This window comes from Streptomyces sp. YIM 121038 (genome assembly GCF_006088715.1).
Classification (GTDB): Bacteria; Actinomycetota; Actinomycetes; order Streptomycetales; family Streptomycetaceae; genus Streptomyces.
On sequence record NZ_CP030772.1, the window covers coordinates 230,687 to 346,029 of the forward strand.

Sequence of the window (115,343 nt, forward strand, 5' to 3'; positions counted from 1 at the left end):
AAGTGGCAACCGGGCCTGGTCCGGAGGAGGGTGTCGTCTTCACCATCACCAGCCAATACACCCTGCCAGCGGTGCCCGGCTATGCTTACGGCCGTCCAAACACCATCCCCTCCAATCCCAGCGGCAACGGCGCTTACAACGTCACTTCCCTGGACCTAGATGCTGACCTGCCCGTGGCCCCAACAGATTCCCCGGACCAGGGGAAGTCCTTGGCCCTCCTTACCGATCCCGGCCAAGGCAAGCTCCTGACAGTGCACGTGTCCCTGACCATGCAATCAGCATCCGGTGAAGCGGAGCAGCCACCGTGCACACTCTGGGAGGTGCTGACCTCGCAGGGATGGCAGCCGGTGCAGTGGCTATACAACGGAACCTCCCTGCGCACCCCCGGCCCCGTTCCCTGCACTTTCACACTGCCGCGCACCCGAACGCTGGCGAGCGTGCAGGCCAGCCTCACGGGAAGCAAAGTCGGCGGGCAGGCAACCTTCTCGGCACCGGGCTGCGTCGCCTTGCGTATCAGCGCCGAAGGCCCCCCCGGCTCCCGGTGGTCCATCGCCTACCTAGCCCCGGCCTACGCCGTTGCCCCAGCTGTACCTGCCCTGCAGCTCACCCGCGTCAGCAAGGACGTGGGACGGTCGGACGGCACACCAGGCCAGACCTTCCCCCTGCCTCACTTCCTGGCAGCCGACAAACTAGATGAGGCACGCGTCGTCGTCACACCGTCGGCCAACGGGGTACCTCAGACCTGGACCCGGACCGAGACCTTCGCCACCGCGACCGACGAAACCGCGCACTTCATGCTCGACCCGGCAACCAGCCGACTCCGCTTCGGCCCTCAAGTCACCACACATCAGGGGGCCATGCAGTACGGCAGGATCCCAGCCAACGATGCCACGGTCACCATCCACGACGCTGCCATCACCCAAGGAGCCCGCGGTAACGTGGCAGCCCATACCCTGACACATCTGGTAGGAACAACCTGGAGGCAGCTGGACCCGGTGAATCCTACCCGCCCCCTGGTCGAGGTCACCAATACCACCTCCGCGCGCAGCGGCAGCGACCCCGAGACCGTCGAGCTCCTGCTGGAGAACACCAATGCCGGGTTCCACCGGCCACAGCGATGTGTCACGGCCGACGAGTACGAACACACCCTGAACAGCAACCTTCCCGGCCTGGCCCGGGCCATCTGCAAGCCCGCGCCGCCGGCTGAGCGCTCCCGCTACGACTTGCAGGCCGTTCTCATCCCCGAACTGCCCGCCGGTGCATCACCGTCCGCCCTCACCCTGGAAGCCAGCCCTGCTCTGATCACCACCGCCCGCGACCTGCTCAGCACACGACGACTGCTGGGCGCCCGCGTCCTGATATCCAGCCCGGCCAGTGTGCCGCTGCACATCGCCATCGACCTGACCACAGACCTGCCCGCCCAGGAACATCAGCGGCTGCGGGACCTCATCCGCGAAACACTCATCGCCGCCCTTCACCCAGTTACCGGTGGGCCACAGCACACGGGATGGGCCCTGGACAAAATCCCGACAGCAGGCGAACTCTCCGCCGTTCTTGCCCACGTACCCGGGATCCGTGCCAGCGCACCCCGCATCACCATCCGGCCGCCTGAGGGCCTCGGCCCGCAGATGCCCGTCGTGGATGTCCTGGACCTCACCATCAACCAGAACAGGTACTGGGATTCGGCTGTCCTGGCCCCACAGGTCACGGACCCAGCACAAGCCACTGACCGCAGCATCTCCCTGACGATCCAGGCGGGACTGAATACCTGGAGCCTGACGGCCCCCACGCCCACCGGAGGCCGATGGCTCACTCCCATCCCCTCCACCCTCACGGCTGATACCCAGCCCCTGGTCTGCCAGGCCAGCGTCCGGGACGGCGCGTTCACCGGCTCCCTCACCATCTCTCTGCCCGGTACCGGGCAGTGGGTCGAGTTGGACTGGAGCAACCCTCCCACCGGAGCCAACACATTCACACTGACCAGCAGCAGCGACAAACTCACCGCCACGCTCTCGGACGGCTTACAGCAGATCTCGTCATCCGTTACAGGGCAGTCCAGGGCAAAAAATCTCGGTGCCGCAGGCAACAGCGCCCACCCTCAGCTCACACTCACACTCACCCCAGGCGAGGCTCTCAACAGAAGCCTGATACTGGATGCCGCCGACGGCAGCAACGACACATGGACAGCAGCCAAGGAAACCAACAGCCTGAGAAACTGTTCGGCAGAGATCAAAGATCTGAAAGCTTCGATAAGTTGCCAAAACAACAACGCGTCCATGTATGGCGCCGTCACCTACACCTGCACCGTCACCAAGCACTTCGTCACGCTGAACTGGGAAGCCGCCCCTCTGGGAAACATCACCTACAAGGCCTCCGCAAACAGCAATGCGCAGGCATTTCTGGCCGGCGAACTAATCACCCCCCAGGGCATCACCCGCACTGCAGGCCAAGAGGACGGCGGCAGGAACGCCACGGCGAAGATCACGCTCAAGGATCCCCTGCACCAGCATGTAACCGTCCACCTGGATAACAGGCTGCCATCCAACCTGACCCGCGCATCGCTCAGTGCCCCGACCAATGCACTGTGGAAACCCGAACCTCCCCTGATCGTCACCGCCGACACCGCATCCTTCACCACCGTCGCCACGAACCAGGCACAGCCATTCACTGGCTCCGCAACCTACGCCTACACACTGAATTCCGACACGACGGGACAGCTCACCCTCACCTGGACTCGCAATAAGGACAACATCACGATCACCCTTACCGTCCCGACCCAGGCCACGGTCAAAGCCGGTTCCAGCTGGTCCTGAAGGGATCCTGCCCACGGTGCACGACACGCTCCACAAACCTCATCGCGACAGCAAATAGACGTCCACCGAATTCACGGAGCTCCCTGCAACAGCTCGGGCTGCGGAGATCCTTGCAGGCGCACGGAAATCTGTTTCGATATCGCGACAGCAAAACACTTCTTTAACTCCCTCAAGAATGAGAGAGTTTCCCAGAGGATTACCTGGCCTGCAAAATAGCCCGACAAGGCATCACATGAAATACATCAGATTCTGGCTACAATGACCATCGCCTTCACTCGGGCATGGAAATACCGACCCGTCGAACGAAGTCCTTACCAACCAGCACAGGCTACGCTCCCCCGCGTGAAATAAGCCATCAGGCGGCAGCCAGAAAAACACAAAGCCCATGTCGGACCACCCCGAACCATTCAAATCGCTGGCCCACACCCGCGACTGGTTCGACGCGTTCACCGCTGCAGCCATGAACGCCGACATTCGAGCATCGGCTGGCGCATGCCGACCACCGTGCACTTCCGTACCGCCGAGGAGATCCACGGCCAACGGCTGTCACCCTCGCCAAGGCTTACGTCCGCCCCTTCGAATGCTTCGGCCGACGACCCGACCCCGCGGACACCCCAGCAGGCCCCCACACTTCAAGGACAGCATTATGCCCACAGGTTCCGAAACGCCCCTCACCTTCTCCTCCACACTGGACACCTCCAACCCCGGCGACATCCGGATCATCCTCGAAGGCGGCAAGGTCAACGCCCCGACAAACCTCAGACTAGACGAAGAAAGGCAGTCCATGTCCTGGACGGCCCCGGAGGGCGTCGACGATCAGACCAGCTACGAACTGGACTACACCTCTGGCGCGCGCAGGCAGACACAGTTGGTCCATCCCAAGACGACTCAAGCCTCCATCCCTAACCTCCCAACCGGCAGCTACTGTGTCACGCTCCGCGCCACCAAAAACGGCAACTACTCTGCCACTCCCGCCCCCGTTACCATCACCCGCGGCCTCCAAAGCTCTGTACGGCTCACGCCGATCTCTACCGACGGCGGCCCGGATGCCTTCGGCGAATTGGCCGTGTACGGAAATGACCTCTTCTGCACCAGCCGCATTGACAACTACGTGTACAGGGGGCGTGTGAATGGCAATAGCACGATCCAACTCTCGCGGGTCTCCACTGAGAACGGCCCGCAGGTCTTCTCCGGCTTGGCCCTGCGCGGAAACACCCTCTACTGCACCAACTCCAAGGTCGACAGCAGCCTGTACGTGGGGACTGTGAGTAACAACGAGACGATCCGATTTACGCCGATACCCACCGCCGGCGACCCGAAGTACTTCGCTGGCGTGGCCGTGACCATGCGCGACGCTACCCTCTACTTCATCAACGGCGCTACCGAGGAAAACGCCGTGTACACAGGGGGTGTGGACGGCACCAACACGATCCGACTCGTGAAGACCCCCATCTCCAAACCTGCGGGGTGGTTCAACGCTTTGACGGCGATGGGCGAGGATCTCTACGCCGTCAGACGCACCGCCGATAGGAAGGTGTACATGGGTAAGATCGGAACCGGCACGATCAACTTCACGGAAATCACTACCACCGACGGCCCCGAAGGCTTCAGGGCCTTGGCAGTGTACGGCGATACCTTCTACTGCGTCAGCTCCGCTGATAGCGACAACAAGGTGTACACGGGATCCAGGTATCGATGGGTTCCCGCCACATAGCGTAAGCAGTATGAGCTGCCCCGAGTTTCGTAGATGCCAGGTCGCCGTGCACCTGTCCCTGGCCGCCGCCGACGGGCATGCCCTGCTCGACCGCGAGCTCTACCTTCCCCCCGGCCTGGGCCGCCGGCGACGAGCACCGCGAACTGACCGGCGTCCCCGACGAGACGGCCTTCACCACCAAGCCCGAACTGGCCGCCAGGATGCTGACCCGGCTGCGACGGCTGGGCTGCCGGGCCCGCTGGGTGGCCGCGGACGAGGTCTACGGGGGCCAGGCGCTGCGGCGCCGTCTGCGCGAGCTCGGCTACGACTACGCCGTCGGCGTACGCACCACTCACACCGTCACCACCGACGACGGGAACCGTGTCGCGGTCACCACCCTGGTGCCGAAGGCGGCCTGGCAGCGCGTGCGCACCGGGTCGGGCACCAAGGGCGACCGGCACTACGACTGGGCCTGCATCAGCGTAAAGAACGACGACGCCCCCACCAGCGGCAAGCCGGACCACGGCGAGTCGGTGATCCTCGTCCGCCGTCACCGCTACCCGGCGAACTCTCCTATTGCCACTGCCACTCCAGCCGTCCCGTCACCCTGGCCACCCTGGTGCATGTCGTCTCCAGCAGGTGGCGGACCGAGGAGGCCTTCGAGACCGCCAAGGCCGTCGCCAGCCTCGACCAGGGCCAGGTGACCTGCTGGAACTCCTGGATGCACTGGAGCCTGATCAGCATCGTCGCGTACACCCTCACGGCCCTGGTGACAGCCGTCACCCGCACTGCAGGACACAGCCGCGACACCGCGATGATCCCAGTCACCGTCCCGGAACTGCTGCGCTGGCTGCGGCTCACGGCCCTGCCTGCCCCCGTCCGCAGCCTGGAGCACCTGCTGCACTGGACCGCCTGACGATGCCGCCACCAATACCAAGCCCGCGAATCCCACCAGCGATGGAACAACGTCACCGCGGAACTCGTGACATGACCCGAGCATCATCTACAGCTGCCCGCTGCCGAGGTTGAATTTCACCAGAAAGTGCATTCCTATGCCCGACACCAGCACCGTTCTTCCCGCTGCGGGGCCGATGGACAGACAGCGCCCCCCCGACCTGGTTACCCCGGTCACACCCGGCACCGCCGGTCCTCCCTTTCCCCTCGTCTTCACTCAGATGCTCACCCCGCTGGCAGAGCGCTTCAACCGGTTGGCCGAGCACGGCCTGCAGGCCGTGGCACGGCGGCTGGGGCTGGATCCGCCGCTGGGTTCGCCGGCCCGTGTGACGATGGCAGTAGAGCTGGCTCCCTCGCTGGATCAGCAGGTCATCGTCCCGGCCGGTACCTCGTTCTCCACAGCGCCCAGCGGAGGCGAACCCCGCCAGAGCTTCACCACGCTCAGGGACGCTACCCTCTACTCCGGAACTCTGGTGACAGCCGGTGTCCTCCCTGCCACCTCACATGCCACCGGTGCCGCAGTCCCCCTGGCCCCTCTGGCGCAGGGTGCCGTCGCAGGCCCGGATGAGTGCATCCTGCTGGTGCTCTCCCGCCCCCTGCCCGAGATGACCTGCGTGCTGTCCCTGCCTTTCCATCCGTCAGTCCCGTTGGACGGTCTGCGCTGGGAGGCCTGGGAGCGCGAGGGCTGGGTGCCCTGCGGGGCCAGTGTCCCTGTGTCCCTGCCCTCCCAGGCCCCCCGCTTTCATGTCCTGGTCCCCGGCTCGCACACCGCCAGCGTCTTTCCTGCCACGGGAACGCAGCCTGAGCGGCAGGGCGTGGGGCTCTTGCGATGCCGTCCCGCGCCGGGCGGTTCGCTCACGCTGGTCGCCGACACGGTGGATCTTCAGGTGTGCGGCGACGTGACTGCGGTCCAGGGCGAGGTCATCCCCGACGAGTACCTGGGCCATTCCGACGGGTCTGCCGGGCAGAGTTTTGAGCTGAGACATCAGATCTCCACCACACACATGCGTCCCCGTCTCGAGGCGGTCCGTGGCACCCGCACTCAGGTATGGACGATGGTGGACTCCTTTGCCAACTCCACGGCCCGCGACCGTCACTTCACGGTGGACCCCGTGGCCAACCGCATACGGTTCAGCCCTGACCCGCTGCGTGGCGCGCTCCCCTCAGCCGACAGCCTCTTGCGGATCCCCTCGTATCACAGCGGCGGGGGAGCCGCTGGCAATGTCGCCGCAGGTGCGATCGTCATCCTGGACCATCCCCGGGCCGAGATCTCTGCCGTGACCAATCCCCAGGACGCAACCGGTGGCACCGATCCCCAGCCCAGTGCTTCGTACAACACGCTGTCGGGCATCACCGCCTCCGCGGCCACGGCACTCGAAATCGAAGGGCTGGTCACAGCGGGAGGCTTTGGTATCGCCGCCGCCCACTGCCAGCCCCCGCGCCCCGGCGACACCATGCCGCTCCTGCGGCTGTCTCTGCTGCCCTTCGCGCAACCCGACGGCCAGGGCCGGCTTACTCCCGCCGAGCTCCTGCCCACAGCCGATATCCAGGCTACTGTGCGCACCGGCCTCGGCCCGCGCCTGCCCGCCGGAACGGGCCTGGAGTTCGTTGACTTCCCCATGTCCGAGGTCTGTGCCACCGTAACCGTCCGTGCTCGCCCGTGGAGCTCCCCGCAGGACTGCCAGAACCTGGCCCGTGCCGCTGCCGCAGCTCTGCACCGCTATTTCTGCCCTCTGCCCGGCGCAGGTCCGCACAGCCGGGGATGGCCCATAGGGCGCTGTCCCGACACGGGCGACATCCACCAGGCCCTGGCCGACCTTACTGATCTGGAGGCCGTGGAATCAGCCGCCTTCCAGCCTCCGGGCGAGACTCATCTGGAGACTGCGGTGTCTGTCACCGTCGACGCCCACGGCCTGGTGTACTCGGGCCGCCACACCGTCATCTGCCTTGACTCCGACGGTCAGCTAGCTGCCACCTTCACCGGCTGACCCGGCCCGTAACGCATCTGCGTCATCAGAGAGATCCGCCCGCCGGACCCGCTGGACAGGGCCACGGCACGGTGGGAAACCCGCTGGGCCTGGCTCGTTCTGCCCGGACCGCTTCCGTAGCGGTGATCAGCATGAGGTGACCGGCGACCGCGTGCCTGGAGCCCCTTCCCCGCACGTGGTGCCCCGCGCGGGGCGGTGTGTACACGCCCCGGAGCTCCCAGTGCGTCCTCCTCTATTACGGCCACACCACGTCCTGCGCCCCTCCCCCGACGCTGCGAATGAGACTGCCATGACCGACCAACCTGATCTTCCCTCTCCGTCGACCCGGCCCGCGTTGCCCTCCGTGCTCGCGCGGGATCCCATGATGCGGCAATTCGCTGAGGCCGTCGGCCGCCTCCTGGAGCCCTTCCACAGCGCGCTGGCAGACCTCCCGCGTGTGCTGGATCCCTGGCGCACCGATACCCCGTGGCTGAGCTGGCTGGCCCAGGTCTGTGACGCCCCACGGCTGTCTCCGTGGGGCGAGGGCCCGCAGCGGGCCGCCATCGCGAGTGCTATGGCTCTGGCCACCGAGCGCGGCACCCCCGCCGCGCTGCGGCACCATGCCGCGCTGCTGGGGTGGGAGCTGTCGGTGTCCGATCCGGGCTGGGTCAAGACGGCCAGGGAACTGGCTGAGGAGTTGACTCATGGCGTCCCCGCACATGCTGGTGTGACCGTGGCGCTGGCCTGGCCGCCGTCGGAAGCTCTCGATCACTACACCGCCCGCGGTCAGTTGCGGGCGGTGGCTGAGGCCAACTGCCCTGCGGCTATCCCGTTCACCACGCTGCTGGCCGACGGTGACGCGCCGACCGCCGCGTTGACTCTCCCCGCCCGGTTCCAGAGCGTCTCCGGCGGAGCCCGCACGGTGTTCTTCTACCGTCCCGGCGTGGAGCCTGGCGGGCTGGCACAGAGCAACACGGCAGTCGACCCCACCGTGGGATACGACCTCACTGCCCGGCGGCCCGTCCCCGGCCCCTCGCGCCTGGAGCACCGCTGGAAAGGACTGGGGCCGACTGCCTTCAGCTCCTTTCTCCAGGGCTCGATCGATGCCGCCGCCTACAGTGCCGACAGAAATTGCTTCCTGCTGGTGAGTGGAGCCCAGGTTGCCCACTGGGACGGCACCGGTCACGCGTTCACCTGCGTCTACTCTCTCGGTACGGTCCTCCCGCAGTGGGGTACCGCAGTTGTGGACGACATCCTGTCGGTTCCGACGGGGGAACACAAAGGGCTGTATGTATTCAGCAAGAACACATACAGGCACTATCCCTCCGCCTTCGAAGCCCCTAGCACAGCAGCCAAGGATGTCAATCAGCTCTATGCCGAACTGCCGTCCGAGTTCCACCAGGGCTTCGACGCCGTCGTCGAGGACCCGGAACGAGAGGGAGTTCACTATCTGCTGGCAGGACCCCGGTGCGCCGAGATCCACCAATTCCGCTATGTGCAAACCCATTTCATTCATGAGCTGTGGCCAGGGCTCCCTATCCGAACTTCTACCCCGCAGAGGGGCGGCGGCGCCATTATCGTCAGCGATCTCGTAACGATCAACCAACCGCTCCCCGTGTCCTACTACTCACGCACCTATTCCCAAGGGGGAGAGATCTCCCTCTACGCAGCTCCGGCAGTCGAATACGACAACCGCAGAACCCTGGCCGCACCGCTGCACCAAGTCGAGGCCAGCAATTCCAGCGGCTCCGTCACGATAGCGAAAGAGAAAATCAGCACTCCTGGTGTGTACACCCTCTACTACGGGGACCCTGCCTTCGGCGCCTGGTTCGCCAATCCCGCAGAGTTCACCGCCCTCCTCCCCGCAAACAGCCGCGATACCGGAAAAGTCGCCCCTGACGGGACACCGGTGTCCGGCCAGGCCATCGGCTTCACATGGAGAGTAAAGAAGGAATGGCAGCAGGGCGCGGCCGTCGTCCTGTACCAGGGAAACGGACCGCAGGAGCAGACCCCCGGCGCACAAGCAAGCGCCCTCGCCCCCCTTCCGCTTCTCGCGCCAGGGACGCAGGAAACCGGGTCGGTGACCGCTGCCGTGCCCGGCCTGCCGCCCGGTGACTGGACCGCATGCCTCGTGGCACGCGGGCACGCCGCCTGGCTCGCCACGCCCAATCACTTCACCGTCACTCTCCAGAACAGCGACTACGGCACCCTCTCGCTCACGAATGCGACTGCGGGATCGCTCCCCGCACACTCCGCTCCCCTCTTTCGCCTCACCCAGCCCTCGAACCCTCACCACCAGCGGCCCGACGGACGTCTGCACATCTATCCCGGGCAGGACATCCCCTCCCCCGACACCCTGCCCACCGGCATCAGAGCCGTCTGGACAGAACCAGTGTCCAGCACGACGGCGAACTATCCGGCATCAGCACAGCCCCCCGGTGGATACACCGCCTACTGGACAGCGGGAAGCAGCACGGCATGGCTGGCCCCTCCTGTTCGCTTCACCGTAGCCATGGACCCCGCTCGTCCCGGCTCCCTATCCCTCAACCCGATCCAGGGCAGCGCCACAAAGGTGACGTACGCGACACCGTATGACCCGGCTGGCAAGAACATCGTCGCCGTATTCGAACATACCCCTGGCACCTCCAACAATAAGCCCCTCATCAACACCAATAGAGAAACCTGGGGAGCCAAAGCATTCAAGGACGCCCCGAATAAAACCGGAACGCTGAACCTGTCTGGAGATGAGTTCAAAACACCGGGAGACTACTGCGTCTACTTCACAGGGAGCAGCGGCGGGAACCTCGCAGATCCGCAATACTTCCATGCCATGCTTTCCCCGCTCCCCGAGGGAATCCAGATTACCAAACCAAACGACATCACTGATGCTGCCAATGCCCAGATCTCATTCACTACAAACTTTCCGCACCTCAAGAACTACTACTGCATACGACAAGGTGACCTCAGCCCCGAAGGGAAAGAGATAGAAAAAGAATACCTCGGCAACAACTCGCCTGTCACCCTCAGTCATACATACGCGCCAGGCAAATACACCGTATATTTCTTCGCACGGAACTCGCCGGTGGCACAACTCGCCGCCCCCAAGACTTTCTTGGTCAACGCGGCGGTAACTGAGAAAGACTACATCAGGCTCCCCGCGTCACCCCCCACATACGGCGATGACATACAGATCGAGTACGCCAGCAGATTCGGCGGAAATCCAGAGGGCTACAGCAGCAGCGACAACCTTATGACAATCTGGCAGAACGGGGTCATGAAAAGCTCCGCAAAAGCCCCTGCAGCCCACTCAACCGTAACGCTTCAGGGCAACCTGCCCCCCGGTGAATATCAAGTCAAACTGATGGGCAAGGGCGGGAGCCAACTTGCCGCCGCCTCAACTCCCCTCAAGATTGTGGCCCGGACCATCACCTTCTATATCGCAGACCAGTCGTACGATGCCTGGAGCGCTACGCAGTCGCTGACCAACTGCACCGGAACCGTCCATGACATTCCGCTAAAAGCATCTGGCTCAGAATATACCCGCGTCCAGTACAGCCAGGGATCACAGGCGATCCCCATGTCTGGCAGCATGGCCTTCACTCCTCCGGACCCCGGGCAGGGGACCCTCACCATCCGTTGGGAAATGGCCAACGACGGCTCCGTCACATACTCCCTGGATCGGAATGCAGCGAGCCCCCTCAGCGCTGTTTTCCTTACCACCTCGAACGGATCGGGGATTTCCAACCCGGCCTCGGCCCTGAAATACCCGGCCGGCCAGTCAGGTGGCGGCCCTCAGGCAACGTTGTACCTCCACCTGAGGAACGAAAAGCACCGGTCCATCTCCCTTACCTACCAGAACGGACTCGCCAGCTCGCTCGCCGTCACGGTTCCGGGCACAGCCGTCAACGCCACGCTCGACGGGAAACCCTCCACCTCTGTTGCGGCGAACAGCACATCACAGAAGTACCTCTGGACTGTCACTGCCTCTTCCCAGGAATCCTCCGCTACAGCAAACTGCACGTTCACCCATCCGGAAACACAAAAGTTGACGAGTCTTACCCTTACCTGGGCCAGTCCCGCCTACCCTGGGAAGCCGTCCTACACCATCACCTCACCCTCCGGAGAAATACTGCAGCTCACTGGGCTTTCCTCGCTACCTGCGGCGGGAAAGTACATCATCACCAACGTCGCGTTCCCCAACCGTGCCATCGATCAGGCGGATAGCAACGCAAATCCAGGCAGCAGGACCATCAGTTACCGCCGCGGCACGGGAGAAAATCAGCGGTGGACCATTGAGGCGAAATCCGGCAGTCTCTACTCCATTAAGAGCGGCCTCGCCGGCACCGCCTATCTCAGCCTAGACGGTGCTGATCCATCGAAGATCACCGTTCAGTCCACCCTCACACTGTGGTCAATCGAACCCTGCGGCGACGATGTATACCGCCTCCTGCATCCTAAAGGCGGCGTCCTTACCCTTCCCGCAGACAATGACGGCCAACTCACACTGGCCACCTGGGAAAACCAAAACCAGCAGAAGTGGAAGTTCAACACTCCATAATAAGGGTCGCAGTACAGGGGACTGCGGCCGGATGAACCAGGCAAGCCACCCCACGCTTTCCAGGAACTTGTTTGCAGGTGGTGTTTCCCATGCCACGACCCACACTGTTCTCGCACTCCCCACCCGGGCCCCCGCCGAGCCTGCTGCTGAGAACTGAGTGGAGCCTACAGCGGCTGCAGCAGACTCCGGCACACTGGGCTCCGGCCAACCCTGAGGGCTCGCGGCTGGAGAGCACGGTGCGACAGATCCACCTTCAATCTGGGGGGGTATCGCGGAAACACCCCTGATTCCCCAGCACTCGCCGCTATCCTCCTCTGGAAGGCTGAAAGGGCCACGATGATCGACACCATCGACGCACAACTGCGAGAGATCCTGAACGACGCCACTGGATCACGTACTGTCCAAGTGACATTTGATCCACCAACTAATGCGAACGTTTCCGATCCGGTCATGCCAATCGTGAACGCATACCTCTACGACGTACGAGAAGATTCTTCACGCCGGGCCGCAGGCCGCATTCCTGTGAACGGCACCCCACCGGAGAAGTGGCCCACCGGCAAGCCCTACACAACAGCCACGCATGCACCATCTCGCTATCTGCGCCTGTCCTACATGATCACCACCTGGGCGCGCGATATTCCGACAGCACATCGGCTCCTGTCTGCTGCATACTGCCGACTGGCACTGACACGCACGCTCCCCTTGACGACGGCGGGCTTACCGTACCCGAACGCTGAATTGGAAGTGGGCCGTCCACCCATCGAAGACGGCCTCCTCTCTGAACTCTGGAGCACTTTCGGAAGCCCGCTGTCTCCCCTGCTGAACGTCACCATCACCACGCCGATGTCCACCTTCGAGCATGATCAGATCACCGCTGCCCGCGTCACCCCCGACGGCGTGAACACCTCTACTACCCCTACGGCCAATGCTCAAGCCACTGCAAACACCAAGCGCCGTAGTGACAACAGCCAGGTGAGCTCATGACATCCACTGAACCAGGGACTACAGCCGCTCCCCCACTGGCGACCGACCTCGACACGGCGAGTGCCGGAAGATGGTATCTGCAGCGACATCTGACGGTACTGGAGCACCGCATCCGCCGCGCGGTCACTTCATCGGCCGCCGAGGCCCAGGATGCCGTGGCCAGCCTCTGGGGGCAGATGCAGTTGTCCCAGCAGGAAGCCGTGCGTCTGCTGCACGAGCCTTGTCCCGCCTCCCTGGCCCCAGACCCGCTTGAGCAACGAATGCTGCAGGACATCGAAGAGGCCGCCGATGCAGCCGAGGACACCGGACACCGGCTGCCTCTGCGTGACCTGACCCATGCCTTTACGCTGTCCGAGCACGAAACCGAGATTCTGCTGGTCGCGCTCGCACCACATCTGGACCGCCGGTTCGCCCGGCTCTACGGCTACCTCAACCATGATCCGGCCCTGGGCCACCCCACTGCCCACACCGCCCTGTACCTGGCCGGCCAGCCGACCATCAGCACACCGGCATGGTCATTACTCACCACCGGCCCCGCAGCACGCTACGGCCTGTGGCAACTCACCGACAACGAACATCCCTTCCTTAACCGCCCTCTTAAGGCAGCAGACCGCGTTGTGGCCCACCTCCTGGCACCAGACACCCCCGATCCGGCACTAGCGCCCTTCACCTCCTCTGCCTCCCTCTACCCCCTCGGAACCCCGGCGCTGCGTGAACATGCCAACCGCCTCCAGGCGGCGCTGACCAGAGCGCAGGCGGTCTACCTGCGAGGACAGAACACAAACCAGGCGGGCACCATCACCGCCGACCAAGCACTCAGAACACTCACCACAGAGACACCACTAGCCGTCGACCTGCACCTGCTGGCCCAAGCAGACGATCCCACCGCAGCACTCACCGCCGTAGTGCGCGAGGCCAGGCTTCACGACCTCGGACTGCGCATCGGCCCCATCGACGCCCTCGGACACAACGCGGCAACACTGCTACCGCTCCTAGTACAGCTATGCGCCCCCCACACCCCACTCGTACTGACCGGGACCATACCCTGGCACCAGTGGGGCACCCACCCCGTCCAGGAGATGACTCCCCCCCCATGGGCACCGGAAGAGCGTGCCGCGGCATGGCTGCACGCTCTCACCAACACCACCCCACCCCTGCTAGAACCCGCAGCAGCTGCCCAGGCCATGACCCCCTACAACCTGGGCCCCGACGACATCACCCAGGCCCTGGACAGCGCCCGCAGGCATGCCGAAACCCACCGCATCCCCCTGGATACCCGCCTGCTGCAGCAAGCAGCACGACGCCAGTACACCGGCCACCTCACCCCACTCGCCCGCCACATCCAGCCCGACGTCACCTGGAACGACCTGGTCGTCCCCGACACCGTCCTCACCCAACTGCACGACCTGTCCCGCCGCGCCCGCTTCCGCGAACACGTCCTGGACACCTGGCGCCTGCGCCCCGGTAACGGACGCGGACACGGCGTCTGTGCCCTGTTCACCGGAGAATCGGGCACCGGCAAGACCCTGGCAGCCGAAGTCGTGGCCGCAGACATCGGCCTGGACCTCTACGTCATCAACCTCGCGACCGTCGTCGACAAATACATCGGCGAAACAGAAAAGAACCTCGAACGCCTCTTCACCGCAGCACAACACGCCAACGCCATCTTGTTCTTTGACGAAGCCGACGCTCTCTTCGGTAAACGCTCCGAAACCAAAGACGCCCACGACCGCTACGCCAACATCGAAACCTCCTACCTGCTCCAACGCCTCGAACAGCACAACGGCATCACCATCCTGGCCACAAACCTCTTCACCAACATCGATCAGGCCTTCATCCGCCGATTCGACCTCATCGCCCACTTCCCCAAACCCGACGAACGCCTACGACACAGCCTCTGGAACCACTGCCTGGGTCCCCACACGCCCCGTGCCGACGACCTCGACCTCGACCACCTCGCCCGCACCTTCGACGACCTCACCGGCGGCGACATCCGATGCTGCACCACGACCGCCGCCTACCACGCAGCCGAAACCAACCAACCCATCACCACCCACACCCTCCTCCAAGCCGTACACCGCGAATACACCAAACTCGGACGTCTGCCCGATACTTCTGGGGTTGTTGAGGGTTCAGCGGCGGGCGTCGGAGAGCCGTCCGCCAAAGGTGATCTCGAAGGCGTACAGGGCCGCGTTCCAGCGTTGTGACCAGCGTCTGCGTCCCTGCCCGGTCTAGTCGAGGCTCATGATGGGGGCTGTAAATCGTTCGGCTCTTCCAAGAATTTCGTAGCCGCTGATCGACGCGGTGCTTCCGTTCCTTCCGGGCTCGGTCAGATCGTGCCCCTTGTTGGACACCGTTGGTGAATTCAGCGGCGGCCTTCACGTGCTGTTGTCGTGGCGGGATGATGGCCGGAGCGGCGTGGGGGCGCGAGCGTGAGGTGATCAACGTGTCGCTGCGTCCACGTCTGCCGGGCGAGGTTCCGGCCCGGACCGCCGAGGTGGCCCGGCTAGCGTTCCCGAAGGGCTGTCTGTGCATGCGGATCCGGGAGGCGCTCGGGCCGCTGTTCGCCGACAAGGACTTCGTGGATCTGTTCCCGCAGCGAGGTCGACCCGCCTGGCCGCCCCACCAGTTGGCGATCGTTTCGGTGCTCCAGTTCGCGGAGGGCCTGTCGGACCGCCAGGCGGCGGCTGCCCTGCGTGGACGCATCGACTGGAAGTTTCTTCTGGGGCTGGAACTGACCGATCCCGGATTCGACCATTCCGTGCTGAGCGAGTTCCGGGACCGTCTGGTGAATGACCGGGTACCACAGCGGGTGCTGGACCTGGTCCTGGACCGGCTGCGGGAGGCCGGTCTGCTGCCGCGCCCCGGCGGCCAGCGCACCGATTCCACGCATGTCCTGGCTGCGGTGCGACGGCTGAACCGCCTGGAGAACACCGCGGAACACCTGCGCGCCGCCCTGAACGCGCTGGCCGCCGCGGCTCCCGACTGGCTGCTGGGGACTGCGCCGGCCGACTGGTTCGACCGCTACCAGCGGCGCATCGAGGACTATCGCCTGCCTCGCGGCGAGGGCCCGCGCACGCAGTACATGGAGCAGACCGGCCAGGACGGCATCCGGCTGCTGACCGCGATCCACGATCCCGGCGCCCCGTCGTGGCTGCGGCAGATCCCGGCCGTTGAGGCCCTGCGTCGCTACTGGGTCCAGGAGTTCTTCATCACGCAGGACCGGGTGCGGATGCGCGCCCCGAAGGACATGCCGCCCTCCCATGACCGCATCGAGTCCCCCTACGACGGCGAGGCCCGCTACTGCGTCAAGAACGCCACCGAATGGACCGGCTACAAGGTCCATCTGACCGAGACCTGCGACGCGCACTCCCCGCACCTGATCACGCATGTCGTTACGACCGAGGCCACCGTCACCGATGTCGAGGTGACCGAGTCGGTTCACGCCACTCTCGATGGGGCCGGACTGCTGGCCGGGGAGCACTTCGTCGGCCACCAGCGTCTCCAGCCACGGCGTGGAACTGACCGGCCCGATCCGCCACGACATCACCTGGCAGGGCAGGGCCAACGAGGGCTTCTCCATCGACGGCTTCCTCATCGACTGGGACACCCGCACGGCCGTCTGCCCGCAAGGGCACCGCAGCGTCCGCTGGAAACCCCACCAGCAGCGGCCCGGCTACTGGCAGTCCGACGTGTTCTTCGCCCGCCACGACTGCGCCGCCTGCCCGGTACGGTCGAAATGCACCCGCTCGAAGACCGAGCCACGCAAACTCTCCCTGGCCCCGCGCGAGGAACACGAAGCGATCCGCGCCAGGCGACAGCTCCAGGAAACCGACCAGTGGCGGAGCCACTAAGCCACCCGAGCCGGCGTCGAAGGCACCCTCGCCCAGGGGTTACGCCGCTGCGGCCTGCGCAGAAGCCGCTTCACCGGCCTGCACAAGACCCGCCTCCAGCACGTACTCACCGCCACCGCCCTCAACCTCATCCGCACGGACGCCTGGCTGACCCAGACCCCACTCGCCAAGACCCGAACCTCACGCTTCACGCGCCTTCGCCCCGCATGAGACACCGCCGAATTCGCCAACGGTGTCCTTGTTGTGGTGTAACGGATCAACTGGCGCTGCTGTTCGGGTCGCGTCTTCGGTGCGGTGTAAAAGGCTCGACGAGGGGTTCCGTGGGGTTGATGTGATGCGGCCTTGGTGAGGGACACGCGGGCCGGGGGTGCGAGGTGGATCACTTCTGTCTCGGTGGGGTGGAGCAGGTCGCGGCGTATGCGTTCGAGTTGGCGCGGGCCGGTGGGGGTGGTGGTGAAGCCGTGCCATCCGGTCGCGGTGCGGGACGGGACGGCGAAGGCCAGGCTGACGCAGGAGGTCTCGCCGGGGAAGCGGCCGATGGCCTTGACCCGGCGCCGGGTCTTGCCGGAGGTCCGCTGGATGAAGCTGGAGTGGCGGATCCGCTTGTGGTGCTCGGCAGGGAAGCGCAGGGAGGCGGTGAGTGGACTCCGGTCTGCCAGAAGGGGCTTGAGGGCTGCGGGGTAGCTCTTCTCCCACTTCGCGGCGAAGGCGTCGGTGCGGCGCTGAACGGTCTCGACGAGCCGCTGACCAGGCGGGATACTGAGCTCGCTGGTATCGAAGTTCTCCCAGAACTCCTTCTTGACCTGCTCGAGGTCGTGGCGGCTGGCCTTCGAGGTGACGTTGCGGCATTGGTGTATCAGACACCGCTGGCGCGGGCTGCGGCCCAGGACGGGCTCGCAGGCGGAGATGAGGGCGCTGCCGCCGTCGGATATCACCAGCAGCGGCGGGGTGAGGCCGCGGTCGAGGAGTCCCTGGAGGAAGCCGGCCCAGGCGTCGTGGGATTGGGAGCCGGCGGCTTCCAGGCCGATGAGGACGGGCCTGCCGCCGGTGTCGATGCCCCAGGCGGCGAGCACCGGCTCCGCGGGAGCGTTCGGGTGCATGCGGAAGGGCGAGGCGTCGATGAACAAGCAGTCCAGCGTGACGCCGGACAGATCGCGTTCGCGCCAGGCGTCGTACTCGGTGCGGACCGCCTGGCAGATGCTGGAGAGCGTGGACTTCGACAGCGCCGCATCCGGGCCCGATGCCTCGGCGGGGGTGTTCCGAACGTCGCGGGTGGACAGGCCGCGCACGAACGAGGCGATGACGAGGGACTCGAGCGCGTTCGTGCGGGTCACCGTCGTCCCGAACAGACGCGAGGCGAACTTCTCGCTCGTGCCGCGCAGCTCGGGCTTCTTGACCTTGACCGGCCCGGATGTGGTCTTGATGACCGCCTCCCGGGGGTGCGTTGGCGGTGCCCGGCCCGCACCACCGGCGCCACGGGGCTGTCCTCGGCCGCATCCCGGCCGTCGTCGTCCTGGGCCGCAGCGGTGTCGGCGCGCTGGTACCGGGCGCGGCCGGGGAACTCACCCGCCTCAGCCGCCAGGGCCGTCTGGATGATCAGCTTCGCGCCGGGCCGGGCCACCTGCTCCAGGCAGTCGGCCAGCGGCCGGCCCTCAGCGAAGACGGCATCGATCCCGGCACGGAACGCCCCGGTAGGCGATACTCGCTCGTGCACGAGCATAGGTCCTTCCCTACGAACTTGGCGGTCCAGTACGAAACCTACGCTCGTCGCCTTTTACACCACTTTCTGGACGCGACCGCAGTTCGGGGTGTTAGGTAGCGCGGGGGTGCTTTCGGGGAGTTCCGAGCCGCCCCGAGGTTCTCGGACAGTGAGCGTTTTCCAACCTTACGCGGATCTTGGCGTGGGTGGTGTTGTGGCGCCGCTTCCATTGCTTGAGTCGGCGGCCGCGAAACGGGACTCGGATGGTTCCGCCGGCGCCTTGGTATGCCTTGTCTGCCCAGCATTTGAGGTCCGTTTCGGCGAGGGTTTCGATGATGCCGTGGTGTCGTGGTGTCGTGCGGCGGTCAGGTCGTGGGTCGAGCCGGGCAGGGCCGGTGAGGCCCGGAGCAGCCGTCCGAACGGATCGGTGAGCACCTGGACGTTCGTGCCGTGGCGTTTGTGTTTCCCGGAGTAGTACGGGGTGTCGGCGGCGGTGCGGTCGATGGGCAGCAGGGTGCCGTCGAGGATGACGAACGCCTTCTTCCGGATCGTCTTCATCGCGTCGGCCAGGGACGGGGCGAGGGCGGCCAGGACGTCGACGGCCTCGCGTATGTAGCGGAAGGCGGTCGTGATCCCGATGCCGAAACCGGTCGCGAGAGGGGCGTAGGTGCCACCGCACCGCAGGTGGGCCAGGGCCAGCAGGGCCTGTCGTGCTGCGGGAAGCCGCCGCCACCGCGTGCCGGTCTCCTGCCGCCTGGCGGTCAGGTGCCCGGTCAGGAACCGCAGGGTGCGGGTGGACAGATCGATCGACGACGGGCAGACAAGCAGCCGAAGCTCCTGGCGGACACGGGTGATCTTGGTCGAGAACCCGTCTGCCAGGAGCTTCGTCGTTGCGCAGGACTGTCCAACTCGCCGCCAGCACCGCCAGCTTGGAAAACGCTCAGCGAACCTCTTTCATCCTGTTCCGGGAGGGTGAAATGGCAGGTCAGCGGGGTGTGGTGACGAGGCAGAGCCCCTGGTCGTTGGCGTGGTGATCTCACTCATCACACCGGCAACCGAGGGGCTCTGTTGGTTCCGTATCCTTCCACGCTCGACGTGCCGTACGAGCTGGTTGGGCATGTCGCCTGGCTCATCTACGCCCGAAGACGTGAACTGCGCTCCCCCTGGCGCGAGTTGAGCTGCTTCCAACAGGCCCTTCTCGCCCTGGCCCACTTACGCAAGAATGCGACCTACCGGCAGGTCGGCGCCGGATTCGGAGTGTCCGAGGCAACCGCCTGGCGCTACGTCGACGAGACTCTCGACGTCCTGGCCGCCTGGCCGCCTGGGCGCCGGGCCTGCACGAGGCCCTGACCGGGCTGGGCGAGGGCGACTTCGTCATCGTTGACGGCACCCTGATCCCCACCGACCGCATCGCCGCGGACAAGCCGTACTACTCGATGAAGCACAAGCAGCACGGCATGAACGTGCAGGTCATCGCCCGCCCGGACGGCACACCCCTGTGGTTCTCCAGGGCCACCCCCGGCCGCACGCATGACCTGACCACGGCCCGCGCCCACGGCATCGTCCAGGCCTGCCTCACCCGGCAGATCCTCATCCTCGCCGACCGCGCCTACCAAGGAGCCGGCGCCACCGTCCGCACCCCCTCCAAGGGAATCCGTGAACAACCCGAGCACTACCAGCAATTCAACCGCGAGCACGCCCGGCTGCGGGCTCCTGGGGAACGCGCCTTCACCCAGCTGAAGACCTGGCGACTGCTCCGACAGGCCAGATACTCCACCCGCCGCATCAACACCATCGTCCAAGCCGTCCACACACTCCTGACCTGCACGTACTCAGGATGAAAGAGGCTCATTGAGCTTCTTTGAGTTGGCCACCGATCAGGTGACGGCCTATAGCGCAGCGAGCGAGGCCCCCGGGATGTTGATCGAGATGTCTGACGTCTCAACCATGCTGCTCGGGGGCCTCGTTGGTCATCCATCCTGCCGCACTCGACCTGCCTCATGCACTCGTGGAGTGGGTCACCATGCTGATCGTCACGCGTGAGGGCGACCGGCGCTGCAAGCTCCGCCCGTCTCAGCGCGCGATGGTGGCACCGGTGTACCTGCGCGAACACACCACCCTGGCGAAGATCGCTGCCGGGTTCGGGATCAGCCAGCCCACCGCCCACGCCTACACCAGCACGGTCATCCACCTGCTCGCCGAGCGTGCACCGGGACTGCTGAAGGTCCTGCGCGAGACCGGTCCCGACTTCGTCCTGCTGGACGGCACCCCCGCCGAGTGCGACCGGATCGGCGACGGACGAGCCGACTACTCCCACAAGCACCGCCGGCACGCGGTGAACGTGCAGGTGGTCACCGATCCGGATGGCCGGCTGCTGTGGCTTTCACCCACGCCGCCGGGCCGCACCCACGACCTGACCGCCGCCCGCACTCACTGGATCATCCGCATCTGCGAGCGCCAGGGCGTCCCCATCCTGATCCTGGCCGATCTCGCCTACCAGGGCGGCGGCCCCTGGCTGACCACGGGCATCAAACGCAGACCCCTGCAGGAACTCACCCCCACCGAGAAAACCGTCAACCGGGCCCTGGCCACAGCACGGGCACCGGTCGAACGCGGCATCACCCGCCTGAAGTCCTGGCGGATCTTCCGCAGATCCCGATGCAGCCCCAACCGCATGACGTCCATCGCCAAAGCCGTCCTCACCCTGGAGCGGCAACACTGAAGAAGCTCACTGAAGATGGTGGTCGTGGAGTCCCGGGCGATAGCCGAGGTCGCACGGGAAATCCAGGTGAACGAGGGAACTCTGGGCACCTGGGTCAGCCGGTACCGGCAGGAGCATGCCGGCGAGGAACCGCCCCTTGAACATCAGCGAACGTGCCCGCCTGCGTGAGCTGGAACGCGAGAACCGTGAACTGCGGATGAAGACCGAGTTCCTGGGGAAAGCAGCGGCCTTCTTCGCCCAGAAATATCAGTGACGGAGAAGTACGAGTTTATCGACGGCGAGTCCGGTACCTGTCCCGTGCGGCGGATGTGCGCCTGGGCAGGTGTATCCACGTCGGGTTTCTGCCACTGGCGTTCCCGGCCGCTGCTGGCCACCGCGGGACGCCGTGCAGAACTCAAGGAAATCATTTGCCAGGTCTTCTCCGACGCGCGCGAGACCTACGGCTGCCGGCGTGTCCACGCCGCCCTGAAGAGGATGACCGTGCAGGCCGGACCGGAGCTGGTCCGCGCCCTGATGCGCGAGCTGGGCCTGGTCCCGTGCCGGCCACGGCCCTGGCGGCTGACCACGGTCACCGACGGCACGGCACCGTTTCACACCCGACCTGATGGCCCGTGACTCCACCGCGGACGCACCCGGCCGCAAACTGGTCAGCGATATCACGTATATCCATACCCGGGCCGGGTTCCTCTATCTCACGACGGTTATTGACTGCCATACCAAGGCCATGACCGGCTGGGCGATGGCCGACCACATGAAGACCTCGCTCATATCGGATGCGGTCGACATGGCGGCACGGAACACCAACCTCACCGACGGCTGCATATTCCACTCGGATCGCGGCAGTCAATACACTTCTCGGGAACTCCGGGGGAAACTCAGTTCGTTGGGACTCAGGGCATCAGCCGACCGTACCGGGGTCTGTTGGGACAACGCCATGGCCGAATCGTTCTTCGGCGCCCTGAAGAACGAGCTCGTGCACCGATACTTCGTTCCCGACACGTGCACATGCTCACCGGGCGACCATCCGATACATCGAGATATTCTACCATCACAGACGCCTCCACTCCGCACTCGGCTACCGAACCCCCGCAGAAGTCCACGCCGAGTACGAAGAGTGCAGGCTACAGCATGGGAATCCCGCAAAACTCCTGTCCGAGAAACGCAGGACGCCCCAAACCCTCCAGAGACAGGATGAAAGAGGATCACTCAAACGTCGTGGTCAATCCAGCCACAAAAAGATCATCTCGCCCGTGACCAGTAGTTATGGAAAACCCTTATAGCCGCTCACGGAGGCCGTCATGTGCCGCCATTCCCCTCAATGCCCACCCGCCACCGCCCGCGACCGAGAGGCTGCCCGCATCATCGCCAATCACACAGAACAGGGATGGTACCTGCTATGCAACGGAATTTTACTGTTTGATGACACCGGAGAACTCCTCCCCAATGGCCACACCATTTCTCCCCGCCGACCTGTCCCCACCCTTCACGAGCAGCACATCTCCACCCTTCAGCCCAATGCCACTTAGATAAGCGATCTGGAAATTGACTGTCCACGAGGGCTATTCGGAGGTCATTTTACAGAAGTGGAGTGCGATGGAGATGGAGATGGCCTGAGCGAAGGCTACGATGGGCTGACGGTAGTCGGAGTGCAGAATCCTCCATGTTTTGAAGTTCGCGATGACCCGTTTGATGGCGTACCGAAGCTGATTGACCTGGGAAGGAATTCCCTTTCCCAGTCAAGCAGTTCGCGGTGCGGGGCTTCTTGATAGGAGTGAGCATGCCTCTGCCGACATATCCCTTGTCTCCGATCCAGGCGCCGGGGTCGAGTGTCACCAGGACTCCGGATTCAGTGAACTCTTCTCATCTTCTGGTCTGAGGAGTGATGTGGGCGTGCGGGTGAGCGGCTCGTGATGTGGCAGGGCTCCCGGTCGTTCCGTTGGTGATCTCACCCATCAACGTCCCGACGCAGGAGCCCTGTTGGTCCCGTATCGTGCCATGCTCGATGTTCCGCACGAGGTCCTCGAGTACGTCTCGTGGCTCATCTGCGCCCGAAGGTGTGAACTCAACTCGCCGTGGCGGAAGCTGCGGTGCTTCCAGCGGGCTCTGCTCACACTCGTGTACCTGCGCGAAGACCGCCCTGGGCCTGGACCACTTCGAAGGCCGCAGCTGGAACGGCTGGCACCGCCACGCCACCCTCGTGACCGCCGCCCACCTCTTCCTGACCGTACGGCGCACCGACCCAAACAGCCCCTGCCGGGGCATGACTCTCTATGAGGAGCCTCGCGCTTCTCGGACAGGGATCTGGCTGTCTATTTCACGGGCAATGCCACTTAGTTACACAGCAGGCTGGTTGAGAATAACGGGTCTGACACGAGAATAGAGTCAACCGTGCAGGTCAGCCTGCTGTGATGGGTTCGAAGCGGATGGTCAGACCGAGGCTGTTGGCCTCCTTGGTCATACGGCGCATGGCGCGTTCGGGATCGCGACGGGTGAAGTGGTCGGCTCCGAGATCTCGGTAGGGCTCGTGGTCGTGCAGGACGTGCCAAATGGCGATCACGAGTTTGTGCATCACCGCGACGAGGGCGCGTTTGCCGCCTCGTCTGGCCGACAGGCGGCGGAAGAAGACTCCGAGGTAGGAGTCCTTTTCCCTGGTCGCGGCCATGGCGGCGACGCCGAGCAGGCGCTTGAGGTTGGTGTTGCCGGGGCGGGTGCGGCCGGACTTGCTGATTCCGGCGGACTCATTCTGGCCGGGGCAGACCCCGATCCAGGAGGCCAAGTGGTGGGCGGAAGCAAACTGCGCCATGTCGCCGCCGGTCTCGGCGATGATGATTTCTGAGCCGAGGCGGCCGATGCCCGGGATGGTCTGCAGGATCTCCATGTCTCGCTCGTGGCCGGCCAGCAGTTGGGCGATGCGGGCGTCGAAGTCGGCGATGACGTTCTTCCAGCGGTCGATCTCGTCGAGGTAGTGGCGGACCATGAAGGCGTGGTGGTCGGTGAACTCGCCGTCCAGGGCATCGATGAGGGCGGGGATCTTGCTGCGGGCCTTGCCGCGGGTGAGGTCGGCCAGACGGCCCGGATCGCGTTCGCCCGAGATGAGGGATTCCAGGATCGCCCGGCCGCTGGCGCCGGTGATGTCGCTGAGGACGGCGGAGAGCTTCATGCCGGTGTCCTCGAGTTCCTTCTCCAGCCGCTGGGCCTCCCAGCCTGCTGCCCGGACCAACTCGGTGCGGCGGCGGGTGAGATCACGCAGTTCCCGGATGTCACGGCTGGCACGAAGGAGGCCATCACCATGCCAGAGGCGCCGGCGCGGGCAAGGAAGGCCGCGTCGCCCGGATCGCTCTTGCGGCCACGGATGCCCTTGAGGTGGGCGGGGTTGACCAGCATCAGATTCAGATGCGGCTGCAGCAGGTAGTACACACCGCGCCAGCAGTCCGAGGTTGCCTCCATGACCACCACCTCGGCCCGGCGCTCGAGCAGCCAGGCCAGCAGGCGCCGCACCTCGGCGGTAGTGGTGCCGAACCGCTCGGTCTCCAGCGACCAGCTGCCGGCCCGCTTCGTCGAGGGAACGCGGACACAGGCCGGCAGGAACCGCTTGCCCAAGTCCACTCCCGCGGACCGCAGATGGATGACCTCGTCCTTCACGTCCTGGAGCCGGGGCATCATGGTCTCCTCCCGCGTGGTGCGTCCGTACTCGGCGGGTGCCCCGGAAGAGCCAAGGGAGATGGCGGAGTCCGACACACGTGCTCTGGCAGCGGGGATCCGATGCCCTGACAACAATCCGTGGTCCCCTGGTCGGCACCCATCGCCATCCTGTAAAACGAGCTCGCTCGCATCGCAGGCCCATCGGCTGACCGGGACACCCGGCCCGATTTTCCCGCACCCGAGGTGATCAGCGCAGCGATCTCGCCCACCTGTAAAGGCTTCGGCTCTGTCCTGTAGCTGGTGGTGACGGCGGGTAGCCGTCCTTGATCGTGATCTCGTGATGGATGTCAACTCCTTGGTGGGAGCGGTGTTTTCGGGGCTGTCGCTGTTGGTCGTCGAGGATGTGGCGGACGGCGGCGACTCGGTCGTGGTCATGGCCCGCACTCGGGATGCCGCGGTCCCGTGCCCGGCGTGCGGGACGCCGACGGCGAAGGTGCACGGGTACCACGGGCGGACGGTGAGGGACCTGCCTGTCGATGGGCGGCCAGTAGTGCTGCACCTGCAGGTCCGGCGGCTGGTCTGTCCCGTCGTTGGCTGTCGACGGCAGACCTTCCGCGAGCAGGTCCCCGGACTGGTGGAACGTCATCAGCGCCGCACGGTTCGGCTGGCCGCCCAGATATCCCAGGTGGCACGGGAGTTATGCGGCCGTGCGGCTGCGCGTCTGGCCGGCCTGCTGGCCATGCCGGTCTCCCGCAGCACCGCGCTGCGCTATCTGAAGTGCCTGCCGCTGCCCGAGCGACCTGTGCCGAGGGTGATCCGGCGTGGATGATTTCACCCTGCGGCGGCGCCACCGCTACGCGACGATCATCACGGATGCCGAAACCGGCCGGCGCATCGCTGTCCTGCCCGGCCGCGAGATGGCCACCCTTGAGTCCTGGCTGCGGACACACCCAGGTGTCGAGGTCGTCTGCCGGGACGGACCGGCCAGCCACGCCGAGGCCATCCGTCGCGCCCTGCCCGCCCCGGTGCAGGTGAGCGACCGCTGGCACCTGCGGCGAAATCTCTGCGGCAAGGTCCTGCTCGAAGTCCGCGCGCACACCGGCTGCCGGGCCACCATCAACCCGCCGCGCCCCGGCGGGGTGCGCGAGCAGACCACCCGCGAACGCTGGAACAAGATCCATGATCTCCTCGGGCAGGGCACCGGCCTGCCCGACTGCGCCCGCCGCCTGAACCCGGCCCTGAACACCGTCAAACGCTACGCCCGCATGCCCGAACCCCAAGCCCTGCGCATCACGCCCCATTACCGCCCCGGCCTCGTCGACCCCCACCGCGATCACCAGCGCGAGCGTCGCAAGGCCAACCCGGCGGAGCCGGTCACCCACCCCCTGCAAGAGACCAGGGAGTCGGGCTGCACAGGCAGCACCAACCTGCTGGTCCGCTACCTCAACCAGGGCCGCGCCGAGGATGATCGCCCGGTGACCACCGCACACCAGGCCACGCGGCTCCTGCTCACCCATCCCGAGAAGCTTCGCCGGAAGGACGCCACCCTGCTGCAGAAGACCACCGCGGCCTGCCCGGAAATGACCGCGCTCGCCGAACTCGTACGCGGCTTCGCCACCTTGCTGAGACCCGCCGAGGGCAACGACATCCAACTCACCCAGTGGATCGCGTCCGCCCGCGCTGCCGGACTGCCCCACCTACGCAGTTCCACCAACAGCCCGGAGATCGACCGGCCCGCCGCGAACGCCGGCCTCACCCTTCCGTTTCACAACGGCCGCACCGAAAACGTCAACACCCGCACCAAGCGGATCATGAGACAGATACACAGCCGCGCCGGATCCGATCTCCTCCGCCACCGCATCCTCCTCCCCTGACCACTCGGTGTCACCACCGACTACGGGACAGAGCCAAGAAACGGTGTAACTCCGATCATGGAGGATTGCACCTGTGCCCAGCGAGAACATAGCCAAGTCGTCCGAAAATCCGCGCCGTCCAGGAGACACGGGCCACAGCCAGCGCAGACTTGGCATGACGGTTGGTCAGAACGACAAAAGTCGAACAGGCTTGCCGTCGGTATCAATGCCGCAGGCCCCCCAGCACCGGCCCGGCCGGAGCGTTCGGGCGCACACGGGAAATGCGAGGCGTGCGGGAACAGATCGTCCAAAGGTCACGCCACGATAGTCAGCCAGCAGGGTCCCTTTCCCCTCGAAAGGCAGGTCGAGGCATGCCTCACTCCAAAATGCCAGATCACCGCTCTGTGAAGAGCACACCAGGACGCCAGGGCACCGGCACGCGCCGCCAGGGCCGAGCGCACTCTAATCAGGGCGGGCAGGAGCGCCGGCGCGACTATGCGCTGAAGGAGCTGGCGTGGCGGCTCCACAGAGCCCGCATGGGCGAAGACCCTGAGTTCAACAAATGGGCCGCACAGCGGCGTGCGGCTCAGGGATGGGGAGAGTGGGCCAGCGCTCAGGCACGTCGGCTCTCGATGGCCGGCAGCGGGGCGTGGATGGACCCGCTCGTGGCCGAGTATTTCGGCCTGGACCCACGACACCCGCTCCCTCAGTGGGGGACGGAGCCCGCGTCGGGGCAGAGACCTCCTGCCGAGGGCCCCGGCGAGCACGTCGGCCGCCTGGGCAAGGCCTACTACGCAGCCGGTATGGGGCTGAGCCTGACCCAGCCGTTCTGGCAGCAGGATATCCGGACCGCCAGATCGACGGACGACCAGGCCCAACGGAAAGCGGAAGAAGAACAAGAGAAATGGGAACAATTCCGCAAGGAGCAGCGGGAACCATTCCTCAAAGAATGGCGGCAGCGGAATAGGCAACAGGCCCACTCCCCGGCCCCGGAGAAGGCTCCCCTCTCTCCCGGTCAGGATTCCGATGACCCCGGCCCTGCCGGGATCACGTACGAGCAGTTCCTGAAAGCCGAAAACCCGGCCGAAACAGTCCCTGCGAACCAGCCACAGGCCGGACAGCGGCTGCCCCAGACATGGGACACACAACTGGCAAACCGGCTCCTTGGACCTGAGCCGTCCAGCGGCAGCTGGGGCCTGCCCGGCACCACAGCAGCCCCCCGCTCTGAACACGCCTCGAAAAACCCCCTCGAATCCTTAACCATCGACGACATCAAAAACATGGACTGGGCCACCTTCAAGAGCACCTTCCCATCAACAGAGATCGACAATCCGCGAGTCGAATGGACACGGAAAAAAGACGCCACGACAGGAAGGACGATCAGGAAAGGGCCAGTCAGGCACGAAGTCTTCTTCATTTACCCGGAAATAACAATTTCACGACTGGCCAACGGTAACGATTTAGACAATATTTCCACTTTTCCTCCGACGGACAAATGGGCCCCTCCAACGGACGAATGGACGAAAACCAGAGATGACCTCATTAAGGCATCCATTTTAGAGGATGGCGAGCTTCTGGATTTCGCGAAGCAATTCCTCCTGAACATAAAGAAAGCGCTTGACCTCGGGGGGCCAGTATCCAATATTTACGGCTACTTCCCGGCGCATCGAGTAATCGACGCCCAAGACGTAAACCCCCAGGCAAGCCCGAATGTAATAACGGATATTGATGGCAAATACATCGGCTCTGTAGTCATCACGCCAGGGAAAAGGGCATCCGCCTATCCTTCTACGTTCGATAACTTCTATCCTCTAATCGACATGGACAACAACGAAGAATTGGGCAGCTTCGCAAGAGAGCTGGGCCATCCAAGTTCCGTTGCACACGACGCGGACACGGCCACAACAGCATACGGCAGTGCAGCCGTGATCCAGATACCCCCTAATGAAATCTTAGTGGGTGTTACTGAAGGTCGAGCATATGTGATAATCCCGCCGGTCATGCAAGTGCATGAGATCGTTCATGGAATCGACGATAGCGGCGGGACAACCGAGAACGAAAAAAGCGCAAGAAAAATCAGCTATAAATATACGCCACACGAGGGCCCGAACAAGGGCAAGGAGATCACTATCGAGTCCACCGTGGACTTCGATGAGCATAGAACACTTGGAAATCCACAAGTTTGGCCGGTTTACGCAAAGAAGTACGGAGTCGCAACACCCCAAGAGCTATTTCAGGTAAAATTCGTCACCCCCTTGGAAGCTCTCAAAAAGGAACTAACAGAAACGATAGAAATCGCAAGCAAGAATATGGCTAGCGCCCCCGATAAATGGGAAAAAGCCATTTTGGCCAAAAAGAAGGAGGGCCTGGAACGGTCGCTGGAGAATGTCGAGTACAATCTCGGCAATCTAGACGCCGCAGAGAAGGCATTCCTGACCAAGGAATGGAATGTCGTGGGGCAGCTATTAGGCGATGAGAAAGCTAACCGAATTGTATATCAGCGGGCCGACACTGACAAAACCGCTCGAAGCTCTTTTGTGCAAGTGAAAGACAAGAAGGTTGCGGAGGTCCTATTCGAATATCCGCGCGAAATTTCACAGGAAATAGTGAGCAAAATACAAGCCGATCGCAAGTATGCTTTCCCTAAAGGGAAAGAGAGACTCCAGCGGCAGGATGCGAATGCCGCAGAGAGTGTCTTGACCGTAGAGAGCGTCAGCGTGCTCTGCCACAGGGTGACGCGCTCGGTTAATAGTTTCTGCTCCCTCGTTTTTGATATAACTGGTCGGGGTCATCGGGCAGATGGCTCTGGTCGCAGTGGAGATCCGGCGGTGGAGAGGCCGCGCACTGAGCAGCGGCAGCTCTCTTCGGATGTGGAGCAGTCGAAGAATGGCGCAGATGTTCGGAACAAGGCAGGCCAGGATCTTGGAGGCAGGCAGGCCGGTGCTTCCCGTGCCGCCGGGCTGGAGACGAAATACGGATACATAAATCTGGCAGTTGGTGCCGGGGAGCTGGCTTCTTCGAATGCAAGCTACCGGGACTGGTTCATGTTCGGGACCAGTATGATTCCCCTCTATGGCGGGGGAAAGACTCTGGCTCAGGGTATCAAAGAGAAGGACCCGGCCCTCATCACTGCCGGTGCTGCTGACATTCTGCTGGATGTAGGCTCATTTGCAGGCGCTTCAGTCCTTAGTCTGGCCCTTAGCCTTGCTGTTGCCACGTATGAATATAGCAAGAGGATGAACCTTGCAGCGGACTGGATCAACAAGGCGCTCGTCAAATACGGCGAGAAGATGAATGCGGCGTACGAGAAAGAGTACGCCGATATTGTTACCAGGCTCTACGGGGCCACTTCGGAAGAGATTGCCGAGCAGCGAAGGCTGATCGACTCTCAGTACCGCTCTATCGTGCAGCAGAAGCTCGGGAACTTCTACAAGGATGTGCAGCCCGGTTCCTCTCCAGAGGAAATTTCCCTGAGGCTCCGGACGGGCCTCGATGAGTCCGGCAAGCCACGTGACTGGGAGCGGACTCTCTCTCAGTCATCCGGAAAAATAGCACAGGCTTTCAAGAAACTGCTCATAGATCTCGAAGAGCTCCGCCAGGTCGTGGACAGCCACATGCGACTCTGGGATCCAGATGTGAAACATAATCGTGATAAATCCATGAGAGCTCAGGAGTTCATGGACTGGAAACGATCATTCGAGCTCTACAGGTTTATAGAGCCGGTCTTTGAAAAGATAGAAGACGACGCAGCAAAGAACGTCACACCTGAGGTAAAGGGACGTGTTGACTCACCCCATGGGTCGCCCTTTGGGCAGAACGCGATGAGATACAAACTCAGAGGGCTGGCGTCCCCGCACCCGCTAGTTGCGCATCTGCCCGGAATCTGGGACACGTGGAAGAGCGTGACCGGGTCCCTGGTGAAAAAGCTTCCGCTCTTGACACCAGACTCTGCTGCCAAAACAATGGGAGCCACCCACAGAAATCACCTGGAATCCGGGAAGGATAAGAAAATTTCACTGCACGGCCGGGGGCAGTTTACTCACCGAGTGGCATTCCGGAAGTTGTTTTCCGGTGGATGGATGATCACTAGCAGCCGTAAGGATAGGTTCGAGGGCGAGATCATCGCGACAGTAGTACCCACGGAAAATCTGGAGTATGAGGTTCGCATGCACCCCGATGCGCCCAGTGAAATCCGGTTTATAGCTGTCTCTTACGAACCCCAGACCTCGACATCTCAGGGAGCGCGTTGGGAATCAGGACGTATCAACAAGAGAGGCGACTCGATCAAGATTCCAGGTTTCCGGAATGCCCGGATACAAATCTGGTGAAAGCTGTCCCGCAGAGGCTCGGTGAGGTCGTGACGTAAGGCCTGTTTGTGCAGGCAGCGGGCATAAAAACCCGTGCTCATGCGGGCTGGCAACCTGATTGTGGAGGATGTGCCGGGCAGAGATGATGATGGGGTGGCCGACCACGAGAGTTGCGCGTTTCCAGGGCGATTACGCAGTGAGCGTTTTCCAACCTTACGCTGATGCCTGGTGAAGGATGAGGACGGCCTTCACCACGTCGGTGATCCGGTTGGTGCTGCAGCGAAGTTCCCGCAGGAGGCGCCAGCCCTTGAGGGTGGCCATGGCCTACTCGCCGAGGCAGCGGATCTTAGCGTGGGTGATGTTGTGGCGCCGCTTCCACTGAAGTTTTGTGTGTCCAGGTGAAGTTGGAGCGCTTCGTCGCGGATGTGTTCGCGTCGGTACCGCGAAAGGATCAGCACGCGAAGGGCGACTGCTATCTGCGGGGGCTGTTGCTGGACGGGCGACGCAAGTCGATCCAGGCCATGGCCGCTCGGCTGCCGGACGGGCGACGAGCAGAACCTGCAGCAGTTCGTGAACCAGTCCACCTGGGACCCGACCCCGGCACGCAGGCGCATTGCCGAGCGCATGACCGCCCGGATTAGCCCCGAGGCATGGGTGGTCGACGACGTGTCCTTCCCCAAGGACGGCCGGATGTCGGTCGGGGTGGCGCCGCAATACTGCGGCGCCCTGGGCAAGCGGGCCAACTGCCAGGTCGCGGTGAGCGTGCACGCCGTCACCGCCGCGGCCTCATGCCCATTGCAGTGGCGCATGTTCCTGCCCGAGGAGCGTGCCGCTGATACCGAGCGCCGCAGAGCGTGCAAAGTACCGGCGGACATCGGACACCGTGAGAAGTGGCTGCTTGCCCTGGACATCCCCAACGAGTTCACCCTCTGGGGCATGCCGCCCCGCGTCGTGCTCGCCGACGCGGCCTTCCGGAGCGAACTCACCGAGCGCGCGCTGGGGTATGTGCTATCCGTCCGCTCCGACGTCACCGCCCACCCCTTCCACGCGGTGCCCGAGGCACCGGCCCGCAAAGGCCGCAACGGCTGCTGGCCCCAGCCCCGCTATCGCCGGGCACCCCTGAGCGTGGCCGCTCACGCCGCCGGCCTGGAGCGCGATGCCTTCGCCGAGGTCACCTGGCGCCAGGGCTCCCGCGGCCCGATGCGCTCGTGCTTCGCGGCCCTGCGCGTGCGCCCGGCCATCAACTCCGTCGTCCGCCCGCTCAGATCCCGGGCCTCGGCCGAACAGGGTGTTGCCCGGCACTGAGAATGCCGATGAAGGCGGCGTTCACGGTGCCGACGGGCTCTGATGACGATGCCCCGCCGTTGGGTGTTCCGGCGGGGCGGTCGTCGGCTAGGTGTCGTTGTCGTCGGCAAGGTGCCGGTGGTTCAGCGGTCCTTGAGGGAGCGGGCGCGTTGGCGCCTGAGCCGGTGGGTCTCGTCGAGGAGCCGGTGGCTTTCCTCGATCAGCTCACGTGCTGTCCGCCGCAGCTCACGTGCTGTCCGCCGCAGTTCGCGGGCGTACTCACAGCTGCTGTGCAGCCGCCTGGTCAGAGGATCCCGCCCTGTGTGGGTCGCCATGAGGACCAGTTTCCCGGAACCGGTGTGGTGATGCCGGACCCGGACGTGAAGGGGGCCTCAGTCGACCACCTCGCTGACGGCCGCGCAGGCGGAGGTGTCGTCGACGAGGTTCTTGCCGGTGGCGAAGGCCGCGACCAGGGACTGCAGGGCGAGGTTGTTGACCGCCCGCGGGTAGCCGCGCGAGGTCGTGTGGATCAGACAGAGCGCGTCCTCTGTGAAGAGCTGGTCGGGCCGGCCCACGAGCTTGAGGTGGTGGGCGATGTAGCTGGTGGTCTCCTCGGAGGACATGCCCGGCATGGTGTAACGCAGGGCGGTGCGCTGTTCGAGGGCGGCCAGGACGGCGAGCTTCATGGTGCGCCGCAGAGTGGGCTGTCCGACCAGCAGGCAGGAGAGCGGGGAGTCCTGGTCCATGCCCTGGTTGGTCATCATCCGGATTGAGGGGCCCCGAAGTTTCCGGACAGGGACTCAATAGGGTTTCCCTGAACAGGGAACGAGGGAGCACGATGTGGCGTCACTCAGCAAGTACACACCTGAGTTCCGTGAAGAAGCCGTCCGGGTCGCGCTGAGCTCGAGTAAGACGATCTCCGAAGCAGGCCGCGAGCCCGGGATGAACCCCGAAACCCTCCGGGGCTGGGTGAAGAAACACAAGGCACGCCAGGAGCCGGCGCCAGACGCGGAACTGACGCTCAGCGAACGAGCACGCCTCAAAGAGCTGGAACGCCGGATCCGCGAAGCCGAGATGGAAAACACCTTCCTGAAAAAAGCCGCAGCGTACTTCGCGGGGGATCCCCGGCAGCGAGCACGTACGAGTTCATCAACGAGACGCGGCTCGACACGACGGAGTACGCGTACAGCGTCGGGTACAGGTGCAAGCGACTCGGCGTCTCCAAATCCGGCTACTACGACTGGCGAGGCCGTCCCGAATCCGCGACAGCCGAACGGCGTGAGGAACTGAAACTGCTCATCACGAAGGCGTTCGAGGACTCCGACAGCACCTACAGCCACCGGCGCATCCACGCACAACCGCACCGCCGGGACGTCACCGCCGGCCTGGAGCCGGTCCGCCGCCTCACGCGCGAACGCGGGCCTGGAGCCCTCCCAGCCGAAGCCGAAACGCTCCGGCCTCACCCAGGGCACCCCCGGCCCCGCGCCCGACCTCGCCGGCCGGAACTTCACCGCCGACACTCCCGGCCAAAAGCCGGTCGGGGACATCACCTACGCGTCCACCAGTGAGAGGTGACTGTACTCGGCGACCGCCATCGACCGCCGCACGAAGGAAGCCATCGGCTACGCCATGGACGACCACTACCACACCCCCCTCACATCCCGGGCCATCCGCAACACAGCCCGGAACAGGAAACTCACAGACGGCACAATATTCCACTCGGACCGCGGATCGAACTACAGGCCAGCCGAGCACGGTGAGACATTGAAACACCTCGGCCTTCCACGTTCCGCCGGACGGACCGGGACCTGTTTCAATAACACTATGACGGAATCATTCTTCGCGGCGCTGAAGAACGAGCGTGTATCCAGAGTGACTTACCTGACACGCGAAGCCACCCGGCAGGACATCACTCGGTACATCGAATCCTGGCACAAACACAAACACCTCCACTCGGCAGTGGGTAACCGCCCACCTCGCGAAGCCCACACCGAATACCAGACATTGCACATCACGGCGTGAAGTCATCACCAGACACCTGCCCGGAAAGCGCGAGACCCCTCAAGCTCCGGGAACAGATCGTCCAAAGGTCACGCCACGATAGTCAGCCAGCAGGGTCCCTTTCCCCTCGAAAGGCAGGTCGAGGCATGCCTCACTCCAAAATGCCAGATCACCGCTCTGTGAAGAGCACACCAGGACGCCAGGGCACCGGCACGCGCCGCCAGGGCCGAGCGCACTCTAATCAGGGCGGGCAGGAGCGCCGGCGCGACTATGCGCTGAAGGAGCTGGCGTGGCGGCTCCACAGAGCCCGCATGGGCGAAGACCCTGAGTTCAACAAATGGGCCGCACAGCGGCGTGCGGCTCAGGGATGGGGAGAGTGGGCCAGCGCTCAGGCACGTCGGCTCTCGATGGCCGGCAGCGGGGCGTGGATGGACCCGCTCGTGGCCGAGTATTTCGGCCTGGACCCACGACACCCGCTCCCTCAGTGGGGGACGGAGCCCGCGTCGGGGCAGAGACCTCCTGCCGAGGGCCCCGGCGAGCACGTCGGCCGCCTGGGCAAGGCCTACTACGCAGCCGGTATGGGGCTGAGCCTGACCCAGCCGTTCTGGCAGCAGGATATCCGGACCGCCAGATCGACGGACGACCAGGCCCAACGGAAAGCGGAAGAAGAACAAGAGAAATGGGAACAATTCCGCAAGGAGCAGCGGGAACCATTCCTCAAAGAATGGCGGCAGCGGAATAGGCAACAGGCCCACTCCCCGGCCCCGGAGAAGGCTCCCCTCTCTCCCGGTCAGGATTCCGATGACCCCGGCCCTGCCGGGATCACGTACGAGCAGTTCCTGAAAGCCGAAAACCCGGCCGAAACAGTCCCTGCGAACCAGCCACAGGCCGGACAGCGGCTGCCCCAGACATGGGACACACAACTGGCAAACCGGCTCCTTGGACCTGAGCCGTCCAGCGGCAGCTGGGGCCTGCCCGGCACCACAGCAGCCCCCCGCTCTGAACACGCCTCGAAAAACCCCCTCGAATCCTTAACCATCGACGACATCAAAAACATGGACTGGGCCACCTTCAAGAGCACCTTCCCATCAACAGAGATCGACAATCCAAATATTTCGTGGACACGAAAAGGAAAGAAAGCCCCACCAGCCCCTCCAGTTAGACATAAAGTCTATTTCATTTACCCGGAAGTCACGATCTCGCAATTGGCTAACATCAACTCTCTCAATAGCATATCCATAGGGGGGGACGATAGGGATGTCTTCATCAAGGAATCCATCTTGACCGATGGTGAGCTTCTGAATTTCGCGAAGCCAGTGCTCTTGATGATAAAAAAGGCCCTTCTCGACGGAGGGCCAGAGGCCGACATTTACCGCTGGTTCCCGAACCATCGAGTAGTCGATTATAGGGATGCCAACCCCATGGCATCGTTCAGTAATACCGTACTGGATACTGAGGGGAAATCCATTGGCACTATGATGTTTACACTAGGGAAAAGGTCATCTGACTATACTGCCAATACTGATACCAAGACCGCTGAAGCGTGCAATAGATTCTTCAACGCAGTCGACGCGTATGCGGCAGGCTCAACGAAGCGTTCCATCAGAGAAACCCTAGGAAACGCAAACCAGCTCTCCATAGGAGGACGACTAGCTGCGACAGCGTATGGCGTGACCTCTACAACTCAGATACCAGTTAATGAAATCTCCGTGGGCGTTGTTGCAGGGCGATCCTATGTGATGCTCGATCGAACTTCAACAGCACATGAGGTCGTTCATGGAATCGACGCATCTGGGGGGACGAGCGAGCTTGCCGACACAAGAACGATTGAATATAAGCTCGGCGACCAGATCATTAAATCCACTGGAAATTTCGACGAACAGAGGACGCTTGGAAATCCGCAAGTCTGGAAGGCTTACGCGGAGAAATACGGAGTCTATTCGAGAGAAGAGATAGAAGAGCTATTCAAAACCACGGAAGGGCAACTCAAGATCAAGAAGAAGCTATTTGAAATCAAGGTCATTAAACCCTGGAAGGAGCTCAGAGATAAACTAGCAAAGCAACTGGAAGGAACTCCTGAAGGGCTTACAGAGATACGGGAAGGCTACCAGCGGGCACTGGAGACCGTCGAGTACAACCTCAGCAATCCAGACGCCGCAAGAAGAGCATTCATGGCCAAAGAATGGGATGTCGTTACCCATTTGCTGGGCGAAGATGTTAATCGATTTGTATATTTCGCGGACGATGCTGACGTAACTGCTCGACTATCCGACGTGAAGATAGAGGACAAAGCAGTCGCAGAGGCCCTGATCTTATCCCCAAAGGAGATTGCGCAGAAAGTAAATAGCGCTATAAGCCCTGCTGGCGTTAGCGCACCTCTGACCGAGGGGACCCCTTCCGAAATCAGGCAAAGAGAGCGAAAAATAAAGAGGGAAATAGAAGCAGAGAAAAAGAAGGCGGCAGACATCTTGAATTCCTGCCGCAAGGCGAAGCGCTCGGTTAATAGTTTCTGCTCCCTCGTTTTTGATATAACTGGTCGGGGTCATCGGGCAGATGGCTCTGGTCGCAGTGGAGATCCGGCGGTGGAGAGGCCGCGCACTGAGCAGCGGCAGCTCTCTTCGGATGTGGAGCAGTCGAAGAATGGCGCAGATGTTCGGAACAAGGCAGGCCAGGATCTTGGAGGCAGGCAGGCCGGTGCTTCCCGTGCCGCCGGGCTGGAGACGAAATACGGATACATAAATCTGGCAGTTGGTGCCGGGGAGCTGGCTTCTTCGAATGCAAGCTACCGGGACTGGTTCATGTTCGGGACCAGTATGATTCCCCTCTATGGCGGGGGAAAGACTCTGGCTCAGGGTATCAAAGAGAAGGACCCGGCCCTCATCACTGCCGGTGCTGCTGACATTCTGCTGGATGTAGGCTCATTTGCAGGCGCTTCAGTCCTTAGTCTGGCCCTTAGCCTTGCTGTTGCCACGTATGAATATAGCAAGAGGATGAACCTTGCAGCGGACTGGATCAACAAGGCGCTCGTCAAATACGGCGAGAAGATGAATGCGGCGTACGAGAAAGAGTACGCCGATATTGTTACCAGGCTCTACGGGGCCACTTCGGAAGAGATTGCCGAGCAGCGAAGGCTGATCGACTCTCAGTACCGCTCTATCGTGCAGCAGAAGCTCGGGAACTTCTACAAGGATGTGCAGCCCGGTTCCTCTCCAGAGGAAATTTCCCTGAGGCTACGGACGGGCCTCGATGAGTCCGGCAAGCCACGTGACTGGGAGCGGACTCTCTCTCAGTCATCCGGAAAAATAGCACAGGCTTTCAAGAAACTGCTCATAGATCTCGAAGAGCTCCGCCAGGTCGTGGACAGCCACATGCGACTCTGGGATCCAGATGTGAAACATAATCGTGATAAATCCATGAGAGCTCAGGAGTTCATGGACTGGAAACGATCATTCGAGCTCTACAGGTTTATAGAGCCGGTCTTTGAAAAGATAGAAGACGACGCAGCAAAGAACGTCACACCTGAGGTAAAGGGACGTGTTGACTCACCCCATGGGTCGCCCTTTGGGCAGAACGCGATGAGATACAAACTCAGAGGGCTGGCGTCCCCGCACCCGCTAGTTGCGCATCTGCCCGGAATCTGGGACACGTGGAAGAGCGTGACCGGGTCCCTGGTGAAAAAGCTTCCGCTCTTGACACCAGACTCTGCTGCCAAAACAATGGGAGCCACCCACAGAAATCACCTGGAATCCGGGAAGGATAAGAAAATTTCACTGCACGGCCGGGGGCAGTTTACTCACCGAGTGGCATTCCGGAAGTTGTTTTCCGGTGGATGGATGATCACTAGCAGCCGTAAGGATAGGTTCGAGGGCGAGATCATCGCGACAGTAGTACCCACGGAAAATCTGGAGTATGAGGTTCGCATGCACCCCGATGCGCCCAGTGAAATCCGGTTTATAGCTGTCTCTTACGAACCCCAGACCTCGACATCTCAGGGAGCGCGTTGGGAATCAGGACGTATCAACAAGAGAGGCGACTCGATCAAGATTCCAGGTTTCCGGAATGCCCGGATACAAATCTGGTGAAAGCTGTCCCGCAGAGGCTCGGTGAGGTCGTGACGTAAGGCCTGTTTGTGCAGGCAGCGGGCATAAAAACCCGTGCTCATGCGGGCTAAGGCTTGTCCCGTAAATGATCTACGGTATGCCGGTTGGCCTGCGGCGTTTACCCGTCACCCGGCCAGGGTGGGGTTGTGCAGGCGGGCGATGCCGAGGATGGCGTGGTGGACGCCGTCGCCTTTCAGGCGGCAGTCGCGGAGGATCTTCCAGGTTTTCATCCGGGCGAAGGCGTGCTCGACCCGGGCGCGGACTTTGCGGTGGGAGGTGTTGTGGTCTTCTTTGCAGGCCGGGAGTTCGGACTGGCCCGGCTCACGGCGGTGCGGGATGACCAGACCGGTTCCCCGGTAGCCTCCGTCCGCGATCACCGTGGTCCGGCCGACGGCGGCCTTCGTACCGGACAGCTCCCACGCCTTGCAGTCGTTGCGGTTGCCGGGCAGTGGGCGCCCGACGGCTACGACCAGGCGGGTGTCGGCGTCGATGACGACCTGGTGGCTGGTGGAGTACCGGTAGTTCTTCGACTGCTCGGCGACCGTGTGGTCACGAGTGGGGACCAGGGTGCCGGCCACGATCAGGACGGTGCCCTTGCGGAACCGCTTGCGCTGCTGGAGGGCGAGCGCCGGCCCGACCTGGTCGATGATGCGGTCGGCGGCCGACTTCGACACCCCGAACAACGGGGCAAGCTGCCGCAGGGTCAGATTGGTGCGCCAGTACGCGGCGACCAGCAGAACCCGGTCCTCCAGCGGCAGGCTCCACGGCCTGCCCTTGCGGACCGGGCCCGCACCCTCTCGCCGCAACGCGGCGATCAACCTGCCGAACTGACGTGGACTCAGCCCAGTGAACCGGGCTATCCAGGACGGCTCCGACCCCGTGATCACACCAGCCACAGCAAGATCATCCCACCCGTGACCAGCAGCTACGGGACACCCCTCAGGGGTCTGTAAAGCTTGCGGGTCTTCCAAGATCTTCGTAGCCGGTGATCGAGTGAACTGGTCTGTGGTGCTGGGGTGTTGACGGTGACGCGCTGATGGTGTGTGCCATCGAGTTGGAGGACCTGCTGCCGCAGCTGGCCGCGGTGCAGGTTGACACGGTTGAGGCCGGCAAGGATCTCGTCCGGATCACGGCGCGGACGCCTGCCGGTGTCCCGGTGGCCTGCCCGGGATGCGGGCAGGCGTCGGACTGGGAGCATAGCCGGTATGTGCGGCATGTCGTGGACGAGGCGGTCGGGGGCCGCCCGGTGATGATCGACCTGGCGGTGCGGCGGCTCTACTGCGAGAACCCGGAGTGCGTGAAGCTGACGTTCGCCGAGCAGGTCGAGGGGCTGACGGTGCGCTACCAGCGCCGGACGCCGGCCCTGCAGGCCGTGGTGGAGGCGGTGGCCCGCGCTCTGGCGGGCACGGCCGACGCCCGGTTGCTTCTGCGCCTGCACCAGGTGCTCAGCTGGGCCACGCTGCTGGCCTGCCTGTTGCGCATCCCGCTGCCCGAGCGGCCCGTGCCGAAGGCACTGGGAATCGACGAGTTCGCCCTGCGCAGGGGAAAGCGGACCGACGCCGACCCCGCCATCACGCAATGCATGGACCGCTGGCACCTGTGGCACGGCCTGGCCGAGGCAGCTCGGAAGGCGGACACGGGGTTCATGCTGCGAGTGTGATTTTACGTTCTGTCTGTAGCTGCTGTTCGAACTCGGCAGGTGAGAGGTAGTTGAGGGCGCTGTGGCGCCTTCGGGCGTTGTAGTAGGTGGGCCACTGGAAGATCTCCAGCCTCGCCTGACGCATCGTTGAGAACAGCCTCTCGTGCATCGTCTCCCTCTTGAGCCCCTGCCAGAACGACCCGGCGAGGGCGTTGTCGTAACTCGAGCCGGCCCGGCCCCTGCTCCTGCGGATCCCGACACCGTCGCAGACCTGCGCGAACGCGTCCGACGTGTACTGCGAACCCCTGTCCGCGTTGAAGATCACCCCGGCCACGCCGCCACCCCGCGTGGCCACGGCCATCGTCAGGGCATCGATGACCAGTTCGGCACGCATGTGGGTGGCCATCGAATGACCGAGCGCCCGGTGTGAGCAGATGTCCAGGACGCAGGCGAGATACAGCCACGAGCCTCCGACCTGCACGTATGTGATGTCGCCGCACCACTTCTCGTTCAGCTGCCCGGCGGAGAAGCCGCGTTGGACAAGGCCGGGGGTAGGCGGTGCGAGCCGGTCCGGGACCGTGGTGCGCCTGCGGCGGCACAGGTGGCGGCCCTCGATCCGATGCAGACGCATCAACCGCTCGACACGCTTGTGGTTGACGGTGTGCCCGAAGCCCCGCAGCTCGGCATGGACGCGTCTGACTCCGTACGTTCCTTTGCGCGTGGTGTGGACCTCACGGATCTCCGTGACCAGGGCGTCGTCGGCGGCCGCTCCGTGCGGGTCTTCGCGCCGGCAACCCACCGGTAGCAGCCGGAGCGAGAGACCCGAAGAACCCGGCATATCCACTGAACACCGAAGGTCTCGGCGTGGACGGAGACGAAGTCCCAGCGGCGGTTCTTCACTTCATCTCCTTCGCGAATAGGCTGCCGCCCGACGCAGGATCTCCCGCTCGAGCCCCCACTCCTTCTCGGCCTTGCGCAGCCGGCCGTTCTCCGCCCGCAGCCGGGCCAGTTCCTCATCTCGGCTCTCCCCGGTCTGACCGTCACAGCCGTGACCATGGCCCGCCTGCTCGACGGCCTGGCGCACCCAGCTCCGCAGGGTCTCGCCGATCACCCCGACATCCGCCGCGACCGCCGCATATGTGCGTTGCCCGCCCGCCGCGCGGTACAGCGCCACCGCGTCGTTCCTGAACTCCTCCGGATACGGAGACTTCCGCCCCACCAGGACACCTTCTTTTGGATCTCCAAAATCCATCGACAGTGTGCCCACACCACCGAGGTCGCCTCATACCGCCTGTGGGAAGCGGCCGCCCCAACTGGGACTGATTTGCTATGTCACATGGCCCGACGGCCCTCACCTGCCGGCCTTCCGGCCGCTGACGGACGGATCACATGAGTCGTTCCCACTCAACCCGAAAGTCCGTCGCCGTCGCGCGGTCCAGCGTCACCGAGGGTCGGACATCGAGGAGCCATCGGGGATCCCGGTGCGGGTTGTCGAATACGAGACGAACCGGGAAGGCAAAGACGAAATCTTCTTCCTGATCACCACCATCATGGACCCGGACCAGGCAGGCGCCGCCGAACTCGCCGCCGCCTACGCCAAACGCTGGGATTTCGCGTCGAGCCTGGACGGAATCAAGACCCAACGCGGATGCGGCGGCGTATTAAGCTCAAAGACACCCGACATGGTCGAGCAAGATATTTAGGCACTGCTCCTGAGTGAACCTCTTTCATCCTGGGTACGTGCAGGTCAGGAGTGTGTGGACGGCTTGGACGATGGTGTTGATGCGGCGGGTGGAGTATCTGGCCTGTCGGAGCAGTCGCCAGGTCTTCAGCTGGGTGAAGGCGCGTTCCCCAGGAGCCCGCAGCCGGGCGTGCTCGCGGTTGAATTGCTGGTAGTGCTCGGGTTGTTCACGGATTCCCTTGGAGGGGGTGCGGACGGTGGCGCCGGCTCCTTGGTAGGCGCGGTCGGCGAGGATGAGGATCTGCCGGGTGAGGCAGGCCTGGACGATGCCGTGGGCGCGGGCCGTGGTCAGGTCATGCGTGCGGCCGGGGGTGGCCCTGGAGAACCACAGGGGTGTGCCGTCCGGGCGGGCGATGACCTGCACGTTCATGCCGTGCTGCTTGTGCTTCATCGAGTAGTACGGCTTGTCCGCGGCGATGCGGTCGGTGGGGATCAGGGTGCCGTCAACGATGACGAAGTCGCCCTCGCCCAGCCCGGTCAGGGCCTCGTGCAGGCCCGGCGCCCAGGCGGCCAGGCGGCCAGGACGTCGAGAGTCTCGTCGACGTAGCGCCAGGCGGTTGCCTCGGACACTCCGAATCCGGCGCCGACCTGCCGGTAGGTCGCATTCTTGCGTAAGTGGGCCAGGGCGAGAAGGGCCTGTTGGAAGCAGCTCAACTCGCGCCAGGGGGAGCGCAGTTCACGTCTTCGGGCGTAGATGAGCCAGGCGACATGCCCAACCAGCTCGTACGGCACGTCGAGCGTGGAAGGATACGGAACCAACAGAGCCCCTCGGTTGCCGGTGTGATGAGTGAGATCACCACGCCAACGACCAGGGGCTCTGCCTCGTCACCACACCCCGCTGACCTGCCATTTCACCCTCCCGGAACAGGATGAAAGAGGTTCACTCACTACGTGGTCCGATCAGCAGATGTGAGGGGCCCCGAAGTTTCCGGACAGGGACCCAATAGGGTTTCCCTGAACAGGGAACGAGGAAGCACGATGTGGCGTCACTCAGCAAGTACACACCCGAGTTCCGTGAAGAAGCCGTCCGGGTCGCGCTGAGCTCGAGTAAGACGATCTCCGAAGCAGGCCGCGAGCCCGGGATGAACCCCGAAACCCTCCGGGGCTGGGTGAAGAAACACAAGGCACGCCAGGAGCCGGCGCCAGACGCGGAACTGACGCTCAGCGAACGAGCACGCCTCAAAGAGCTGGAACGCCGGATCCGCGAAGCCGAGATGGAAAACACCTTCCTGAAAAAAGCCGCAGCGTACTTCGCGGGGGATCCCCGGCAGCGAGCACGTACGAGTTCATCAACGAGACGCGGCTCGACACGACGGAGTACGCGTACAGCGTCGGGTACAGGTGCAAGCGACTCGGCGTCTCCAAATCCGGCTACTACGACTGGCGAGGCCGTCCCGAATCCGCGACAGCCGAACGGCGTGAGGAACTGAAACTGCTCATCACGAAGGCGTTCGAGGACTCCGACAGCACCTACAGCCACCGGCGCATCCACGCACAACCGCACCGCCGGGACGTCACCGCCGGCCTGGAGCCGGCCCGCCGCCTCACGCGCGAACCGGGCCTGGAGCCCTCCCAGCCGAAGCCGAAACGCTCCGGCCTCACCCAGGGCACCCCCGGCCCCGCGCCCGACCTCGCCGGCCGGAACTTCACCGCCGACACTCCCGGCCAAAAGCCGGTCGGGGACATCACCTACGCGTCCACCAGTGAGAGGTGACTGTACCTGGCGACCGCCATCGACCGCCGCACGAAGGAAGCCATCGGCTACGCCATGGACGACCACTACCACACCCCCCTCACATCCCGGGCCATCCGCAACACAGCCCGGAACAGGAAACTCACAGACGGCACAATATTCCACTCGGACCGCGGATCGAACTACAGGCCAGCCGAGCACGGTGAGACATTGAAACACCTCGGCCTTCCACGTTCCGCCGGACGGACCGGGACCTGTTTCAGTAACACTATGACGGAATCATTCTTCGCGGCGCTGAAGAACGAGCGTGTATCCAGGATGACTTACCTGACACGCGAAGCCACCCGGCAGGACATCACTCGGTACATCGAATCCTGGCACAAACACAAACACCTCCACTCAGCAGTGGGTAACCGCCCACCTCGCGAAGCCCACACCGAATACCAGACGCTGCACATCACGGCGTGAAGTCATCACCAGACACCTGCCCGGAAAGCGCGAGACCCCTCAATGTGTGAAGCCGCCGACCAGGCCGATACTGACCCAGACCGCCTGTCGTTCATTCGATCACTGCGCATCATCCGCCACCAAATCACCGGCTAGGCGAGAGTTTCCTCTGCCCGTCTCGCCAAGACCATTGAAGCCGCCCGCACGGAAATCACTGAAAGGCCCAACCCCCGCTGGAGACACAGGAGCAGCCCACGAGCTGTCAAACGAATCCATATCCATACCTACAGAAGGAAGCGACCTACCTACAACACACTCTGCCACCCTGACCCACCTGCCGTCAAAATTCTCGCCGTTTTCTAACTAAGTGACATTGCTCCTCAGACTGCCGAACTTTCCCACCCCCCACCTGCGCCGAAATATCCCGCCAGCTGCCGAAATGAGCGCCAATCATGAAGGAAAGAGAGAATCTCAAAAGATCTTGGCGTGGAATAGTCGCCTTCGTCCTATCCCTTGGAATATCTGTTTCCCTATGCGTCTCGCTAATTATCGTATCACTTTCAACTCATCCCATATCTCAACAATTTGCCGGCGTACTGTCGGCGCTCTGCGGCGCCACGGTGGGAGCACTAGCGACGTACCTCGGGTCTGCCGGACAGCAATCGAAACCTACTCGCCCCACTAGACCCCAGGAAGGAACTCCCCACGGGGAGCCACAAGCCCATACCGGCGAAAGCTCAAACTCCTCTCATTGAGCTTCTTTGAGTTGGCCACCGATCAGGTGACGGCCTATAGCGCAGCGAGCGAGGCCCCCGGGATGTTGATCGAGATGTCTGACGTCTCAACCATGCTGCTCGGGGGCCTCGTTGGTCATCCATCCTGCCGCACTCGACCTGCCCCGTGCACTCGTGGAGTGGGTCACCATGCTGATCGTCACGCGTGAGGGCGACCGGCGCTGCAAGCTCCGCCCGTCTCAGCGCGCGATGGTGGCACCGGTGTACCTGCGCGAACACACCACCCTGGCGAAGATCGCTGCCGGGTTCGGGATCAGCCAGCCCACCGCCCACGCCTACACCAGCACGGTCATCCACCTGCTCGCCGAGCGTGCACCGGGACTGCTGAAGGTCCTGCGCGAGACCGGTCCCGACTTCGTCCTGCTGGACGGCACCCCCGCCGAGTGCGACCGGATCGGCGACGGACGAGCCGACTACTCCCACAAGCACCGCCGGCACGCGGTGAACGTGCAGGTGGTCACCGATCCGGATGGCCGGCTGCTGTGGCTTTCACCCACGCCGCCGGGCCGGTCTCACGACCTGACCGCCGCCCGCACTCACTGGATCATCCGCATCTGCGAGCGCCAGGGCGTCCCCATCCTGATCCTGGCCGATCTCGCCTACCAGGGCGGCGGCCCCTGGCTGACCACGGGCATCAAACGCAGACCCCTGCAGGAACTCACCCCCACCGAGAAAACCGTCAACCGGGCCCTGGCCACAGCACGGGCACCGGTCGAACGCGGCATCACCCGCCTGAAGTCCTGGCAGACCTTCCGCAGATCCCGATACAGCCCCAACCGCATGACGTCCATCGCCAAAGCCGTCCTCACCCTCGAGCGGCAACACTGAAGAAGCTCAATGAGCATGACCATGGGGTGGCTGTGGCGGGGCTGTCGCTGCTGGGCCTGGCGGCGGGGCCTGCGGCGGGCACGGCCGCTGCGGAGGGCTCCGGCCAGTGCACGGCGGAGTTCACCGCGGCCCTGGACGTAGAGGGCCTGGTAGATCGTCTCGTGGACCACGTGCATCTCCGGCCGGTCGGGAAACTGCTGGCGCAGAGCGTGGCAGATCTGTTCCGGGCTCCACTTCTCGTCCAGCCTCTCCTGGATGGCCCGCAGCAGCACAGGATTCACGGAGATTTTCCGGGGCTTGGGGCGGGGCCGACGGGCATCAGCGCGGGCCTGGGCCGCATGGGGACGGTAGTACCAGCGGCCGTAGTCGTGCAGCACGGTGCGGTTGCGGCGGATCTCTCTACTGATGGTGGAAGGGCTGCGGCCCAGTTCTGCGGCTATCTGCCGGATCGTGGCCTTCTCCCGCAGCCGGTCGGCGATGTGGATGCGCTCGTCCTCGCGCAGATACCGCGACGGGCCGCGGACCACCGGCGCCTTCCGTGCCGGAGGCAGCGGTCTGCGGCCCTGGCCGCGTGAGCGGTCCCCGTTACGCCACTTCTTGCCCGTCCGGATGTCGACACCGACGATCCGGCAGGCGGCTTTGCTGCTGTAGCCCTGCTCCATGAGCTGGAAGTATGCGGCCCGTTCCCGGGGCAGCTTCTTCCTGCCCTGCGGCTTCGTCCGGTCCTTGCGGATCTCGAACTCCATCGAGCACCCCAGTTCACTGGGGTATTGCGACAACCGCTAGAACTCAAGCCCCTTGACCGCATCTCCGGGCCGGGGCCAGTGGCGGCCGGGCCCCGGTGCGGGCCGGGCCGGTAGACGGCCGGGGGCGTGTCCTCCCGGCTTCCGGTGATCTGGGTGAGCCTCGACTGCGCGGCCTTGGTGAGCGCCCGCGACAGGGCGACGTGCGGGTCCAGGTGGGCGCCCGAGCCGGACACCAGGAACGCGGACAGGTCCTCGCGCCACAGGTAGCAAGCCATCACCGCCACGCCGAACCGGCCGGGCAGATGCCACAGCTCCAGCCAGGCGCCCGCCGCCCGCACCCGGCCGATCAGGTCCGCGCAGTGAGCGTCCTCCACGCTGTCGGGGTCCAACCGGTGCGCCTCGCCTGGCCGCTCGGGGTCGGCGAGGTCGCTGATCACGTCGCGCTCGATGAGGCGCTGGACGTTGCCGCTCTCTCGTGAGGCCTCCAACGGCCAGGAGAGGCAAAGGTATCCGCACAGCACACCCCGGCGACCACTACCACAGGGACCGCACGCAGCTCTCTCTTGAGGCGTCAACCATGCCTGGTGAGGCAAAGGCGTCACGCTCCCCATTCGAACAGTGCGGCAGACGCAACCAGTTCCGCCGGAACCGCTACAAGAGAATTAGGAGGGGGCAGCTCTTTGGGCCTACCTGGGCAGTAGGTCTTCAACGTAGGAAGGCAATCCGGAAGCACTGATGGTAGATGGGTCGAAGCGGTTGGTGCCGGTGCGATCCCATTCCTCCATGCGGCCCGCCCAGCTCTCAAAGCCGCTGACACAGTCCAAGACCAAGTTCTGGACCCGGTTAGGAGTGGAGAACTTGGTCAGCAACCCGCTCAGCTCATGTCTTGCCGCGATGAAGTCCTTCACGCGGTTGTCGATGCGCTCACAGACCTCCTGAACTGCCTGGGCAGTGGTGAGTGTCCCGGCGTGCTGCAGGACGGTGACGAAATTGATCGGTTCGTCGGCAGCCAGTTCCATATGGAGGGAGTGGACGTCGTTCGTCCAGCACATGATGTCGGCAATCGCCTCACGGATCACCTGGTAGGGTGAACTGTTGTGCACGGCGGACGACACTGGCGCGCCTCGGCATAGTTCAAGCATGTCGAAGATCGGATAACAGAAGGATGCCTCACGGCGCATCATGGAGAAACTGCCAATATCGGGGATGCTGGCATTCCTCCGAAAGGCGTTCTCCTCTTCGTGCCCGTTGAGGACGAGTGCCAGGTCATGGCGGAATCTGGTGTGCCAGTCAGGGCGGGCACGTGGCTCGAGATGTTCCAGGATGTCGGACAGCGCCCTGACCAACGGGCTGTCCTCGGCGTCGACGTCAGAGCCGGAGATCACCGCGCGCAGCCTTGTGTTCAGGTCGTCGTATGCGGAAGCGCGGCGCGTGCGGGCGGCGTTGTTCTGCTGGTCGTCGAGGAAGAACGCCAGAGTCGCGAACTCCACGACGAGTGCCGCATCCTCAATTCCGGCCCGGTCACAGCCCGCGGTCATCAGGCCGGTGATCTGATGGCGCCGGAATCGTGCCAACGCGCTTGCGCCCGCCAGCAGTCCGTGATGCGTGGCCCATCGTTCCGCGCTCCGCTGGATCACGGATTCGCTCTGGTGCCTCCGGATCTGAAACGGAAGTGTGATCACTTCCTGCCTGTGCTGCTCGAACATTCTCCATCCTCCGTAGCCTTGAGGTTTCACCGCAGGTTTCGGCCATATGCGACCACCATCGCTGGTCCAGGGATCGGGTCTGTGTGATCGGCGAAGACTTAGTGAAGCTCTTCGCAGGCAGCGGATCCAAGAGGCCGTGCTGGATGAAGGGCTCCTGGACATGGCGGAGTGTCAAGGAGAAGAGGTTGTCGGCGTGAGGCGTGATGGTGCGGACTCTCACTTCACCTCCGATGCCGACCAGACCGGCGGTGGCCAGAGCAGGGATGAGCTTACGGCCGTAGAACGGATCGGCGTCGGCTGCGGACATCATTTGTGCGCATGCGCTGATGAATGTGGCGGTCCGCTCGGCGATGTGCGGTGTGGCAGCGAGTGCAGCGGACGCTGCGACGGTCTCTGGATGCATGTCGTGGTCCTCGACGACGAGCCAGCCGTCGGGGGCTAGCCAAGAGGCGAGCCGGTCGACCACGTGCTGCCGATTGGGGAGATGTTCGATGACGGCGCGGGCGTGGATCAGGTCGAAGCCGAGATCGCCCGGGGTGTCGCGGGTGACGTCGAGTTCACAGACCTCGAATCCTGGCCGGGTATCGGTCGGTAGGAAACGGAGGTCGATGTCGGTGGCCGGGACGTACCCTTCGAGGCCGGCCTCGTCACTGATCCATCGTGCGATGCTGCCCGCTCCAGCGCCGATCTCCAGGCACCTGGGCGGGGGACACCCAGGCCAGTGAGCACGCTGATGCTGGTCGGGTCGTACTGTTTCTCCAGCGCCTTGAGCCGGAGTTCCTCATGCTCCCAATCTTCGCTCATGACGTAGGTGGCGGCCTGGGGCTCTTGGATGGTCATAGGTCGCCTCACCGCAGTCGCGCGATCATGATCAGGTTGGAGGGTTGGACCGTTGTCCACGGGATTTCGCGGACGTGTGTTCCCGGCTGGTGGGTCAGGGTCCAGCGGCGGGTGATACTGGCGATTGAGACCATGATCTCGGCCATGGCGAAGGCGTCGCCGATGCACCTGTGCTTCCCCACACCGAACGGCATGTAGCCGGAGCGGGGCAGGTTCCCGGTCCGGCCGTCGAGCCAGCGGTCGGGATCGAATTCCATGGGGTGGTCGAAGACCTCTGAGGACCGATGCATGGTCGTCAGACTAAAGGCCACCTCGCCTCCCGCAGGGATGCGATAGGCGCCGAGGTCCACCGGACCCGCAGCTCGCCGGGAGAGGAACCAGTTGGGCTGATGCAGTCGCAAGACCTCGTTAGCGGCCGCGATCGTGTAGGGCAATTTCCCGAAGTCCTGATAGGAGATCGGCCTGTCGCCTAGCTCGGTCTGCAGTTCGTTGACCAGTCGCCGTTCGGCCTGCGGGTGCCGGGCCAGTTCGTGGAAAAACCAGGCGAGTGTGGTGGAGACAGTCTCGGCGCCTGCCACCAGCATGGTGACGATCTCATCTCGCAATTGTTCTTCACTGAATCCATAGCCTTCGTCGCGGGCGCTGATCAGCATGTCCAGTAGACAGTCATCTTTAGGGATCCCTGTTCGCTGTTCGGCGATCAGCGTGTTGACGATATTGTGGAACACGGCGACGGATTGTTTGTAACGCCGATTCACTGGAAGAGGTAGCTTCTCCATCCATGGATAGGGATAGAGCGCCTGCGCAGTAATGCCTGCGACGATTCCAGGAAAGGCGCGTTCGACCTGCTCGGCAGCACGGTTTGCGAGGTCCGCCCGAAATAGCGTTCGCGTCAGGATCTCCACGGCTGTCTCGTGGGTCTCCGCGCTCATAGCGAACGGCTGCCCTACTTTCCAAGCGCTCGACCTGTCCTCCACGACGGAGCGCATAGTCTCGACATAGCACTCCATCTTCTGGCGGTGGAAGGCTGGCTGGATCAACCGCCGGTTCCGCCAATGCTGCTCGCCTTCGGAGACGATGATGCCTTGGCCGAAGATTTTGGCAGCCTTCTCGAAGACCAGTCCCCGCGTGAAAGCTCCGTCCTCTCCGGTGAAAAGGGACCGGACGAGCCGGTGGGAGGTGAGGAAGTAGATCGGTTGGCGGCCGATATAGATGGTGACGACGTCCACTGACTGTGGCAACGATGCCAAGAACGCGAGCGGGTCCTTGAGCATCCTCGGTAGATGTCCGGCCAGGGGGGAAATGCCCGGGAAGTACAGGAGGCTCTTTCACCGGGCGCTTCCGGCGCTGCCCGTGTTGAACTGTGCCTGCCATTAGTCGCCCTGCCCTTCGTGATCAGCGTGCTTTGGACTTACGGATGCCAGCGCCGATACCGTCAGCTGGCGTGGCAGTGCGAAGCGCTGGTGCTCCTCAGTGACGGTGGCGGTCTCCACGTCGCTGTAGCCGTGTGCGGCCAGCCAGTGAATAACGCCGTCGACCAGGATCTCGGGGACGGAGGCGCCGGAGGTGACGCCGATCGTGGTGACGTCCTGGAGCCACGCCTTGTTGATCTGTTCGGCGTAGTCGACCAGGTAGGACGCTGTGGCGCCGGCGCCGAGGGCGACCTCGACCAGGCGCTGGGAGTTGGAGGAGTTGCGGGAGCCGACGACGATGACGAGGTCGGCCTCGGCTGCGATCTGCTTGGCGGCCTGCTGGCGGTTCTGTGTGGCGTAGCAGATGTCGTCGCTGGGCGGCGAGAGCAGGTGGGGGAACTTGGTCTTGAGGGCGTCGGCCGTCGCCATTGTCTCGTCGACTGAGAGGGTGGTCTGGGAGAGCCAGACGACCTTTGACTCGTCGCGCACCTCGACGTTGGTGACGGCCCCTGGGCCGTCGACGAGCTGGATGTGGTCCGGGGCCTCGCCCAAGGTGCCGATGACCTCCTCGTGGCCTTCGTGGCCGATCAGGAGGATGTCGTAGTCCTCCTTGGCGTACCGCACGGCTTCCTTGTGGACCTTGGTGACCAGCGGGCAGGTCGCGTCGATGGTGGTGAGCCCGCGCTCGGCGACCTCCGCATGGACGGCCGGGGCCACGCCGTGCGCGGAGAAGACGACGATGGAGCCCTCGGGCACCTCGGCTGTCTCCTCAACGAAGACCGCGCCCTTCTTCTCCAGGGTCTGGACGACGTACGTGTTGTGGACGATCTCGTGGCGCACGTACACCGGCGGCCCGTACAGCTCCAGGGCCCTGTTCACGGCGGTAATCGCCCGGTCCACCCCGGCGCAGACTCCGCGTGGGGAGGCGAGCAGCACGCGCTTGCGGCCGGTCATGAGGTGCGCTCCACGGCCAGGGCCGCGATGCGGCGCAGGGCGGTGATGGAGACGGGTGGGCAGGGGGTGTTCTGCAGGGCGGCCAGGGCCTGCTGGTATCTGGTGGCGATCATGGCCTCCACGGTGCTGCGTGCGCCGGTGGCCTCCAGCACCTGCCGGATGCGGGCGGCACCTGCCTCATCCAGTGCTCGCTGGCCCACCAGCCGGTCAAGCAGCGCCCGTTGGGTTGGGGTGGCGCGCTGGGCGGCCAGGGCGAGCAGGACGGTGTGCTTGCCTTCGCGCAGGTCGTCCAGGACGGGTTTCCCGGTTTGCTTGGGGGTTCCGTAGATGCCCAGCACGTCGTCGCGGAGTTGGAAGGCTTCGCCCAGTGGCAGGGCGTACCGGCTCAGGGCATCCAGTAGCCCCTGGTCGGCGCCAGCGAGGACGGCGCCGGTGTGCAGGGGGCGCTCAACGGTGTACTTGGCGGTCTTGTACCGGATCACGCGGAGTGTCGTGTCCAGGTCGGTGGCAGGCTTGTGGGGGGCGAGCAGGTCCAGGTGCTGGCCGTAGGTGACCTCCTGGCGCATGGTCTGCAGCACCTGGTTGAGGGCAGCGCGGCGGGCGGGCGGGGAGACGGTGGTGTCGAGGAGTTCCTGGGACCAGGCCAGGGCCATGTCGCCAGCCAGGATCGCGCCGCAGATCCCCCACCATGCCGCGTCCTCGCTGTCCGGGGCCGGGTGGCGGTGCGCCAGAGCGCGGTGCACAGCGGGCCGTCGGCGGCGGGTGGCGGAGTTGTCCATGTTGTCGTCGTGGATGAGGCAGAAGGCGTGGAACAGCTCCAGCCCGGCCGCCACCCGCGCCACGGGCGCGCTGTCGCCGTGCCCGCCCGCCGCCTGCCAGCCCACCACGCACAGCAGCGGACTCAGCCGCTTCCCGCCCGCGTGAAGGAAGCCATGCAGGGCACGGGGGACGTCGTCTGGCAGGCAGCCTTCGACGGCGGTGCGGATCTTCTGGCCGAGGAAGTGGCGCAGCACGGCCTCGACCCGGTCTTGGACGGCGGACAGGTCGGCGGGCGGGGCCGCCAGGGATGGAGCCGTCATGACACCTGACCTCCGTGCGGGAGCTGGCTCTGCTCGGCCAGGCGGAGCGCTTCTTCCACGAGCGTCTCGACGATCTTGTTCTCGGGGACGGTGCGGACGACCTGGCCCTGGTGGAAGATCTGGCCTTTGCCGTTGCCGCAGGAGACCCCGAGGTCGGCTTCGCGGGCCTCGCCGGGCCCGTTGACGACGCAGCCCATCACGGCGATGCGCAGCGGGTGGGGGAAGCCGTCGAAGGCGGCCTCCACCTGCGCGGCCAGCTTGTGGATGTCGACCTGCAGTCTGCCGCAGCCCGGGCAGGAGACAATCTCCAGCTTCCTCGGGCGCAGGCCGAGTGAGGACAGGATGTGGCAGCCGGCTTTGACCTGCTCCGCGGGCGGCGCGGACAGCGAGACCCGGATGGTGTCCCCGATGCCTTCCGCGAGGAGGATGCTAAAAGCGACGGCGGATTTGATCGACCCCTGGAACGCGGGACCGGCCTCGGTCACCCCGAGATGGAGGGGGTAGTCGCACTGCTCGGCGAGCAGCCGGTTCGCGGCGACCATCGTCAGCGGATCGTGGTGCTTGACCGCGATCTTTAGATCATGGAAGCCGTGCTCCTCGAACAGCGAGCACTCCCACAGGGCCGACTCCACCAGGGCTTGGGGGGTGGCCGCGCCGTACTTGGCCAGGAGGCGCGGATCGAGCGAGCCGGCATTGACGCCGATCCGGATGGGCGCTTTGGCCGCCGAGGCGGCCTGGGCGATCTGGCCGATCTTGTCGTCGAACTTCTTGATGTTGCCCGGGTTCACGCGGACCGCCGCGCAACCTGCATCGAGGGCGGCGAAGACGTAGCGGGGCTGGAAGTGGATGTCGGCGATCACCGGAATCGGCGACTTGGCGACGATGGTCGCCAGGGCGTCGGCGGCCTCCTGGTTGGGGCAGGCCACGCGCACGATGTCGCAGCCCGCCGAGGTGCAAGCGGCGATCTGCTGCAGCGTGGCGTCCACGTCTTCGGTACGCGTGGTGGTCATGGTCTGCACACTGACCGGGGCGCCGCCGCCCACGGGCACCGACCCGACACGCAACCGACGGGAAGGGCGGCGACGCCCCGGAACCTGGTGGGAGGGCAGCGTCGGCAGGCTTAGTTCCGTGGTGGTCATCGTGTCCTCCGGGAAGCGGAAGGGGCGGGCTGGCGGGCAGCCTGCGGGGTGGGGGCCGGGCGCTGCACCGGCGCTTGGTCCGCCGGGGGGATCGGGACCTGAGTGGAGCGGGCCACCAGCACGGCGTTGGTGATCGCTTCCGCGCTCAGTCCGGCTTGTTCCAGTAGGCCCTCGCGGCTGCCGTGCTCGATGAACGCCTGCGGCAGGCCCAGGCGCACCAGCGGCACCCGTGCCGCACGGTCGTTGAGGGACTGGAGCAGGGCCGTGCCCATACCGCCGTGGCGCAGGTTGTCCTCGATGGTGACGACCAGACGGTGGCGGGCGGCGAGATCGGTCAGGGCCGGTTGGATGGGCAGTAGCCAGCGGGGGTCGATCACGGTGGCGCCGATGCCGAACTCTTCCAGCTCCCGCGCTGCTTCACAGGCCCGCTGGCCCATCGGCCCGGCCGCGACCAGCAGTACGTCCCGGCTGCCCGCCAGGCTGCAGTGCAGCACGTCCCCGGCCTCCAGCCGCTCCACCGCCGGCAGTCCGGCCGGCGCGGGGCCCTTGGGGAAACGCAGCAGACTCGGCCCCTCGCCATACGCCACGGCCTCGGAAAGGAGTTCCTCGAGCCGGGTGGCGTCTCTGGGGGCGGCGATCCGCAGGCCGGGGACAGTGGAGAAGACGGACAGGTCCCACATGCCGTGATGGGAGGGCCCGTCCGGGCCCGTGATCCCGGCCCTATCCAGAACGAAGGTGACCGGCAGCCGGTGCATGGCCACATCCATGAGGACCTGGTCGAAGGCCCGGTTCAGGAACGTGGCGTAGATCGCCACGATGGGGTGGTAGCCGCCCATCGCCAGCCCGGCTGCACTGGTGACGGCCTGCTGCTCGGCGATGCCGACATCGAACACCCGCTGCGGGAACCGCTCCGCCATCGCGTGCAGACCGGTGGGACGCAGCATCGACGCCGTCACCGCCACCACTTCCTCGCGCTGTTCCGCCAGGTGCAGCAGGCTCCGCGAGAACACGCTGGTCCACGACGGGCGCGCCGTCGTGGGAGTGCCTGCCACGCCGGGCGCAGGAGGAGAGGTGGGGCGGCCGGTTGCCGGATCGACCACGCCAACGGCGTGCAGGCAGTCCGCCGTGTCCTGCTCGGCGGGCTCGTAGCCCTTGCCCTTGACGGTGAAGGCGTGTACCACGGTGGGCCGGTTCATGGCCCGCGCCCGCGCCAGGGCCTGTTCCAGCTCGCCGGTGTGATGCCCGTCGACGGGGCCGAAGTAGGTGAAGCCCAGGTCAGTGAAGAAGTTGTGGCACGTCTCCAGACCGCCCCCGAACCGCAGGTCGTTCAGATGCGCGGCAAGCGCACCGCTGGTGGGGGCGTAGGAGCGGCCGTTGTCGTTCACCACGACGATGACCGGCCGGTCCTTGGCCGCACCCAGATTGTTGAACGCCTCGAAGGCGAGGCCGCCGCTCAGCGCACCGTCCCCGATCACCGCCACCACCGCCCGGTCCACTTCTCCGGCCAGCTGGCGGGCCTTGGCCAGCCCGTCCGCATACGCCAGGGCCGTGGAGGCGTGCGAGTTCTCCACCAGATCGTGCCCGGACTCCGAACGGGACGGGTAGCCTGACAGGCCGCCCGGCTGCCGCAGCCGCTCGAACCCGGTCCGGCGGCCCGTCAGGAGCTTGTGCGCATACGCCTGATGGCCGGTATCGAAGATCAGCGTGTCGTGCGGGGAGTCGAATACCCGGTGCAGGGCAAGGGTCAGCTCGACCACGCCGAGGTTCGGGCCCAGATGCCCACCCGTGGCGCACACCTTCTCGACCAGGAACTGCCGGATCTCCCCCGCCAGTTGCAGCAGCTCATCCGCGGACAGCCCGCGCACATCAACGGGACCCACCACCGCAGGCAGCAGCGGGCCAGGCGCCAGAGACGGGGACTGGGACTGGGACTGGGGTACCTGTGCCATAACGGGGCCTCACACCAGAAGGGAGAACACACCCGCCCAGCGAGCCCGTTAGGGCCGCGGAGAGCGGAAATCGCCTCACCATGGCCCCGGTCAGACCAGCTCACACAAGGCGCAGCCCACCCGCGCATTGACGCGGACACGACCTACGAAGTGCGCCCGGGAGATCGCTACAGCACACCGCAGCACCATCACCGCATCCGTGCGCATCCGCCCGCACACGCCTCCACACGCCCACGCAGAAACGACACTGCACACTTGCGTGCACCACCCACACCGTGCCAACCACGTGCCGGGTCCGGCCACCGCGCCCCCGCGGGCGTCACCGGGGCCGGCAACGGCGGTTCCGGGTTCGCCTCAGTCAGCTGGACACCGGCCGTATAGCCCTGGCCCTGGCCTCAAACCAGGGAACACTCTCCACCCGGTCACCCACCGGGTGACACCGGTGCAGCCTTACCGGTGGCAGAACAGACGAGGCACCCAGGCACTCAAGGGAGGCGTGGCATGGGAGGCTCGCGGTGCAGATGCGCCGTTCTGGCGCATCTCCCCCAAGAGCGTTCGCTGGCGGCAGCGGCAGCCCACGCTCTGAGTGGGAGTGTCTGCCGGGGGGGGAGCGGTAGCTTGAAGGTCCCGGGCCCTGGTGGTCGGTGTCCCTGACAGCACGGAACAAAAGGGCCCGGCCCCGTTTCGGGACATGTGGCCGCGTTCGGCTTCGGTGGCCTGGTAGCGGTAGGACTCCGTACCGGTCGGCAGGAGCGTCGCGCGGGAAGGTGATGCGGTCGGCGACAGCCGCGCGGAGCCTTGGGCCGGCGGGGGCTTTGACCAGCAGCTTTATACGGCTCCGGAGGATCCTCCAGTCTCCTTGGTCCACGTCTTCAGTACGGTTTTCGGCGCGAGTGCCCGCCCGTATCCGTCGAGCACATCCTGCGCTGGTCCCACTGGCGCCGAAGAAGGCAGCACCAGGCCCGCCGCAGCCACTACAAACGACGCGGCCACACACCACCAGAAACTGCCCACCCGTCATAGAAAAGACCGTTGCAGTATTACTGATCTCTTCGGGGTGTTGTCGGGTGGTGACGTTCCTTGATCCCTGCGGTAAGCCGGGACTATGCGGTATGCGCAGGGTGGAGGGCTGACTCCGGAGCGGCAGCGGTTCCGTGAAGGGATCCGGTTTGAGGCCGGTCAGCGGTTCGAGCGGGGTGAGAAGACCGCGGCGATCGCGAGGGAATTGCGGGTGAGTGAGCGGTCGGTGGAACGCTGGCGGCATGCGTGGCGGCACGGCGGCATGGGAGGTCTTGCCTCATCGGGGGCGGCGAAGCTGCCCAAGGTGTCCGATGGCCAGTTCGCCGCTCTGGAGGCTGAGCTGGCGCGGGGGCCGGCCGCACACGGCTGGGAGGACCAGCGGTGGAAGAAGGAGGTGTGGCCGCAGGTGGAACTATAGCGGCGACGCTCGGGGCCTACCTCGTGTTTGAGGACGAGGCCGGATTTGCAATGACGCCGTCCATCGCCCGCACCTGGGCCCGACGTGGCCACACGCCCGTGGTGCAGGTCCGGGGCCGGTCCTGGCGCCGCTACTCGATCGCCGCAATGTGCTGCTACAAGCCCGGCGAGACCTCAAGGCTGATCTTTCGGCCGAGGCGAAACCCGTCCCCCAATCGCTCCGGACGCAGGAGCTTCGACTGGTGCGACTACCGCGACCTGGCCGTGCGCGCGCACATCCAGCTCGGCGCCCCCATCGTGCTCGTCTGGGACAACTTGAGCACGCACAGAGCCGCCGCGCTACGCAAGTACGCCGATGCCCATGACTGGCTCACTATTGTCCACCTTCCCTCCTACGCGCCGGAGTTGAACCCGGTCGAGGGAGTGTGGTCGCTCCTGCGCAGAGGACCGCTGGCCAGCGTCGCCTTCACCGACGACGACCACCTCGAACGTACCCTCCGCCGCGGACTACGGCACATCCAGCACCACCCCGAACTCATCGACGGATGCCTCGCCAGCACCGGACTCACCATCACCGACTACCACCCGACAACACCCCGAAGAGATCAGTAGTACTCCAGCAGCGGTTCGCTATCTGGCCTGGTCGAAGGCGTCGTCGGGAGTGTAGTGGTTTGGTCGTGGGTCGGGGGTGGTCTGGCCGGACCGCCCCTCCCACGTGTGGGTCAGGATTTGGCTGGCCGACTCCGGTGCCGACAGCCTTCCAAGGTGATCGACGAGCATGCGGACGTGACCTGGGAGCGGGAACTCGACACTCTCTTCTTGCGCATTGGCCACCGCTTCGGCCGCGCGGACCTGCGGCGTCGGATGCGGGACTATGTGCGGGGGCTTCTCGCTCCCGTCAGCCGTAAAAACGGCTGGCAGCTGGCCGAGTTCGCCGGGCACCACACCCCTGATGGCTTCCAGCGGCTGCTGAACGCGGCGAACTGGGATGCCGACGACGTCCGCGACGACCTTCAGGCATACGTCGCCGAGCACCTCGGCGTAGACGGCGGGGTGCTCGTCATCGATGACACCGGCTTCGTCAAGAAGGGCACCACCTCCGCCGGGGTGCAGCGTCAGTACTCCGGCACCGCCGGCCGCACCGAGAACTGCCAGATCGGCGTCTTCGCCGCCTACGCCACCACCCGCGGCCGCGCCCTGGTGGACCAGGAGCTCTACCTGCCCAAGTCCTGGACGGAGGACCGGGAACGCTGCCGGGCGGCGAAGGTCCCCGACGAACGAGGCTTCGCCACGAAGGGCGAGCTGGCCAAGCGCCTGGTGCTGCGTGCTCTGGCCTCGGATCTCCCTCTTGCGTGGGTGGCTGCGGACTCCGCCTACGGGCAGGAGGGACGCTTTCGTCGCCTGATCGAGCAGTCCGGCCTCGGCTACGTGCTCGCAGTGCCCAAGTCCCAGCAGGTCTTCGGCCCGCGCATCGACTACCTGTTTGCCCAGGCCCCCGGCGAGGCGTGGGAGACGATCTCGTGCGGTGACGGCGCCAAAGGACCAAGGCGCTACCACTGGGCGGCACTGGAGCTGCCCACGGTGGCCGAGTTCGACTGCCAGGGCGAGGCCCCCGTACGCCGACGCTGGGCACTGGCCCGCCGCAGCATCAGCAAGTCCCAGGAGATCGCCTACTTCCTCGCCTACGCACCGCGGGAGACCACAGTGGCCGACCTGGTGAGGATCGCCGGGATGCGCTGGCAGATCGAGGAGTGCTTCCAGGCGGCAAAGAACGAGTGCGGCCTGGACCAGTACGAGGTCCGCCGCTACGTCGGCTGGTTCCGGCACATCACCCTGGCCATGCTCGCTCACGCCTACCTCGCGGTCATGGCAGCCGACGCGGCGGGAAAGGGGGGTGCAGAAACGCTTCCGGCACCCTGGCTCCGCTCACCGTGGCAGAAGTCCGCCGGCTCCTGGCACTTCGCCTCGGCCCGAACCGCCAAACCGGGCGGCCGCTTCGCACGCACGCTCTGAACTGGTCTCGCTGGCGCCGCAGACACCAGGCCGTCTCCCGCCGCTGCCACTACCAGCGACGACTCCACACGTTGGAAGGGCGGTCCGGCCAGACCACCCCCGACCCACGACCAAACCACTACACTCCCGACGACGCCTTCGACCAGGCCAGATAGCGAACCGCTGCTGGAGTACTAAGTGCTTCGAGGCCCGCGTCGAACACACCGGCAGGAAGCCACTGGTCGGACGGTTCGGCGGGATCCCGCTGCGACGGGACAAGAAGACGGTCATCAACGACCGTCGGCTGGCCCCGGTCAACACCAAACGCAAGGAGCTGGTCACCCGGCTCCTCGCCGGACGGTGCGAGTCCTGCGGGCGGATCGACGCGGTGGAGGTCCACCACGTCGCCAAGCTCGCCGAGCTCGGACGATCGGGAACCCGGCCGCCGTGGGCAGATCTCATGGCTGCACGACACCGCAAAACCCTTGTGATCTGCGGAAGTTGTCATTCGGACATCCACGGCAAGAAGCCCGTCCCAGCACTCACGGAGTAGTCACCGGAAAGCGACGTGCGGTGAAAGTCGCATGCGTCGTTTGGGCTGGGGGCCGTGGGAAAAGGACCTGCTCAGCAGGCACCTCGCCGACGGCCCACCAGTACTCTGCGGCACTCCACCGAAAAGCAGACCAATGCCCGCCAACTCCATGCCCTGGACAGCCTGCTGAAGTCTGGTGCTCCGAAGTACGAAGACCCGGCCATCTCCTCCCGCGTCTACGCGATCGACCGCACGGGCTTCCGCGCGCTGCTGGATGAGGCCGCCGTCGGCGACACCCTCCGCATAGCGGACGCCGCGCGGCTGTTCCGCTCGACCAAGGACGTCATCCAGATCCGCGAAGTCCTCCAGCGGCGCGGCCTGCACCTGCACATCGCCACCGGCGCCTGGTCCGGCTTCGACCTGGCCGCCGACGACCCGCAGACCAAGCTCTTCGTCACCATGCTCGCCGGGGTCCTGGAGTTCCAGCGCGACATGATCTCGGAGAACACCAAGGAGGGCGTCGCCGCCGCCGAGGCCGCGGGCAAGACCCTGGGGCGCCCTTCCGCGCTGACCGACGCCCAGGCCGCCGAGGTGGCGCAGGCGTCCCGCAAGGGCGCCGCCATCAAGGCCCTCGCCCGCGCCTACGGCGTCTCCCCCAAGACCATCCGCCGGGTACTCAACGCCGCCGACGCCCGCGACACCGCAGCAGGCCCCAGCCTCCCGGCTGGCGACACTGAGGTCGGGGACCTGAGGCAGGCGCCCGATCCCGATCCCGAGCCCGAGCAGCCGCACATGGACGACGTACCTGGCCTGCTCTCCGAGCACCTCAAGGACACCCCGGACACCGCCGTTGGTGCAGCGCTACGCGGTGGGCGGACCATTCGCCGCGGACAGGGCTACTCGGTGCGCGTCACCGCCCCGCTCGCCCTCCACCAGGCCGTACTTGAGCAGTGCGCCGCTCTTGCCGGGGGCGGCGCTGTCCCGGCCGGGCGCAAGGCGTACCGCGCATACGCGGACCGGATCACCGCGGTCAGGGTGACCGCCGCCGCCCTGGCGTCGGTCCGGTGACCGAGTACCGCGCCATCCTCCAGTTCGAGACCGGTGGCTTGGCTGACTGAGGCGCTGGGAGGCTGGATGCCGTGTTGCAGGCCGCTAGCCTGTCGGTATGTCGGAGCGTGTGATGCCCAGTCGCCCGGACGGTCTGATCCCCCTGGATGCCGCGGACGCTCTGTGGGTCGATTTGACGGCCGACAGTGCCGTGCCGACGGCTTCTGGGGCATGCGCCTGCGCTCCTGCCCGTGCCCGGGCGGGGTACGTCTTGCTCGGCGGCCATGTGGTGGCGACGGTGCGGACGAGCGGCGGTCAGTGGAGTGTTCCGGAGGCTGAGGTGCGCCGGGCGGCTGCGGAGCTGAACGTGGTGGGGATGGACCGCCACGACCTTGTCCGCATCGGTCCGTTCCGTGGGGCGCCGAGGCAGGAGTGCCACGAGGGAACGCCGCTGCGTTGGCGCCAGTGCATCATGCGGGAACTGCAGGAGCCGGGCGGCCCCCAGCGGGCAGCACGACGCGAAGTCGGTCGGCCGCACCATCTGGCGGGGATCGACTGGCGACAGATACTCGTGGAGCAGACCCGCGACGGGACGCAGCGGACGTGGTGGCTGCCGCGCGCTGTGGTCAGGCTGCTGGATGCGGCCGGGCACGCCGAAGCGCAGTGGGTACAAGCCACGCGGAGCCGCCAGGCCAGCGCAGCCGTCGCCGAGCCGCCCTCCCACCCCCGGCAGGCCAAAGACGCCGACGGTCGGCAGACGCCGAGCCCCCAGGGCCCCGCCGCCTCACTGCGTCTCTACAACAGAGAACTGGAAGGCCAGCTGTACTCGGTGCTCAGCAGGAACCCCGGCACCGCCCGCAGGGTGGCTGGGTGGGCGTGCGCAGTCTGCCGCGCCGCACCGGCCACCGTGCTCGACCACTGCCACGAACACGGCTACGTCCGCGCCCCCGTCTGCCAGTCCTGCAATACCCAGGAACGCCCCGACCACCTCTACAGCAACGACATCCGCGTGGCGAACCGCTACGACCGCCTCTTCCGTAGCGACACCGACACCTGGCTCCGCCACTGGCACCGCTGCCCCGGCTGCCGCGCACGCACCACCTTGCCCCTGCCCCACCTCGCCGCGTGGATCGCCTGCATAGCCTGCCGCTCGCTGCGCCCGACCCACCGCGCCCCCGGCGGGCGCAAGCCCTGCGGGGTCCTGCGCGTGTCCTGGACGGGCAGTCAGCAGGCGCCCCGTTCCTGCCTGCTTACGGTCGCCGTCGACCTCTGCCCCTCGGGCGAGCACCGTGTCCTGGCGCTAGTCCCCTACCGCGAAGCGGCCGAGCAGTTTCGCCTCTGGCTGGCCGAGACGGCCCCTGCCGTGGCCGCCGCGGCCGGCCCCGACCGCCTGGACGGCCTCCCTGCCCAGCCCCGGCCAGTCATCGCGGACACCAGCGGCGAGGGCCTGGCACTGTTCTGAGCGGACACCGGGAGACCTGACACCCCAACGTCACCTGTCAGCTGCTGACCACCGACACGGTCGCCCCGCACGCCCCAGCTGTATGCGCAGCAGAGTTGGTGTCTGCCGTGCTGCCCGCGGCTGTCGCCAAGAGGAACTGTCCGGCGAGCAGATTCATCTGCTGCCTGATGCAGCAGATCCCAGCGGTGTCCTCTACCAGGCCGTTGGAGGAGATACGCCCGAAAGCCGCCCCGCGGGGCGGCTTTCGGGCGTATCTCCTCCAACGGCCTACAAGGGACATGACCCGAACGAGTACGTCCAACCGGGTGAATTCCGCGCCAAGATAAGCAGGTCAGGACGCTGAATTACGCGGAGAGCACCTGGGTATTTCCGCCCCAGAGTGGCAGATGGTAGCTGAATGTGTACATGATGTTACGCGCCAGATTCCGGCGACCTCTGAGGTGAAAGTTGAACAGCTCCGTGAGTAATCAGCCCGTCATCCACGCCCCGTCCGGCACGCCGTCCTCCCATCGCCGACGCCGAGCTTTCGCCTCTCTGGCGGCAGTCGGTCTGGCGGTTGCCTCGTTCGGCACTCTCGGCGCGGCCCCCGCCAGTTCCGCCGCGCAGGTGTGCGGCGGAACGCTCGCTGACTGGCAGACTGTGGGTATCCCCTCCAGCTACAACGGCGTACTGTCCTACGGCGACAGCAAGTACCCCGTCTCAGTGACTCTCCTCGCCGACCACGCCAACACCCTTGTGTTCGGCAACCTCAGCAATTTCACTTCCTTGAATAGGAAGGTCTCCGTGAGGGACTTTGGCGGCCCCGCGCTCTTCTGGGAGAATGAACAGCGCACCGTGCAGTACCTCATGCGCTCACCCGAATGCGCCAACGGAGGCACGCGCGTCACGTCCGCACGCCTCGGCGTAGGTCCACTGGGACATCAGGCTGCCGGAAAAGTCCAACGCAGTTTGTGATACAGACGGCCTATGGCCGTTCACCACCTCACCTGCGGGCCTGTCTTCGACCCCGTCGAGCAAGCCCGCAGGTGCACGGAAGGCTATTCAGAAAGAGTTGATCAGGGAGTATCACGAAAGTGGTGGTCGCCACTCAGTTGGCGTAGAGGTTTCTCGTTGATCTGATTGGCTTACGCTCGTTCGGCCGAGAGGCGGCCGTCGAAGGCGATGTCGAACGCGTTCATGGCCTCCTTCCAACGGCCTACCACTGAGCCTGCTTGTTGATCCCGTCCTTAGTCACGAAGAGTCACATTCGAAGAGCGAGAGGACGAGGAAGACCCGCGCCGTAGATCGGTGCGGGTCTTTTTGTACTGAAGGGAGAGGGGGGACGGTGGTGTCTCTGAGTGGACAACGGACAGGAGCGAAGGACCCCCCATAAACCAGGAATCGATCGATGAGGGAGGTGCCCGCCTTTACGCCGACAGCATCGCCACGCCTACGCCGCAGGCATTCACCGTGGCCTCCCCGCCCAGGGCCCCGGCAAAGTCGTTGTCATGCGTGTGACTTTGACGGGTGAATGGCGCGGAATACTGAGCAGTATCTGGCGTCCTTCTCGGGCGTCGCGAGCAGTGCATGCGAACGCCGTCGCCCCAGGTCTCTCCCAGGGGCAACGGCGTTTCGGCTGGTGATCCTGTGTCACATGATGCCGATGACGAGGTTTTCGCGGGCGGCTTCGACGATTTCCTTGGTGACGGTGGTCATCTGGTTGATTTCAAGGACCCGCTCGATCTGGTCGACGAGGCGGGTGGTGAGGCGGAAGTTGCCGTTGGTGGCGCGGGTGATGGCCGCGATGGCTTCGGTGGTGACGAAGTCGTCCGTGGCGCCGAGGCGGAGGTGGGGCCAGTGGCGGGCGAGGACGAAGGCCTGTTCGTCCACGGACAGGGGTTTGTAGTGGTGGACGAATCCGACGCGGGAGTAGAGCTGGGGGTAGCGGGCGAGGCGCTTTTCGATGCCGGGCATGCCGATCAGGATCAGGCCGATGCCGGTGCGGTCGTGGTGGTCTTGAGTCGGTCGGCCTCGTCGACGATGAGGAGTTCGGCGTGGCCGGCGGTGGTGCGTGTGCCGTAGGAGGCGACGGTGGGCAGAGGGTCGTTTTGGACGCGGCCGGTCTGCAGCATGAGTTCGACGGTCCAGCCGAGCCGGTCGCACAGGTAGGAGATCTCTTTGTCGAGGTGGGTGGGGGTGCTGTGGACCTTGGGGGTGTACAGCACCGCGCGGGCGGCCAGGGCATCACCGATGGACTCGTCGCCGCTCGAGGATCCGGCAGCGCGGCCGCCTGCCAGGTGCGGGGCGAGCTGGTCCCATTTGGTGTAGGCGCGGGCGGGCTCGGTCTTGCCGACGCCCGGGGCGCCGAAGCACAGGCCGACGTACCGTTTGCGGCGCACCGCGTCGGCGAACTCCAGGAACCGCCGGTGCTCCTTCGTCGCCATGATCGGAGCGGGGATGAGTGTTCGTGGCGGACTGCCCGTGCTCGGCGTGCCGGACACTTCCTGGCCGTCCCCGGGCGGCGGGGGACGGTCTGCGGCGTGCTGCAGCGTCGGGGCGGGGGCGGCTGGCTCGGTCGGATCCGGGTGCTCGCTTGCGTCACCGGCCCCGGCGGGGATCTCGTCTGGGGTGTCCACGCGGGGTGTCTGTCCCGGCCGTTGGGGCTTCACTCATTGATGTAGCGCTTGAGCCGCACCGTGTGGTCCTGGGCCAATGCGGTGGCGGCGGAGTCCGAAGTGTGCTCGGTGCCAGGGCCAGGTCGTGCGGCGGTGGGCGGGGAGTCGGGGGTGTTGAAGGTGCGCGGCAGAGGCATGGCCGGGTAGGCCGCGGGCAGCGGTTCGCTGTGCGCGGCCAGGAGCCGGTCCACGAGGGCGCCGCGGCTGCTCAGGGTGCCGCGTAGTTGCTTGCGGCGGGTGTTGCGGGCTGCGGTGATCTCTTTGAGGCTGACGGTTTCGGTGGCCAGGTCGGAGCAGATCGCCCGGCACAGGAACTTCTCGCCGTCCAGGGTGCGCAGGTAGACGCGGATCTCGGTGATATCGCGCGGGTCGTAGCGGATGGTGGTGGCTTCGCCGACGTAGTCGGCCAGGACCGGGTCGATGAAGCGCAGCGACTCGAAGTGGATGCCGTCGGTGTGGATCTTGCGGGGTTTGGCGACGGTGCACAGCAGCAGGTCGAGCTGTTCCAGGCTCGTGGGCATGCGGGGGATGAACGCGGCGGCCTCCCAGCGGGCCTGGGGTGGATGCTTGGTCTCGGAGTGCGGACGCCGGTTGTAGACCTCGCGAATAAACCGGCCGATCCTGGCGTCGAGTTCGGGCAGCGTCAGCTTGGCCTGCCCGGCCCGGTCGCGGGTGCCGCGCGGCGCGTGGCCGGGTAGGTGGGGCAGGCACATGTGGGTGACGGTGCCGATCAGCCGCTCGATCTTCCCGTGCCCGTGAGGATGGCCCTTCCTGGCGAAAACGGGCCGTACTTTCAGGTCGGCCATGACCTGTTCGAGGTGAGTAGAGGTGAAGTCGGTGCCGTGGTCGAGGTGGAACACGGCCGGGATGCCGCAGACGTGCCAGTCCGCCTCGCTCTTGCGCCAGATCGCGTGCCTAAAGGACAGATCAACCGCCACGGCAAAGTCATCACCACCGTCCCCGAATCCCGCATCGTCGAGGCCCTCCTCGACGAAGCTCTCAAGCTCACCGAAAGCACCAGCAACCAGGCCGAGGCAGGTGAGCGACCATGACCACCACTCCCGCCCTCTCCCCGCCGCCGCTCGACCTCGCCGATGTGCGCCGCCACATCGAAGAGGTGCTCGAGGAGTTCCTCATGAGCAAGGCGGCAGCCGCGCACGCGCAGGGCCTGCCGGACGAAGCCTCCCACGTGATAGCGCAGTTCCTGGCCGCAGGGGGTAAGCGGCTGCGCCCCCTCCTGTGCGTGCTGGGCTGGCAGGCAGCCATCGCACAGCCACCCACCCAGGCGGTGATACGGGTGGCGGCCGCCCTGGAGATGTTCCACGCCTTCTGCCTCATCCACGACGACATCATCGACAACAGCACCACCCGCCGCGGCGCCCCGACTGTGCACCGCACCCTCACCGCACGGCACACGGTTGATGAGGCTCCCTGAATTCGGTCGGAGGTGCTCGCCTGGACCCCGCTTGATCCAGTTCTCAAACGAGTGGGGAGGGTGGGGAGTAAGAGCACGTGTGAGGGGCCGCACCCCGCGCGGGATGCCGTTGGCGAATTCGGGGCTCTGCGTGACGTCGGCCTTCAAGACCTGGTTGTGGTCTTGAAGGCCGACGTTGTCGTATGGGGTGGGTGTCGATGTCGATGCGTCCGATCGGAGATGGGGAGATCCCCGCGGAGACGGTGCGGGTGGCCCAGGCGGCGTTCCCGAAGGGCAGTCTGGCGATCCGGTTGCGGGATGAGCTGGGGGTGCTGTTCCGGGACGAGCAGTTCGCGGATCTGTTCCCGTCCCGGGGCAAGCCGGCCTGGTCCCCGGGCCGGCTCGCGCTGGTGTCGGTACTCCAGTTCGCCGAGGGGCTGCCCGATCGGCAGGCGGCCCTGGCGGTGCGGGCCCGGATCGACTGGAAATACGCCCTGGGCCTGGAGCTTACCGACCCGGGCTTCGACTACTCCGTACTCAGCGAGTTCCGCACCCGGCTGGTCGAGGCGGAAGCGGGGCAGCAGGTCTTCGACCACGTCCTGGAGTCCGCCCGGAAGGCGGGAATGCTGAAGGCGCCAGGCAGGGCCCGCACCGACTCCACCCACGTACTGGCCGCGATCCGGTCGCTGAACCGGCTGGAGTTCGTCATCGAGACCCTGCGCGCTGCGCTCAACGCACTCGCCGCTGCGGCCCCCAACTGGCTGTCCGCCCACGCTGATCCGGCCTGGTTCGACCGGTATGCCACCCGGCCGGAGGACTACTGGCTGCCCTCCGGCAAGGCCAAGCGGACCGAGTTGGCCGAGCAGACCGGCCGGGACGGCATGCGCCTGCTGGCCGACGTGCACGCCGCCGGGGCGCCCGTGTGGCTGCGCGAGCTGCCCGCCGTCCAGATCCTGCGCCGGGCCTGGGTTCAGCAGTACGTGTTCGATACGGAGGGCGAGGTGCGATGGCGGGACCCAAAAGAGTGCCCGCCGGGTGCTCTTCGCCTGGTCAGCCCCTATGACACCGACGCTCGCGCGAGTGTGAAGCGGGATATCAAGTGGGACGGTTTCAAGGTCCATTTGACCGAGACCTGCGATGCGGACACGTCTCACCTGATCACGAACGTGCTGACGCAGGACGCTACCGTCCAGGACAGCACGGCCACCAACCTGGTCCACGACGCCCTCGCCGCCAGGGACCTTCTGCCCGGCGAGCATCTACTGGACGCTGGCTACATCGACGGACCCCGCATCGTCACCGCCGATCGTCAGTACGGCATCACCCTGACCGGCCCCATCCGCGGCAACACCACTGCCCAGGCCAGCGGCCCCTACAGCCAGAGCGCCTTCGCCATCGACTGGCAGAGCCAGACCGTGACCTGCCCGAACGGCAAGAACGCCACCCAATGGCGGGACAAGATCTCCGATCGTGGCGCCCCCATCATCATCGTCCGGTTCTCACCCGCTGACTGCCGCACTTGCCCCGCGCGCCCCGAGTGCGTGAGCTCACCCCGAGCCGCGAGAAGGGAAATCACCCTGCGGCCCCGGGCCGAACACGAGGCGATCCAACAGGCCCGTGCAGCCCAGGGCACTCCCGAGTGGCGGGAACGCTACGCGGCCCGCAACGGCATCGAGGGCACCCTCTCCCACGCTGTTCACACCGCCGGTCTGCGCCGGTGCCGCTACCGCGGACTCGCCAGAACCCGCCTCCAGCACCAGCTCACCGCAACCGCGATCAACCTTGCCCGCCTCGACGCCCACCTCACCGGAACACCCCTGGCCCGGACCCGCACCAGCCACTTCGCACGACTTCGCCCCGCCGACCAAACGATCGACGGGGCGAAGTAGCAGGACCCCGAATTCGCCAACGGCATCCCGGTAGGTCGGCGGCCCCTGGAGATCTGTACCGGTCAGATGGTGTCCGCGTTCGGCAATCTGGTGGGCACTCAACCCCGTGCCAGGCAGCGCGGGTGGGCTAGAGCAGGGCTCGGTAGACGATGTTCAGGTCGTTGCCGGAGGTGGCCATGGCGGGGTTGGATAGGCTCTTTCCGGCTGCGGTCACCCGCACGAAGGTGTTCCAGCCGTTGTCCGTGGTGTGGCAGAGGTGGATGTGGTCGTCTCCGCCGCGCACCGCGCAGTGCAGGGCGGTACCGCGGACGGAGAGGGCGGGCGCGTTGGGCGTCGATCCCGACAGCAGGGTGGGGGCGGGCCATCGGTTGTCGGCGTTGAACCGGTCGTCGCGTGCCGTGACGCAGATCTTGTCGTCGGTGTTGCGGTAGGCCAGGTGGAGTTTGCCGTTGAAGACGGCCAGGGCCGGGGCGCTGGTGGACTGGTGGGCGGGCCATTCGGCTGCCGTCTGCCAGCTGCCGCCGGTGCCCATGCTGCCGACCATGAGGCTGCGGTAGTTCTTGCCGTGGAATGTGGCGAGCCACAGCCGGTTGTTGTGGACGGCCAGGGCTGGGCCGGTCTGGCACCAGCCGATGAAGGAGGTCAAGGCGGTCCAGCTGTCGCCCCGGACGGAGGACAGGACCCATGCCCTGTTGTTGGTTGTGTCGCCGGCGGAGCGTTTGACGGCCAGATAGAGCTGGCCGTTGAAGGAGGCCAGAGCCGGGGGGTACAGGGTGCTGACGCCGGGAACCTGGCCGAAGCCGCTCCACCGTCCGTCGGTCTCTCGCCGACTGACGAAGACCTGGTTGCCCATGCCGCGGACCGCGCAGTACAGGTTGCCGTTGTGCATGGCCAGCGCGGGGGCGTCGGGTGTCTTTGCACCAGGCCATGGAATCGACGGGGCGCCCCAGCCGGCACTGTGGGTGAGGAGAGTGACATTGTTGCTGCTGGGCTGGTAGTACCTGCCGCGGATATCGAGGGAGAATTCCCCCTCTTTCGCGGTCGGGCCGATGAACCACCAAGTGGTGTCGGGGTTTGGCCATATCGGGTCGGCCAGGGCGTTCATGGCTGCGCGGTCGAAGGCGATGGTGCGGTGGCTGAGCAGGTCGTCTGCGAGCCAGCCGATGATCTCCCCGATCAGGTGGCCGATCGTGCCGAGCATCGCGATGAAGTCGGCCACCAGCTCCCACGCTGTGCCCCCCGGCAGGACACCCATGATCTCGGCAGTGTCCTGGAGCCCGGTAGCGATCTCCCGGATCGTCCTCGCCAGCGCGGGGTCGACCTTCTCGTCCGCCTCCCAGCACTCGATGTGGACGAGGAGGACCTTGCTGACCTGCCCACGGAACAGGACGGTGTTCGCGTCCATGTTGTGGGTCTCGCCATGGTCCACATCACCGTAGGTGCGGGTGATGCTTTCCTGCTTGACACCCTCGTCGGCACCGGCGGCCAGGGCCCAGTAGATCTCGTTCGATCCGCTGAGCTCATGGGATTCGGTACGGCAGTAGAACCGGGGCAGTGTCATGTCGACCTGCAGCGGCGGCTTGTCCTGCGCGACCGACTGGTGCCCGGCGGCGGTCACCAGCGTTGCGCCGTACCCGTAGGCGGCCATCCCCTGCTGGAACTCCTCGGAGTCCGGCGCGGCAGGGGCGCTGTCCTCTCCAACAGGAGGGAGGGAGTCGAGGTCGACCATGTTCACGTTCGCCTGCGCCGCGATCTCCTCGCGTACCGCGGGCAGATCCCGGATGAGGTCCTCGATGGAGTACCCCTCGGAGACCGGGCGTGCCGCGAGAGTGTCCGGGAGCAGCCGGGAACGGGTGGCGGCCTCCTCCTGGTACACCCGGCCGAAGTCGCACACCTCTTCCTCCGACAACAGCTGCGCCACCGGCCGTATCAGCCGGGCTTCGAGGTCGGTGGGTTCCAGGCCGGACTGGAGGCGGGCGGCGCCGTGCAGCATCACCCCGTACAGCAGGCGCGCGCCCCTCGAAACTTCCGTACGCCCCTCAAAGGCAGCGGCAGGCGCACCGCTCTGCAGCCGCTCACGCAGCCGCTTCAGACGCTCGTCCCGGGAAACCGACAGCTCAGGCGACATAGACGATCCCATCGAGTGGAAAGGGGACTCGGGGTCAGCGCGGACTGACCTTCCCACGGACATCACCGTCTGAGACAGGCTGTTTACGGTCAGTGCCACCTCTCGCTTTGGCGTGAACACCCGAGCCGCCATACAGGCCCGCAAGCGCACACAGGCTGTCCACAGTGCGCCAGCCTCACGACGACACGCCGGACAAGATCCCGCGAAGAGACCGAACACCGTCACCCGAAAAGCGGGGAGATCCACAGAGCAGGTATCACCAAATCACCGAGCACCTGCGGCCAAAATCGAAGAGCGCCATCACGGTCGGCCACCCTGGACCGCCCGCCGATCACCGGGGCACCTCCTGTGCCCTCCTCGTCGGGTACCTGGCCCTGGCCTGGAGTGATGAACTCCTGCACACCGCGGGCCTGACCGGTCCCCAACTTGCCGCCGTCCTCACGGTGATGGACACCATGCGCACCGAGGTGATCTACGGCCAGTACCTGGACGTCACCGCCACCGGCAGCCCCACCACGGATACGGAACGCGCCCTAGCGATCATCCGCTACAAGACCGCCAAGTACACGATCGCACGCCCCCTGCACATCGGCGCCACCCTCGCCGGCGCCCCGCCGCAACTGCTGAAAGAGCTGTCCGCGTACGCGATGCCACTCGGCGAAGCATTCCAGCTGCGCGACGACCTCCTCGGCGTCTTCGGCGACCCGAAGATCACCGGCAAGTCCCGCCTGGAAGACCTCCGCGAGGGCAAACACACCCTGCTCGTCGCGCTGGCCCTGCAAAAGGCCGCACCCCGGCACGCGGCCATCCTGCGCCGGCAGGTCGGCAACCCGCAGCTGACCGACGCCGAGGCCGCTCAGATCCGCGACATCCTCGCCATCACTGGAGCTCGCACACAGGTCGAGCACATGATCAGTGAACGGCGCGAACAGGTCCTGCGACTGCTCACCTCACCGCACACCATCCGCCCCAGAGCGCAAGATGCCCTGCGGACACTGGCCGAGACCGTAACCAGGCGGACCTCATGAACCACGACACTGTCTCGACTGCGGCGGTCTCTGTGAGGGATCACATCCGCCGCATGGAAGGAATGCGCCATGACATCGCTGCAGATTCCATCGTTCTCCGACCCCCAGGTTCCCTCGGTCAGCCCCTACGAAGAGCGCGTTGAAGCGTACGCACAGAGCTACGCGGCGCGGGTGGGTATGGCCTCGACCGCTGCCGGTAGGCGGAGGATAGAGGCGGGATACGGCCGCTTCGTCGCATGGACCTACCCCACCGCGACCTTCGAAGACTTGTGCATCTGTTCCGAATGGCTCTTCGTCACCTTCGCTCTGGACGACCTGCATACCCACCCCACCTATGACTCACCGGATGCCTGGGAGCCGCACCACCGCCACCTCATGGCTGTAATCGAAACTGGCCGCCACGAACGAGGCATGCAACTCACCTCGTTCACGCGAGCCATCGCGGATCTGTCGGTCCGAACGCGTCACAAGGTTTCGGCGACGTTCTACGCGAGATTCGCTCACCACTTGGACATGTTCTTCCAAGGGTTCTCCAGAGAGTCCGAGAACCGCCGACGCGGGACCATGCCCGCACTCAAGGAATTCCTGCAGGCCAGGCGCCTATCGGTCGGCATGGAATTCGGGTTCGACCTCGTGGAATTCAGAGGGTGCCCGCGTAGATGGAGTCAGCCCAGACGATAACGAGTTCGGGGTACATGAGGCGAATTCGCAGGAGGACTTCGCGGGCGGCCACGCTGTCGTGGACCGAGGCGGGTGTGACCATGACGAACAGCAGCAGGCCGCGCGTGTCGACCACGATGTGTCTTTTCCTGCCCGGCAGCTTTTTGCCCGGATCATAGCCAGACGTAGCTTTCGGGACATTCGCTGCGACTCTCACGGACTGGGAGTCGATCACGCAGGCGACCGCGTGCGGTTGCTTGCCCATCGCCTTGCGGACCCGGCGCCGCAGCTGGTCGCGGATACGGTTGAACACCCCGGCCGCGCTCCAGCGGTCGAAGAACCCCCAGACGGTGGTGAAAGGGGGGAAGTCTGCGGGCAAGGCACGCCACTTGCAGCCCGTATCGACGACATAGCGCAAGGCATCCACGATCTCCCGCCGTGGATGGGCCTCGGGCCTGCCACCCTGCGGCGTCTTGCAGGCCGGCACCGGCAGCATGGTCTGGAGCAGGAACCATTCCGCATCGGTCGTGTCCGAGGGATACCGGCGCCGACGCATCGCCGATCACCTCCCTTCCTTCACCTGCCGTTCCGTGGCGTGATGTTGTCCAAGATGGTCTCCACCGCTTTCAGCTGGGCGACCAGGTGGCGTACCCAACGGTCCTCCGGATAGAGGGCGGCGTGCGAGATGACCGTGCCGGTGATCAGGCGGCGGATCAAGGTGAGGATCTGGCGGACCACGTGCACCTCGTACTCCTGAAGCTCCTGCGGGTCGGAGGTGTACTGGTAGGCGTCGGCTCGCGAATACCTCAACGGCGGCCGTCCCTTCTTGGCGATCACATCGCGCAGCATGGCCAGGCCGGAGCGGATCTGGCTCTGGGTGCGTTCGGTGGAGCGCATCAGCTGTGGCATCTCCACGCCCGCGGGCCTCGCCTCCATCAGCGTCTTGTGGATGGCCTCGGCGTGGCCCTCGGCCGCCTCGCCCCGGTGCCGGGAGCGGCGGGCCATGGCTACTCGCCCCGCAGCAGCCGAGCCAGTTCCTCGTCCACGTCGACCTGGCCGGTTTCCACGGCGTGGTCGATCCAGTCGCAGGTGTGTTGACTGAACTAAGAACACCAGCTCAACCGGCAGTTCCTGGGCCCACAACTTCACTCGTCCGCATGGCGATCTGCCCGAAGGTGGGCATGCCGAGATCCACGGCTGTCGATTTCCGTCTTGCCTCGGCCAGAAGTTGATTGATCTTCTCCTCGGCGCCGGCGAGGCTGACGCGGAGTCCCTCGACTTCGCCGAGCCACCCCTCCCGTTCAGCTTCGTCGATCCGAGCGATGAGGTTGTCGCGGATCTCGACGAGGCGGGGACGCTGGGTCGGCTCGGGCCGGAGCATGGGGCAGCGGACGCAGGCGTGTTCGTGGATGCAGTCGGTGCCGAATGCCCGGCCGCAGGTGCTCACGGAGAGTTTTCGGCGCTCGAAGTGCCCCAGGAAGGAGTCCCATTCATCAGGGGTCGGGGTGCGGTATTCCTCGCTCGGACGCAGGGTCCGGCGGCGGGCGATGAACGCGTGGTGGGCCTCGATGGCCTCGGTCGGATAGACCGCCTTGTAGCCCATCGTGGTGGAAATGTTCTTGTGCCCAACGATGATCTGCGCGATGTGCGGAGGCAGGCCGCTCATGATCGCATCGGTGACGAAGATCCTGCGGAAGTCGTGAGGTTGATAGCGCAGGGGCTGCCCGGTGTTGTCCGTCAGCCCGGCGGCGTCCAGGGTCTCGTCCAGCGCCTTGCGGATGGTGCTCATCGACGTCACGCGGTTCTGTTCACCGGTGCGCCACTGGAACAGCAGCGGCATCGGCGGGTTCCAGACCCGTTCACCGTGGTCATAGGAGGCGACGAGCGGGATCTTGCCGGATTCGTCACGAGCCCGGCAGACGATCGTGCTCAAGACGTCGGCCAGCTCGGGGCTGACCAGCAACAATCGCTCCTCGTCGGTCTTCGACGGGGCGATCTGCAGCAGGGGGACGATCTCGCCTGAGGTCGGCAGCTGGTATTGGACGATGCTGTGATGGCTGACTTCCAGCATCTCCTCGATGCGGACGCCGGTGAGGTGGAGGAACTCCACTGAAGCCCAGGCCCAGAACGCCCGGAGCTCTGAGTCGCCCAGGCGGCGCCTCTTGCCGTCCGTGTCGAAGGCGATCGTCATCTGACCCGGGTCGCTCCAGCGGTTTCCCCGGGCCTTGGTGAACGTCTCGCCCAGGACCGTGAACGTGGTTCCCGGGTCAGCTGCTCGAACAGCTTCCAGCCTCGCCTGGGCCTTCTTCAGCTCGTCGGCGGCCGTCCTCACGAGCGCGGGCAGAACCGGGAGCCGTTCACGGGTCCGCTGGTCCATCCGCGCTTTCCGCCGCGATTCGAGCTTCCGGTGGGAGACCTCGTTGGCCTTGATCGGGCAAGGCGCAGCCCAAGGCCCCCAGCGGGACGGCTCCTCCACGGCCCACTGGGCGACATCGAGGTAGAAGGCACGGACCGCGGTCAGCAGGTCAACGTAGTTCATCCGCAGGCTGGTGGTGTAGCTGCCATCTGGCTGACGCTTGCGGTCCACTTTGGTGCGGATCCGCTCCTTCCAGGCCGCCGCGGTCTCAGCGGAGAGCCGAAAGGAGTCGATGCCCGGACGGAGGTCTTCGAGGTTCTTCCAGAAGTGCCGAGCCAGGATCCGGGACAGGTCCTCTACTGAGGCTGTGGGCGTGATGTCGTGATGGTGAGGCCGGTTGCGGCGAGGCATGCGTCGATGAGTCCGGGGCGGTACTGAATCTCGCGGAGGCTGCGGCGGAGGGTCCGGATCAGGTGGTCGGGGTCGGTGAACGCGGTGTTGCACTGCGCCGAGCGCCGGACCAGTGACCAGACATTTTCCACGGGGTTCAAGTCGGGAGCATACGAAGGGAGTTGGAAAGAGGTGATCCAGTCGTGGGTATCGATGAAGGCCCGCAAACGGGCATCCAGATGCACATTCAAATTATCCCAGACCAGTACCAGCGGGGCACCGAGCTGCTGGTGGGCAGCGGCCAGCAGATCGCGGTAGTCGGTCCAGGTGAAGCTGCGCCGGCCACCACGCTTGTGATCGACATGCTGTTTGGGCCGGAAGATCAGACGTGTCCGTTCGCCCGGTTTGTAGCAGGCCAGGGCGGCGATGGAGAAGCGGCGCTGAGAACGGCCCCGCACCCGGACCACGGGCGTGTGCCCCCGCCTGGACCAAGTGCGAGAAGTGGGCGGCGTCATCGAGAACCCGGCCTCGTCTTCGAAGACGATGAAGGCACCGAGCGCCGCCGCGGTGCTTCCACCTGCGGCCACGTGTCCTTCACCCAGCCGGTCACCTTCTCCTCGTCCCGCTCCAGGGCCCGCTTCGCCGGGACCTGGTGGCTCCAGCCGTGGCGTCGCAGCATCTGCGCGATGGTCGACAGGGTGATGGTCTTGTGGAACCGGCGCCCGATCAGCACCTTGATCCGCTCCAGGGTCCACGTCTGGTCCGGCCAGCCGTGCGCGAGGGGTCCCTTGGCGAGTTCCTCCTCCAGCACCGCGAACAGCTTCTCGCTCAGCTTGGGCCGGGCCGCCGAGCCCTTCGATCGCAGGACGTCCTCCCCGCCGTCCTGCCAGGCGCGGCGCCAGCGCTGCACCGAACGCACACTGACCCGCAGCTGTTTCGCCACTACCGCACTGTCGTCACCCGCGGCGAACATCTCGGCCGCTTGCAGGCGGACACCCTCACGAAAGGACCGCCGCTCGGCCGTCAGACCACCACCCTGCGGATACCTCATGGTTCCGGCCTACCGCGACTGACACCACCTGTCAGCCCCGCCGACATCACGCCCCCAAACTCAGTAACGACGAGAAATCCAGGGCGGGTTGACGCTCAGCGAGATAGTCGACCAGCAGGTCACGGACGGGGGTGCACTGAAGCTGGTAGCGGTCGACGAGGTCGGCGACGCTGACCTGCCCCGAGTGCCGGGTCACGTCTCGAAGGGTGTGCGGGGCGTCCGGCGGGAGCTGTCCGAGGTCCTTGAGCCAGCGGTAGAACAGCGACCGGCCGGTGCCTCCGAACCGGTAGACACGGGCCTCGGTCGCCCGTAGCTCGAGGCAGTCGCCGACCGTGATGTCGCGGATGCGTCCGCTCTTCGCGGCCAGCAGCACCGCGATCTGCAGGCGGGCATGCCGCCCCAGTTGAGACGACCATGTGGGGCCGGCGGCCGCGACGAGGTCCGCGTACCCCTCCGGGTCTCGGATCAGTTCCATCCGACTGCGGAAGTTCGGCGAGTGCAGGTGCAGCAGCCAGGACACGCTGGGACGGATCACGTCTCCGCAGATCAGATGCAGGGTGCCCGAAGACAGGTAGTGCGCAGTACCGACGCCGCGCTCGGCGTGCCAGGACGCAGGAAGCTCGCTCCAGCTTCGCGGTTGGTCGTCCGCCGTACTGCTTCGCCACCGCTGCTGCCAGGTCTCCCCGGGAAAGGTCTCGAGCCAGCGCATGAGCAGGTCAGCGCCACGCACCCGGATGTGGCGGGTGTGCTTCGACGATCCGGCCGAGAGTTCGCGGAGCCTGGCGACGGCCTGGTCCCGCGGCTCGGCGGTGACCGTCCAGCTGTCCGGTGTCATCCGCGGTGGGAAGGTCTCCTGAAGCGCCTTGTAGGCCGCACCGTGAAACGCGACGACCTTGTCCTGCGACGTCGCCGCGGCCGCCGTACTCGTGGCCGTGGTCATCATCCTGCCTGCCCGAAGAGAACGTTGAGGCTGGCAGAGTTGTAGCCGGGCGCCGGTGACGGCGGTCGCGTCTGCTCGCGTTCTCGGCGAGCGTGGTGTGCGAGGACCTGCTCGATGACCTCCTCCTGGCTCGCGGCCAAGTAGATCTCGGTGGTGGACAGATGCGCGTGCCCGAGAACCCACTGGACGTCGGTCAGCGACATCTTCGGGTCACGAGCCATCCGGTAGGCCGCCGTGTGCCGCAGGTCGTGCAGGGTCCAGTTCGACCCGAGCAGGTCGTTGGCGCGGTTCAGCATGGCCCGGGCGGCGTGGTAGTTCAGCGGTCGCCACGGACGTCGCAGGGTCCACCACAAGGTGTGGCCTCGTCCGCGGGGCGCCCCCTTGCGCCAGGCATCCTCCTGGGCGAGCCGAAGCCAGACGAACGCGTCGGTTGACGCCGGGATCTGTTGGTAGGCGCGGGTGCCCTTGCGGATCACGCCGACCAACTGCTGGCCGGGCAGGACGTCTTTCTCGCAGCTGGTGAGCAGTTCCTCGGCGCGGGCGCCGGTGGAGACCCAGAAGGCGAGCAGGGCCCGGTCCCGGTTGTACTTCAGCGCGGCGAACAAGGCGTTGAACAGCTCGTCCGGGATCCGTCGCGGGATGCGCTTGGGGACCTTCGGCCGATAGCGGCCCTGCCGCTCGGAGCGGAAGGCGTCCATCGGGTTGTGATGGGCGTGGGCCCGACCCGCGCGGCGTGACCGGTCGAGCGGGAAGGGGTTGACGATCGGCCCGCTGCCCTCTTCGAGGTGGAAGTCGTAGAAGGACCGCAGCACGGTCTCGCAATGAGCCCGGGTGGAGGCCGCATATTTCAGCCCCGGCGCCGGCCTTCCGGTAACCGGATTCGGCGACCCAGGATCTCTCCGCGATCCACGCTGAGCAGGCACGGAGCCCGCTTCGACGCCCTTTCGTTGATGTCGCCAGTGGACGCGTACGGGCTTTTCGGCGAGCTGGAACCAGCGGGAGAAATCCCGGGCCTCGGTCCTGGTCGCTTGGTTCCACGGCACCTCCACGGCCCACAAGAACCGGTACCACCGCAGCAGGTCCATGCCGTACGAGCGGATCGTCGTCGCCGGCTTCGACGCCGCCTGAAGGTCCGCGAAGAACACTGCCGTCGGTGCGACAAGGCGTCCTTCAGGATCGAGCAGCCGGTACGGCTCGGCGACTACTCCGGTCTCAAGTAGCCGCCCAATCTGCGGTACGACCAAAGAGGCCGGGTTACGGATCAGCCCGTCAGCATCACTCACGCATCAGCTAACGCCAACCCCCTCAATAGGTCACTGACCTGCGGAAACTCCGGTCTTAGTTCAGTCAACACACCGCGGACCTTCGCTATACGCTCGTGCACCAAGTCGCGCTCGACCGCACCGAGCCGCCGGTCACACAGGCCCGGTACGGTGCGTCCGGCTTTGGCGACGAACGCGTGGCAGGCAGTGATCAGGTCCAGGAACTCGGCCGTGCGCTCGAAGTGCTTGACCACTGGGGCCAGTTCGTGGGTCTGCTCGAACTCCGCGCGGGCCTGGCGGCCCCGCTCGACCTGAGCATGATTGACCTGCTGGCGGGCGCCGTCGTCGCTCATGGCCTTGAAGGCGACATCGGGCCTGCGCAGTAGGTTCGTGGCCGCCTGGGCGGCGATCGACTCGTCCCGAGTGAACTCCTCGACCACCCGGGCCTTCTCCTCCGCCGGGAATTTGGTCGCCACCTTCGGCCGCCGCAGCAGATCACCGGTCACCTGGGCCGCGACCTCATCGTCCTGGGCAAGCGAGTGGATTGCGCTGATCTTCTCCTGCGGTGAGACAGGTGTCTCGACCTGTCGGCCCATGCGCCGACTGGCGTCATCCGGCGTCCACCGGCTCTTCCCCGCTGGCGGCGTCCTGATGGCGGTGAACCGCTCCTCTTCGTCCTCGATCCCGCCCAGGATGCGGTGAACCGTGAAGGACACCCCCGACTGCCGGTGTTCTTCCGGCCACCGTGACACCGCCCAGCGCGCATTGCGCACCGTGCTGAACTTCAGCCCGATGTCCTCAGCCAGCTCCGTCAGGGACCGCCGCACCGAGAACTCCGCATCGCCCACCACACCCCCGCGGGAACGCACAGGCTCAATCTTTTACCGACCGCAGGAGCTCGGATACCGGCTCTGAACTGCGACGATTCATAGGCTACATGTCCGTGACGGCGAGTTGGGACCGATCCCGTAGCTCGTCCGAGTGGTCTCATGGGGCGGCCCATCTACCGGGACGGTAGACGGGCCGTGAAGGGGATTGGCAAGGCAAGATCACATGGTTGATGTGGGCCTAGCCGCGGCCGGGGCCGTCGTAGTAGCCGGGCCGAGCCAGCAACACGGAGTTGAAGTAGTAGCCCTGCTCGTCGTCCGGCTCGTCATCGCCGTCGAAGGGGCGCCAGAAGCTGAGCAGCAGGTCCGGCGCGACGAATGACGCGGGGTCCTCGTCATCAGCGGCGATGGCCGTGACGTCGGACATTTGGTTCACGACCTCGCGGGCCGACAGGCCGAAGACATCGATTCCACGGAAGGTCACGACGTCCGACGGTTCGGAAGGGCGTCCCAGCTCCACGGATTCCAGCTGGTCACGCACGCATCCGATACTGATCATCAGGCCGCCGGGCGGAAGATGTGCTGACCCGCTTGGTCGGACGGGGAGATCGCCATCGGTTCCCGCAGCGAATCCAGCGCGCTGTTCGCAGCCTGGCGTGACATGCCAATCTGCAGGGGGCCGACGCCTATGGGTGGGGCAAGCTCGAAATGCATGCCCGCATGGTGTCACGGGTCGCGCTTCTCGCCTGGGGCAGCTGATTGCGGGTCCGCCGCGGCGGGGGCTGGTCCCGGGGCAGCGACGCGGGCTTCGAGGTCGGCGACGCGTCGGTCTTGGAAGCGGAGGTTGGAACGGGCGGCCTTGAGTCGCTCGTCAAGGGTGCGGTTTTCGGCGGTGATCTGGCGGAGCCGCTGCTTGAGGGTGGTGTTCTCGCTGGTGATCCGCTGGACAGCCTCCTCGGTCCACGTGGTTTCCAAGTCGCGGATCTCACCGAGGAGTTCGCCGATGCGGGCACGCTGGGTGACGATCTCTGTGTGCGCGGCCTTGAGCGCGTCCTCGGCGTTCAGCGCGCGCTCGCGCCAGGTCGACTCGCGTTCGTCGTCCTGGTCGGCGAGGAACTGGGCCCGGTGCTCACCGGCTTGGGCCATCGCTGCGGAGATCGCGGTTCTGGCCTCGGGCTTGTTGTAGAGGAAGGTGCGGGAGACGCCCGCGCGGCGGGCAATGGCGGCCACGCTGATCTGGGCCTTTTCACGGCGGAGCCGGGCGAGGGCATCGTGAACGCGTTGAACGGCGCTGTCGGCCCTGCGACGGCGGGCTGCCAGGGCTGCGGCCGTGCGGGGTTCGGGGACGACAGTGCTCATGCGCACGCTTCCTTGTCGTTGGGGACAGCCGGTTCGCCGCATTCGTCCTCGTCGGGCTCGGCAGCAGCGGCAAGGTCGGCAGCACGGAAGGCCGTGGACCACATGCGGTGGAAGTAGTCCTGGGGTCTGCGCAGGTCCAGGGCGAGAGCGTCCTCCAAGAGGCCGAGGCCGGCCAGGGCCTTCTCCAGACCGTCGATGGCACGGGCGGTGGGTTCGAAGACCTGGTGCAGGTAGTCGGCGGTGGCATCGTCCGGAGCGCGCTCGGCCAGCGTCTGCCACTGCTCGCGCTTGCGCCGCCAGTAGAGCAGGTCGGCGCCGGACATGACGAACTTGTCGCAGCTGTGGCAGTTCAGGTTCCAGGGACACGCGCCGCCGTCGACCACCGGCTGGAAGGTGCAGAATCCGCCCTCGGCCGGGGTGCTGCGACGGGTGAGGTCCACGGCCAGAGCCTCGGCCTGGCGTCGATCGAGCGGGGTGGTGCCGCTGGAGAGCACCGTGCCGGGACTGGCCGCGCCCGGTCCGGTGACCCAGACGTGTTGCAGTACGTCCTCGATCTCGGAGACGGTGACCTTCGCGTAGTGCTCGGCCATCCGGACCGAGAGGTGTCCGAGGTAGCGCTTGATGTGGTGCAGTCCTGCGCCGCTGGCCAGCAGCCTGGTCGCCAGAGTATGGCGGGCCTGATGGGTGACGCACGAGCCCAGGTCGAGATCGACGACCCAGTCGTGGAACGCGGCGCCGTACCACCCGTAGCTGACTGACGCCTCGAAGCCGGGGTTGCGCTTCGGAGCAGGGAACAAGGCCATCCGGGCCTGCTCCTGCGGGGTCCGGTCGGCCGAACCTCCCCTCGAAGCGGGCCAGGGTCTTGTGCCGGCGTTCCTGGATCCGTTGGAAGGTGTACTCGGGGATGCGGATGGCCTGGTCATAGCTGCCGACCTTGGTCTGGTCGTGCCAGAGCATGGGCAGTTGGCCGTAGCGGCCGACACAGTCCAGCCTCAGCTTGATCACCTCACTGGCCCGCCGCCCGGTCACGACGATCGTCTCCCAGATCTCGCGCAGACCCCGGTCACCGGGGTCGTAAGCGTCCGCGAACCGCTGGAGGTTGTCCTCGTCGGCCAGAGCCCGGGCGACCTCGTCACTGAACGGGCTGCGGGTGCGGTTGCGTCCTGTACCCATCGGCGGGAAGGCCGTGATGAACTCCCTGTCCAGACCGATCCTGTCGGCTTCCCCGGCCTCCATCGCCCAGCGCATGATCTTGCGCGCGCTGGCCAGTACGAAGTACTGGGTCGTCTCGGTGACAGTGCTGGCCTTGCCGCCACGCGACTGCACGATGAGCGACGGCAGCCGGTGCCGGGCCCGGTGGCGCTGATCGGCCAGGAAACGGTGGACATGCTCGGCCCGCAGAAGCCCCGGATCGTGGCCACCGCCGTCGGTATCGACCTCCAGAAAGGAACTCACCTCCAGGCAGGCCCGCCGCATGTCGTTGTATGGGCCCCTGGTGCGGGGACTGCCCGGAGTCCTCAGCAGGTTGGCGATGTAGTCCCAGAGCAGGTCACGGAGCCAACGCTGGGACACCCCGGACAGGTCATAGTGGCTGTTGGAACCGCGGAATTCGGCCCCGAAGTGATCCAAACTCCAGGTAGCCAGCCTCCCGCGTCTGCGAGGGCGTCACGTAGACCACCCGCAGCGACTGCAGCATCTCTTTGGTCAGGCCCCGCGCGCGACGAGAGCAGTTGTCCAGGTCGAAGCCGGTCAGGGAGTCCATCGCCCGGCAGTTGTTCACCAGGTTCTGCACGTCGACGGGCAACCACCGAGTGCGGGGATTCTGCCGTTGGTGAGCGAACAGACCCCACTTGATCTCCGCCCTGAGCAGCGGATGCAGGCCAAGGAGGTTGATCTCGCCGATCCTCAGCAGCGGATCGGCCTCACGGCACCACTGGCGGAACACCTTCTCGTCCCTGTAGCGGACAGCGATCGATGACGGGTCCCGCTCGTGCGAGTGGAACCAGCCTCCCGGAAGCTCAGCACCACCGGGCCGTCCCGCGCGTTCGTAGCGCTGGTCGTGGTTGGGGCACAGCCCAAGCGGTGATCCCGCCCCGTCGCGACAGGACGCCGCCGAGCAGACGCCGAAGCTCGGGTAGGGCACCTCGGTGGCCAGCCACTCGTCGAGATCGAGCTCGGTGTCGTGCTCGCGGGCGCTGGCCTTGCGCCAGCGGTTGTCGTGCCGAGCGCAGAGCCGGTATCTGTGGCCCAGGGCAAGACGCTCGCACCCGGAGACCCGGCACGGGCCTGTGAAGGCGGCCGTGGTCAGCGGCAACGGCTCCGCTGTCCGCAGGAACTCGGCCCGTTCGGCCTCGTCTCCACCACGTGATACCCGCTGCTGACGGTGGGTGTCACACAGGTCGCTGGTGCCGTGCGCGGACCGCTGACATCGCGAAACTCGGCATCCCCAGCCGAAAACTGGATGCTCGGTGGGGACCTTGATGACATCGGCCCGCAGCAACGGGTCGAAACCCGGTCCGTTGATCAGCGCGGTCAGGATCTCCAGCCGGTCCCTGGACTCGCGGCCGTCGGGTTCGGCGAGGAGACGCAGGCCGCTGTGAGCTCCCGTCACGCCCGCTCACCCCAAACCTTCCGCAAGGCGGCGTCGAAGGCGGGGTCGTGGATGTCGACGTGGGCATAGATCTCGTCGACCGTGCTGGTGGAGGCCCAGCCGCCAGCGTCCCGCGCGACCAGGAGGTTGCCGCCGGAGGCGTCCAACACCGCGGAGGCGAACTCGTGCCGGAATGCATGGGGTTTCACCTTGCCCAGACCGGCGCGGAGCGAGGCCCGCCCCAGCATCCGGCGGGCTCCGACCGTCGCCCACGGCTGTCCCCGTTCCGGTCCGTGGAGCTGGACTAGCAGCATGCCGTGGCCCGGCCGCTTGGGGTATTCGCTGGTGATGTACTCAAAATAGGTGTGGATCATGTGCGGACTGACCCGCTTGATCAGGCCACCGGTCACCACTCCGTTCTCCACTGACCAGGGGTACTTCGTCTTCGCCCGAGCCCGGTTCGCGTTCGTTTCACGGTGGCAGATGTGGACGTGGGGCGCCCGGCAGTCTCCGCAGGCCGCCTCCTCGCGAAGGTGCAGGTCGGCGAGGTGCAAGCCGCACATCTCGCCGATGCGGAAGCCTCCGTCCGCCAGTCAGCTCACGAGGACACGGTCCCGTGCGGCGTGGACCTCGGCCAGCAGCAGGTCCTGCGCGCCCTCCGGGAGCATCTTCGGATGCCGCCGTCGCACACGCGTCGGTGCCAGTGGGTTCGCCGGCAGGCTGCGGGTGGCGTGCCCCAGCAGGGCGCGATCCCGGTCGGCTCGGGTCGGCAGGCGGGACACGTTGAGGGCCGAGCCGAGCTCGGCATTGACGCCCAGCGTGGCTAGCTGCAGGTAGAAGCCCTTCAAGCAGGCCGCAGCGGTGGACAGCGCGGCCTGCCCGTACGGCCGCTTGCCCAGACGCCACGGCTCGCCGAGCGGCAGGCGCACCTCCGCCCCGACGATGCCCATGTACCGCTCAAGATCCCGCAGTACCACTGCGGTGAAACTGAGGCACTCGCGCTCCAGCCACCGCAGATGGTCGACCAGCAAGTACGCGTACGTCCGTTGCGTGCCCGAGCCCTCGTATTCACGCAGGAACCGGTCCGCTTCCTTGTAGAGCGTGCCCTCGGGCCAGACGATCGTCCACGACCGCCGTCCGTCCTTCCGGTCGATCTGCTGGACCCTCAAGTCCCCGACCACCACATGCCGTGCCACTCGTCCTCCGTACCAACCTCGGAACATGACAGACGTCCCGGACCCGGTCGGTAAACGAGCCCGTGACGTCCAAGTCACAGGCCCAGACGGACATCACGAGCAGCACTACCCCCGGTCGGTATAAATCTTCAGAGCCCGGTCACCCGTCAGTCGGCAGCTCTTGGACTTCTGCTGTACCGCTTCGCGCAGCTCGGCCACGTTCTCCTCGTACCGCTGTCGGCTCACGCTCCCGACCTTGGGTAAGTCGGCCATGACAGCCCCCTGCCCGGGCCAGGACACGACCCCGTGGCCGTGAAGACCAACCCAGCCCACCCCTCACCGGCAGAGTCCGACCGCCTACCCTGAAGAGAAGGGCGCACCACCAAGACAAGGGAGGCACCAAGAAGCTCTCCCCAAAGCCCGTGCCACACCCCCGTGTCCCCCGAGCACCGAAAGACTGTTGTGCGCAACGGCCACCAACGAGACCCCCGCGCAAGATCCGAGGTTCACGGACGGGCTCTACGGAGCTGAGATCGCCCGGTTCCTCACCACGAACGAGGTCACGGTCATCGAGGTGGACCGGCCGGACCGCAAGGCGAGGCGGGACAACGGCAAGTCCGACCCGATCGATGCCTACGGGGCCGCGACCGCCGTGCTGTCCGGCCGGGCCGACGGTATCCCGAAGTCCCGCAACGGGATCGTAAAGGCGATCCGGGCCCTGCGGGTGGTCCGCAAGAGCGCGGTCAAGGCCCGCACCCAGACCATCAACCAGATCCGGACCCTGATCGTCACCGCGCCGTCCGCAGTACGGGACAAGCTGCGCGGCCTGTCCGCGCGGGAGCTGGTCGACACCCTGGCCCGTTGCCGCCCCACCGGCGAACTCGACGACCCGGCCTGCGCGGTGAGAATCGCGCTACGACGGCTCGCCCGCCGCTACCAGCAGCTGGACGAGGAGATCAAGGACGCGGACAGGGAGATCGGACCGCTGGTCACCCAGGCCGCCCCCAGGCTGATCGCCCTGCCTGGCGTCGGCCCCGAAACCGCCGGCCAACTGCTGATGAGCACGGGCGACAACCCCGACCGGCTCCGCTCGGAGGCGTCCTTCGCCCACCTGTGCGGGGCCGCTCCGGTTCCCGCGTCCTCCGGCCGCACCCACCGCCACCGACTCAACCGAGGCGGCGACCGTGCCGCGAACAACGCCCTGCACACCATCGTGCTGGTCCGCATGAAGTACGACCAGCGCACCCGGGAGTACGTCGCCCGACGCACAGCCCAAGGCATGACCAAGAAGGACATCGTCCGGTGCCTGAAACGGTTCGTCGCCCGTGAGATCTACCGGCACCTACCCCACGCGACCTACCCCGCTCAATCGCTCCCACAGACCGCTTGACGATCTATAGGAGCTTCCCCAGCCGCCGTTCGACATCACCGGCGTCCACCTCTACGGTGATCAAAGCACCTCCGGGTGCACCCGAACGGCCCTCCCGACCTCGCGACCAACGACAACGGGAGGGCCGTTTGCCGATCAAGACATGGTTACCGTGCCCCTCGGCACCCCGAAGATTAACCCACCTGCAACGATCAACCCGCCATGCTCAACCGGAATGGCACCGTCCTACCCCCACCATGCTCATCCTGAGCGGCAATCATCACCTACGTGCAGGTCGGCGGCTCGTGGCTGTATCTGGCCTGTGTCCTGGACATCTGCTCGTGCCGGGTGCTCGGCTACTCGATGGCCACCCATATGCGGTCCGAACTGGTCATCGACGCCCTGAAGATGGCCGCGTCGGCAGCGTCGGCGGGGTGATCTTCCATACGGACAGAGGCGCGCAATACACCTCGGACGCGTTCGCCCAGGTCTGCGCGGGTTTCGGGATCCGCAGGAGCATGGGCCGGGCCGGCTTGAGCTACGACAATGCCCTCGCCGAGTCGTTCTGGCAGGGGCTCAAGAGGGAGACGATGCACGAGAGGCTGTTCTCGACGGTGCGCCAGGCAAGGCTGGAGATCTTCCAGTGGCTCACCTACTACAACACGCGCAGACGCCACAGTGCCCTCAGCTACCTCTCGCCCACAGAGTTCGAACAACAGCACCTACGAGCAGATAGACTCACAATCGCGGCATGAGCCCCTGTGCCCACACACCGGGCGACGCCTCAGTCGCTTCCTGCACCCATTTGGAAGACACGCCAGGCGGAAGATGCGTTGCCGGGTTCGAATGGTGTTATGCGTACGTCAGTGCCTACCGCCGTTTTTCTGGCCGCGGCCATTGCCTTCCTCACCGCTGCGGCCCCGACTCCTCAGATGGCTGGAGCAGCTGCCGAGGTGGCCCCGAACCGCGTGGTTCCTGGGGAACAGGTCACGGTCTCTGTTACCTGCCCAGTTGTAGGCGGGGCGCTCCCGGAGACGATGGTGGCCGTCTCCCGGGCATTCGAGCCAGGCTCAGTCCAGCTCCAGCAAGTGCAGAATCCAACCAGGCCGCCTACCGGTGCTACTTACCAGGGCACCGCCCGCATCGCCGGAACGACCGGCTCTGCATCCAGCGGCCCAAATACGGTGGGTGATACATCCGAATGGTCCGTGGACGGCACCTGCCCCGGCGACGGTCAGTGGCAAGCCACGTTCATCGTCACCCGCACAGCATCACCCACATCTTCTCTGCCTGCACCAACCACGCCTCTACACACCACGCAACCCTCCCGGCATGGCGTCCACGCCGGGGGAGGCGGCTCGTTCACTGACTCACCCGCAGCTCTGGCCGTAGGCGGCGCTTGCATCGCGGGCGCTCTTGGCCTCGCGGTACAGCGGCTGCGACGCAGCCACGAGAACGCCCGGTCGCGTCCGGTGAGTGGTGTAAAAGAGCCACGAGCGTAGGTTTCATACTGAGCCGACCAAAGTTCGCACGGGACCCATGCTCGTGACATGTCGAGTATCCCCAGCCGAGGACCTTCGCGTAGCTGCTGCCGTCGGGCCAGCGACTCGGGTGTTGCCGCCCCCGGTGGCGGCCAAATCCGGGCCAGCGCTGGCGCCGGGGCCTCCGATACCAGCGCCGCCGCCAGCACCAGCGAAGCTGCCGGTGTCGCTGTTGCCCCCGGCGCCGGAGAGAGCGACTGTGAAGCCCAATGGGCATCGACTTCGCCGCTGATGCCTGCGCCGCCGCCTGCGACCCTACCGTTACCGCCGTTGCGGAGCGGGCCCGTGTGGGAGACGACGCCAGGCCAGGAGGCCTGTCCGACGTATGCCGCTTCCTGCCCCCGCCGGACGCAGAAACAGCCGCCCGCCCCTCCAACGCGGATCGCAACTGTACGAGCAGCCTCACTGGGGGCAAGTCAGCTGGCACCGGGAAGTGATCTCCAACGACAAGAACCGCAGCGCGGTGGCGGAGGCTCCCGGAGCGGCTGTCATGGGACTCTCTCGAACCCGGGCGTGTCCCTTCGCTCTGCCCGGCTCATTCTGGTCAGGAATGGGCCGGGCGGGGAGGAGTGGCGTGCCGGAAGCGGTCGGCGGGGTCACAGCTCGCAGTTGGTAACGAATTCGGTGTTGGTGCAGGTGTCGGTGCCGGGTCCGGCGTTGCCGCTGTCGGTGCCGGGTCCGGCGTTGCCGCTGTCGGTGCCGTTGCCGCCGTCGATTGTGTCGGAGTGACCTCCCGCGACGGGTGTCAGGTTGGTGTTACCCTCTTTGGCGTCGCCGTAGAGGGTGTCACTGCCCTCTCCGCCGTTGATGGTGTCGCTGAGGCCGCTGGAGATGATGGGGCCGCCGGTAGTGACGGTCCCGAAGTTGCCGTGGACGGTATCCTCGCCGTCCCCGCCGTTGATGGTGTTGTTACCGGCCCCGAGGGTGACCGCGCCGACGACCTTGATGGTGAGATCCCTGATGTCACCGTAGATGGTGTCGGCGCCGATGCCGCCGGTCAGGTGGTCGCTAGCGAATACCGCGCCCACGCCGACGGTGGTGATAGTCGCTTTCTCAATGTCGCCGTAGACGGTATCGGCGCCCACGCCGCCGTCGATCGTGTCGGCGCCGCCGAGGGCGCCGGCGGCCAGGGGGCCGGTGGCGTTTTTGAACTCGCCGTAGACGATGTCGTTGCCGCCGCCGCCCTTGATGGTGTCGTTGCCGCCGGCGGCGGCCGAGATACCAGCGTTTTCCGCTTCGCCGTAGACGATGTCGTTGCCGCCGCCGCAGATGGTGTCGTTGCCGGCGTCGCCGCTGATGGTGTCGTTGCCGCCCAAACCGACGATGACGTCAGGGCCGGGCGTGCCGGTGAGGGTGTCGTCGCCGTTGGTACCCGCGACGGTGGCGGGCCTGCCGTTGCAGAACTGCTGGGCGGTGGCCGCGCCGGTAGGCAAGGCCATCGTCCCAACGAGGGTAAGTGCTGAGGCAGTTGCCGAGACCAGGCCGCGGGTAGAGATGACGCGCATGAGATACTCCTGTCTGCCCGATACCGCCGTGTTCCTCTATAAGGAGCCCGCGCGCGGGTGGGAGCTCCGCAGGATCAGTGCATGGGGCTTTGTGCTTCGCCTCCGGTTCGCCTTTGGTGCCAGGACGCGGGCGGGCCGGGGCATTGGGTGGTGTGCGGGACCTCGCTGCACCGCAGGGCCGGGGTAGCGGCGTGCGCGCCGCGTTCGCCTAGTGGTCGCCAGTCCGCGAGCGGCAGACCTTCACCGGCTGGGCGATCTGCTTCTGTGGTGACTGCAAGCGGCTCTGGAGTGAGTGCCGCCTTAGGGGATTTATGCCGTGTATTTGACGTGTGAAACTAGGTCAGAGCTATTATAACCGTTTGATCACGTTAAGTTCGTTTCCGATGCCCACTGCGGCACTGATGACCTCGTCCGACGGACGAGTATCGGCCTGACTGCGCCCCTCCTGGCGAAGTCGGACATATTGTTCACCCCGGGAACGGCCCGGCCGGCGCCCGAAGCCGAGCCGCTCCGGATCGCGGGTATCAATGTCGATCAGCACGCTGCCGACTATGCGACCGGGGCGCAGCGCGAAATCGGTTCTGGCACAGATCTTGGGGAGCCGTCGAGGAGCGGCACTGAAGCAGAATCATCTTGCGGAGTAGTTCGAATCCGGCACGACCATAGAGCTGTCTCTTGATCTTCTTGATGCGGTTCACGGCGCCTTCGGTGCCGCCTGAGCTCCACTCAAGGGTGAGCCCGGCGGTCACGGCGTCGAGGTCGCGGAGCAGGTGGAGTGCGAAGCCGGTGAGGCCGGGCAACTGGCTGGCGTCGACGGCGTTGATCCAGGTGGGGAGCGTGGCGCCGAGGCGGTCGGTGAGGATCTCGCCGAAGTCTCGGACATGTCCGGCGGCCGTGTCCAGTTCGGGGCAGCGGGCGAGGACGGGCCCCCGGTGTGTGGGCACAGGGGCTCATGCCGCGATTGTGAGTCTATCTGCTCGTAGGTGCTGTTGTTCGAACTCTGTGGGCGAGAGGTAGCTGAGGGCACTGTGGCGTCTGCGCGTGTTGTAGTAGGTGAGCCACTGGAAGATCTCCAGCCTTGCCTGGCGCACCGTCGAGAACAGCCTCTCGTGCATCGTCTCCCTCTTGAGCCCCTGCCAGAACGACTCGGCGAGGGCATTGTCGTAGCTCAAGCCGGCCCGGCCCATGCTCCTGCGGATCCCGAAACCCGCGCAGACCTGGGCGAACGCGTCCGAGGTGTATTGCGCGCCTCTGTCCGTATGGAAGATCACCCCGCCGACGCTGCCGACGCGGCCATCTTCAGGGCGTCGATGACCAGTTCGGACCGCATATGGGTGGCCATCGAGTAGCCGAGCACCCGGCACGAGCAGATGTCCAGGACACAGGCCAGATACAGCCACGAGCCGCCGACCTGCACGTAGGTGATGATTGCCGCACCATTTCTCGTCTGGCTGACGGGCGGAGAAGTCGCGGCGGACGAGGCCGGGGGCGGGTGGTGCGAGCCGGTCGGGGACCGTGGTGCGCTTGCGGCGCCGCAGGTGGCGGCCCTTGATCCCGTGCTTCCTCATGAGGTGCTCGACGCGCTTGCGGTTGACGGTATGCCCGAAGCCCCGCAGCTCGGCGTGGACCCGGCGGACCCCGTACGTGCCCTTGTGCTCGGTGTGGATCTCGCGGATCTCAGCGACCAGGGCGCAGTCCGCGGCCCGCCGCTCGCTGCGGGCCTTCGCCCCGGCGAGCCACCGGTAGTAGCCCGAGCGGGACACGTGAAGGACCCGGCATATCCGCTTGACGCCGAAGTCGGCGCGGTGGGCGGAGATGAAGTCCCAGCGGCGGGTTATGCCCTCATCTCCTTGGCGAAATACGGGGCTGCCCGGCGCAGGACCTCCCGCTCGAGTTCCCACTCCTTCTCGGCCCTGCGCAGCCGGCCGTTCTCCGCCCGCAGCCGCGCCAGTTCCTCATCCCGGCTCTCCGCCGCAGACTCCCCTCCGCGGCTGCTGGCGCGGCCGGCCTGTTCGCCGGCCTGGCGCACCCAACTGCACAGGGTCTCGCCGGTCACCCCGACATCCGCCGCGACCGCGGCATATGTGCGCTTCCCTCCCGCCGTCCGGTACAGCGCCACCGCATCGTTCCTGAACTCCGCCGGATACGGAGACCTTCGTCCCACCAGGACACCCTTCCTCGGATCCACAAGATCCATTGTCAGAGTGTCCACACCACCGGGGGCGCCTCACACGAGAACCGACACCACACCACAGAATAGCAGCCCCAGGCCGCTTAACGAAACCCTCTACACACAGAGAGGATGGACAGAAAGCAACTCAACAGTTCCGACTCAATAATTGCTTCTGCGGTCTGAGTGAAATGTGGCTCCTCTCGTCAGTTTCCGATTGCGTGCCGCGTTGCGTATGGCCCGGGATATGAGAGAGGTCTGGTAGTGGTCGTCCATTGCGTAGCCGATCACTTCCTTCGTGCAGCAGCCGATGACGGTCGCCAGATACAGCCAGCCTTCGCCGGTTTTGATGTAAGTGATGTCGCCGACGAGTTTCTTGCCGGGGGCATCGGCAGGGATGGATCTTTCTCAGCTGGTGGGCGCGATGAGGTCGAGTGCGTGCTCGGGGTGTGACCGGTAGTGATCGGTTGCTTCGGTGTGGTTGGTCCAGCCGACGAGGTGGGCCAGGGCGATCGCGAGATTGCGGATCGCGGCCAGGGCTCGGGGTGCGTTTCCGGTATGGATGCGGCAGGCGTCCTCGCGGAACGTCACGTCTCTCACGTGGTGCAGGGCTTCGACTTGCCAGTGTCCGCGCACGGTGGCGGCGAGTTGAGTGGCGGTGGCCTGTTCGGCGCTCAGGCTGGTGACCGCGTAGACACGCTCGAAGGTCACCTTCCCGGTGCGGATGTCGCGGCAGCGGCGCACGATCTGCAGGGCCTGCACGGCGTGTGGGAAGGTAAGGCTGTAGACGGTGGCGGCCTTGAGCCGGCGGATCTCGTCCCGGCTGTGACCGGCGGTGCGGGTCTTGTCCAGCAGCGGAATGTCCCGCCAGGGCAGGCTCTTCAACTCGGCCCGCAGAGTGGGGTGGTTGCCCTTGACCACGGCGATGTAATGGGCGTTCTTCTCCGCGACGAGGAAGCGGGCGTGCTCGGTCTGCGTCAGCAGCGCGTCGAACGTGACGACGGTGCCGACCAGCTGCAGCGGCGCGAGCAGGGGCTGGAACGCGGTGATCTCGTTGCTCTTGACGTCGACCTGCCGCTGGGCGATCACGGTGCGCTCGCCGTGCACGACGGCCGCGAGCAGGTGAACTGCGGTGCGGGTGGCGGTGCGCGAGCCGCGCAGGGACTTGCCGTCCACGGCCAGGGCCCGCAGTCCGCCGGCGGGTTCGAGCTGTGCGGCCAGCCAGGCGCCGACGGCCTGGTCCAGGGCGTCGCCGTCGATCCGGGCTGGCAGCCGCCCCAGCGTGCAGGCCCGCGGAACACTCGCCTCCAGGCCAAGGCGGGAGCGGGTTTCCGGCCGCAGACCGGCAGTGAACCGGGCGATCGCGATCAGGTTGGACGCACAGCCGAGCACCGCGAGCGTACACACGGACAGCAGCACGCCGAGCCGGTAACGGCGACCTTGCCGACGCCGTGGATCGGGCAGCACATCGAGTACCTCCGCCAGACGCGCCACCTCCTGCGGCGCCACGTCCGGGACGTCCGCGATACGGCCGCGATGGCAGGACAGGGCTGCGATCGTGGAAACTGGCATGCGGACGCGACCCCCGAACGATCAACGGCTTCAGACACCTTGATCATCGGAGGTCGCGTCCTTCGTGCACCCACCGGACTCACCGGACCGAACCCGGCCAGCCAGCATCAACTGCCCATCTCGACGAGCGAGAACGCTTCAGCCCTGGGGGCATCGGCGGTGAAGTCGCGGCCGACGAGGTCGGGCACTGTGCCCACCTGCTGCCCGGGTCAGACCGGGCAGCTTCGGGCGGGGCTGGCAGGGCTGAAGGCCCAGTTCGCGCATGAGCAGGCGGATCAGTTCCAGGCTGGCGGTACGGCCCCGGCGTGTGAGCTGTGCGTGGACGCGCCGGTGGCCGTAGGTGCCGTCCGACATGTCGAAAGCCATCCGGAAGACTTCACGTTACTTTCGGGTTAGATTCTAGGTCCATGGACAAGACGCGTGGCATCAGTGGCGGAACCCGATGTGTTCGACGTGGATAGTGCGCTCTTGATCGTTGATGCGATAGAGAACACGCCATGGGCCATGGCGAAGTCTGCGATAACTGATACCCCAAGGGTGGGATCCCGTAACATTAGGACCATCTTCCAACGCGTCAATCGCGGCAATCAAGACGCGCACTGCTACAGGATCGGTCTTGAGGAATCCTGCGATTTCGTCGAGCGCTGCGGGCTCAATGGTGAGATGCCAGCTCAAGCCTCCAGCTCCTGTTCAGCCTGGGCAGCGGCGTCCAGCAGCATGCTGCGGGCTTCGCTCCACGGAATACCTGGCCTGCCTTGCCCCAGAGCACGCTGAAGTTCCAGGCGCGCCAGGGTGAGGGCGTCTTCCAGGTCTTCCAGGTCGCTGGCTGATACCAGCACGGCGGTCGGGGTGCCTCGGTCGGTGAGAACTACGCGTTCATGCTGGGCAGCCCGGCGGGCCAGTTCACCGAGTTGCCCGCGCGCCTCTGCGATTGGATACGTAGACATGGATCTAGTGTACACCCGCGAGGGGCGCGGCGGAGCTATTGATCCGAAACGGTTTGGGTTCTGGGTCGCTGGAGGGGTGTGGGCGATCTGGTGAGGGACGTGCGGCATCTGTCGCCGTCGGCACAGGAGGCCCTTCGGTTGCGGTCGGTGGCCACGTTGGTGGCCGGACGGGGCCGTGAGGACGTGGCCGCGGTGTTCGGGGTGTCCCTGAAGGCGGTCGACAAGTGGTGGGCGAAGTGGCAGGTCGACGGCCGTGGGACGCTGGTCATGCGGCCCTACCTTCTTTCGCACGGCCCGGTCGTTCGCGACAATGGGGGCGTGAGGCAGTGAACCCTTCTCATCCTCTGGTCTGAGGAGTGATGTGGGTGTGCGGGTGAGCGGCTCGTGAGGTGGCAGGGCTCCCGGTCGTTCCGTTGGTGATCTCACCCTGAGGCGCCCTGCGTTTCTCGGACAGGGGTTTTGCGGGATTCCTGTGCTGCGGCCTGCAACTCTTCGTACTCGGCATGGACTTCTGGGTACGTTGCTTCTTGAGTGATGGTTGCTTCTTGAGTGATGTGGGTGGTTGCGGTCACGCTGCGGGGGCGGGTTGTCCCTGGTAGCGGACGGCGTGGGTGTGCAGGTGGTCGAGTTCGGTGAAGGAGCGCCAGTACCGCTCGACGTTGCCGTTGTCGATGACGGCGCGCAGGAGGAGGACCGCCTCGGTGCCGGGCAGGCTTCCTCTGGCCCCGGTCGTGTCCAGGCGGTCCTTGACGAGGAGGCGGCAGCTTCCCTCGATCACCCCGGTCGCGATGGGCCAGCCCATAGTGAGGGTGAGGTGGTAGCGCAGGCAGGGCTCCTTGGCCTGCAGGGGAGGCGGCGGTGCGGGCGACGGCGGGCAGTTGCTTCGCGTCATCGGGGCGGGTGCGCAGGTGCTGGCGCAGTGCGACGACGCGGGGACTGTGCCCGTCCAGCACGGTGCGGGCGGCGCCGGCGGCCCAGGCCGCGCGCGCTGCGTGGCCTGGGTGGAGGTCCTCGGCGGCCCGCCACAGATATTCGATTACATGCACGATGTCCACGGTCGTGTCCGCATGGACGCCGCGGGTGCCCGCTTCCCTTGCGATGCACCCGGTCGGGTTGGTGGTTGGCGCCGTCGACCGGGACGATCCGGCGGCGCCGGTGGTCGGGGTCTCGCTGTTCGGTGTGGTCAAACATGGCGGTGACCATGGCCGCGGCGGACCGCTGAAGGGAGCCCAGGTGTCGGCCCCGTGCGCGCGGGCCGTGGGTGCGGGCAGCGCGTTCGGCCGCGGTGGCCGGCAGGACGTCCGCACCGGTGCGTGGGACCCCCACGCACCGGTGCGTGGGACCGGGTCGGCGTCGTAGATAACGAAGACGGTCGCCATCCGCCGGCGACCGGTGTGCTCGCGACTGGACAGCTGGGCCGAGGGCGGCTTGGGGCCGTCGGCTGCCCGTGCGGTGCGGACCGGCTCCCGCGGATCAGACGGGATCATGTTCACGCCGGTCGCGTCGCAGCTGAGCACCAGCAGCCGGTCCCCCTCGCTGCCGGCGGCCGGGGCGGACACACCCTGCTGGCAGAAGGCGGGGATGCGGGCGGCGACGCGACAGGCGATCTCCATCAACTGCCCGGTGCCGGGCCGGCGGCCGGTGGTGCGCTCAAGGTGCGCGCCCGCCCGGCGCAGGGGTGTCTGTGCGGCCTCGAGGGCGACGGCGCGCTGCAGCGGGGAGGAGCAGACCTGCTGCGGCAGGGACAGGGCGGCGTCGCCGGGGTGCAGGTTGGCCGCACCGGGGGCGCGGTAAGCCATCCCGGTCGCCTCCACCCGGCCCAGCGTGGTGGCCAGCAGCCGGCGGTGGCTCCGTTCGGCCCAAGGACGCACCACCGTGTCGCTGCCCGTGACGACCTCCACGCGCACCTCGGCGGCGGCGCGGGCATCCACCTGGGGTAGCGCCGAGGGAAGCCCAAAAGCCGCCAGATCTTGATCGTGGTGGGTCTTTTCAGCTCCGGGTGTGAGCCCCGAGGGCGTTGACGCGGTTCTCGTACTCGCGGCGGGCCTTCCGCTGGGCCGGGATCGCCGCGGTGCCGTCGAGAGGCTGGCAGCGGTCGAGGAGTTGGCGGTGGACCGCGGGAGTGGCGGTGAACGGGCCGGGGACCTGGGGCGCGGACATGTAAGGCGCCACCGGGTCTTCTTCCTTGCCCGGTCTGGCTCCTCACCCGACCAGCAAGAAGGAGGCCCGTCCCCGTACCGGCAGGAAACCCGCGCACCGCGGCACCTCCACGCGCCAGGGTGAAGAGGCCGCCCGGGGTCTGCACCACCCGCCCGGCGGCAGTAGCCTTCTTCAACTGGTGGCGCACCCGCTCCACTTCACGGGACACCGCCTCCAGCCCGAGCCCCTCCACCACCTGCCGACACCGCACCGGACCGGCCTACGCGGCCAGCACCCCCAGCATCCGCCCCGTGAACTCGCCAGCTTCCTCGGCAGCTTGAATGCCGACGGGACCCGACACCTCCGCTCGCGGGGCCGGGGCCCGACCCCGACCCGGCCTCGCCGTGCGCCGCCGGGAGCCCGCCTACGACCTGGCATGCCGTCGCCACCCGGGCCAGCTCCTGCTCGCACACCACCAGCAGCCCCGCGCCCCGCACGGCCTCCCCGCGCAACCGCTCCGCCTCCCGACGGCAGGCCGCCTCCCGCTCCCGCAGCAGCAAGAGCACCTCCCCACAGCCCATCCGGCCCCGCCTCACCCACACCAGCTGATCAACAGCTACCGCAACGAGAAACCCGGCCCACCAGACACACACTCGTCACTCAAGAGGAAACGCACCCGCCCCTGGATGTTCAGGTCCTTCAGGAGCCTTTTCACGTGTACGGCTGGCGGGCGAGGTGGCAGCTGGGCGTTGACGGTGGCGTGACGAACGGGGCACCCCGCTGGTTGGCGAGTCGCCGAACATCTGCCTCACCTGCGGAGATGCCCCGTGTTCTCCTATCCTGCCGGATGCGATGTCGACGAGGACCTCCTGGGACTGGTCACGATCGTGATCGCGTCCTGCGAGGCCGACCGACAGTGCAAGCTGCGACCGTACGACCGGGCACGGTGAGCCCTGGTCCACCTGCGCAAGCACGACACCCTCGAACAGATCGCCGCCGACTTCGGTATCGGCACGGCCACCGCCCGGCGCTACGTGAACCACACGATCGAGCACCTCGCGGCTGTGGCACCGTCGTTGACGGAGGCCCTCACCAGCCATCACGCGGACGGATACCTGCTGCTGGACGGCACCGTCGCGGAAACCGACCGGGTCCAGGCCGCGGGCCACTTCTCCGGCAAGGCCCGCCGTGAGGGCGTCAACCTGCAGGTCATCACGGCAGAAGAGGGCAAACTGCTGTGGATCTCACCTGCTCTGCCCGGCGGCACCCACGACATCACCGCCGCCCGGGAACACGACGTCGTCGAGACCTGCGCCGTGCTGGGCCTCGATGTCCTCGCGGACAAGGGCTACCAGGGCGCCGGCGGCACCGTGATCACCCCGATCAGACGAAGGCCCGGAGCCGAACTGCCCGACAAGCACAAGAAATCAAACAAAGTTCACGCGGCGCTCCGGGCTCCCGTCGAACGGGCCATCTCCCGGATCAAGCAATGGAGGATCCTCCGCCACGCCCGGACCAGTCCGAACAGGCTCTCGTCAGTCTCCGCAGCACTCCTCACCCTCATGATCTACACGTGAAAAAGGCTCCAGATCCCTCTGCCAGCCTACCCAAAATTACGTCGGGATCTTCGGGAGCCCGAGGGAGAGATCCCCTCAGACCACCCGACCGTCGCTGATGCACGGCCTGGCCTAACCTGCCGTGCCCTTGATGGATGAGCAGGGCATGCTCAGCCGTATGGAAACCCCATCGGCCGGGGCTTCAAGCACTGTCCCGTATCAGGGCAGTATCAGGGCAGGACTCGGTTCACCACGTCCGTCGGTTCCTGCCCTGTCTGACCAGATCAGTCACAAATGGAGATGGCATGCTCGCTCGTGCGCGTATCAGGGTCGGCCTGCTGGCAGCCACAGCTCCCTCGGCTGCGGTTTCCGTCCTGCCACCCCCTGCCGTAGCGGCTCAACCGGCAGGGCTGGAAACCTCTCAGGCAGTCCCCACAGGGGACCCTTGTGATGGTTTCCTACCCGCTGACCACGATTTTTTGCCTAGTTATTCAATCTGGGTCAATGAGAATTGCGACGACGAATTTTCGCAAACATGCTACGAGGCCTATCAAGTGGCTGCTGCGGCCACTCAAGAGGCCAGACCTGAGGTCGTGAAGCCGTGTTTGTATCGGATGGCGGGTGAGACCGTTCTGTGCAAGTATGAGAAGGAAAAGGCGATCGGGGGTGGCTATAGAGTCGTAGCCACCTCGGACAAGATTGCTGATCCCGGCCGATGCATCACCGAGGTCGGAAAGTATCTCCCCGATATGCATGACCATCGACGGCACTTCCTGCACCTCAAGGAGGACGAGACGGGGAAATGCGATGACAGAGAGGTCTTCGTCCACTTGGAGGAGGGAGTGGTGAAGTGCCCGAGTCAGGAGTGCGCCAGGCTTGAGGAGAACCGAAACAAGCCGAAATTACAACGCTCATGCGAGGCCCGTGTGCGCGCGAGCAGGGCACTGTTTCACCATTATGAAGACAGAGGGAACAGTGGGTGGGTGATGGCATATAGGGGAAAATATCCCTTGGAATACCTCAAACGTGGCACATGCGTGCTAGCCTTCGGGGAGACTAAAAGTGGCGGCTTCCAAGACCATTGGGATTATGAACTAGGTAGAACTGGTTATGCATGGGCCGGAATCCTTGGGGAGCAAAAAAGCTTTCTATAGGCTACTTGACACCTCGGATAAGAGTTTCAGAGATAGTGAGGTCTATCTCGACGATGCAGATATCGTCGTCTGCTCGCACAATCCCAACGAGTGCACTAAGCTTTCACGTGAGGCGGGGGGATACGTCCAGCGGCTCAACTGGGAGGACACGGAAGCTGGAGATTCCGACTTTCCCTCCTGGGGTTAGGACTGTCCCTTCAGTTGTAGGTCAGTTGGCCCGCTGTAGTTCAGTCTGATGGGCAGCCGGCGGAGGGTTCCCTGCCGCTCCCGCGGGGGTGCGTCAGCGCCGGTGGCAGGCCCGGGCGGTGGCCTGGTGGAGTCGCCGCCACAGGGACCAGGCCAGCCCGCGCCGGATCCGCTCCTGGTGCGGGGGCAGGGGCCACATCAGCACAATGAGACGTTGGATCTCGAACGCGGTGAACCGCACGGGCCTCACGGTGCTGGTGGGGTCAGCCAGAGCCCCCTGTTTGCCCCGTCGGCCCGGCGGGGCAGGTCGGCACCGAACCGGCTGACGGTCGGCGGGCCGTCCTCCCGCGCGGCCTGTGCGTCGCTGACGGCCAAGAAGGCTGCCGCCAGTTGGGCGAGGGTGATGTGCCGGTACCAGCCGTGGAAGGACCGCACCTCGTAGTCGGCCAGCCCGCAGGCGGACTTCGCCAGCTTGATCGCCTCCTCCACCCGCCAGCGGGCGCCGGGCACCAGAACGATCTCTTCCAGCTCGGTCCCGGGCGGCCCCCACCCAATGTAGTAGTCACGGTTTTCGGGCTCCTCGGGGCGGCGGCGGACCACGATCCACCGCGCCCACGCCCCGGGGCTCGCCTGCGGATCGGGAATCTGGCGGACCCACCACTGCCACGTCCTGCTGTCGAGCTGACTGGGTCCGGCAGGCAGGGTGACCCACTCGTCCTCGGCCGCGCACCGGGCCACCAGGCGGGCTAGGTGGCGCCAGCCGGGGCGGGGCAGCACCGTGTGGTCGGCCTGCACATTGACCACATACGGCAGGTGGTTTCCTTCGAGGAAGCTTCGGAAGGCCCCGTCGCGGCCGTAGACCTCGTCGGCGGCCACCCACACCCGCCCGGTCGGCAGGTCGGGCAGGATCCGGGAGATCATCGCCTCGGCCAAGCGGGGCTTGGTCGCGAAGACGACCCCGTCGGGGACATACGCCGCACGGCACCGCAGCCGGTCCTCGGCCCACTCCTTGGGCAGGTACAACTCCCAGTCGACCGGAGCCTGTCCGGCGCCGGTGGCCCAGGCGGCCATCACCCCGATCTGGCAGGGGAACACCCCGCCCAGGGCTCGTACGTAAATGACTGTCAGATTGGATCTGCGGGTCAGGACGCAGTGGGAGGCTGGGTCATGACTACGCCTCCGCACCACCACACCCCGACTACCGCACTGCAGGCCAAGTTCGACCAGGTCCTCCCGCACCTCGACGAACGGCGCCGCCGGCTCTACCTGGCCAGCGAGGCCGTCGCGCTCGGCCACGGCGGGATCACCACGGTGGCCGCCGTCTCCGGCACGAGCGCCGCCACCATCGCCCGCGGCATCACCGAGCTGGTCGTGTCGTCCCCGCCAACCCATCGCATCCGTGCCCCGGGAGCTGGCCGCAAGCCGCTGACAACAACCGACCCCGGCCTGCTGCCGGCCCTTGAGGCGCTGATCGAGCCGCACGCCCGCGGTGATCCCGTCTCCCCGCTTCGCTGGACCACACGGTCGCTGCGCACCCTGGCCCAGGCCCTGACATCCGAGGGCCACCCGATCAGTGCCACAACCGTCGGACATCTCCTACACAAGATGGGCTACAGCCTGCAAGGCACCGCCAAAACCACCGAAGGTGCCCGCCATCCGGACCGCGATGCCCAGTTCACTCACATCAACGCCACCGCCGCTGCCTTCCTCGACGCCGATCAGCCGGTGATCAGCGTTGACACCAAGGCCAAGGAGTGGATCGGTAACCGTGACCGGCCCTGACGCACCTGGCGGGTCGCGTCCTTGGTGCGGTGTAAAAGGCTCGACGAGGGGTTCCGTGGGGTTGATGTGATGCGGCCTTGGTGAGGGACACGCGGGCCGGGGGTGCGAGGTGGATCACTTCTGTCTCGGTGGGGTGGAGCAGGTCGCGGCGTATGCGTTCGAGTTGGCGCGGGCCGGTGGGGGTGGTGGTGAAGCCGTGCCATCCGGTCGCGGTGCGGGACGGGACGGCGAAGGCCAGGCTGACGCAGGAGGTCTCGCCGGGGAAGCGGCCGATGGCCTTGACCCGGCGCCGGGTCTTGCCGGAGGTCCGCTGGATGAAGCTGGAGTGGCGGATCCGCTTGTGGTGCTCGGCAGGGAAGCGCAGGGAGGCGGTGAGTGGACTCCGGTCTGCCAGAAGGGGCTTGAGGGCTGCGGGGTAGATCTTCTCCCACTTCGCGGCGAAGGCGTCGGTGCGGCGCTGAACGGTCTCGACGAGCCGCTGACCAGGCGGGATACTGAGCTCGCTGGTATCGAAGTTCTCCCAGAACTCCTTCTTGACCTGCTCGAGGTCGTGGCGGCTGGCCTTCGAGGTGACGTTGCGGCATTGGTGTATCAGACACCGCTGGCGCGGGCTGCGGCCCAGGACGGGCTCGCAGGCGGAGATGAGGGCGCTGCCGCCGTCGGATATCACCAGCAGCGGCGGGGTGAGGCCGCGGTCGAGGAGTCCCTGGAGGAAGCCGGCCCAGGCGTCGTGGGATTGGGAGCCGGCGGCTTCCAGGCCGATGAGGACGGGCCTGCCGCCGGTGTCGATGCCCCAGGCGGCGAGCACCGGCTCCGCGGGAGCGTTCGGGTGCATGCGGAAGGGCGAGGCGTCGATGAACAAGCAGTCCAGCGTGACGCCGGACAGATCGCGTTCGCGCCAGGCGTCGTACTCGGTGCGGACCGCCTGGCAGATGCTGGAGAGCGTGGACTTCGACAGCGCCGCATCCGGGCCCAAATGCCTCGGCGGGGATGTTCCGAACGTCGCGGGTGGACAGGCCGCGCACGAACGAGGCGATGACGAGGGACTCGAGCGCGTTCGTGCGGGTCACCGTCGTCCCGAACAGACGCGAGGCGAACTTCTCGCTCGTGCCGCGCAGCTCGGGCTTCTTGACCTTGACCGGCCCGGATGTGGTCTTGATGACCGCCTCCCGGGGGTGCGTTGGCGGTGCCCGGCCCGCACCACCGGCGCCACGGGGCTGTCCTCGGCCGCATCCCGGCCGTCGTCGTCCTGGGCCGCAGCGGTGTCGGCGCGCTGGTACCGGGCGCGGCCGGGGAACTCACCCGCCTCAGCCGCCAGGGCCGTCTGGATGATCAGCTTCGCGCCGGGCCGGGCCACCTGCTCCAGGCAGTCGGCCAGCGGCCGGCCCTCAGCTTGACTCTGTCGGGGATCTTGAAGATGCGGGGGTCAGGTTCCCAGGGTTCGCCAGGACTTGGGCCGGGGGTATCGCGTGCTGGTCGAGGTAGTGCTGGAAGGCGGTCGGTCGGCGGGGTGGGGGTACTTCCTCGGCCGGTGGCAGTTGGCTGAGGCGCTCGATGTTGACGGCGATGGCCGTCAGGATGTGCTGGATGTGGGCCTTTCCCTGTCCTCGGTAGCGGCAGCGCCGCATGCCGTGGCCGTGGGCGAACTCGTTGACCGTGCCCTCCACTCCGGAGCGGACCGCGTAGCGGGTCTTCCACTCGGGCTTCTGCTGCTCGGCGCGGACGCGAAGTTGCAGGTCGCGGAGTTCTCGTGGGGGAAAGCCCACGGTGCGGTGGCTTTCGCGGGCGGTGGTGCACTGGGTGCGGGCCGGGCAGGGCTGGCACTGGGTCTTGGTGAATCTGGCCACGATCAGCGGGGCCGCGGTCGGCGAGGAGGTCGGGTAGGGGCCGTGCCAGCCCGCGCTGACCTGTCCCTGGGGGCAGGTGACCTGCTGACGGTCGTAGTCGATGTGGAAGTCGTCCCGGGCGAAGCCCTCGCCTCGGCGGTGCTGGTGGGTGGGGTTGCTCTTCAGCGGCCCGGAGACGGTGACCTGGTGTTCACGGGTGGCCTGTTCCAGGTGGGGCAGGGAGGTGTAGCCAGTGTCGACCAGGTGCTCGGCGGGCAGCAGTCCGCGACGCGCCAGGCGGGTGTGGATGCCGGGCAGGACCTGGCTGTCGTGGGTGGTAGCCGCAGTGGTCGCGACATCCGTGATCACGTTGGGGCCGTCGGGAGCACAGGTCTCCGTCAGATGAGCGGCGAACCCCTTCCAGCTGATTCGTGCCCCTGTCCTCGCGTAGCGTGCCGAGGTGTCGTAGGGCGAGACGATCCGCCCGGGACGAGGACGGCAGTCCAGGCCCGCCTTCCTTCTCGGCGGTGCGCCAGCGCAGCCGACCTGCCTGATCACGGTGGTAGTTCTGCACCATGATCTGGCGCAGGGCCTGGACACGGGAGCCGGGCGTGCGGTCTGCTCCGTGCCGGTAGAGGTGTTCCAGGAGCCGGGCGGCGTCGTTTCCGGTGGCGAGGATCCTGGTCATGGGCTTGGTGGGGTTCTTGCCCAGACGGACCGGCCGGCCGTAGCGGAGCCCCCAGTCCTCGTCGACCAGGCCGTCGAGCAGGTGCGGGGAAGAACCAGCGACTTCTTCGAGTGCGGCGCGGACTGCCTCGGTGATCAGCTCCAGGCGGGTCAGGTCGCGCACCGCGGCCAGGACGTGGGTGGAGTCGGTGCGCTGCGTGGTGCGCTCGCGCACCAGTCTGGCCTCCTTGAGGCGGGCCAGCGCGAGGTCGAGGAGGCGGTCGGCGCGGTCGCCTTCGGCGAGACGGTCGCGGAAGTCGGCCAGCACACTGTGGTGGAACCCGGGATCGTCCAGCTCCATCGCCAGGGCGTACTTGAAGTCGATGCGGCAGCGGACCGCCTCGGCGGCCTGCCGGTCCGACAGGCCGAGCAGGAACTGCAGCACACAGACCGTGGCCAGTTGAGCAGGCGAGAGCCCCGGCCGCCCGTCCCGCGGGTACCAGTCGGCGAAGTCCTCATCGCACCACAGCCCATCGAGGCGGTCGCGTACCCATATCGCCGTCGTCCCGCCCGGGTTGCTCGCCCGCGCGACTTGCGCGGTCAGAGACGGGACCTGCTCACCGGAACGAGGGCGGAGCGACAAGGGGCACCTCGACAGCTGCGTCGGTCGGCGGAACTACCCGAGCATGCCTGTCGATCATGCTGTCGCACCGAGGAACTCCAAGATCCCCGACAGAGTCAAGCTCAGCTTGGGATTTATCCTGCGGCGGTGACTCTCCGTGGTTTCGTGCCGAGCTTGTGGTGGGCGGGGCGCTGGTAACGCTCGCCGGTGGCGAGGACCTTGCCCACGTCATGGCGGGTGGCGGACCGCCGGTTCCTCGAGCCAACTGGACGCCCTGGGCCAGGATGTGAAGGTTTCGGCGCACCGGCTGGTGAAGCGGCTGTCGGACGCAGGTTTCTGAACCCCCGGCGGACTCGGGCGGGTGTGAGCCGTTCCGGCGGGGCGGGCTTCTCCCATGGATGGCGGAGGTCCTTCACCAGCGGGCGGACGAGGCGGAGTTGAGCGTGGGCGGCGAGGACGAGCCAGGTCCACCGGTCCGCGGCCTCGGGGCTGCGCAGCCGTGGGGCGGTCCAGCCGAGTGTCTGCTTCCAGAACCTGAACATGTGCTCCACATCGAATCTGCGCAGGAAGACCTGCCAGCAACGGTCGGTGTCGGCCGCGGTGGCGCCGGTCTTGGACCACCACAGCCACACCGGCTTGGGCTCGCCGCCGGAGGGCAGGTGCTCGACCTGGAGCCGGATCACCGTGCCCTCGATCAGGGGCAGCTCGGCGGTGTGGTCGATCCATGCGCATCGCCGGGTGAGGCGGGGGTGGAGCCGGTCCCAGGCCCGTGCGGTTGCCTTCCCGTAGAGGCGGGTGTCGGTGATGGTGATGGCTTGCTCGGTGCCCCAGGTTGCCGGGTCGCCGAAGACGAACTCGCCGCCGTGCTTGGGCGGGCGGCCGCCCAAGGGGTTGGCCTGGTGGAACTCCTTGCGGGAGGGTGCCGGACGGCGCATCACGCGGTCCGAACGGAGCCGGCCCAGGATCTCGACGGGCAGGCCGGCCAGCAGGTGGGCCAGGCGCGGGGCGTCGTATCCGGCATCGACCACGACCAATACGTCCGGGTCGCCCTCGCGCCATTGTCCCGCCGTGATGAGGCGCTCGACAACCTCGCGGATCTGTGAGGTGGTGACTGCCGCGACGTCGGCGCCGGGTCCGAGGCGGACCGCGTCCAGGACCGCCGTCCACGAGGTCCTCCCGGTCTCCAGCGCGGCGATGACGGAGTAAGGCCAGCCAGGGATCATCTGGTGCTTGTTGTCTCCGTAGCCGTAGGTGTGGCAAAAGCACCGGTCAGGAGCGGTGTCCGCGTCTGGACGCAGCCAGGGCGTGACGTCGACGGCCAGGACCAGGCGGCCATCGGCCGCCTTCGGCAACGGTACCGAGACCAGGGCCCGCCGCAGCCGGTCCACATCAAGGCGCCCCTGGTTCAGCCCGGCGTACAACGCGCCATGCCCACGCTGGTGTTCCGGCGCGAGCGCCAGGCCGACCAGGGTCTTCACCGGCCCGTCGGCACACAGCATCGCGTCGGTGAGTTCGAACAAGGAGTCCGCCCGTGAGGTCAGGGACGCGTACAACTCCGCACGGAAGGCTGACAGCAGCCCGAACGGCTCCCGCGTGACATCGTGATGCAGCAGACTCACCTCTACGGCCTTCGCTTGATCCGGTGCCTCTGTGACGGAGCACAGAATCAGACGAAGGCCGCCCCGCTGAAGGGCCCTTATCACTACGAGTGATCAAGTTCGAGGCGCAATTCGACCAGCGAGAATAAATCCCAAGCTCAGCGAAGACGGCATCGATCCCGGCACGGAACGCCCCGGTAGGCGATACTCGCTCGTGCACGAGCATGGGTCCTTCCCTACGAACTTGGCGGTCCAGTACGAAACCTACGCTCGTCGCCTTTTACACCACTTTCTGGACACGACCAGTACCTCCACCTCACCGATCTCCGGTTCGGGCAGGGCTCTGACCAGCCGCAGGAGGGTGTCCTTGCCCACGGTGATGCCGACCGCGGTCGCCAAGCGGGCCCCTGCCCGGCCGGCCAGCACCAGCCCGATCTGCGTCAGCAGCCATCGCAGCGGCGGAGTGTAGCGGCTGTGCGGAGCGGTCAGCCCCGCGACCTGTTCGGCGAACGTCACCGCCGCACAGGCGGGGTTCTCGCAGTGGAAGCGGCGTACACATAACTCGATCACGACACCGAGCCCACCCGCGGCGACATCACGCAGCTTCCGTACGTACTGAGGGGTCTCGCGCTTTCCGGGCAGGTGTCTGGTGATGACTTCACGCCGTGATGTGCAATGTCTGGTATTCGGTGTGGGCTTCGCGAGGTGGGCGGTTACCCACTGCCGAGTGGAGGTGTTTGTGTTTGTGCCAGGATTCGATGTACCGAGTGATGTCCTGCCGGGTGGCTTCGCGTGTCAGGTAAGTCATCCTGGATACACGCTCGTTCTTCAGCGCCGCGAAGAATGATTCCGTCATAGTGTTACTGAAACAGGTCCCGGTCCGTCCGGCGGAACGTGGAAGGCCGAGGTGTTTCAATGTCTCACCGTGCTCGGCTGGCCTGTAGTTCGATCCGCGGTCCGAGTGGAATATTGTGCCGTCTGTGAGTTTCCTGTTCCGGGCTGTGTTGCGGATGGCCCGGGATGTGAGGGGGGTGTGGTAGTGGTCGTCCATGGCGTAGCCGATGGCTTCCTTCGTGCGGCGGTCGATGGCGGTCGCCAGGTACAGCCACCTCTCACTGGTGGACACGTAGGTGATGTCCCCGACCGGCTTTTGGCCGGGAGCGTCGGCGGTGAAGTTCCGGCCGGCGAGGTCAGGCGCGGGGCCGGGGGTGCCCTGGGTGAGGCCGAAGCGTTTCGGCTTCGGCTGGGAGGGCTCCAGGCCCGGTTCGCGCGTGAGGCGGCGGACCGGCTCCAGGCCGGCGGTGACGTCCCGGCGGTGCGGTTGTGCGTGGATGCGCCGGTGGCTGTAGGTGCTGTCGGAGTCCTCGAACGCCTTCGTGATGAGCAGTTTCAGTTCCTCACGCCGTTCGGCTGTCGCGGATTCGGGACGGCCTCGCCAGTCGTAGTAGCCGGATTTGGAGACGCCGAGTCGCTTGCACCTGTACCCGACGCTGTACGCGTACTCCGTCGTGTCGAGCCGCGTCTCGTTGATGAACTCGTACGTGCTCGCTGCCGGGGATCCCCCGCGAAGTACGCTGCGGCTTTTTTCAGGAAGGTGTTTTCCATCTCGGCTTCGCGGATCCGGCGTTCCAGCTCTTTGAGGCGTGCTCGTTCGCTGAGCGTCAGTTCCGCGTCTGGCGCCGGCTCCTGGCGTGCCTTGTGTTTCTTCACCCAGCCCCGGAGGGTTTCGGGGTTCATCCCGGGCTCGCGGCCTGCTTCGGAGATCGTCTTACTCGAGCTCAGCGCGACCCGGACGGCTTCTTCACGGAACTCGGGTGTGTACTTGCTGAGTGACGCCACATCGTGCTTCCTCGTTCCCTGTTCAGGGAAACCCTATTGGGTCCCTGTCCGGAAACTTCGGGGCCCCTCAAGCTCCGGCAGTCGTATTCGCGCATGGTTTGTATAGGCCGCTCAAGGGTGTGGGCGTCGGCCCCATGTGGACAGGGTGAGGAAGGCGAGGTCGGTGTAGCTGCCGCTGGCCAGCAGTTCCCTGCAGTCGGTGAGGTCCTGCTGTGTGACAAGGCCCTGGTGCACCATCGCTGGTCCGAGTTGTTCGAGGGTGAGCTGTGTGAGTGCGTCGGCGTTGCCGTTCCGGCCCACCCGGCCCGGGGCACACATGAGATCGACGTCTTCCAGGCCTGCCTGTGCGAGCAGCCGCGGCAGGGCGGTGGCCCACCGGACATCGACCTGCATCTGGCCGGAGACCAAGGCGATCAGAGCGTCCATACAGCGGTGGTAAGCGTTCTGAGCACCCTCTGGGGAGGAGACCAGGATCAGCCCGTCTACACACACCCAGCCCCCTGGGGCAGTCCAACGCACCATCCGTGCGATGGTCTTGTCGCGTTCGGGCAGGTGCTCGAGCAGTGCGCGTGCGTGGACGAGGCTGAAGGACCCTGCGGGGAAGTCGTCCTGGACGACGTCGTGGCGCAGAATGGTCAGGTTCGGCACTCCTCGACGAGACAGCAGTCGGGTGTCGATGTCGGTGACCACCACTTCCCCCGGCGCGCACTGCCGGGCCAGCCACTGTGCAATGGAGCCGGCACCGCCCCCCAGCTCCAGGCAGCGCCAGCCCGTTTGGAGCCCCCGGCCGCTGATGGATGCACGCGTGATTGGGTCGGCAAACTTCTCCAGGGCGCGTAGACGTCGCAACTCCAGTGGCTTCTGGTAGTCGAGTAGCCCCGCCCCATAGGCCTGCTCGCGGGACTCGCCAGGTGTCGCTGTCGCTGCCATGAGCCTACTCCCTTGGTATGTCGTGCCGAGCCTGTGCCCGCAGATCGGGCGGGAGGCCTGGGCGAGAGCGTGTGTCCGTCCCGGCAGGTCTCTGCCTGCGCAGGTTTACTTACCCGGCGATGGTGTCTTGTGGGTTCAGGGGGAGTGGGACTCCGATGAGTGTGGCGAGTTCGGTGGCCAGGGCTGCCGGTGTCGGGTGGGACATGATGATCTTTTGTGTGATCTTGATGTGCAGTGCGGCCTGGATAGGGGCCAGGGCGGTACGGCTGGAACGAACCCGGCAGATGGCGGCCGCTGTTGAGCGCGCTCGGCTGCCGGGTACAACCAGCACACCGCTCTGGCATTCGATGGAACAGATGTCCTGGGCGGTGGATGCGATGCAACGGATGCAACCTTGTGCGCTTGTGAAATCCGGGTGGGGGTAGCCAGGTTGACCAGTGTCGGGAAGGGGAAAGTCGTGCCCAAGACCCCCAACGCCCGCCTGCGCGGGCTGCTTGAGGAAGCCGACCGGAGTGGCGCCCAGCTTGCCGCGGCTCTGCGGCAGGCAGCCGCCGAGCACGGCCGGCCGTTGGCGTGTGACCGGTCGATGGTCTCGCGCTGGCTGGCGGGCCCCCGCCCGCCGGTGCCCACTCTGTTGTTGGAGGTGCTGTCGCGGCGGCTTGGGCGTCCGGTCGTCGCGCTTGAGGCGGGCTTGTCCCGTGCCCCGTCCGCCGTGTTCGATCTGTTCGGGGAGGCTAATACTGCAATTCGAGTTATGAGTGGTGGCCGCGTTTTTTGTAGTGGCTGAGGCGTGCGCGGGTCTGGCTGAGGCGTCTCCATCGTGACCACTGCAGGCGGCGTTCGGAAGTGTGGTGGGCTGGGCAGAGGTGGCCGATCAGGCGTCGTATTTCGGCGACGGAGAGCTGTATCAGCTGTCCGGGGCTGGTTTTGCTGCCCCTTTTTCGAGCTCGGTGGCGCGGATGGCGGTCAGGGCGGCGAGTGCGGCCATGGCGAGGGTGATGTGCCGGTACCAGGCGTCGTAGCGGCGGACCGGGTAGTGGTCGAGTCCGCATTCGTGCTTCACCGTCTGGAAGCAAGTTAACCACCCGTAGTGCACCTGAAGATGGTGCTCTTTCGGCTGGCGGCACGATAATCAGCGTGGATGCACTGTTGCGGCTGGCGGCCCTGGTCGACCGGCTGCGGACGGCGGCGGACGAGGCCGGGGGTGGTGGGGCATGTCCGACACAGACGGCGAACTCCCCAGTCGGGGGTGTGGCCGCAGCTTCCTGTGGCGAGCCGGGTGGGGGCCGTGCGCCTACTGGCCCTCTGGGCGGTGCGGGCCGCGGTGAACGGGGGCGGTGCTGATGTCTCCGGTGATGTCACGCCCGTGGGGGCTGTCGGAGGACCGGATCCGGTCGGAGCATCGGGATCGTGCGGCGATCGTGTACGTGAGGCAGTCCAGCCGCCAGCAGGTCCTTGAGCACGCCGAGTCGGCACGATTGCAGTACGCGCTGGTGGATCGGGCCGTGAGGTTGGGCTGGGCACGTTCGCGGGTGGTGGTGATCGACGATGACCAAGGACGGTCGGCGTCGGTGGCCGACTCGCGTCCCGGGTTCCAGCGCCTGGTCACCGAGGTGACGATGGGCCGGGCCGGCCTGGTGCTGGGGATCGAGATGTCCCGGCTGGCCCGCACCGGCCGGGACTGGCATCAACTGCTTGAGCTGTGCTCGCTGAGCGGGGCTCTGCTGGCGGACCTGGACGGGGTCTATGACTCCAGTGTCTATAACGACCGGCTGCTGCTCGGCCTCAAAGAACACGATCTCCGAGGCCGAGTTGTACCTGATCCGACAGCGGATGTGGGGCGGCAAGCTCGCCAAGGCCGAGCGCGGCGAGCTGGTGCTGCCCCTGCCGATCGGCTACTGGCGGCGCCCCTCGGGAGAGGTTGTGCTGGAACCGGACGAGCAGGCCCAGGCGGTGGTGCGGCTCGTCTTCGACGCCTTCGACCGCCTGGGAACCCTCAACGCAGTGCTGCGCTACCTGGTGGAACATGCCGTCCAGCTACCGGTCCGGGCCCGGTGCGGGGTGAACAAGGGCGAGCTGGAGTGGCGCCGGCCCAACCGCGAGGCGTTGCAGATCATGCTGCACAACCCCGTCTACGCCGGATACTACGCACACGGGCGCCGCCGCACCGACGCGCGGCGCAAGCGACCCGGATGGGCACGGGGCGGGTGGTGAGGTCGATGGACGAGTGGCATGTGGTCCTGCCCGGCCGGATGCCCGCCTACATCACCGAGGAACGCTATGCGCCCAACCTGGCCCGGATGGAGGCCAACCGGCAGGTTGCCGCGTCCCCCGGGGCCCCACGCTCAGGTTCCGCGCTCCTGGCAGGGCTGCTGCGGTGCGGTCGCTGCGGCGGCCACCGGATGACGGTGAGCTACCACGGCCCGGCCAGCCGCTTCCCTCGCACAACTACCACTGCGGCTACCTGCGGGCCAACTACGGCACCGGCAGCATCTGCCAGCACATCGCCGGCCCCGCCCTGGACGCCTTCATCACCGCACAGCTGCTGGCCGCCGTCACCCCTGCCACCCTCGAGGTGTCCATGCAGGCGGCCGCCCAGGCCGAGGCCGAATGCGCCGCCCTGGACCAGCTGCGGCAGCACCGCCTGGAACGCGCCCGCTACGCCGCCGACCGCGCCCGTCGCCAGTACCAGCTGGCCGAACCTGAAAACCGCCTGGTGGTACGCCAATTGGAGAAGGACTAGGGAAGCCGCGCTCGCCGATGCCGACTGCCTGGGGGCCGACTACCAGCACTTCACCGAGACCCGGCCCGCCGTCCTGAGCCCGCGCGAACGCGCCGCCATCCAGAACCTGGCCCACGACCTCCCGGCGCTGTGGTCGGCACCGACCACCACCCTGCCCGAACGCAAAGAACTCGTGCGGTGTGACGTAACCGATGCCGGCGTGGAGGCGGACCGTGTTGTATTCGGCGCGTACGGCGTCGAGTTCGGCTTCCAGCTCGTGCGGGTCGCGGATCTTCTCCAGGTGCTGCCACTCGCCCTTGACGTGGCCGAACAGCGACTCGATCCAGGCCTGGTCGTTGGGGGTGTGCGGGCGCCCGAAGTGCTGGCCGATCAGGGCTGCGGCCATGAAGGCGCGGGTGTCCGCCGAGCGCATCTGCGGCCCGTTGTCGGAGACGGCCAGCAGCACCGGCTGCCCGGCAGGCGGCGAACTCGCCGTCCTGAGTTCGGTGTTGAGACTGCGTTCGGCGAGGTGCCCCAGGCCCTCGGCGTGCAGGGCGGCGGTGAAGGCGACCGCGACCTGGAGCGAGGACTCCTCGGCGGAGACCAGGGTGGCAAGCCACTTGCGGGAGACCAGGTCCATGATGGCCAGGCAGCACCGCTGGGCCCTGGTGAAGTGCGTGAAGTCGTAGATCCAGATCGATCTGGGGCGCCAGACGGCCCACTCGGGAAACGGCTTCTTCTCCCGCCGCTCGCGCCGTGGCGGCCCGGGCAGGTCCAGGCCCGCCTCGGCCAGCACACGCAGCACCGTCGACTCGCTCGCGTGCACCCATTCCAGCCTCGAGCCGCGGTGGGCGAGCTTGCGGTGCGAACGGTCCGTCTCGCCCCATTCCTCGGCGAGTTTGACGATCGCCTCCTTCTCCCAGGCCAGCAGCGCGTGCATAGCCTCAGCAGGTCCGGGACGGACATCGGCGAGCTGTCCGGCGGCGGCCCGTTGCTGCCAGCGCAGCACCCTCATGTGGTCCAGGCCCAGCACCGCGCCGGCCCGGCGAGCCGACCAGCCCTGGTCCGCGGCATGCCCGATCAACTGCAGCAGACCGGCCTTCACCTCAGGAGGGACCCGCGGCGGGATGGGGCCCGCGCTCAGGCCCATCGCGCTTTTCCCCGGTCCAGGTGCAGGGCGACGGCCTGCTCGGCAATCGCGCTCCGCAGCCGCTCGATCTCCGCCCGGGCCTCGGCGAGCTGGGCCTGCTCCGGGCTCTGCCCGGCCCTGCCGGGCACCGACGCGGCCAGCGCGTCCAGAGCACCCTGCTTCGCCGTCCGCGCGATCGCGACCACCGTGGCCCGGTTCACGCCTCAGTGCTCGGCGGCCTCCCGCTGCGTGTGCTGTCCCGACAGCACCACGACGAACATCTCGCACTTCTCACTCGGCGCGAGCCGCTTCCTGGGCTTCCGCGGGGTGGTGCTTCCTGCCATGACCGGCAATCTTCCAGATCAAGGGCCTCGGGCCCGGGATCTGGTTGGGTGTTTCCTCCCGATCTTGGCTCATTAATTCAGACGCATACGGCCGCCCTCGTCCACTGGCAGTCATTCCTCGACGCCAACCCCACCATGCACTCCACCCGCACCACCTGCCGCCTGCACACCATGCGCCAACTCCTGCACCCCCACCGCCGCCACCACACCACCGCCCACCTCCTCACCCAAGCGTCCACCCTCCACTGAGACGGCGGACGGTGCGGCGTCGGCCCTATCGGCACCTGTGCGTTTGGCTTCAGCCGTGCCATGGCCCGCAGCTGTCACTCGGGCACGATCAGAGAAGTCGTACGCCTCGACGATCTGCGGCCGCGCTCTGTGCGCCTGTGCGACGCCCGGATGCCCCTCCGGCTCGGTAGCTTCGGTCGCTTCGGAAACCTCGCCCTTCTTCAGATCCATGCTGGAGTAGGAGAGCTCGTACGTAAACGGATCTTGCACACCGTCATGGATGCGCCATCGGCGCGCCCGGCTACCGGGCCATCGCCGCAGTACACCCGCGGAACCTTTCCCGCTTGAGCCGTCTGTACGAATCACAGCACTCGCGTACAAGAAACCTGCAGGAAGAGGGCCCCGGATCGTGTCCCTTGTCGTGGTGTATGGGATCAGTGAGGTTGATCCTCGGGAGTGGACACCGGGTTTCATCTTGTGATTTATCCGGTGCGGCGTAGTTTGGTGCCGACCTTGTGGTGAGCCGGTCGGCGGTAGGACTCGCCGGTGACCAGGAGCAGGCCCACGTCGTAGCGGTTCGCGGGGCGGCGATTCTTCGAGCCGGGCGGGCGCCCCGGGCCGGGGCGAGCGGGTTTCGGCACTGCGGCCGGTGTTGAGGTTCTGGCGTGCAGGTGTCGGAACCCGCGTCGTACTCGGGCCGGGGTGAGCTTGTTCGGTTCGGCTGGCTTCTCCCACGGCCGTCGCAGGTCAGTGGTCAGGGAGCGGGCGAGGCGGAGCTGGGTGCAGGCGGTGACGATCAGCCAGGTCCAGCGGTCCGCCGCCTCGGCTTCCCGCAGTCTCGGAGCGGTCCAGCCGAGTATCTGCTTGATCATCCGGAAGAAGTGCTCGATGTCGAAGCGCCGCAGGAAGGTCTGCCAGGCCAGATCGGTCTCTGCAGGGCCGGCAGCGGGCCGTGACCACCACAACCACAGAGGCTTGGGGTCACCGCCGCTGGGCAGGTGGTCGACCGGGAGGCGGATGACGGTGCCCTCGATCACCGGGAGCGGGCCGGGGTGGTCCCGCCAGGCGGCACGCCCTTGCAGCTCGGGGTGGAGCCGGTCCCAGCTCTGGGCGTGGGCGGTGCCGTAGCGGGTGGTCTCCGTCTTCGTCTCCGCGTCCGGGGCGCCCCAGGTTCTGACGTCCTTGAAGATGAATTCGCTGCCGTGCTTGGGCGGCCGCCCGCCAGCCGGGTTGTCCCGGGCGAACTGCGCACGGGTCGGTGCCGGGCGGCGCATCACCCGGTCCGAGCGCAGCCGTCCCAGGATCTCCACGGGCAGGTCGCGCAGCAGGTAGGCCAGCCGCATCACGTCGTAGCCTGCGTCGGCCACGATCAACACCGACGGGTCGCCCGGACTCCACTGACCGGCGCCGACCAGGCGCTCGCCCAGGTCCCGCAGCTGTGCGGCGGTGACCGCGGCGAGGTCGTCGCCCGGCCTCAGCCGCACCACATCCAGCGGGGTGACCCACGAGGTCCGGCCCGACTCCAGGGCCACGACCCACGAGTAGGGCCAGCCCGGGATCATCTGGTGCTTGGCGTCGCCCCTGACGTAGGTGTGGCAGAACGAGCGGGCGTCGCTCGTATCGGCGTCGGGCCGAAGCCACGCCGAGACGTCCACCGCCAGCACCAGGCGGCCGTCGGCGGCGCGGGGCAGCGACAAGCCGGACAGCTCGGCCCGCAGCCGTTTGACGTCCAGGCGGCCCCGGTTCAGCGCGCCGTACAGGGCTCCGTCCGGCGGAACGTGGAAGGCCGAGGTGTTTCAATGTCTCACCGTGCTCGGCTGGCCTGTAGTTCGATCCGCGGTCCGAGTGGAATATTGTGCCGTCTGTGAGTTTCCTGTTCCGGGCTGTGTTGCGGATGGCCCGGGATGTGAGGGGGGTGTGGTAGTGGTCGTCCATGGCGTAGCCGATGATTTCCTTCGTGCGGCGGTCGATGGCGGTCGCCAGGTACAGCCACCTCTCACTGGTGGACACGTAGGTGATGTCCCCGACCGGCTTTTGGCCGGGAGCGTCGGCGGTGAAGTTCCGGCCGGCGAGGTCAGGCGCGGGGCCGGGGGTGCCCTGGGTGAGGCCGAAGCGTTTCGGCTTCGGCTGGGAGGGCTCCAGGCCCGGTTCGCGCGTGAGGCGGCGGGCCGGCTCCAGGCCGGCGGTGACGTCCCGGCGGTGCGGTTGTGCGTGGATGCGCCGGTGGCTGTAGGTGCTGTCGGAGTCCTCGAACGCCTTCGTGATGAGCAGTTTCAGTTCCTCACGCCGTTCGGCTGTCGCGGATTCGGGACGGCCTCGCCAGTCGTAGTAGCCGGATTTGGAGACGCCGAGTCGCTTGCACCTGTACCCGACGCTGTACGCGTACTCCGTCGTGTCGAGCCGCGTCTCGTTGATGAACTCGTACGTGCTCGCTGCCGGGGATCCCCCGCGAAGTACGCTGCGGCTTTTTTCAGGAAGGTGTTTTCCATCTCGGCTTCGCGGATCCGGCGTTCCAGCTCTTTGAGGCGTGCTCGTTCGCTGAGCGTCAGTTCCGCGTCTGGCGCCGGCTCCTGGCGTGCCTTGTGTTTCTTCACCCAGTCCCGGAGGGTTTCGGGGTTCATCCCGGGCTCGCGGCCTGCTTCGGAGATCGTCTTACTCGAGCTCAGCGCGACCCGGACGGCTTCTTCACGGAACTCGGGTGTGTACTTGCTGAGTGACGCCACATCGTGCTTCCTCGTTCCCTGTTCAGGGAAACCCTATTGGGTCCCTGTCCGGAAACTTCGGGGCCCCTCACGGCGAGTACCCGGCGATCGTGCGGTTGTGGGAGAACGCGTGGGCCGAGTCCGTGCCCTTCCTCCAGTTCGACAGCGGGATACGGCGCGTTGTCTGCACGGCCAACGCCATGGAGAGCGTGAACGCACGGATCCGCAAGGCCGTCCGGGCCCGCGGGCACTTCCCCAACGAGCAGGCCGCGATCAGATGCGTCTGCATGGCCATCATGAGCCTCGACCCGACAGGGCAGGGACGCAAACGCTGGTCACAGCGATGGAAGGCAGCCCTCAACGCCTTCGAGACCACCTTCGACGGACGACCCTCCGCCACCCGCCGCTGAACCCCCAACAACCCCAGAAACACCATTCGATTTACAGACCCGAACCGGGTGTGGCTTTCATCAGGCTGCCGTTCGTGGCTGGAGACGCTTGGCCGCCCGGTTCCCACGACGACTCGGCCGCCGATTGGGAAGTGCGAGCAAGTCGCTGAGTAGAGCAATGCCGGCGAGGTCGACCGTGGTACGCAAGACAGGAACGACCTGATGGAGCACGATGAGCCGGATATGGGCGGGGACCGACTGCGGCCAGACCCACCACCACACCCTGGTGCTGGACGCCGACGGCAACACACTGCTTTCGCGGCGCGTGACCAGTGACGAGCCGGAGCTGCTCCAGCTGCTCGCTGACGTCTTGGACCTCGCCGGGGGCAGGTCGGTGACCTGGGCGATGGACATGACCGGTGGCGAGCCCGGCCTCCTCATCAACCTCCTGGCCAACCACGGCCAGGAACTCGTCTACATCCCCGGCGTCCCGGTCAACCGCGCCACCAACAGCTACCGCGGACAGGGAAAGACCGACGCCCGCGACGCCCATGTGATCGCGGACCAGGCCCGGATGCGCAACGACTTGCAGCCGGTCCGCCTGGACGATGAGGCTGTCATCGAGCTGCGGCTACTGACCGAGCGCCGGGCGGACCTTGTCTCCGAGCGGACCCGCGTCACCAACCGGCTCCGGTCCCTGCTGAACAGCATTTTCCCCGCCCTGGAACGGGCCCTGGACCTCGGCAACACCGGGCCGCTGCGACTGCTCACGGGCTACCAGACCCCGGATGCCATCCGCCGAGCCGGTGCGAAGCGGCTGACGACGTGGCTGCGCA

83 protein-coding genes and 28 pseudogenes (2 of these 111 running past the window's edge) are annotated in these 115,343 nt (G+C 66.0%); 46 read left to right on the forward strand and 65 right to left on the reverse strand.

The features are described from left to right. Window positions 1–2,813 carry the 3' portion of a baseplate J/gp47 family protein gene (locus tag C9F11_RS43800; protein WP_138967972.1) on the forward strand. 370 nt of this gene lie to the left of the window's left edge, so the window shows 2,813 of its 3,183 coding nt (coding positions 371–3,183); the start codon falls outside the window, past its left edge; the stop codon is at window positions 2,811–2,813. 228 nt (window positions 2,814–3,041) lie between these two features. Here the strand turns inward: C9F11_RS43800 and C9F11_RS43805 are convergent, their stop codons facing one another. After that, complete coding sequence (locus C9F11_RS43805; RefSeq protein WP_138967974.1) at window positions 3,042–3,347, reverse strand: hypothetical protein; 306 nt, start codon at window positions 3,345–3,347, stop codon at window positions 3,042–3,044. Between the two features lie 112 nt (window positions 3,348–3,459). Between C9F11_RS43805 and C9F11_RS43810 the strand changes: the two genes are divergently transcribed. The 8 genes and pseudogenes from C9F11_RS43810 (at window position 3,460) to C9F11_RS43845 (ending at window position 17,033) form a co-directional block, all read left to right on the forward strand. Next, window positions 3,460–4,527: a hypothetical protein gene (locus C9F11_RS43810; protein WP_138967976.1), complete on the forward strand. Its 1,068-nt coding sequence runs from the start codon at window positions 3,460–3,462 to the stop codon at window positions 4,525–4,527. Window positions 4,528–4,604: 77 nt separating this feature from the next. Continuing rightward, window positions 4,605–5,210 (forward strand): transposase, encoded by a 606-nt coding sequence (locus C9F11_RS43815; protein ID WP_138967978.1) that lies wholly within the window; start codon window positions 4,605–4,607, stop codon window positions 5,208–5,210. Window positions 5,211–5,227: 17 nt separating this feature from the next. Then, entirely contained in the window at window positions 5,228–5,422 is a 195-nt protein-coding gene (locus tag C9F11_RS43820; RefSeq protein ID WP_138967980.1) for a hypothetical protein, read from the forward strand. A gap of 136 nt (window positions 5,423–5,558) precedes the next feature. After that, a complete protein-coding gene (locus C9F11_RS43825; protein WP_138967982.1) occupies window positions 5,559–7,448 on the forward strand; it encodes a hypothetical protein in 1,890 nt (629 codons plus the stop codon). 289 nt (window positions 7,449–7,737) lie between these two features. Beyond that, window positions 7,738–11,985 carry a phage tail protein gene (locus C9F11_RS43830; protein ID WP_138967984.1) on the forward strand — a complete coding sequence of 1,416 codons (4,248 nt, stop codon included), beginning with the start codon at window positions 7,738–7,740 and terminating at the stop codon, window positions 11,983–11,985. Between the two features lie 336 nt (window positions 11,986–12,321). Next, a complete protein-coding gene (locus C9F11_RS43835) occupies window positions 12,322–12,969 on the forward strand; it encodes a Pvc16 family protein (RefSeq protein WP_138967986.1) in 648 nt (215 codons plus the stop codon). Then, complete coding sequence (locus C9F11_RS43840) at window positions 12,966–15,176, forward strand: ATP-binding protein (protein ID WP_138967988.1); 2,211 nt, start codon at window positions 12,966–12,968, stop codon at window positions 15,174–15,176. The genes C9F11_RS43835 and C9F11_RS43840 overlap by 4 nt, the downstream gene beginning before the upstream one ends. A gap of 239 nt (window positions 15,177–15,415) precedes the next feature. Then, window positions 15,416–17,033 (forward strand): annotated as a pseudogene (locus tag C9F11_RS43845) (IS1182 family transposase). Between the two features lie 266 nt (window positions 17,034–17,299). Here C9F11_RS43845 and C9F11_RS43850 read toward each other — a convergent pair. Together C9F11_RS43850 and C9F11_RS43855 are read right to left on the reverse strand one after the other, a co-directional pair. Further along, a pseudogene (locus C9F11_RS43850) lies at window positions 17,300–18,247 on the reverse strand (transposase); the annotation flags it as partial. A gap of 465 nt (window positions 18,248–18,712) precedes the next feature. Further along, a pseudogene (locus tag C9F11_RS43855) lies at window positions 18,713–19,350 on the reverse strand (transposase family protein); the annotation flags it as partial. A gap of 199 nt (window positions 19,351–19,549) precedes the next feature. Here C9F11_RS43855 and C9F11_RS43860 point away from each other — a divergent pair. The 6 genes and pseudogenes from C9F11_RS43860 to C9F11_RS49200 form a co-directional block, all read left to right on the forward strand. Next, window positions 19,550–20,363, forward strand: a pseudogene (locus C9F11_RS43860) (transposase family protein). A gap of 125 nt (window positions 20,364–20,488) precedes the next feature. Next, window positions 20,489–21,244, forward strand: a complete 756-nt coding sequence (locus tag C9F11_RS43865; RefSeq protein WP_138967990.1) for a transposase family protein — start codon at window positions 20,489–20,491, stop codon at window positions 21,242–21,244. Window positions 21,245–21,259: 15 nt separating this feature from the next. Continuing rightward, window positions 21,260–22,332, forward strand: a pseudogene (locus C9F11_RS43870) (IS3 family transposase); the annotation flags it as partial. Window positions 22,333–22,542: 210 nt separating this feature from the next. Beyond that, window positions 22,543–22,770 carry a DUF5999 family protein gene (locus C9F11_RS49190; protein WP_138967992.1) on the forward strand — a complete coding sequence of 76 codons (228 nt, stop codon included), beginning with the start codon at window positions 22,543–22,545 and terminating at the stop codon, window positions 22,768–22,770. A 469-nt stretch (window positions 22,771–23,239) separates the two neighbouring features. Beyond that, window positions 23,240–23,377 (forward strand): annotated as a pseudogene (locus C9F11_RS49195) (IS5/IS1182 family transposase); the annotation flags it as partial. Window positions 23,378–23,381: 4 nt separating this feature from the next. After that, a pseudogene (locus C9F11_RS49200) lies at window positions 23,382–23,624 on the forward strand (hypothetical protein); the annotation flags it as partial. A 15-nt stretch (window positions 23,625–23,639) separates the two neighbouring features. Here C9F11_RS49200 and C9F11_RS43885 read toward each other — a convergent pair. Together C9F11_RS43885 and C9F11_RS49205 are read right to left on the reverse strand one after the other, a co-directional pair. Further along, a complete protein-coding gene (locus C9F11_RS43885; RefSeq protein ID WP_249402314.1) occupies window positions 23,640–24,464 on the reverse strand; it encodes an IS110 family transposase in 825 nt (274 codons plus the stop codon). Then, window positions 24,401–24,904, reverse strand: coding sequence for an IS110 family transposase (locus C9F11_RS49205; protein ID WP_249402315.1), 504 nt, complete (start codon window positions 24,902–24,904; stop codon window positions 24,401–24,403). Before C9F11_RS49205 ends, C9F11_RS43885 begins: the two co-directional genes overlap by 64 nt. A 349-nt stretch (window positions 24,905–25,253) precedes the next feature. Here C9F11_RS49205 and C9F11_RS43890 point away from each other — a divergent pair. Continuing rightward, a pseudogene (locus C9F11_RS43890) lies at window positions 25,254–26,760 on the forward strand (ISL3 family transposase). A 515-nt stretch (window positions 26,761–27,275) separates the two neighbouring features. Continuing rightward, complete coding sequence (locus C9F11_RS43895; protein WP_138967996.1) at window positions 27,276–31,067, forward strand: hypothetical protein; 3,792 nt, start codon at window positions 27,276–27,278, stop codon at window positions 31,065–31,067. Window positions 31,068–31,259: 192 nt separating this feature from the next. Here C9F11_RS43895 and C9F11_RS43900 read toward each other — a convergent pair. Next, window positions 31,260–31,421 (reverse strand): annotated as a pseudogene (locus C9F11_RS43900) (IS5/IS1182 family transposase); the annotation flags it as partial. An 11-nt stretch (window positions 31,422–31,432) separates the two neighbouring features. Between C9F11_RS43900 and C9F11_RS43905 the strand changes: the two are divergent. Further along, window positions 31,433–32,285, forward strand: a pseudogene (locus C9F11_RS43905) (IS701 family transposase); the annotation flags it as partial. A 188-nt stretch (window positions 32,286–32,473) separates the two neighbouring features. Here the strand turns inward: C9F11_RS43905 and C9F11_RS43910 are convergent. Together C9F11_RS43910 and C9F11_RS43915 are read right to left on the reverse strand one after the other, a co-directional pair. After that, window positions 32,474–32,665, reverse strand: a complete 192-nt coding sequence (locus tag C9F11_RS43910) for a hypothetical protein (RefSeq protein WP_138967998.1) — start codon at window positions 32,663–32,665, stop codon at window positions 32,474–32,476. A gap of 57 nt (window positions 32,666–32,722) precedes the next feature. After that, a pseudogene (locus C9F11_RS43915) lies at window positions 32,723–33,103 on the reverse strand (AAA family ATPase); the annotation flags it as partial. Window positions 33,104–34,642: 1,539 nt separating this feature from the next. Between C9F11_RS43915 and C9F11_RS43930 the strand changes: the two are divergent. Beyond that, complete coding sequence (locus C9F11_RS43930; protein WP_138968005.1) at window positions 34,643–38,413, forward strand: hypothetical protein; 3,771 nt, start codon at window positions 34,643–34,645, stop codon at window positions 38,411–38,413. Window positions 38,414–38,556: 143 nt separating this feature from the next. Here the strand turns inward: C9F11_RS43930 and C9F11_RS43935 are convergent, their stop codons facing one another. Beyond that, window positions 38,557–39,327 (reverse strand): transposase, encoded by a 771-nt coding sequence (locus C9F11_RS43935; protein WP_138968007.1) that lies wholly within the window; start codon window positions 39,325–39,327, stop codon window positions 38,557–38,559. Between the two features lie 140 nt (window positions 39,328–39,467). On the opposite strand from C9F11_RS43935, the gene C9F11_RS43940 reads away from it, so the two are divergent. Beyond that, window positions 39,468–40,091 carry a transposase family protein gene (locus C9F11_RS43940; RefSeq protein WP_138968009.1) on the forward strand — a complete coding sequence of 208 codons (624 nt, stop codon included), beginning with the start codon at window positions 39,468–39,470 and terminating at the stop codon, window positions 40,089–40,091. On the opposite strand, the gene C9F11_RS43945 is transcribed toward C9F11_RS43940, so the two are convergent. Then, on the reverse strand, window positions 40,075–40,908 hold the full coding sequence (locus tag C9F11_RS43945; RefSeq protein WP_269078174.1) for an IS3 family transposase: 834 nt from the start codon (window positions 40,906–40,908) through the stop codon (window positions 40,075–40,077). The genes C9F11_RS43940 and C9F11_RS43945 overlap by 17 nt on opposite strands. A gap of 63 nt (window positions 40,909–40,971) precedes the next feature. Continuing rightward, window positions 40,972–41,337: a transposase gene (locus C9F11_RS49795; protein ID WP_269078159.1), complete on the reverse strand. Its 366-nt coding sequence runs from the start codon at window positions 41,335–41,337 to the stop codon at window positions 40,972–40,974. Between the two features lie 214 nt (window positions 41,338–41,551). Here C9F11_RS49795 and C9F11_RS43950 point away from each other — a divergent pair, with 214 nt between their 5' ends. Further along, window positions 41,552–41,773, forward strand: a complete 222-nt coding sequence (locus C9F11_RS43950; RefSeq protein WP_138968011.1) for a hypothetical protein — start codon at window positions 41,552–41,554, stop codon at window positions 41,771–41,773. A 24-nt stretch (window positions 41,774–41,797) separates the two neighbouring features. Here C9F11_RS43950 and C9F11_RS43955 read toward each other — a convergent pair. Continuing rightward, window positions 41,798–42,611: pseudogene (locus C9F11_RS43955) on the reverse strand (transposase family protein). Window positions 42,612–43,579: 968 nt separating this feature from the next. On the opposite strand from C9F11_RS43955, the gene C9F11_RS49800 reads away from it, so the two are divergent. Both C9F11_RS49800 and C9F11_RS43970 read left to right on the forward strand, forming a co-directional pair. Then, entirely contained in the window at window positions 43,580–43,972 is a 393-nt protein-coding gene (locus C9F11_RS49800) for an integrase core domain-containing protein (protein WP_269078160.1), read from the forward strand. A gap of 845 nt (window positions 43,973–44,817) precedes the next feature. After that, on the forward strand, window positions 44,818–45,573 hold the full coding sequence (locus C9F11_RS43970) for a transposase family protein (RefSeq protein ID WP_138968013.1): 756 nt from the start codon (window positions 44,818–44,820) through the stop codon (window positions 45,571–45,573). Window positions 45,574–45,584: 11 nt separating this feature from the next. Here the strand turns inward: C9F11_RS43970 and C9F11_RS43975 are convergent. Next, a pseudogene (locus tag C9F11_RS43975) lies at window positions 45,585–46,268 on the reverse strand (helix-turn-helix domain-containing protein); the annotation flags it as partial. On the opposite strand from C9F11_RS43975, the gene C9F11_RS49805 reads away from it, so the two are divergent. Continuing rightward, window positions 46,234–46,359: a hypothetical protein gene (locus tag C9F11_RS49805; RefSeq protein WP_269078185.1), complete on the forward strand. Its 126-nt coding sequence runs from the start codon at window positions 46,234–46,236 to the stop codon at window positions 46,357–46,359. The pseudogene C9F11_RS43975 and the gene C9F11_RS49805 overlap by 35 nt on opposite strands. 88 nt (window positions 46,360–46,447) lie before the next feature. On the opposite strand, the pseudogene C9F11_RS43980 reads toward C9F11_RS49805, so the two are convergent. The 7 genes and pseudogenes from C9F11_RS43980 to C9F11_RS44010 all read right to left on the reverse strand — a co-directional run. Next, window positions 46,448–46,930 (reverse strand): annotated as a pseudogene (locus C9F11_RS43980) (YcaO-like family protein); the annotation flags it as partial. Window positions 46,931–47,005: 75 nt separating this feature from the next. Next, window positions 47,006–48,025 (reverse strand): terpene synthase family protein, encoded by a 1,020-nt coding sequence (locus C9F11_RS49215; protein ID WP_249402317.1) that lies wholly within the window; start codon window positions 48,023–48,025, stop codon window positions 47,006–47,008. 848 nt (window positions 48,026–48,873) lie between these two features. Further along, window positions 48,874–50,184, reverse strand: a complete 1,311-nt coding sequence (locus C9F11_RS43990) for a cytochrome P450 (protein ID WP_346347494.1) — start codon at window positions 50,182–50,184, stop codon at window positions 48,874–48,876. A gap of 54 nt (window positions 50,185–50,238) precedes the next feature. Beyond that, window positions 50,239–51,231, reverse strand: coding sequence for a 4-hydroxy-3-methylbut-2-enyl diphosphate reductase (locus tag C9F11_RS43995; protein WP_138968017.1), 993 nt, complete (start codon window positions 51,229–51,231; stop codon window positions 50,239–50,241). Then, a complete protein-coding gene (locus tag C9F11_RS44000) occupies window positions 51,228–52,310 on the reverse strand; it encodes a polyprenyl synthetase family protein (RefSeq protein ID WP_138968019.1) in 1,083 nt (360 codons plus the stop codon). The genes C9F11_RS43995 and C9F11_RS44000 overlap by 4 nt, the downstream gene beginning before the upstream one ends. Beyond that, the gene (gene ispG / locus C9F11_RS44005) at window positions 52,307–53,449 is read right to left on the reverse strand and encodes a flavodoxin-dependent (E)-4-hydroxy-3-methylbut-2-enyl-diphosphate synthase (RefSeq protein ID WP_138968021.1); all 1,143 of its coding nucleotides are present in this window, start codon (window positions 53,447–53,449) and stop codon (window positions 52,307–52,309) included. The genes C9F11_RS44000 and ispG overlap by 4 nt, the downstream gene beginning before the upstream one ends. Next, entirely contained in the window at window positions 53,446–55,398 is a 1,953-nt protein-coding gene (locus tag C9F11_RS44010; RefSeq protein ID WP_138968023.1) for a 1-deoxy-D-xylulose-5-phosphate synthase, read from the reverse strand. Before C9F11_RS44010 ends, ispG begins: the two co-directional genes overlap by 4 nt. Window positions 55,399–56,503: 1,105 nt before the next feature. On the opposite strand from C9F11_RS44010, the gene C9F11_RS44015 reads away from it, so the two are divergent. The 7 genes from C9F11_RS44015 (at window position 56,504) to C9F11_RS44045 (ending at window position 62,822) form a co-directional block, all read left to right on the forward strand. Further along, window positions 56,504–56,836, forward strand: coding sequence for a helix-turn-helix domain-containing protein (locus C9F11_RS44015; RefSeq protein ID WP_138968025.1), 333 nt, complete (start codon window positions 56,504–56,506; stop codon window positions 56,834–56,836). 23 nt (window positions 56,837–56,859) lie between these two features. Further along, window positions 56,860–57,447 (forward strand): transposase, encoded by a 588-nt coding sequence (locus C9F11_RS44020; RefSeq protein ID WP_269078162.1) that lies wholly within the window; start codon window positions 56,860–56,862, stop codon window positions 57,445–57,447. A 174-nt stretch (window positions 57,448–57,621) separates the two neighbouring features. Next, window positions 57,622–58,848, forward strand: coding sequence for an IS701 family transposase (locus C9F11_RS44025; RefSeq protein ID WP_138968789.1), 1,227 nt, complete (start codon window positions 57,622–57,624; stop codon window positions 58,846–58,848). Between the two features lie 367 nt (window positions 58,849–59,215). Next, window positions 59,216–59,380 (forward strand): hypothetical protein, encoded by a 165-nt coding sequence (locus C9F11_RS50015; protein ID WP_346347477.1) that lies wholly within the window; start codon window positions 59,216–59,218, stop codon window positions 59,378–59,380. 54 nt (window positions 59,381–59,434) lie between these two features. After that, entirely contained in the window at window positions 59,435–60,427 is a 993-nt protein-coding gene (locus C9F11_RS47880; protein ID WP_171076189.1) for a recombinase family protein, read from the forward strand. 451 nt (window positions 60,428–60,878) lie between these two features. Further along, window positions 60,879–61,868, forward strand: a complete 990-nt coding sequence (locus C9F11_RS44040; protein ID WP_249402318.1) for an endonuclease domain-containing protein — start codon at window positions 60,879–60,881, stop codon at window positions 61,866–61,868. A 459-nt stretch (window positions 61,869–62,327) separates the two neighbouring features. Beyond that, the gene (locus C9F11_RS44045; protein WP_138968029.1) at window positions 62,328–62,822 is read left to right on the forward strand and encodes a hypothetical protein; all 495 of its coding nucleotides are present in this window, start codon (window positions 62,328–62,330) and stop codon (window positions 62,820–62,822) included. A gap of 675 nt (window positions 62,823–63,497) precedes the next feature. Here the strand turns inward: C9F11_RS44045 and C9F11_RS50020 are convergent. The 3 genes from C9F11_RS50020 to C9F11_RS49220 form a co-directional block, all read right to left on the reverse strand. Continuing rightward, complete coding sequence (locus tag C9F11_RS50020; RefSeq protein ID WP_346347478.1) at window positions 63,498–63,821, reverse strand: hypothetical protein; 324 nt, start codon at window positions 63,819–63,821, stop codon at window positions 63,498–63,500. 11 nt (window positions 63,822–63,832) lie between these two features. Then, a complete protein-coding gene (locus C9F11_RS50025; RefSeq protein ID WP_346347479.1) occupies window positions 63,833–64,291 on the reverse strand; it encodes an AAA family ATPase in 459 nt (152 codons plus the stop codon). A gap of 221 nt (window positions 64,292–64,512) precedes the next feature. Continuing rightward, window positions 64,513–65,328 carry a Mu transposase C-terminal domain-containing protein gene (locus C9F11_RS49220; RefSeq protein ID WP_346347495.1) on the reverse strand — a complete coding sequence of 272 codons (816 nt, stop codon included), beginning with the start codon at window positions 65,326–65,328 and terminating at the stop codon, window positions 64,513–64,515. Between the two features lie 111 nt (window positions 65,329–65,439). Here C9F11_RS49220 and C9F11_RS49225 point away from each other — a divergent pair. From C9F11_RS49225 to C9F11_RS44070, 3 genes and pseudogenes are all read left to right on the forward strand, one after another. Beyond that, window positions 65,440–65,574 (forward strand): annotated as a pseudogene (locus C9F11_RS49225) (4-hydroxy-3-methylbut-2-en-1-yl diphosphate synthase); the annotation flags it as partial. Further along, window positions 65,571–65,957, forward strand: coding sequence for a polyprenyl synthetase family protein (locus C9F11_RS44065; protein WP_138968033.1), 387 nt, complete (start codon window positions 65,571–65,573; stop codon window positions 65,955–65,957). The pseudogene C9F11_RS49225 and the gene C9F11_RS44065, both read left to right, overlap by 4 nt. A gap of 197 nt (window positions 65,958–66,154) precedes the next feature. After that, window positions 66,155–67,825, forward strand: coding sequence for an IS1182 family transposase (locus C9F11_RS44070; RefSeq protein ID WP_138958190.1), 1,671 nt, complete (start codon window positions 66,155–66,157; stop codon window positions 67,823–67,825). A gap of 127 nt (window positions 67,826–67,952) precedes the next feature. Here C9F11_RS44070 and C9F11_RS44075 read toward each other — a convergent pair whose 3' ends face one another. Continuing rightward, window positions 67,953–69,953 (reverse strand): hypothetical protein, encoded by a 2,001-nt coding sequence (locus tag C9F11_RS44075; RefSeq protein ID WP_138967841.1) that lies wholly within the window; start codon window positions 69,951–69,953, stop codon window positions 67,953–67,955. 164 nt (window positions 69,954–70,117) lie between these two features. Here C9F11_RS44075 and C9F11_RS44080 point away from each other — a divergent pair, with 164 nt between their 5' ends. Then, the gene (locus C9F11_RS44080) at window positions 70,118–70,981 is read left to right on the forward strand and encodes a polyprenyl synthetase family protein (RefSeq protein WP_249402319.1); all 864 of its coding nucleotides are present in this window, start codon (window positions 70,118–70,120) and stop codon (window positions 70,979–70,981) included. Window positions 70,982–71,158: 177 nt separating this feature from the next. Beyond that, window positions 71,159–71,662: a hypothetical protein gene (locus tag C9F11_RS44085; protein ID WP_249402403.1), complete on the forward strand. Its 504-nt coding sequence runs from the start codon at window positions 71,159–71,161 to the stop codon at window positions 71,660–71,662. On the opposite strand, the pseudogene C9F11_RS44090 reads toward C9F11_RS44085, so the two are convergent. The 16 genes and pseudogenes from C9F11_RS44090 to C9F11_RS47885 form a co-directional block, all read right to left on the reverse strand. Continuing rightward, window positions 71,625–72,197, reverse strand: a pseudogene (locus C9F11_RS44090) (IS5 family transposase); the annotation flags it as partial. The gene C9F11_RS44085 and the pseudogene C9F11_RS44090 sit on opposite strands and share 38 nt — an antisense overlap. Before the next feature lie 20 nt (window positions 72,198–72,217). Then, window positions 72,218–72,646, reverse strand: a complete 429-nt coding sequence (locus C9F11_RS44095) for a RacP protein (RefSeq protein WP_138968041.1) — start codon at window positions 72,644–72,646, stop codon at window positions 72,218–72,220. 112 nt (window positions 72,647–72,758) lie between these two features. Next, on the reverse strand, window positions 72,759–74,408 hold the full coding sequence (locus tag C9F11_RS44100; protein WP_138968043.1) for a site-specific integrase: 1,650 nt from the start codon (window positions 74,406–74,408) through the stop codon (window positions 72,759–72,761). Further along, window positions 74,354–74,902: a transposase gene (locus C9F11_RS44105; protein WP_249402404.1), complete on the reverse strand. Its 549-nt coding sequence runs from the start codon at window positions 74,900–74,902 to the stop codon at window positions 74,354–74,356. The genes C9F11_RS44100 and C9F11_RS44105 overlap by 55 nt, the downstream gene beginning before the upstream one ends. After that, window positions 74,899–75,438 carry a winged helix-turn-helix domain-containing protein gene (locus C9F11_RS44110; protein ID WP_138968047.1) on the reverse strand — a complete coding sequence of 180 codons (540 nt, stop codon included), beginning with the start codon at window positions 75,436–75,438 and terminating at the stop codon, window positions 74,899–74,901. Before C9F11_RS44110 ends, C9F11_RS44105 begins: the two co-directional genes overlap by 4 nt. Before the next feature lie 46 nt (window positions 75,439–75,484). Further along, a complete protein-coding gene (locus C9F11_RS44115) occupies window positions 75,485–76,378 on the reverse strand; it encodes a hypothetical protein (protein WP_138968049.1) in 894 nt (297 codons plus the stop codon). Then, complete coding sequence (locus C9F11_RS44120) at window positions 76,378–77,661, reverse strand: site-specific integrase (protein WP_138968051.1); 1,284 nt, start codon at window positions 77,659–77,661, stop codon at window positions 76,378–76,380. The genes C9F11_RS44115 and C9F11_RS44120 overlap by 1 nt, the downstream gene beginning before the upstream one ends. Then, complete coding sequence (locus C9F11_RS44125; protein ID WP_138968053.1) at window positions 77,658–78,488, reverse strand: DUF6192 family protein; 831 nt, start codon at window positions 78,486–78,488, stop codon at window positions 77,658–77,660. The genes C9F11_RS44120 and C9F11_RS44125 overlap by 4 nt, the downstream gene beginning before the upstream one ends. A 220-nt stretch (window positions 78,489–78,708) precedes the next feature. Beyond that, entirely contained in the window at window positions 78,709–79,008 is a 300-nt protein-coding gene (locus tag C9F11_RS49230; protein ID WP_249402320.1) for a hypothetical protein, read from the reverse strand. Window positions 79,009–79,025: 17 nt separating this feature from the next. Further along, window positions 79,026–79,181 carry a hypothetical protein gene (locus C9F11_RS49235; protein ID WP_249402321.1) on the reverse strand — a complete coding sequence of 52 codons (156 nt, stop codon included), beginning with the start codon at window positions 79,179–79,181 and terminating at the stop codon, window positions 79,026–79,028. A 12-nt stretch (window positions 79,182–79,193) separates the two neighbouring features. Continuing rightward, complete coding sequence (locus tag C9F11_RS44135) at window positions 79,194–79,826, reverse strand: DUF6262 family protein (protein WP_138968055.1); 633 nt, start codon at window positions 79,824–79,826, stop codon at window positions 79,194–79,196. Further along, window positions 79,823–80,629 carry a tyrosine-type recombinase/integrase gene (locus C9F11_RS44140; protein WP_249402322.1) on the reverse strand — a complete coding sequence of 269 codons (807 nt, stop codon included), beginning with the start codon at window positions 80,627–80,629 and terminating at the stop codon, window positions 79,823–79,825. Before C9F11_RS44140 ends, C9F11_RS44135 begins: the two co-directional genes overlap by 4 nt. A gap of 779 nt (window positions 80,630–81,408) precedes the next feature. After that, window positions 81,409–82,437: a hypothetical protein gene (locus C9F11_RS44145; RefSeq protein ID WP_138968057.1), complete on the reverse strand. Its 1,029-nt coding sequence runs from the start codon at window positions 82,435–82,437 to the stop codon at window positions 81,409–81,411. Then, entirely contained in the window at window positions 82,434–82,979 is a 546-nt protein-coding gene (locus C9F11_RS49240) for a tyrosine-type recombinase/integrase (protein WP_249402323.1), read from the reverse strand. The genes C9F11_RS44145 and C9F11_RS49240 overlap by 4 nt, the downstream gene beginning before the upstream one ends. A 30-nt stretch (window positions 82,980–83,009) precedes the next feature. Beyond that, window positions 83,010–83,612: a hypothetical protein gene (locus C9F11_RS49245; RefSeq protein ID WP_249402324.1), complete on the reverse strand. Its 603-nt coding sequence runs from the start codon at window positions 83,610–83,612 to the stop codon at window positions 83,010–83,012. A 105-nt stretch (window positions 83,613–83,717) separates the two neighbouring features. Continuing rightward, a complete protein-coding gene (locus tag C9F11_RS47885) occupies window positions 83,718–83,864 on the reverse strand; it encodes a hypothetical protein (RefSeq protein ID WP_171076190.1) in 147 nt (48 codons plus the stop codon). A 187-nt stretch (window positions 83,865–84,051) separates the two neighbouring features. Here C9F11_RS47885 and C9F11_RS44155 point away from each other — a divergent pair, with 187 nt between their 5' ends. Together C9F11_RS44155 and C9F11_RS47895 are read left to right on the forward strand one after the other, a co-directional pair. Beyond that, window positions 84,052–84,981, forward strand: a complete 930-nt coding sequence (locus C9F11_RS44155; RefSeq protein ID WP_249402325.1) for a transposase — start codon at window positions 84,052–84,054, stop codon at window positions 84,979–84,981. A 258-nt stretch (window positions 84,982–85,239) separates the two neighbouring features. Further along, a pseudogene (locus C9F11_RS47895) lies at window positions 85,240–85,715 on the forward strand (IS3 family transposase); the annotation flags it as partial. Window positions 85,716–87,097: 1,382 nt separating this feature from the next. Here the strand turns inward: C9F11_RS47895 and C9F11_RS44170 are convergent. The 8 genes and pseudogenes from C9F11_RS44170 to C9F11_RS44210 form a co-directional block, all read right to left on the reverse strand. Further along, on the reverse strand, window positions 87,098–88,006 hold the full coding sequence (locus tag C9F11_RS44170; RefSeq protein ID WP_138968063.1) for a calcium-binding protein: 909 nt from the start codon (window positions 88,004–88,006) through the stop codon (window positions 87,098–87,100). Between the two features lie 349 nt (window positions 88,007–88,355). Beyond that, complete coding sequence (locus tag C9F11_RS44175) at window positions 88,356–88,547, reverse strand: hypothetical protein (protein ID WP_138968065.1); 192 nt, start codon at window positions 88,545–88,547, stop codon at window positions 88,356–88,358. Window positions 88,548–88,629: 82 nt separating this feature from the next. Beyond that, window positions 88,630–88,929, reverse strand: a pseudogene (locus tag C9F11_RS44180) (transposase); the annotation flags it as partial. 27 nt (window positions 88,930–88,956) lie between these two features. Continuing rightward, window positions 88,957–90,170 (reverse strand): annotated as a pseudogene (locus C9F11_RS44185) (IS3 family transposase). Between the two features lie 168 nt (window positions 90,171–90,338). Then, window positions 90,339–90,560, reverse strand: a pseudogene (locus C9F11_RS44190) (DDE-type integrase/transposase/recombinase); the annotation flags it as partial. A gap of 24 nt (window positions 90,561–90,584) precedes the next feature. Further along, window positions 90,585–91,685 carry an ISAs1 family transposase gene (locus tag C9F11_RS44195; protein ID WP_171076193.1) on the reverse strand — a complete coding sequence of 367 codons (1,101 nt, stop codon included), beginning with the start codon at window positions 91,683–91,685 and terminating at the stop codon, window positions 90,585–90,587. A gap of 489 nt (window positions 91,686–92,174) precedes the next feature. Further along, entirely contained in the window at window positions 92,175–92,423 is a 249-nt protein-coding gene (locus tag C9F11_RS44205; protein ID WP_138968074.1) for a type II toxin-antitoxin system RelE/ParE family toxin, read from the reverse strand. Continuing rightward, window positions 92,420–92,695: a type II toxin-antitoxin system Phd/YefM family antitoxin gene (locus C9F11_RS44210; protein ID WP_138968077.1), complete on the reverse strand. Its 276-nt coding sequence runs from the start codon at window positions 92,693–92,695 to the stop codon at window positions 92,420–92,422. Before C9F11_RS44210 ends, C9F11_RS44205 begins: the two co-directional genes overlap by 4 nt. 78 nt (window positions 92,696–92,773) lie before the next feature. Between C9F11_RS44210 and C9F11_RS44215 the strand changes: the two genes are divergently transcribed. Beyond that, window positions 92,774–93,025, forward strand: coding sequence for a helix-turn-helix domain-containing protein (locus C9F11_RS44215; protein ID WP_212767947.1), 252 nt, complete (start codon window positions 92,774–92,776; stop codon window positions 93,023–93,025). 238 nt (window positions 93,026–93,263) lie between these two features. On the opposite strand, the gene C9F11_RS44220 is transcribed toward C9F11_RS44215, so the two are convergent. Together C9F11_RS44220 and C9F11_RS44225 are read right to left on the reverse strand one after the other, a co-directional pair. Further along, on the reverse strand, window positions 93,264–93,587 hold the full coding sequence (locus C9F11_RS44220) for a hypothetical protein (RefSeq protein WP_138968080.1): 324 nt from the start codon (window positions 93,585–93,587) through the stop codon (window positions 93,264–93,266). A gap of 1,097 nt (window positions 93,588–94,684) precedes the next feature. Then, window positions 94,685–94,825, reverse strand: a pseudogene (locus tag C9F11_RS44225) (recombinase family protein); the annotation flags it as partial. A gap of 836 nt (window positions 94,826–95,661) precedes the next feature. Here C9F11_RS44225 and C9F11_RS44230 point away from each other — a divergent pair. Further along, window positions 95,662–96,411 (forward strand): annotated as a pseudogene (locus C9F11_RS44230) (transposase family protein). A 470-nt stretch (window positions 96,412–96,881) separates the two neighbouring features. On the opposite strand, the gene C9F11_RS44235 reads toward C9F11_RS44230, so the two are convergent. The 3 genes from C9F11_RS44235 to C9F11_RS44240 form a co-directional block, all read right to left on the reverse strand. Continuing rightward, complete coding sequence (locus tag C9F11_RS44235; RefSeq protein WP_138968082.1) at window positions 96,882–97,220, reverse strand: hypothetical protein; 339 nt, start codon at window positions 97,218–97,220, stop codon at window positions 96,882–96,884. A 604-nt stretch (window positions 97,221–97,824) separates the two neighbouring features. Continuing rightward, complete coding sequence (locus C9F11_RS47900) at window positions 97,825–97,971, reverse strand: hypothetical protein (RefSeq protein WP_171076194.1); 147 nt, start codon at window positions 97,969–97,971, stop codon at window positions 97,825–97,827. A gap of 5 nt (window positions 97,972–97,976) precedes the next feature. After that, window positions 97,977–98,969 carry an IS701 family transposase gene (locus tag C9F11_RS44240; protein WP_269078163.1) on the reverse strand — a complete coding sequence of 331 codons (993 nt, stop codon included), beginning with the start codon at window positions 98,967–98,969 and terminating at the stop codon, window positions 97,977–97,979. Between C9F11_RS44240 and C9F11_RS44245 the strand changes: the two are divergent. Next, window positions 98,898–99,509 (forward strand): annotated as a pseudogene (locus C9F11_RS44245) (ISAzo13 family transposase); the annotation flags it as partial. The gene C9F11_RS44240 and the pseudogene C9F11_RS44245 sit on opposite strands and share 72 nt — an antisense overlap. Here C9F11_RS44245 and C9F11_RS44250 read toward each other — a convergent pair. From C9F11_RS44250 to C9F11_RS44280, 7 genes are all read right to left on the reverse strand, one after another. Continuing rightward, the gene (locus tag C9F11_RS44250; RefSeq protein WP_138968086.1) at window positions 99,460–100,488 is read right to left on the reverse strand and encodes a transposase; all 1,029 of its coding nucleotides are present in this window, start codon (window positions 100,486–100,488) and stop codon (window positions 99,460–99,462) included. The pseudogene C9F11_RS44245 and the gene C9F11_RS44250 sit on opposite strands and share 50 nt — an antisense overlap. A 412-nt stretch (window positions 100,489–100,900) precedes the next feature. Next, entirely contained in the window at window positions 100,901–101,656 is a 756-nt protein-coding gene (locus C9F11_RS49250) for a transposase (RefSeq protein ID WP_249402405.1), read from the reverse strand. Next, entirely contained in the window at window positions 101,550–102,647 is a 1,098-nt protein-coding gene (locus C9F11_RS49255; RefSeq protein WP_249402326.1) for a transposase, read from the reverse strand. Before C9F11_RS49255 ends, C9F11_RS49250 begins: the two co-directional genes overlap by 107 nt. Window positions 102,648–102,760: 113 nt before the next feature. Next, entirely contained in the window at window positions 102,761–104,245 is a 1,485-nt protein-coding gene (locus C9F11_RS44260) for an NF041680 family putative transposase (protein WP_249402327.1), read from the reverse strand. A gap of 243 nt (window positions 104,246–104,488) precedes the next feature. After that, entirely contained in the window at window positions 104,489–104,794 is a 306-nt protein-coding gene (locus tag C9F11_RS44265; RefSeq protein ID WP_138968088.1) for a hypothetical protein, read from the reverse strand. A gap of 88 nt (window positions 104,795–104,882) precedes the next feature. Then, entirely contained in the window at window positions 104,883–105,938 is a 1,056-nt protein-coding gene (locus tag C9F11_RS49260; RefSeq protein ID WP_138968090.1) for an IS3 family transposase, read from the reverse strand. Between the two features lie 236 nt (window positions 105,939–106,174). After that, window positions 106,175–106,993 carry a class I SAM-dependent methyltransferase gene (locus tag C9F11_RS44280; protein ID WP_138968092.1) on the reverse strand — a complete coding sequence of 273 codons (819 nt, stop codon included), beginning with the start codon at window positions 106,991–106,993 and terminating at the stop codon, window positions 106,175–106,177. Window positions 106,994–107,450: 457 nt separating this feature from the next. Between C9F11_RS44280 and C9F11_RS44285 the strand changes: the two genes are divergently transcribed. Beyond that, entirely contained in the window at window positions 107,451–107,780 is a 330-nt protein-coding gene (locus C9F11_RS44285; RefSeq protein ID WP_249402328.1) for a hypothetical protein, read from the forward strand. 120 nt (window positions 107,781–107,900) lie between these two features. Here C9F11_RS44285 and C9F11_RS47910 read toward each other — a convergent pair. Next, a pseudogene (locus C9F11_RS47910) lies at window positions 107,901–108,068 on the reverse strand (IS701 family transposase); the annotation flags it as partial. A gap of 280 nt (window positions 108,069–108,348) precedes the next feature. Between C9F11_RS47910 and C9F11_RS44295 the strand changes: the two are divergent. Next, window positions 108,349–108,720 (forward strand): annotated as a pseudogene (locus C9F11_RS44295) (recombinase family protein); the annotation flags it as partial. Between the two features lie 28 nt (window positions 108,721–108,748). Next, the gene (locus C9F11_RS44300) at window positions 108,749–109,207 is read left to right on the forward strand and encodes a recombinase family protein (protein ID WP_171076198.1); all 459 of its coding nucleotides are present in this window, start codon (window positions 108,749–108,751) and stop codon (window positions 109,205–109,207) included. Window positions 109,208–109,548: 341 nt separating this feature from the next. Here the strand turns inward: C9F11_RS44300 and C9F11_RS44305 are convergent, their stop codons facing one another. The 4 genes and pseudogenes from C9F11_RS44305 to C9F11_RS44320 form a co-directional block, all read right to left on the reverse strand. Then, the gene (locus tag C9F11_RS44305) at window positions 109,549–110,820 is read right to left on the reverse strand and encodes an integrase core domain-containing protein (RefSeq protein WP_249402329.1); all 1,272 of its coding nucleotides are present in this window, start codon (window positions 110,818–110,820) and stop codon (window positions 109,549–109,551) included. Window positions 110,821–110,855: 35 nt separating this feature from the next. Further along, the gene (locus C9F11_RS49265) at window positions 110,856–111,065 is read right to left on the reverse strand and encodes a hypothetical protein (RefSeq protein WP_249402330.1); all 210 of its coding nucleotides are present in this window, start codon (window positions 111,063–111,065) and stop codon (window positions 110,856–110,858) included. A gap of 234 nt (window positions 111,066–111,299) precedes the next feature. Continuing rightward, entirely contained in the window at window positions 111,300–111,647 is a 348-nt protein-coding gene (locus tag C9F11_RS47915) for a hypothetical protein (RefSeq protein ID WP_171076199.1), read from the reverse strand. Between the two features lie 251 nt (window positions 111,648–111,898). Beyond that, window positions 111,899–113,182 (reverse strand): annotated as a pseudogene (locus C9F11_RS44320) (NF041680 family putative transposase); the annotation flags it as partial. 1,040 nt (window positions 113,183–114,222) lie between these two features. Between C9F11_RS44320 and C9F11_RS44335 the strand changes: the two are divergent. Next, a pseudogene (locus C9F11_RS44335) lies at window positions 114,223–114,528 on the forward strand (transposase); the annotation flags it as partial. 211 nt (window positions 114,529–114,739) lie between these two features. Continuing rightward, window positions 114,740–115,343, forward strand: a pseudogene (locus C9F11_RS44340) (IS110 family transposase) (it continues 593 nt past the right edge of the window).

Bases quoted from the DNA above. Each gene is read 5' to 3' on its own strand.
- C9F11_RS44110 (WP_138968047.1), bottom strand. From the start codon at position 75,438: ATGAGGTATCCGCAGGGTGGTGGTCTGACGGCCGAGCGGCGGTCCTTT.
- C9F11_RS43825 (WP_138967982.1), top strand. From the start codon at position 5,559: ATGCCCGACACCAGCACCGTTCTTCCCGCTGCGGGGCCGATGGACAGA.
- C9F11_RS50020 (WP_346347478.1), bottom strand. From the start codon at position 63,821: ATGCCCGGCATCGAAAAGCGCCTCGCCCGCTACCCCCAGCTCTACTCC.
- C9F11_RS43830 (WP_138967984.1), top strand. From the start codon at position 7,738: ATGACCGACCAACCTGATCTTCCCTCTCCGTCGACCCGGCCCGCGTTG.
- C9F11_RS44210 (WP_138968077.1), bottom strand. From the start codon at position 92,695: ATGTCTACGTATCCAATCGCAGAGGCGCGCGGGCAACTCGGTGAACTG.
- C9F11_RS49205 (WP_249402315.1), bottom strand. From the start codon at position 24,904: ATGCCCCGGCTCCAGGACGTGAAGGACGAGGTCATCCATCTGCGGTCC.
- C9F11_RS43840 (WP_138967988.1), top strand. From the start codon at position 12,966: ATGACATCCACTGAACCAGGGACTACAGCCGCTCCCCCACTGGCGACC.
- C9F11_RS44085 (WP_249402403.1), top strand. From the start codon at position 71,159: ATGGCCTCGACCGCTGCCGGTAGGCGGAGGATAGAGGCGGGATACGGC.
- C9F11_RS43910 (WP_138967998.1), bottom strand. From the start codon at position 32,665: ATGGCGACCCACACAGGGCGGGATCCTCTGACCAGGCGGCTGCACAGC.
- C9F11_RS44075 (WP_138967841.1), bottom strand. From the start codon at position 69,953: ATGTCGCCTGAGCTGTCGGTTTCCCGGGACGAGCGTCTGAAGCGGCTG.
- ispG (WP_138968021.1), bottom strand. From the start codon at position 53,449: ATGACCACCACGGAACTAAGCCTGCCGACGCTGCCCTCCCACCAGGTT.
- C9F11_RS49220 (WP_346347495.1), bottom strand. From the start codon at position 65,328: ATGGCCGACCTGAAAGTACGGCCCGTTTTCGCCAGGAAGGGCCATCCT.
- C9F11_RS43930 (WP_138968005.1), top strand. From the start codon at position 34,643: ATGGGCGAAGACCCTGAGTTCAACAAATGGGCCGCACAGCGGCGTGCG.
- C9F11_RS50025 (WP_346347479.1), bottom strand. From the start codon at position 64,291: ATGGCGACGAAGGAGCACCGGCGGTTCCTGGAGTTCGCCGACGCGGTG.
- C9F11_RS49190 (WP_138967992.1), top strand. From the start codon at position 22,543: ATGTGCCGCCATTCCCCTCAATGCCCACCCGCCACCGCCCGCGACCGA.
- C9F11_RS43945 (WP_269078174.1), bottom strand. From the start codon at position 40,908: ATGCCGGGTTCTTCGGGTCTCTCGCTCCGGCTGCTACCGGTGGGTTGC.
- C9F11_RS44010 (WP_138968023.1), bottom strand. From the start codon at position 55,398: ATGGCACAGGTACCCCAGTCCCAGTCCCAGTCCCCGTCTCTGGCGCCT.
- C9F11_RS44070 (WP_138958190.1), top strand. From the start codon at position 66,155: ATGTCGATGCGTCCGATCGGAGATGGGGAGATCCCCGCGGAGACGGTG.
- C9F11_RS44000 (WP_138968019.1), bottom strand. From the start codon at position 52,310: ATGACGGCTCCATCCCTGGCGGCCCCGCCCGCCGACCTGTCCGCCGTC.
- C9F11_RS49805 (WP_269078185.1), top strand. From the start codon at position 46,234: ATGAGCTGGAAGTATGCGGCCCGTTCCCGGGGCAGCTTCTTCCTGCCC.
- C9F11_RS43810 (WP_138967976.1), top strand. From the start codon at position 3,460: ATGCCCACAGGTTCCGAAACGCCCCTCACCTTCTCCTCCACACTGGAC.
- C9F11_RS44280 (WP_138968092.1), bottom strand. From the start codon at position 106,993: ATGGCAGCGACAGCGACACCTGGCGAGTCCCGCGAGCAGGCCTATGGG.
- C9F11_RS44095 (WP_138968041.1), bottom strand. From the start codon at position 72,646: ATGGCCCGCCGCTCCCGGCACCGGGGCGAGGCGGCCGAGGGCCACGCC.
- C9F11_RS49215 (WP_249402317.1), bottom strand. From the start codon at position 48,025: ATGTTCGAGCAGCACAGGCAGGAAGTGATCACACTTCCGTTTCAGATC.
- C9F11_RS44170 (WP_138968063.1), bottom strand. From the start codon at position 88,006: ATGCGCGTCATCTCTACCCGCGGCCTGGTCTCGGCAACTGCCTCAGCA.
- C9F11_RS44100 (WP_138968043.1), bottom strand. From the start codon at position 74,408: ATGCCTCGCCGCAACCGGCCTCACCATCACGACATCACGCCCACAGCC.
- C9F11_RS49800 (WP_269078160.1), top strand. From the start codon at position 43,580: ATGGACGACCACTACCACACCCCCCTCACATCCCGGGCCATCCGCAAC.
- C9F11_RS44105 (WP_249402404.1), bottom strand. From the start codon at position 74,902: ATGACGCCGCCCACTTCTCGCACTTGGTCCAGGCGGGGGCACACGCCC.
- C9F11_RS47915 (WP_171076199.1), bottom strand. From the start codon at position 111,647: ATGGATCTGAAGAAGGGCGAGGTTTCCGAAGCGACCGAAGCTACCGAG.
- C9F11_RS43815 (WP_138967978.1), top strand. From the start codon at position 4,605: ATGCCCTGCTCGACCGCGAGCTCTACCTTCCCCCCGGCCTGGGCCGCC.
- C9F11_RS43995 (WP_138968017.1), bottom strand. From the start codon at position 51,231: ATGACCGGCCGCAAGCGCGTGCTGCTCGCCTCCCCACGCGGAGTCTGC.
- C9F11_RS44065 (WP_138968033.1), top strand. From the start codon at position 65,571: ATGACCACCACTCCCGCCCTCTCCCCGCCGCCGCTCGACCTCGCCGAT.
- C9F11_RS43895 (WP_138967996.1), top strand. From the start codon at position 27,276: ATGGGCGAAGACCCTGAGTTCAACAAATGGGCCGCACAGCGGCGTGCG.
- C9F11_RS47885 (WP_171076190.1), bottom strand. From the start codon at position 83,864: ATGGCCGACTTACCCAAGGTCGGGAGCGTGAGCCGACAGCGGTACGAG.
- C9F11_RS49235 (WP_249402321.1), bottom strand. From the start codon at position 79,181: ATGCATTTCGAGCTTGCCCCACCCATAGGCGTCGGCCCCCTGCAGATT.
- C9F11_RS44140 (WP_249402322.1), bottom strand. From the start codon at position 80,629: ATGGCCTTGTTCCCTGCTCCGAAGCGCAACCCCGGCTTCGAGGCGTCA.
- C9F11_RS44040 (WP_249402318.1), top strand. From the start codon at position 60,879: ATGCGGGAACTGCAGGAGCCGGGCGGCCCCCAGCGGGCAGCACGACGC.
- C9F11_RS43835 (WP_138967986.1), top strand. From the start codon at position 12,322: ATGATCGACACCATCGACGCACAACTGCGAGAGATCCTGAACGACGCC.
- C9F11_RS49240 (WP_249402323.1), bottom strand. From the start codon at position 82,979: ATGTGCGGCTTGCACCTCGCCGACCTGCACCTTCGCGAGGAGGCGGCC.
- C9F11_RS44220 (WP_138968080.1), bottom strand. From the start codon at position 93,587: ATGACGCGAAGCAACTGCCCGCCGTCGCCCGCACCGCCGCCTCCCCTG.
- C9F11_RS44115 (WP_138968049.1), bottom strand. From the start codon at position 76,378: ATGACCACGGCCACGAGTACGGCGGCCGCGGCGACGTCGCAGGACAAG.
- C9F11_RS44015 (WP_138968025.1), top strand. From the start codon at position 56,504: ATGCGGTATGCGCAGGGTGGAGGGCTGACTCCGGAGCGGCAGCGGTTC.
- C9F11_RS43820 (WP_138967980.1), top strand. From the start codon at position 5,228: ATGCACTGGAGCCTGATCAGCATCGTCGCGTACACCCTCACGGCCCTG.
- C9F11_RS43940 (WP_138968009.1), top strand. From the start codon at position 39,468: ATGGTGTGTGCCATCGAGTTGGAGGACCTGCTGCCGCAGCTGGCCGCG.
- C9F11_RS44135 (WP_138968055.1), bottom strand. From the start codon at position 79,826: ATGAGCACTGTCGTCCCCGAACCCCGCACGGCCGCAGCCCTGGCAGCC.